Genomic DNA, 115343 nt, shown 5'->3' with positions numbered 1-115343 from the left:
TCTGCTCGGGCAGCGGGCCTTCGGGGTCGAGGCCGAGGTCGACGGGGAAGTTCGGCAGCTTCCCGTCGCAGCGCTGGATGAACTCCCGCCAGCGGGCGACGATGTCGTGCGTGTCGTCGATGAGGTCGGCGTCGGTGCGTTCGCTCGCGCAGAAGTCCACGTAGCTGGCGACGGGCTCCGCGGCGACGGTCCGCCCTTCGAGTCCGGCCGCGTACAGCTCGTGGATCTCGTCGGTGATGCGGCAGAGGGAGTACGAGTCGACGTTGCTGTGGTCGAACGCCGCGTAGACGCTGGTGCCGTCGTCCCTGACGACGGCGGTGAAGAGGAAGTTGGGCCAGGTCAGCGCGTCCGCGGCGACGTCGAAGCGGTCCCGCAGGTAGCGGGTGAGCGCCGCTGCGTCCGTGAACTCGCCGACGTCCTCGCGGTGCAGCGCGACGTCGTCGGCCGTCAGCGTGAAGCGCCGCATCTCGTCGTCGGCCCACCGGAACCCGCTGCGCAGCGTCTCGTGCCGCAGCATCCAGGTCTGCAGCGCGCCCTGGAGCACGTCGAGATCGACCGGCCCGGGCATGTCGAAGGCGGTGCCGAGCCACGTCGGTACGAAGAGTCCGTCCTCGCGCACGGTGCGCGCGGTGCGGATATGGGACTCCTGTACGTACGCGGGTGGGCGGGCGTCGTCCGGCAGGGCCTCGGCGGCCGTGACGGTGGTGGGGTGGAGCGTCCATTCCACGAGGCGCCCGGGGCGGATCTCGCAGCGCTCGATGTCGGTCATGCGCACGGGGGTTCTCCCTTCACCTGCCCACGGGAGGCCACCGCCGGCAGCGCTGTCGATCCCTGCCCCCACCCGCCTCTTGGGCCCGGCCTGGCTCACCGCACGAGCAGATCAACGATCGGAGATCCACGAAGCAACGCCGCCGCTCGGGCAACGAGGACGGAGCCTACGGGCACAGCAGCCTCACGTCAGCACTGCCGTCTCGGCAGGCACTGGTCTTCGGCCACACTCAACTGGCGGTGCTGTGCGGAAGGTTGGGGCACAGGCCGGGGGTCGACGGGCGCCGCAAACGGCTCGGGCGAATGGCTGGGGCAGCCCTCCCCGTGAGTTTTTAGGCAGCCCCCCCTCGTGAGTTTTGGGGCAGCCCCCCCCCGTGAGTTTGGGGCAGTCTCCTCCGTGAGCGCTGTCAGCCCACGTTGCGTATGAGCCACTCGTCCGCGTTGTACGCGTCCCGAGCCGGGTCCGGCGCGACAGCCGGACGCTCCTCGACCGTGTCCTCGGGCCGCACCCGCTCCGGCAGCTTCCCGAACCGCGCCTGCCGTGCGGCGTCCTGCGCACCGTCCGAGCCTGCTTCCGCGGCGCTGACCTGGGCCTTCTCCTCGTGCGTCATCTCGCCATCCTCTGCCTGGTGGTGACCGGGACCTCGCCAAGGGCGTCACAGGGGCAACGGTGGGGTGCGCACGGGTATTCCGGCCGGGTGGCCGCGTCTCGGCTGACGGACGTACCTCGGCAGCCGCCTGCCCGGCAGGCAGGCGGCCAAGAAGCAGAGCGTGCGCGTGTGTGTCAGCACGTGTGTCGGCACGTGTGTGTCGGCACGTGTGTGTCAGCGCAGACGCAATGCCTCACGCACCGTCGTGAACAGGTCCGTCTGGTTGGTGACGCCGAGGACGCGGTACGCCTGCGGGCCCTGGGCCGCGATGCGGACCTGGGTGCCGGTGTGCTCCTGGGACTGGCCCGGGGTGTTGGTCGAGTAGTTGACCTTCAGCTGCTGGCCCTCGTTGGTGACGAGGGTGGAGGACAGGCCGGGGGGCTGGGCCTCCAGGGGGACGATCTGGCTGGTGTGGGCGTGGTCGGCGGTGGTGACGACCAGGGTGTCCGGGTGCTTGGCGGCGTAGTCGCGGGCGACCTTCACGGCGCGGTCGAAGGCGGCGGTCTCGCCGATCTGGCCGCACGGGTCGGCCGCGTGGTCCTGCTTGTCGATCGAGGCGCCCTCGATCTGCAGGAAGAAGCCCTGCTTGCTCTTCGCGGACTTCTGCTTGGCCTCGAGGAGCTTGATCGCCTTGCTCGCCTGGTCCTGCAGCGCGGGCGTGCCGGCCGGGCGGTTCGGGTTGGAGGTGGTGCAGCGCTGCGGGTCCGTGCCGCCCTTCGCGGCGGGCTTGCCGGTCCACTCGACGGCGACGTTGCCGGGCGCGAAGAGCCCGAGGACGGGCTTGCCGCCCTTGACGGACTTGACCTTCTTCAACTCGCGGTCATTGGTGACGACTTGGTAGCCGAGCCGCTTCGCCTGCTCGGTGACCGTACGACCCTTGTGCTTGCCGTCGGTGACCTTCTGGTCGAAGCGCTGCTTGCCGCCGCCGAGGAGGACGTCGACCTTGTGGTTCACGCTCTGCTCGGCGATCGAGCCGGGCCCGCCCTTGGCGATGGTGTCCGCCGGGCACTTGGCCATGTCCGCCGGGCCCTGGCAGCTGCGGTCGGTGGCGTGCGCGGCGAGGACGGCCGGGGTCGCGTCGGTGAGCTCGGCGGTGGTGACCGAGCCGGTCGCGTACCCGTTCTTCTTCGCCAGCTCCAGGATCGTCGGTACGGCCTTGTCGGTACCCGGCGTCTTCGAGATGCGGCCGTTGACCGTCTTCACGCCCGTGGCCCAGGCGGAGCCGCTCGCGGCGGAGTCGGTGACGTAGTCGGGCGAGCCGTCCTTGTGCACCGCGTACGTCGTGTACGCGCCCGTCAGCGGCAGCTTGTCCATGTTCAGGCGCCCGTTCGCGCCCACCGTGTAGTCCCGGGCGAGCGTGATCTCGGAGTCCCCCATGCCGTCGCCGATGAGCAGGATGACGTTCTTCGCCTTCCCGCCCTTGATGGCCCGCTGGGCCTGGTCCTTGGTGTCGGACGCCCCCGCCGACGCGGTGAGGGTCACGGCCACCGCGGTGGCGGCGGCCACGGAACCGGCAGCTATCAGGTGACGACGGGACAGACGCGGTCCGGCCATGAAGAACTCCTCGAAACGTGCTTTGTTACGTCCTTGTACGGTGCAGCCACTTCACCAGCGTGAGGTGAATGGGACGGGACGGGTGGGTGCCGTCGGGGTGTCTTGGGGGAGGCGTGATGCGCCTGAGCGGCGGGCGGGCCTGTTGTGGGGCCACGACGGATCTTCGCTCGCGTCGGGTCTACGCTCACGTCGTGGCGACTACGCATACGTACGAATGGCGAGGCGACTTCGACAACACGGCGGTCAACGCGCTCCACGCGGAGGGCTTCGGCCATCGGCCGCTGGACATCGACTGGCTCGGCCAGGCACGCCGCCACAGCCTCGGCTGGGTCTGCGCCCGCAGCGACGGCGACCTCGTCGGATTCGTGAACGTGGCGTGGGACGGCGGCGTCCACGCGTTCATCCTGGACACGGTGGTCGCGGCCACCCATCGCCGCACCGGGGTGGGCGCCGCTCTCGTCGCCGAGGCCGCCCGAGGCGCCCGCGCGGCCGGCTGCGAATGGCTGCACGTCGACTTCGACGACGAGCTGCGGCCGTTCTACTTCGAGGCGTGCGGGTTCAGGCCGACACCGGCGGGCCTCATCGCGCTCTGAGCACGGGGTGTGGCCCTAACCCTTGGGGAACCGCGGTGCGGCGGCCGATGCCTCGGGCTCGTGCAGCGCGACGAGTTCGCTCAGATCGTTCGCGACCATGACCTGTGCGAGGCGTCCGGCGATGGTCACCACGTCCGGCCACGCGCTCGTGGCGAGGTACTCCTCGTCGGTGTCGCCGGGCGCGTCGGCCATCGCGGCGTCGAGTGCGGCGCCGAGCTGCCGCATGAGTTCGACCTCTTCCTGTGTCCTCAGGCTGATGCCGAGGTAGCGCTCCGGATCGTCGGCATCGCAGAAGTCGTCGAAGAGCGTGTGGAAGACGTGGTCCAGGTTCTCGAACACCGACGGGTCCAGCCACACGTCGCGCTGCCACGGCGGGTTGGCCAAGGCCAGCACCGCCGGGACGAGGTTGACGCGAAAGTTCGCCATGCGCTGCCTGTCACCCCCGCTCACGGGTCCGAGGGTAGCGGCCCCCGCGGGGAAGCCCTTTTGGCGGCCGTCTCCATCTCCACCTCGGCGCACCCACCCACCCATCCGGGCAGCGGAAAACCCCCGGGCCCACGACCCGGGGGTTGCACGGCGAGGGAGGCCGGGGCTCAGCGCACCGGGAAGCCGAAGGTGTAGCCCTGCTGCTTCATCCAGGGCAGGAGGCGGCGCAGGGCCTCGACGGTCTGGGCGCGGTCGCCGCCCGCGTCGTGGAAGAGGACGGTCGGGCCGTTGGGCAACTCCCGCTGGACGGTGGCGACCATGGCGTCCGCACCGGGGCGTTCGAAGTCCTTGCTGTCGACGTTCCAGCCCAGCGGGCGCATGCCGCGGGAGGCGGCGAGCTTGCGGCTGTCGGGGGTGAAGGCGCCGCCGGGCGCGCGGTAGTACATGGGCCGTACGCCCCCGGAGGCCTTGGTGATCATGCGTTCGGCGTCGAGGATCTGCTGGGACTGGTAGGTCCCGGATTCCTTGTCCATGGCGGTGTTGTGCGAGACCGAGTGGTCGCAGAGCCGGTGCCCGGCGGCGACCACCTTCTTCACGAGGTCGGGGTGGGCCTGCGCCTGCGTACCGACCATGCAGAACGTGGCCTTCACGTCGTACTGCCGCAGCAGGTCGAGCATTTGAGGGGTCCACTTGGGGTCGGGGCCGTCGTCGATGGTGATGTTGACGCCGCGCTTGCCCGCGTCGGAGGCGTGCGCGATGGTCGCGGAGACCGGCTTGACGTCACTGCCGGGCTTGGCCGGCGCGTCCGCCTGCGGCGCCGATTCGTCCGCGGCACCGGCCTGCGCGGTCCACACCGAAGCACCGGTGGCGAGCATCATCACCCCGAGCGCCGCCCCGACGACCTTGCCGTACCAGCCCCGCCCGCCGCCATGCCGTGCCATGTCCGCCCCTCTCCACACAGTCCCCGCCGATCTCCGGCCGCCTCCCGACCACCCCGCAGGACGAGCCCCGGGGGCTCGGGGATCCCTCCGTTACCGATCACGGACAATTCCGGGAGAGATCGCGGACAACTCCCGGCGATCGGCGGCCGAAACCATGCGGGTTGGCCCGAACTCGCCCCTCCGCGGGGCGCGCACGAACACGAGAAGGACAGGCAGGCAGGCCGACATGACAAGCACCCCCGAAGAGGCTGATGCCGATGCCGTCCTGAGCCCTGAAGAGGCCGAAACCACCCTGCTCAGCGACCGTGACCGTGACCGGAAGAAAGACTTCCGCAGAGCTCTGCTGGCCCTCCACACGCTCGGCGGCCCCCGAGCCGACGCCGCCGTCATGTGCTTCGTCACGCGCCTGTCCGCACTGGACCATCTCGACGACCTCTACGAACCCGACCTCCACGGACTGGCGATCCGAGTCGCGGCAGAGCTGAACCCGGACCGGGACGTGGCCCCCTTCCGCGACCTCCTGGACCTCCGCCCCCCCGAAGAACCGCCTGCTCCGCAAGCTCATGAGCCGGGGCGCCCTGGCGTACCCCGACACCTTCCCGAGGTCGGCGTGGGGCTACACCCGCCTCAAGCGCCTCAGCCCACCGCCCGTAGAGCGGTACACCCTGCGCCTACGGGCGGACAACACCACGGTCCGAGTCTCCGCGGCGATGGCCCTGGGCGACACTGCCGATCCGGCCGCCCTCGATCCGTTGTCCGAGGTCCTGAATGATCCGTCAACTGATGTCCGGCTGAACGCGATCCAGTCCGTACGAAGGCTGCACCACGCCGGAGCGGCTTCAGTGCTCGACAGCCACCCGGCCGAGGCCGGGCTGGTCGGCGCCATCGGTGACCGGCGCCCTCAGATTCGGGACGCGGCGGCGCAGGCGCTGATGCTGTGGGAGCGCTCAGAGCTGGTACGCCAGGTGGCTGCCACCGTCGACACGGCGCTCGCCGAAGCCCTTCGGTACACGCTGACCAGGGCGGTCGATCCGCTGCCGCAGACGTGGCCGGGGGACGGTACGACCCGCTGAGGGGGGAGAGTCGGCACGCAACGTGGGGCGCCTCGTGGGCTACGGGGCGCCCCACTGGTCCGTACAACAAACCAGCCCCAGGTCGGTGACCTGGGGCTGCATCCTGGAGCGGGTGACGAGAATCGAACTCGCACTCTCAGCTTGGGAAGCTGATGTTCTACCACTAAACTACACCCGCGCGATACACCGGTTGAACCGGTTTCGTACCGTCGCACACTCTACCCCATCCCAGCTCCAGAGCGCCGCCGCGCCCAGGCCCCGCTGCGCTGCGTGCGGTCTGCGTGACTGCGGGCGAAGGGAGTTGGGGCGTACGGTGGGGCCCTTCGGGAGGGATGGTCGGGGCCCTCGGGTGGGACCTGGACGTGCGGAGTGCCGCCTGGAGTGGCGTCCCTTTGATCCCGTAATGTGGCTTTCGCCGTGAGTCGTCCGGCGGTGCCGGACACGGCTCCCGTACGGCTCGTGGCTCTCGCGAAACGGCTCTGGGGAAGGGACCCGAGGACTTGATGGAGCGCACCGTCGTCCGTTGTGCCGAAGGGCACGTGTTCAGCACCACTTCGTTCCCGATGCAGCAGGCCGACCGGCTCGGTCCCGGCCGGCTCATCCGGTGTCCCCGCTGCGCGCGGCTGCGGCACGCCGTGCCGGTGGAGTTGCAGAAGCGGTAGCCGCACCAGCGAGGCTGAACCGGCCGCGAACGCCGCGGTCACCGAGGCGCGCGGGGCTGTCCGATTGGGGCGGTCCCGCGCGCTCTGCGTATCCTCGGTGCGTGCTTCTCTCAGACAAGGACATCCGGGCCGAGATCGACGCCGGGCGGGTCCGGATCGATCCTTACGACGAATCCATGGTGCAGCCGTCGAGCATCGACGTGCGGCTCGACCGCTACTTCCGGGTGTTCGAGAATCACCGCTACCCGCACATCGACCCGTCCGTCGAGCAGGCGGATCTGACCCGGCTCGTCGAGCCGGAGGGGGACGAGCCGTTCATCCTCCACCCCGGTGAGTTCGTCCTCGCCTCGACGTACGAGGTCATCACCCTGCCCGACGACCTCGCGTCGCGCCTCGAGGGCAAGTCCAGCCTCGGCCGGCTCGGCCTCGTCACCCACTCCACCGCCGGGTTCATCGACCCCGGCTTCAGCGGTCACGTGACCCTTGAGCTGTCCAACCTCGCCACGCTGCCCATCAAGCTGTGGCCGGGCATGAAGATCGGGCAGCTCTGCATGTTCCGGCTGAGCTCGCCCGCCGAGTCGCCGTACGGGTCCGAGCGGTACGGGTCGCGCTACCAGAACCAGCGCGGGCCCACCGCCTCCCGTTCCTTCCTCAATTTCCATCGGACCCAGGTGTGAGCCCTTCCATGAGTGACGTTCGCGAGAACCTTTCGTACGAGAAGTTCGGCGGCGCGGTGCGCGAGCTCGCGCAGACCATCGCCGACGACGGGTACGAGCCCGACATCGTGCTGAGCATCGCGCGCGGCGGCGTCTTCGTCGCGGGCGGCCTCGCGTACGCCCTCGACTGCAAGAACATCCACCTGGTGAATGTGGAGTTCTACACGGGGGTGGGGACCACGCTGGACATGCCGGTCATGCTGGCTCCCGTCCCCAACGCCATCGACTTCTCCGACAAGAAGGTGCTGATCACCGACGACGTCGCCGACACCGGCAAGACGCTGAAGCTCGTCCACGACTTCTGCCTCGACGCCGTCGCCGAGGTCCGGTCCGCGGTCATCTATGAGAAGTCCCACTCGCTCGTGAAGTGCGAGTACGTGTGGAAGCGCACGGATGAGTGGATCAACTTTCCGTGGAGTGTCGAGCCGCCCGTCGTGAAGCGGCAGGGGCAGGTTCTCGACGCCTAGCGGTCAGTTCTCATACACACGCGAAGGGCCCCGGCGAGCACTGGCTCGCCGGGGCCCTTCGCGTGTGTACGGGACGTACGGACGTACGCAAGCGTCAGAACGTACCCAGTTTGATGATCGACAGGATCGCAAGGAGCTGGATCGCCGACGCGCCGAGCGCCCGTGGCCACGGCAGGTCGTGCGACTTGCTCACCATGATCGTGAGCAGCGCGCCCGCGGCGAGCCAGGTGGCCCAGCCCAGCATCTGTACGAAGGTGGCGCCGCCGCCGAGGAACAGGGCGACGACCACGCGCGGGGCGTCCGTGATGGACATGATCAGCATGGAGAGGCCGACCGTCGGCTGCCACGCGCCGTCGCCGCCGAACTGGCGGGCGAGGGAGTGCGTGACGATGCCGAGGATGAACGCGCTGATGGTGATGGCGACGCCGGTCGTGAGGACGTAGGGGATCGCCGTGGACAGCGTGGCGTTGAGTACGTCCTCGCGGGCCTCGTCGAAGCCGAAGACGGCGAGCAGGCCGTAGAGGAACGTGACGATGACGGCCGGGGCCCACATCGCGTAGTCCCGCATCTGGAGGAAGGTCGGGCCGGGGCGGAAGACGATGCCGCGGAGCAGGTCCTTCCAGTGGAGCTTCGGGCCGATGGGGCCCGCGGGGGCCTGGCCCGCGCGGTAGGTGTCGCCGCTGTTGTACGGGTCCTCACCCAGGGAGAAGGCCTGGGTGTTGCCGGGGTTGTTGGCGGCGTACGGGTCGTGGCCCGCGGGTCCGCCGTGCCCGCCCTGGCCGCCGTGTCCGCCGCCGAAGTACTCGGGTTCGCCCTGGCCGCCCGGCGGCTGCGGCCACTGCTGGGCGCCGCCGTGGTGCTGGCCGCCGCCGCCCTGGCCGCCGTAGGGCGGTTGTCCGCCGTACGGGGGCTGCGGGGCCGGGCGGCCGCCGCCGGGCGCGGGCGGGTAGCCGTACGCCGGGCCGCCGCCCTGGGGGGCCTGCCCGTACGGGTCCTGCCGGGGTCCGGGGTGTGCGCCCTGATGACCGCCCTGACCGCCGTGCCCGCCGGGCGCGGCGTATCCGCCTTGCCCGCCGGGACCGCCCTGGCCCTGGCCCGGGTGCCCGCCCTGTCGGGGTCCTTGCTGTGCGCGGTTGTCCCGGCCGCCGCGTCCGATCCTGAATCCAGCCACGGAATCGAACGTACCTGGTCTGGCGGGGTGCGGTCGTCCGTCCTGTGGAGGAGAGCGGGTTTGCGGCTGACCTGTGACAACCCCTAGGGGGACCCTGACGGGGTTGCCCCAGGTCAGCGGTGGTGGCTAGCGCCCGAGTACGGCTCCGTACGTCAACGGGGCCGAAGGGGCGGGAAGGGAAAGGGAGTTGGGGGTGAGGGCGGTGGTGCCGGGCGGCACGGCGCCGGGGGCGGCCCAGACGCCGCCGGACGAGGCGTTCTCACCGGGGGCGGCGACGGCGAGGTCGGGCGTGCCGTCCTTGTCGTAGTCGCCCGTGTCGAGCGCCGCGCCGAAGCGGTCGCCGGCCTCGGCGGTGCCGGGGATCTGGTACGTGTCCTGGTGGAACGAGTAGCCGTTGGCGATGCCGTCGCCGAGCTCGTCGTCCGCGCTGAGGATGCCCTTGTCGTCGCCGAACAGGACGGTGGCGGTGCCCGCCGCCTTCTTGCCGGTGCCGCTGCCGATGGTCTCGCCGGGCGCTCCCACGATCAGGTCGTCGCGGCCGTCGCCGTTGACGTCCGCTGCGGCGACTGTCTCGCCGAAGCCGTCGCCGGTCTCGGCGGTGCCGGGGACGCCCGGGGTGTCCTGGTTGAAGGTCTGCTTGCGGGAGCCGAAGGAGCCGTTGGGGTTGCCGTAGCGGATGTGGACGCCGCCGCCCTTGGTGAGCTCCTCGGGGCCGCACGGGTCGTCGATGTTCTCGTCGGCTATCTCGCGGCAGTTGCCGAGTGCGAGGTCGTCGAGGCCGTCGCCGTTGAAGTCGCCGGTGGCGTACGCGGAGGTGGCGCCGTTGCTGTTGGACCAGTCGAGCAGGAGGCGGCCCTCCTGCTTGTCGTAGCGGTAGAGCATGACGTGGGACTGGGTGTACGGCTGCTGCTTCGTGTAGTACGCGACGGCGAGGTCGGTGAGCCCGTCGGCGTTGTAGTCCCCGGTGGACAGGACGGGGGCGCGGCCGCCCATGCGGTCGGCCATGCCGGGCCGGGTGCGGTCGGTGAGCGGGTTGTAGTTGACGACGACCTTGTCGGTGCCGCCGATCGCGAGGTCCGCGTCCGTGTCGCCGGTGAAGTCCCCGGCGACGAGGGCGTTGCCGTACCGGTCGTTGGCCTTCTCGCCGCGCGCGGCGGTGTTGGCCTCGCCGAAGCCGCCCAGCTTGCCGTACACGACGGTGACGCTGCCGGTGTCGGTGCGCCCGTCGATGTCCTCGCCGGGCGCGCCGATCGCCAGGTCCGCGTGCCCGTTGCCGTCCACATCGGTCACGGCGACGGCCGCGCCGAACCGGTCCCCGGTCTCCGGGGTGCCCGGGACGTTCGCCGTGGACTGCGTGATGCGTACGTTGCCACTGGCGTGCAGGCCGCGCGGGCCGCCCCAGACCACGTTCACGTACCCGGCCTTGGCCTTGCCGCCGACGGTCGCCGCGGGGACGCCGACGGCGAGGTCCTCGTAGCCGTCGCCGTTGAAGTCCGCCTTCGCGGGCTTCGTGGCCTCGGCGGGGGCCGCGCCCGCAGAGGCGGCCACCGGCAGGGTGAGGCCGGTCGCGGCGAGGGCCGTGGCGGCGGCCAGGGCGAGGGTTCTTGCGCGCACAGGTGCTCCAAGTCTTTGGATGACGCGGGGGTTTCACCTGTGGGACATGCGGGGTTGGGGAAAGGTTGTGGGGTGGGCGGCTTGCTACGTGGGTTGGGTGGGGGTTACTGGAGGATGCCGCCGACGATCCCGTAGTCCACCCAGGACGCTCCCCGGCCCTTGATCCCGGACGCGGAGCCGGGCAGGCGGACCGGGTCGGACGAGGCGTCCACGTACAGGTCCGCGTAGCCGTCCCGGTCGGAGTCCCGCAGGCGGACCGTGCTGCCGAAGCGGCCCGACTCGCTGAGGGCGCCCGGTACGCCCGCGCTGTCGCGGGCGAACCACTTGGAGCCCGTGCCCTTCAGGCCGCCCGCGCCGCCGCGCAGGACGTGGACGCCGCCGGCGTTCGACTTGCGGTCGATGTCCTCGTCGCCCACGCCGATCGCCAGGTCCTGGTAGCCGTCACGGTTGGTGTCGCCGGCGGAGACGGAGCCTCCGAACCGGTCGCCCTTCTCCGGGGCGCCCGCGACACCGGAGGTGCCCTGGGTGATGCGGGTCGCGGCGCCGGGGCCGTTCCTGCCGCCGCGCCACACCGTCACGGCGCCCTTGTGCTTGGAGTCGGAGTAGTTGCCGATGGCGATGTCGCCGTACCCGTTCTTGTCGAAGTCGGCGATCACTCCGTCCGCGCTGTCCGCGTACGGGCCGAGGTGCCGTGTGGCGCCGGGCTTCAGGGTCCGGCCGCCCTTGACGAACCAGGCGTCGCCGACCTCCTTCCAGTCCTGGATCACCTGGCCGACGACGACCAGGTCGGTCGCGGAGTCCTTGGTGACCTTGCCCGCGATCAGGTCGTCGGGGGTGAGGCCGCGCTTGGCGAGGCGCTGTACGGAACTACCCACTCCGGTACGGGAGATGCCCCCCTTGTACACGTGGACGGCGCCGCCGTTGGTCGCGGCGATGTCCGGCCTGCCGTCGCCGGTGAAGTCGCCGGTCGCGAGGCTGCCGCCGAAGGACTTCTGGGCGCCGGGGGCCTTGTTGGGGACCGTCGTGCCGCCGGACAGACCGGTGGGCGAGCCCCACAGCACGGTCACCGCGCCCTGGCCGCGGTTGCGGCCGACCTTCTCGCCGACGGCCGAGACGGCGAGGTCGCCGTATCCGTCGCGGTCGAAGTCCGCGGCGACGCGGGGCCCCTCCGCCCAGGAGTCGCCCCGCTCGTCGGCGCCGGGGACACCGGGGCTGTCCTGGTCGACGACCTGGGACCGGGTGCCGGGTCCGGTGGCCGTGCCGAAGGTGACGCGGACGGATCCGCCCTTGTTGCCGTCGCTGGACTCGTCCGACGCGTAGTCGCGGTAGCCGTCACCGTCGAAGTCGTCGGCGTACTTGGAGGGCGCGGACGGGGCGGCCGTCGCTGCCGTCGTCACGAGGGGGACGAGTGCGACGGCCGTCAGGGTGGTGGTCAGCAAGGCGGTGGTACGCAGGCGCACGTGGGCTCCTTGGGGTGGGGCCGGGCCCGGGGTGGGCCCGGCCTGGGGGGGGGTGGGGTCAGTCGGCGAAGTTGGCGCCGAGGCGCGGGGTTCCCGTGCCGGAGATGCCGGCCGTGCCGGGGTAGATGCCTGCGGTGCCCTTGAGGCTGCCGTCCTCCTGGGAGAGCAGCGGGTACACGGCGCCGTTGCGGGAGTTCTCGCCGTAGGCGCCGATGACGACATCCGCCCGGCGGTCGCCGTTCAGGTCGTCGGCGTGGACGTCCGTGCCGAGGAAGTCGTGCTTCTCGTTGTCGTTGGGGACGCCGGGCGTGTTCTGGGTGAGGAGCTTCGCGCCGCGGCCGGTGATGCCGGAGCCGTTGGCGGCGCCGTAGAGAATCGTCACCGCGCCGGAGTTGGAGACGCCGTCGACGGTCTCGCCGGGGGCGCCGACGATCAGGTCGAGGTTGCCGTCGCCGTTGATGTCGCCGAGGTCCAGCTCGTTGCCGAAGGAGTCGCCCTTCTCGCCGCTGCCGGGGACGCCGGAAGTGTTCTGGGTGAACTTCTCGCGGTCGCCGGCGGACGGGCCGCCGCGGGAGCCGTGGACGACGTGAACGGCGCCGCCGCGGGCCGAGCCCGCGATGCCGCTGTCCCAGTAGTTGCCGATGACGACGTCGTCGTAGCCGTCCTTATCGGTGTCGCCCAGGTCCGTGATGACGCCGGGCATCAGCTTCTTGGCGGCGGACACCTTGAGGCCCGAACGGGAGCCGGGGACCCAGAAGTTGGCGTTGCTGCCGCGCTGGGTGTCGTTCTCGTAGCCGTTGACGATCAGGTCCTCGACGCCGTCGCCGTTGGCGTCGCCGGAGTGCAGGTTCTGTACGCCGACCTCTCCGTTGCCATGGATGCGCGGCGTGACCGTGTAGCGGCCGTCCGTCGCGCCGTTGCGCTTGAACCCGCCGCGCAGGATGTCGACGGTAGCGGTGGTGCCGGTGCCGATGGCCAGGTCGGTCTTCCGGTCGCCGTTGAAGTCGGCCGCCTCCAGGTACCCGCCGAACCAGTCGTGCTTCGACGGCCGCGGGTCCTTCACCGTGCTGCCGCCCTTCAGGCCGCTCGCCGAGCCCCACAGGATCTGGACCGAACCGCCGTCCTTGTCACGGCCGACGTCCTCACCGGCCACACCGACCGCGAGGTCGTCGTAGCCGTCCCGGTCGAAGTCCCCGTACGCCATGTCGGTGCCGAAGTGGTCGCCCTTCTCGGCGGATCCGTCCACCCCGGGACTGTTCTGCGTGTACGAGACGCTGCGGCCGACACCGCCTGCCTTCCCGTATGTGACGGCGACGGCGCCCGCCTGCGCCTTGCCGTTCACGTACGCGAGCGAGGCCGCCGTCGCGACGTCGGCGTACCCGTCGGCGTCGAAGTCGGCGTCCGTGGCGGGGAGTTCGGCGCGGGGCGCCGCCGTCGCCGTCGGTACGGCGGTCGTGAGCAGCCCGCCCGTGAGCGCCAGGGCGGCCGCGGTGGCGGCGGTGAGGCGCAGTCGGTGGCCCGGTCTGTGGGGCAGTTCGGTGTCGCGGGAGGTGGTGCGCTCGCGCTGTGCCATGCGGTGGTCTCTCCTGTGGTGTCGTCGCGGATGCGGTGGGAACGCGGTGGCGTTTGCCAGGGGTTGTCCGGGCGTTTGCGTGTGCGTTGGCCTGGACCTTGGCCTAGGAGAGACCGCCGGTGAGGTGTGGGGGTTGTGTGGGGGCGGCGTGAAGTTACGTTGTCGTTATGGGGAGTTGGGGCCGGGCGCGTGCGGTGTGCTCGGCGGTGTGCCTGAGGGGGCGTCAAGGAGGCGACAAGAGGAGCAACATCCGGGGCGCCCCGGTCACTTGGCCCCCTGATCAAGCGGCTAGCCTCCGTACGCATGACCGATTCGCAAACTCATGACCAACTCGGGGGTGACGTCGCGAGACCGCCGGCCCGCCGCGTCTTACGGTTCGCCGCAGCCGCCACCGCGGCCCTGCTCGTCGCCGACCTCGCCACCCGCGCGTACAACAGCTACGACCGCATACCGGGCATCCGCCGGTTCGTGAACGTCGACCTCGAAGCCAATCTGGCCACCTGGTGGAACAGCACGCTGCTCCTTGCCGTGGCGGGCGTGGCGCTGACCGCCGCGCTGCTCAGCGGGCCCGACGCGCGGCCCGGGCGGCTGTCCTGGCTCGGCCTCGCCGCCGCGACCGCGCTGCTCAGCATCGACGAGACGGCGTCGCTGCACGAGCGCCTCGGCGAGGTCGGCAAGTCGTGGAAGGAGTGGGCCGGGGGATCGCTGCCCACCCACGCGTGGGTGCTGCCCGGTGCGCTCCTCGCGGTGGCGGGCACCGTGTGTGCCGTGCTGTGGGCGCGGAAGCTTCCGCGCGATCTGCGGAACGGGATTCTTGCTGCGCTGGGGGTGTATCTGGGGGGCGCGCTCGTGACCGAGGCGTTCAATGGCTGGGCCCTTGAGCACGGTCACCGCACGGTGCTGATGCTGGGGACGCTGGTGGAGGAGGGGTTGGAGATGAGCGGCTGCCTGGTCGCTCTCGCGGCTCTCGGCCGGTATGTGGTGTTGGAGAGGGATCCGGGGTCGGGGAGGGCTGCGATTCGGCTGCGGGACGGCCGGGGCGCTGCTGACGGCTCCTGAACCCGTTTCTCGACCGTCGCTGGGCGCGACGGCCGTCCACGGCTAGGAGCCGTCAGTGATCTGCCTAGCCCGCGAGCGTCGCGCCGAACTCCGAGTACTTCCTGGGCAGGCCGAGCTGTCCCGGTCCGAAGCCCGTGGAGTCCGTCGTGGAGTACGGGACGGAGCCCCGCGCGCCCGGCAGGTGCCAGATCGCGCCGGCGTCGTCGTCAGCCGTGGAGGAGGCGGCCGTGAGGTCCGCGCGGCCGTCTCCGTTCACGTCGGAGGCGAGCAGCGCGGCGCCGAAGGTGTTGGCGTCCTTCCGCTCGCCGGGTACGCCCGCGCTGTCCTGGTGGACCGCCCGCGCGCCCGCCGTCGTGAGGCCGGCCGCCGAACCCCGCAGATAGACCACGGCGCCCGCGCCGTGGATGTAGGGGTCCTGGCCGTACGCTTCGCCGGGTACGCCCACCGCCAGGTCCGCGCGGCGGTCGCCGTCGAAGTCGCTGACCGCGACTGCCGAGCCGAAATGGTCTCCGGTCTCGGACGCGCCGGGCACCCCCGCGCTGGACTGCGTGAGCGTCTTGCGGCGGGTCTTGCTCGGCCCCGACTTCGTACCGTAAATGACGCTGATCTCCCCGCCCTTGGAGCCGGACGGCTCGATGTCCGGGTCGTCGGGGTTGCCGAGGACGATGTCTCCGTAGCCGTCGCCGTTCAGGTCGCCGACGGCGGCTGTCGTGCCCGCGCGCAGCTTGGCGCCCTTGCCCAGGCCGGACGACGTGCCCTTGTAGAAGACGGCGGCGCCCAGCACGTCCTTGTTCGTCTGGAGGCCGGTGATGACCAGGTCGGCCTTCTTGTCGCCGTTGATGTGGCCCGCGGTGAGGCCGGGGCGCTCCAGCGGGGCCGCGTACGAGGTGACTGCGCCGGTCCTGCCCTGCTTCGTGAACGGGCCGCGGATCAGGCGGATCCTGTACGCGTTGGGGCCCCTGTCGCCCTGGGCGGCCACGGCCAGGTCCGGCTTGCCGTCGCCGGTGAAGTCGGCTGCTGCCAGGCCGATGCCGAAGTAACTCCCGTACAGGGACTGCGGGTTCTTCACCGTCGTCGCGCCGGACAGGCCGGTTCGGGAGCCCCACGCGACGATCAGCGTGCCGGAGTCCTCTTTCCTGCCCACCTTCTCCTTGGGGGCGGCGACGGCGAGGTCGCTGTAGCCGTCGCCGTTGAGGTCCGCGACGGCCGTCTGGCGGCCGAATTCATCGTCCTTCTCTGCCGCGCCCGGGACCCCGGGGGAGTTCTGGCTGATGACGGTCCGCCGTGCCGGGGCGAGACCGTGCGCCGTGCCGTACGTGATCACGACCTGGCCCGCCCACTTCTTGCCGCCGACAGGGGCCGCGGGGGCGGCGATGGCGACATCCCGGTGGCCGTCGCCATCGAAGTCGCCGGTCAGGCGGGAGGGAGAGGGGGAGGGGGCGGCGTGGGCGGGTGCGGTGAGGGCCAGGGGAGTGAGGGCGGCTGTGGCCAGGGTGGTGGTGAGGAGGGTGGTGATGGTGGTGCGGGTGTTCATGGATCTTTCTCGGTGGTGGGGATGGCTGGGGGGGATGAGCCTGCCCGGCGTTTGAGGGCGAGGCGCGGAGCGCCGATGAGGCAGGGGGAGAGGGGGCGCAGCCCCCATGGGTGGCGGGGGCTGCGCCGTGGGAGGGGGTCAGTGGGCCAGGACGGCTCCGTACAGAGTTGCGGTCGGCAGGTTCAGCGTCCTCGGGGTCACCGACACCTGGGGGGACGGGCGGTCCTTCGGGGTGCCGTACCAGACCCCGCCGGTCGAGGCGTTCTCGCCGGGGGCCGCGACGGCCGAGTCGGGGTAGGTGTCGCCGTTGTAGTCGTCGACGGCGATCGCCGCGCCGAAGCGGTCGCCCGCCTCGGCCGCGCCGGGGACGCCCGGGGAGGTCTGGTTGACGCCGCTGCCGTAGAGCTCCTTGCCGGTGCCGGTGGACTCCAGGATCCAGTACGCGCCGGCGGCCTTGTCGCTGCCGACCGCCTCGGCACTCGCGCCCGCGATCAGCTCGTCGCCGTCCTCCCGGTCCAGGTCGCCCACGGCGAGCGCCGCGCCGAAGTTGTCCTCGGCCTCGGCGTTGCCGTCGACCCGGGGTGTGTCCTGGTTCGTGCAGGACACGGCGCCGCCGAGCGTCGTGCCTGACTTGCCGTAGACGGTGGCGATGGCGCCGCCCACGCGCTCCGCGCAGAAGCCCTCGTCGCCCTCCTCGGCCTCGGGGTTGGGCCGGACCTCGCCGAGGGCGAGGTCGGCGGTGCCGTCGCCGTCGAAGTCGCCGGTGGCGAGGGACGTCGCCGTGTCGCCCGCGCGCCACGTCTGCTTCCACGCCCCGGCGGACCCCGTTGCGTACACCGCCGTGCCCGCGATCTCCATGCCCCCGTACGTCACCGCGAGGTCGTCGCGGCCGTCCGCGTCGAAGTCCCCGGACGTCACCGCGCGCGGACCGCTGAAGTGCCAGCTGTCGACGCGCTGCAGGGTCGCGGGGGACCCGGCAGTGAACGGGCCGGGGCGCGTCTCCATCGCGGCGCTCTCGTCGTTCCTCGTGCTCAGCGCGATGTCCCGGTCGCCGTCGCCGTCGTAGTCGCCGGTGGTGACGAGGCCGCCGATCTGGTTGCCCGCGTACCTGCCGTTGGCGGCCGTGAAGCCGCCCTTGATACCGGACTTCGCGCCCCAGAGGACGGTGAGGGTGCCCGCGGAGGCCCCCGCGGTGTTGTCCTCGCCGGGGGTGCCCACGACGATGTCCGTGAAGCCGTCGCCGTTCATGTCGCCGGACGACACCGCGTACCCGAAGCCGTCGTCCTTCTCCACGGTGCCGGGCACCCCGGCGGTGCCCTGGCTGACGGTCGTCGAACCGTGGCCGCCCAGGCCCTTCTTGCCGCCCCAGACCACGTTCACGTAGCCCGCCTTGGCCTTGCCACCGACCGCCGCGCCGGGCACGCCGACCGCGAGGTCCGCGTAACCGTCGCCGTTGAAGTCCGACTTCGGCTTCGGGGCGGGTTCCGCCGCGACGGCGGGCGTCGCGGACAGGCCCGCTACGCCCAGTACGGTCGCCGCGCACAGTGCGGCGGCGGAGAGAGTCTTCTTACGCAAGGTGTCTCCAAGTAGCCGAAAGAGTCCGTGAGTTGGGGCGGAGCCCGGCGAGGGTGCCCTCGGGCCGTCAGCGCAGCGTCTCGCCGAAGCCGCGCCCCGCGCCGCCCGCGCCGAAGTCCGAGCCGTTGAAGGAGGTCGCGTACGACGAGGTGAGACCCGTCGTCGTACCGCGAAGCACCCACACCGCGCCCGCGTCCGCCGCGCCGGCGATGTCCTCGCCGCGCGCGCCGATCGACAGGTCCGCCCTGCCGTTCTTGTTGATGTCCTTCAGGCGTACGGTCGACCCGAAGTAGTCGTTCTTCTCGGCGACTCCGGGGACGCCTGCCGTCTCCTGGTGCCAGGTCTTCCCGCCGGTCAGGCCGCCGTTCGCCGCGCCCTTGAACAGGGTCACGCTTCCCGTGTCGGGTACGGTTCCGACCTGCTCGCCGGGCGCGCCCACCGCGACGTCCGCGCGGCCGTCGCCGGTCACGTCGCCCGCGGCCACCGCCGAGCCGAAGCCGTCGCCCGTCTCGTCCGTGCCGGGCACGCCCGTGCTGTCCTGCGTGTACGTCACGGGGGCGCCCATCTTGGAGTCGGCGCCGAGGCGGACGCTGACCGAACCGCCCTTGCCCGCGCGCGGGTTGCCGGTGATCAGGTCGTCGTAGCCGTCGCCGTTGACGTCGGCCCCGGCGAGCGGGCCGCGCGTCGCCGTCGGGTCGTCGCCCTCGGCCAGGACGCCGGACCAGTAGCCGAGGTCACCGGCGCCGCCCTTCATGTACGCGGTGTAGGCGCCGCCGTCCTCGCGCTCGCCCGCGAGGATGTAGGTGTAGCCGTCCTTGTTCGTGAAGTGGCCCGCGGTCATGTCGTCCAGGCGGACGTTCTTGGGCAGGAAGTCGGTTTCGAGGGGGATCGCGCGGCCGTCCTGCGGGGTGCCGTCGGCGTAGTACCACCAGTGGTTGCCGCTGATCACCGCGAGGTTGGCCACCTCGTCGCCGTCGATGTCCACGAAGCTCGCGGCTTCGCCGAAGCGGTGGTCGTCCGCGCTGGGTGCGGTGAGGGTCTTGCCGCCCGTCTTGAAGCCGTTCTTGCCGCCCCAGACGATGGTGACCGTGCCGTCGGGCTTGCCGGGGGTCTTTTCGCCGGGGGCGCCGACGATCAGGTCGGCGTAGCCGTCGCTGTTCACGTCGCCGCTGGTGACGTTCTCGCCGAACTCGTCGCCGGTCTCGGTTGTTCCGGGTACCCCGGCGGTGTTCTGCGTGACGGTCGTGCCGCGGCCCGGCTTCACGCCGCTCGCCGAACCGTACGTCACCGTCACCGAGTTGCCCTTGGGCGCGCCCACCGCGAGGTCGCGGTAGCCGTCGCCGTTGAAGTCGTCCTTCAGGGCGGCGGGGGCCGCGGTGGCCGTCCCGGCCAGGGGCAGGGTCAGTCCTCCGGCAGCGAGGGCTGCGGTGGTGACCGCGACGGCCAGGCTTCTTACGCGCACGTGGGGCTCCCGGGCTTGTGGGTTCACGGGGGGTCACCAGGGGGTGGACCTTGGGTGAACGGTGGTGTGGGGTTCCGGGGGTGTGACTGGCGGAGTGGGGGAAAGGTTGTGCGAGCCGGGGGCTTCTGGGCCCGGGTGGTCGCTGCCTCGTGCGAGGGCGGTGGCTGTTGTTCCGCCCTACGGGACGGCTTCCAGGGGTACGTTCGGAGAGTCGAGCTCTGAACGGAGGCGTCGGTATGCCCGAGACCCCCGACACCGGTGAGGTACCTCAGCTCACCTTCGGCCAGCGTGTGCAGCGCGCGCGGACCCGTACGGGCAGGACGCGTGCGTACGTCGCGGACGTGATGGGGCACTCCGAGGAGTGGGTGAAGGCCGTCGAGCGGGGCACCATCGCGATGCCCCGGCTGCCCAAGCTGCTGCGGCTCGCGCAGGTCCTCGGGGTCGAGGACATCGCGGAGCTCACCGGGGACGAACGCATCGCCGCCGCCAGTTTCACCAAGGCCGAGCACCGGCAACTGCCCGTCGTCAAACAGGCCTTGAACAAGCCCCAGTTGGCCACCGCCGCCCGACCGGCCGAGCCGGTCGACGTGCTCGCCGCCAGACTGCGGCAGGCGTGGAAGCTGTGGCACGCGACTGAACAGCCCGCAGCCCGGCGCGACTTCGGCGAGGGCAACCGCACCCGCATCGGCCGGCTCCTGCCCGCACTGCTCGCCGACACCCGGCACGCCGCCCGGACCCTCGAAGGCGCGGACCGCCGCAAGGCGCTGATGGCGCAGGCCGAGGCCTACCACCTGGCGCAGTTGTTCCTGTCCTTCCAGCCCGCCCCGGACCTGATCATGCTCACCGGCGACCGGGCGATGACGGCGGCGCAGGACGCCGACAGCCCTCGTGCCATCGCCGCCGCGGCCTGGTACGTCAACCACGTCCACCGCGACGCGGGCGAAGCGGCCGAGGCGCGGGTCGAACTCGCCGAGCAGGCCGTCGCCCTGCTGCCGGACACGGACGATCCGGAGTGCATCGCCCGCCGTGGACTGCTGTACCTGGCCGTTGCTCTGTCCTACGCCAAGACCGGGCAGGCGGGGGACGCGTGGCGGTACTGGGACAAGGCCGACGCGGCCGCGCGCAGGCTCGGCGACGACTACGCCCACCCGTGGCTGATCTTCGGGCGGGGCATCGTCGGCGGATACGCCATCACCATGCACAACGACCTGGTGCAGCCGGGCAAGGCGTTGGAGGTCGCGGACGCCCTGAACCTGCGCGAGATCCCCTCGGCCACCCGCCGCTCGTACCACCTCATCGAGACGGCGCGGGCGCACGGCCTGCTCAACGAGGGCGCCGCCGTCGTGTCGTACCTGCAACGCGCCCACCGGGAGTCCCCGGAGACCATCCAGTTCAACCTCTACACGCGGTCGGCGCTGCCGGGCCTCGTGACGTCGGGGCCGCGGATGGTGCGCGAGGACGCGGAGGACCTGGCGCGGGAACTCGGCGTGCCCGTCTGATCACGTAAGGGGTAGGAAACCTACCCCTTGGCGAGGGGGTAAGAGCCCTGCCCCTGGTGGGGCCCGGCCGCGCCTACGGTCGATTGCGTGACCCGAATCCCCCCGCCCTCGGGGCCCCCGACCACCGTCCCCCAACGCGACAAACACCAGATCAGCGCCTGGCTCGCAGGCGCCGACCCCCACCCGCGCACCGTCCACGCCGCCTGGGCGGACCGCGGCATCGCCCTCCTCCCCCTCGGCCACCGCTTCGACGCCGTCCGCGTACCCGCCGCCCGCGTCCACGCCGCCGTCCACAGCGACGATCCCCGTACCGTGGCCGCGTTCCTGCGCGACTGGCTCGCGGGTCCCGTCATCCGCGACACCCGCGGCCCGTACTACGTCCTCATCGCCCCCGACTCCCCCTGGAACGGCAGGGAAGAACGCCTGACCACCGGCACCTTCCTCGGCGTCCCGCGCCTCGGCCACCCCGTCTCGACCCTCACGCGCTGGGTCGTCCCGCCCACCGCCCCCGGCGACCTGTGCGACCCCGCGCACCTGGGCGCGCTGCTCCTGACCGCCGAGACCTTGGAAGTGGTCGAGCCGTGAGCGCCGCCGAGCTCGACGCGCGGGCGATGGACGCCTACGCCGCCTACATGGGCCACCTGTACGGCTGCCACCCGTGCCAGGACGGGAACGACCGCGACGGGGACGACCGCGACAGCGACGACTGCGTCACGGGTGCCCGCCTGCGCGCGGCCTGGAAGACGGCCAGGAACGCCTCCCTGCGGGCCCGCCGGGCAGCGGCGCACCCGGCGACTACCTGAACCCCTCCGTGGAAAACGTGACCCCCGCCTTCCGCGCCACCGGCCCCTCCGCCCCCGCCCTGCCGGGATACACCTCCACCCGGTCCCGACCCTGCCCCCAGGCAGTCCGCACGACCACGTCGGCCCGCCGGTCCCCGTCGAAGTCGGCCACCTTCAGGACCTGGACGGTGCCCTCGTCGGACCCGGACCCGGACCTGGACCCGGACCGTGCGGGCACGACGGTCGCGGTGGCGTTGGCCGCGAGGCCCGTCGCGCGGCCGCGGTACACCCACACCTCGCCCGGCCCGCCTCCGCCCACCACCAGCTCGCTGCGTCCGTCGCCGTCGAGGTCACCCGCGTACACGCGCGCGTTCCGTACGTCGATCTTCGCGCGGGCGGTGCCCGGCACGTCGTACCGAAGGGCGATCCCGCCAGGGGCAGCCAGCGCCGCGTCCATGGCCTTGGCGCGGCCGAAGGTGCCGAACGCCACGTCGGTCGAGGTGGGGAAGAGGACGCCGGTGCGGTTGGGGCCCTTGGGGCTACCGAGGACCAGGCTGCCCTTCGAGGCGCGTGCCTCCTCGCGGACGACCAGGTCGTCGTACCCGTCGCCGTTCACATCGACCGCGGGCGCGCCGGAGGCCAGGTCGTTGCCGGGGGCGGCGATCGGCCTGCCCGCCGCGCGCGGGGCGCCCTTGCGCGTGAACGGGCCGCGCAGGTACGTGAGATGGGCGTTGCTCGCGTGCAGTACGAGGTCGTGCGCGCCGTCGCCGTCGAAGTCGCCGCACACCGGCTGGTCGGCCCAGTCGTTGCCGAGCCTGGCCCGCGCGGGCACCTGGAGCTTGACGGCCTTGCCGGTCAGGCCGGCGGGGGAGCCGAAGAGGAGTTGGAGGGGGACGGGGGGCTGGCCCTGGCCGTCGTAGGGCGGGTCGGTGGAGACGAGGAGGTCCGTGAAGCCGTCCTCGTTCAGGTCGCAGGACGCCTCCGACTCGAACGCCGCGGGCAACTGCCCCTTCGTACGGGCACCCTGGGCGTGCGCGGTCAGCAACTGGCGTGCGCCGGGGGCGAGCCCGCCCCGGCGCCCGTACACGATGCCGATGCCGGGGTCGTCGCCCTGCCCGCGGTGCGCGAGCGCGTCGAGTACGAGGTCCCGCGCGCCGTCCCCGTTGAAGTCGTCGGAGACCTTGCTGCCCTTGCCGCGCGGGATCGGCTGGTGGGGCGCGCTCTTGTTCGCGAGGTCGGCGGACGCGGGCCGGGACGGGGACTTGTCGCCGCCACCGCCACCGCACCCCGCGAGGACCAGGGCGCCGCCCACGACCGCGGCCAGCAGCCGTATCCCGGATCTCCTCATGCCCCACCCACCCCTACGTCATCCATGTCATCCACGGCATCGCATGACTTCATGCTCACGACAGAATCGACAGCACCACAGGTTTACACGAACGACGAAGGGCCGGTCCCGCCCCCAGGCGAAACCGGCCCTCGCGATCACGCGGCCAGCAGTGCCGCGTACCTACTTGCTACTTGCTACTTGACCGGCTCGGGCTCCGGCTCGCTCTCCGCCTCGGCCGTGCCCGCCGGGTCCACCGGCGTCTTCACCGAGTCGAGGAGCAACTGCGCCACGTCCACGACCTGGAGCGCCTCCTTGGCCGCGCCATCGTTCTTCTTGCCGTTCACGGAGTCCGTGAGCATCACAAGGCAGAACGGGCAGGCCGTCGACACGATGTCGGGGTTGAGGGACAGCGCCTCGTCCACGCGCTCCGTGTTGATGCGCTTGCCGATCCGCTCCTCCATCCACATCCGCGCGCCACCCGCACCGCAGCAGAAGCCGCGCTCCTTGTGGCGGTGCATCTCCTGCTGGCGCAGGCCGGGGACGGCGGACATGATCTCGCGCGGCGGCGTGTAGATCTTGTTGTGGCGGCCCAGGTAGCACGGGTCGTGGTACGTGATGAGGCCCTCGACCGGCGTGACCGGGATCAGCTTGCCCTCGTCGATGAGGTGCTGGAGCAACTGCGTGTGGTGGATGACCTCGTAGTCGCCGCCGAGCTGCGGGTACTCGTTGCCGAGGGTGTTGAGGCAGTGCGGGCAGGTCGCGACGATCTTCTTGGCCGACTTGGGCTTCTTCGTCGCCTCGTCTTCGTCGTCTTCCCCGAACGCCATGTTCAGGGACGCGACATTCTCGGCGCCCAACTGCTGGAACAGCGGCTCGTTGCCGAGGCGGCGGGCCGAGTCGCCGGTGCACTTCTCGTCGCCGCCCATGATCGCGAACTTGACGCCCGCCATGTGCAGGAGCTCCGCGAAGGCCTTGGTGGTCTTCTTGGCGCGGTCCTCCAGGGCGCCCGCGCAGCCGACCCAGTAGAGGTACTCGACCTCGGTGAGGTCCTCGATGTCCTTGCCGACGACCGGCACCTCGAAGTCGACTTCCTTCGTCCACTCCAGGCGCTGCTTCTTGGCCAGACCCCAGGGGTTGCCCTTCTTCTCCAGGTTCTTGAGCATCGTGCCCGCCTCGGACGGGAACGCGGACTCGATCATCACCTGGTAGCGACGCATGTCGACGATGTGGTCGATGTGCTCGATGTCGACGGGGCACTGCTCGACGCAGGCGCCGCAGGTGGTGCAGGACCAGAGGACGTCGGGGTCGATGACGCCGTTCTCTTCGAAGGTGCCGATCAGGGGGCGCTCGGCCTCGGCGAGGGCGGCCGCGGGAACGTCCGCGAGGGCCTCGGCGGACGCCTTCTCCTCGCCCTCCATCGTCTTGCCGCCGCCCGCGAGCAGGTACGGCGCCTTGGCGTGCGCGTTGTCGCGCAGCGACATGATGAGGAGCTTGGGGGAGAGGGGCTTGCCGGTGTTCCAGGCGGGGCACTGCGACTGGCAGCGGCCGCACTCCGTACACGTGGAGAAGTCGAGCAGGCCCTTCCAGGAGAACTGCTCGACCTGGGAGACGCCGAAGACGGTGTCCTCGTCCGGGTCCTCCCAGTCGATCTCCTTGCCGCCGGAGGTCATGGGCAGCAGCGCGCCGAGCGCGGTGCCGCCGTCGGCCTTCCGCTTGAACCAGATGTTGGGGAACGCCAGGAAGCGGTGCCAGGCGACGCCCATGTCGGTCTTCAGGGCGACCGTGATCATCCAGATGAAGGAGGTCGCGATCTTCAGGCCCGCGAAGAAGTACGTGAGGTTCTGGAGCGTCGAGACGTCCATGCCCCCGAACCACGAGACGAACGGGTACGAGATGAAGAACGAGGCCTCGTAGCCGTCGACGTGGTGCTGGGCGCCCTCCAGGGCGTGCAGCGTGAAGATGCAGACGCCGACGATGAGGATGACGCTCTCGACGAAGTACGCCTGGCCCGTGTTGGAGCCCGCGAAGCGGGACTTGCGGCCGGGACGGTCGGGCCTGCTCAGCTGTCGTACGACGATCAGGGTCACGATGCCGAGGACCGTCATGGTGCCGAGGAACTCGACGAACATGTTGTACGGCGCCCAGTCACCGATGATCGGCAGCATCCAGTCGGCCTTGAAGAGCTGGCCGATGGCGTTGACGATCGTCAGGAGCAGCGAGAAGAAGCCCACCGCGACGAACCAGTGCGCCACGCCGACGATGCCCCACCGGTTCATCCGGGTGTGGCCCAGGAACTCCTTGGCCACGGTGAGGGTGCGCTCGGCCGGCGCGTCGGTTCGGGTGCCGGCGGGCACGGACTGACCGAGCCGCATGAACTGGTAGATCTGCACGATGGCACGGCCGAACAGCGCGACGCCGACCGCGATTAGGACCAGCGACACGATGATCGCGGCGAGTTGCATGGGGGCTCCCCGGGCCTGCGAGGCGAACTATTACTAAGCGGTAACTTATGCAGTCCGTCTGAGACTACCCACTTACTTCGCCGCACTGTAGCCAGGGAAGCGGTGATCTGCGTCGCTCAGGCTGCCCTTCCCGTGCGGCTTGCTGTGCCGCCCTTCGCGCGCCCCTTTCCACGGCGCCGCGCAACCATGCCCCCCGGGCGCGGCGTCTCCTCGCACAGCACCCTCGGGTTGCGCGTAAGGAACGGATAAGAGTTGAGTCGAGGTGACTCAGCTCTGTTGACGCAAGGCAACGCCTGGGGCATCCTTGAGTCAGTTCCACTCAAGAAGTTATCTGGAGGCATTGAAATGGCACGTGCGGTCGGCATCGACCTGGGCACGACTAACTCCGTCGTCAGCGTTCTGGAGGGCGGCGAGCCCACCGTCATCACCAACGCCGAGGGTGCCAGGACCACGCCGTCCGTCGTCGCCTTCGCGAAGAACGGTGAAGTGCTGGTCGGCGAGGTTGCGAAGCGCCAGGCGGTCACCAACGTCGACAGGACCATCCGCTCCGTCAAGCGCCACATGGGCACTGACTGGAAGGTGGACATCGACGAGAAGAGCTTCAACCCGCAGCAGATCAGCGCCTTCATCCTGCAGAAGCTGAAGCGCGACGCCGAGTCGTACCTGGGCGAGAAGGTCGCGGACGCGGTCATCACCGTCCCGGCGTACTTCAACGACTCCGAGCGCCAGGCCACCAAGGAGGCCGGCGAGATCGCGGGCCTGAACGTCCTGCGCATCGTCAACGAGCCCACCGCGGCCGCCCTGGCCTACGGCCTGGACAAGGACGACCAGACGATCCTCGTCTTCGACCTCGGTGGCGGCACGTTCGACGTGTCCCTCCTGGAGATCGGCGACGGCGTCGTCGAGGTGAAGGCCACGAACGGCGACAACCACCTCGGTGGCGACGACTGGGACCAGCGCGTCGTCGACTACCTGGTCAAGCAGTTCAACAACGGCCACGGCGTGGACCTCTCCAAGGACAAGATGGCGCTCCAGCGCCTGCGCGAGGCCGCCGAGAAGGCGAAGATCGAGCTGTCCTCCTCCACGGAGACCACGATCAACCTGCCGTACATCACGGCGTCCGCCGAGGGCCCCCTGCACCTGGACGAGAAGCTCACGCGCGCCCAGTTCCAGCAGCTCACGTCCGACCTCCTGGAGCGCTGCAAGACGCCGTTCCACAACGTCATCAAGGACGCGGGCATCGCCCTCTCCGAGATCGACCACGTGGTCCTCGTCGGCGGCTCCACCCGCATGCCCGCCGTCGCCGAGCTCGTCAAGGAGCTGACCGGCGGCAACGAGGCCAACAAGGGCGTGAACCCGGACGAGGTCGTCGCCATCGGCGCCGCCCTGCAGGCCGGTGTCCTCAAGGGCGAGGTCAAGGACGTCCTGCTCCTCGACGTCACCCCGCTGTCGCTTGGCATTGAGACCAAGGGCGGCATCATGACCAAGCTCATCGAGCGGAACACGACGATCCCGACCAAGCGGTCCGAGATCTTCACCACCGCCGAGGACAACCAGCCCTCCGTGCAGATCCAGGTCTACCAGGGCGAGCGCGAGATCGCGGCGTACAACAAGAAGCTCGGGATGTTCGAGCTCACCGGTCTGCCCCCGGCGCCCCGCGGCGTCCCGCAGATCGAGGTCTCCTTCGACATCGACGCCAACGGCATCATGCACGTGACCGCGAAGGACCTCGGCACGGGCAAGGAGCAGAAGATGACCGTCACCGGTGGCTCCTCGCTGCCGAAGGACGAGGTCAACCGGATGCGCGAAGAGGCCGAGAAGTACGCGGACGAGGACCACGCCCGCCGCGAGGCCGCCGAGTCCCGCAACCAGGGCGAGCAGCTCGTCTACCAGACCGAGAAGTTCCTCAAGGACAACGAGGACAAGGTCCCGGGCGACGTCAAGACCGAGGTCGAGACCGCCGTCGGCGAGCTGAAGGAGAAGCTCAAGGGCGAGGACACGGCCGAGATCCGCACCGCCACGGAGAAGGTCGCGGCCGTCTCCCAGAAGCTGGGCCAGGCGATGTACGCCGACGCCCAGGCGGCGCAGGGCGCGGCCGGCGCCGAGGGTGCCGCTCCGGGCGCCGAGGCTCCGAACATGTCCAAGGAAGACGACGTCGTGGACGCCGAGATCGTCGACGACGAGAAGCCCGGTGACGCGAAGGGCGGCGCTGCCTGATGACGGAGGAGACCCCGGGTTTCGGCGAGAACGCCGAGCAGCCCGACGTCCCCTCCGGCGGCGCCACTCCTGACGACAAGGCGCCGCAGGCCGAAGGGCCCTCCACCGAGGAGGGCCCGGCGGCCCCGGCCGGGGACGCGAACCAGGTCGCGGGCCTGACCGCCCAGCTGGACCAGGTCCGTACGGCGCTCAACGAGCGCACCGCGGACCTCCAGCGGCTGCAGGCCGAGTATCAGAACTACCGCCGCCGCGTGGAGCGGGACAAGGTGACGGTCAAGGAGATCGCCGCGGCGAACCTCCTGACCGAGCTCCTGCCGACGCTCGACGACGTGGGCCGCGCGAGGGAACACGGCGAACTGCTCGGCGGCTTCAAGTCCGTCGCCGAGGCGCTGGAGACCGTCGTCGCCAAGATGGGTCTGCAGCAGTTCGGCAAGGAGGGCGAGCCCTTCGACCCGACGATCCACGAAGCCCTGATGCACAGCTACGCACCGGACGTCACCGAGACGACGTGCGTCGCGATTCTCCAGCCGGGGTATCGCATCGGCGAGCGGGTCGTGCGCCCCGCGCGCGTGGCCGTCGCCGAGCCGCAGCCCGGCGCGCAGACGGTCAAGGCGGAGGGGTCCGAGGGCTCCGAGGGCAATGAGCCCGCACCCGCGAAGGCGGACGGCAAGGCCGAAGGCGCCGACGGCGCCCAGGACAAGGAGAGCGGTGGCCCGGACGAGGGCTGACGCCGAAACGGACGGCGGCTTCGGCGCCGAGGGTGACCTCGGCGCCGGCGCCCGCCGGATGACAGGGAAGGAGGGGCGTCGGGGATGAGCACCAAGGACTTCATCGAGAAGGACTACTACAAGGTCCTCGGCGTCCCCAAGGACGCCACCGAAGCCGAGATCAAGAAGGCGTACCGGAAGCTGGCTCGCGAGAACCACCCGGACGCCAACAAGGGCAACGCGAAGGCCGAGGAGCGCTTCAAGGAGATCTCCGAGGCGAACGACGTCCTCGGCGACCCGAAGAAGCGCAAGGAGTACGACGAGGCCCGCGCGCTCTTCGGCAACGGCGGATTCAGGCCGGGCCCGGGAGGCGCCGGCGGCGGCTCGTTCAACTTCGACCTGGGCGACCTCTTCGGAGGCGGCGCCCCGGGCGGAGGCGGACAGACGGGCGCCGGCGGCTTCGGGGGCGGTCTCGGTGACGTCTTCGGGGGCTTGTTCAACCGCGGCGGAGCGACCGCGGGCACGCGTACGCAGCCGCGCCGCGGCCAGGACGTCGAGTCCGAGGTCACGCTGAGCTTCACGGAGGCGGTGGACGGCGCGACGGTTCCGCTGCGCATGTCGTCCCAGGCCCCCTGCAAGGCGTGCTCGGGCACGGGCGACAAGAACGGCACCCCGCGCGTCTGCCCGACGTGCGTGGGCACCGGACAGGTCTCGCGCGGCGGCGGTGGCGGCTTCTCGCTCACCGACCCGTGCGTGGACTGCAAGGGCCGCGGCCTCATCGCGCAGGACCCCTGCGAGGTGTGCAAGGGCTCAGGGCGTGCCAAGTCGTCCCGCACGATGCAGGTGCGCATTCCGGCGGGCGTCTCCGACGGCCAGCGGATCCGCCTGCGCGGCAAGGGCGGCCCCGGCGAACGCGGCGGCCCGGCAGGCGACCTGTACGTCGTCGTGCACGTGGACGCCCACCCGGTGTTCGGCCGCAAGGGCGACAACCTGACGGTGACCGTGCCGGTGACGTACGCGGAAGCGGCGCTCGGCGGCGAGGTCAAGGTGCCCACCCTGGGCGGCCCGCCCGTCACCCTGAAGCTGCCCCCCGGCACGCCCAACGGCCGCACCATGCGCGCCCGCGGCAAGGGCGCGGTCCGCAAGGACGGCACCCGGGGCGATCTGCTCGTCACGGTGGAGGTCGCCGTACCGACGACGCTCTCCGTCGCCGCGCAGGAAGCCCTGGAGGCGTACCGGAAGGCGACTGCGGACACCGATCCGCGGGCAGAACTGTTCAAGGCCGCGAAGGGAGCGTGACCTCATGGAGCGGGACGGCCGCCGACGCAACCCGTACCAACTGACGGACGAGACCCCGGTGTACGTCATTTCGGTGGCGGCCCAGCTCTCCGGCCTGCATCCGCAGACCTTGAGGCAGTACGACCGCCTGGGCCTGGTCTCGCCCGACCGCACCGCGGGCCGGGGCCGGCGCTACTCCGCCCGCGACATCGAACTGCTGCGCACCGTCCAGCAGTTGTCGCAGGAGGAGGGCATCAACCTCGCGGGCATCAAGCGCATCATCGAGCTGGAGAACCAGGTCGCGGCGCTCCAGGCGCGCGTGGCCGAGCTCTCGTCGGCCGTGGAGGGCGCGGCGGCGGCGATGCAGCAGCGGGAGGCCGCGGTGCACGCGTCCTACCGCCGCGATCTGGTGCCGTATCAGGACGTGCAGCAGGCGAGCGCGCTCGTGGTGTGGCGGCCCAAGAGGTCGCCGGAGGCGTAAGCCCGCGTGCGGGTGTGGTGGTTGGGGCCGGGTGGATTCGCGCTGACGCGGGAATCCACCCGGCCCTTTCACGCGTGGCGCCGGACGACTTTAGGCTGAACCCGACCGCTTTTTCGCGTGAGCATCCGCGTCTCGCATCGTGCGTCTCGCATCGTTCAACGCGTATCGCTCAACGTTCAACGTCTTCGTCTTTCATCGGGGGAGTGAGTTCTCATGGCCATGGTGGGGCTGTTCTGGATCGCCGAGGGCGATGTGTACGTGGGCTCGAAGCCGTCGGGTCTGGCGCCCGGGGTGCGCCTGACACCGGACGGCGTCACGGGCCTCGGCCATCCGCAGTCCGGCCTGTGGCTGTGGGACGACGTCGAGTCCCTGACCGTCGAGGACGTCCCCCTGAAGTCCCTGAAGCGGCACGTGGGCGTGGTCGTCGAGATGGCGCTGTCGATGGGCCTCGGCGGCGGTCAGGACGCGGAGGGGACGATGACGGTGTGCGTCGGCACGGCCGACGAGGAGGTCGAGCTGACGACGTACACAGCCGCCGCGTCCGGCTACTCGCAGACCGAGTACGACCTGTCCCGCGCCCTGCTGGCCCGCCTCACGGACGGCGCCGCCACCATGATGACCACGCTCGCGGCGATGGCCGAGTGGGGCCGCTCGCACGAGGGCGGCACCCCGCGCAGGGACGAGCGGGAGCGGCTGCTGCGGGAGTGGGCCGACGGCCAGAACGCGCCGCATGCCTGAGCCGTCCGGGCCGCCCGCGGTTTCCGGGGCGCTCACTCCCCCCGAGGACGTGAGCGCCCCGGCCGGCCACGGGGCGTAGCCGAACCGGGGCGACCCTTAGGGAAGCGCGACTCTGCGGGGGGAGACCACGACAGAGCCACTTGGCAACCGGGAACGGTCCGGTTCCAGTACCGAAGTGGGACTGGCCGCTCCCCGCCGCCATCACCACGATGCAACGCCCCGCCCACTCTCCGCTACCGTCATCTTGTTGCGGTGCAACGGGCGGAGGTGGGGGCAAGTGGCACCAATTCCGGACGTTCGTGATTCAGCGGGTTTGCCCGGGGCCCAGGATTCCTGAGCGACCGATGAGGAAACCGAGCTGGGTGCGGCTGGTGCTGCCCAGGTTCCTGGCGAGCTTGGCGATGTGGACGCGTACGGTCCGTACGTTCATGCCGAGCCGCTCGGCGATGTCGGCGTCCGTGAGCCCCTCGACGAGGAGTTCCGCGATGGTGCGCTGCCGCGCGGTGACGCCGTTCTCGGCGGGCTGCGGGGCCGCGGGATGCGGGAACAGCGGGGTGGCGAGCTGCCAGAGCCGGTCGAAGAGGGTGGCGAGGTAGCCCACCAGGGCCGGGGCGCGGATCTCCAGGGCCTCCCCGAAGTCCCGGTCCGCCGGCACGAACGCGACCGTACGGTCGAACACCACGAGCTGCTCGGTCACTTCACTCAGCGTCCGCACCTCCACGTCCCCCTCAAGGCGTTCGAAGTGCGCGATCACGGGAAACGCGTGCCGGGTGGTGTGCTGGTACAGCGTCCGCATCCGGCACCCCCGCGAGAGCAGCGACTGCTCACGGGGCGGCGCGGCCCCGAGATCGGAGATGGGGCGAAAGCCGCCGGGCTGGATGGTGAGGACTTCGCGGGTGCAGTGGGAGACGGCTTGGTCCATGGCTGCCGTGATGTGGGGGAGGCCCTTGAGGGGGGTGATGGCGGAGGGCGTGGCGGGGGCGGAGGTACTCGCGGCACCAGCTCCTGCTTCTGCTCCTGCCCCTGTCCCTGTCCCTGTCCCTGCCAGGACACCGGCACCGGGACCGCTCGGGAACCCCATGGCGAGCAGCGGCTGGAACGCCGCCGCCAGCTCCTCCTCGCGCTGCCGCTCGTGCGTCACCTCCTCCTCGATCCCGCGCAGCAGCCGCCGCAGCGCGTTCGCGGGTTTGCTCGGCAGCAGCCACTGCATGTCGTCGACGTCGGGGTGCAGGAGCCCGAAGTCGACGAGGCACGGGACGGTTTCGGCCTCCCGGCTGTGTACGCGGCCCTCGCGCAGGGCGCGTACGTAGAGGGCGGAGCCGGGGGCGCAGGGCTCGTCCGCGCGGTGCGGCCGGTGCGGTGCGGTCGTGGCGTCGGGCGGGGCGCCCGTGCCCGGTCTGTACGGCCCTCTGTACGGTCCGGTGTCTCTGGGCACGCTGATGCTTCCTCCCCGTTGGAATCCCCGTTGGAACTGGCTGATGCCACTGATGCCACCGCCGGCCGCCCGCAGGCCTTGCGGGCGCGCCCCGTCCGCGCCCGGCGCCGTCAGTCGAGCAGGCCCGACCGGCTGATGAGGAAGCCGAGTTGGGCGCGGCTGTTGCTGCCGAGGACCGCGGCGAGTCTGGCGATGTGCTCGCGGGCGGTGCGTACGTTCATGTCGAGGCGGCCCGCGATCTCCGTGTCGGTGAGGCCCTCGGTGAGCAGGCTCGCGATGTCCCGCTGGACGGGGCCGACCGCCTGGTCCGGAGGGCGCGGCACGTCCTCGCGGTGCAGCGGGGTCGCAAGGCGCCACAGGATGTCGAAGGCCGTGACGACGTACGTGACCAGGGCGGGGGAGCGCAGTTCGAAGGCCACGCGGCCGTCCTCGGCGGCCGGGATGAACGCCACGTCCCGGTCGAACACGAGGAGACAGGGCGGGAGTTCGTCGAGGGTGCGGACCTCGCAGTCGACTCCGGGCAGCGGTCCTGGCGTGGTGTGCGGCAGGGCGAGCGTACGCATGCTGCCGCCGCGGGCCGCGAACTCCGCCATGCGCCAGGGCTCTTCGCGCGGCAGCAGCCGGTCCTGGCGGGGGTTCGCGGGCTGGATGCCGATGACCTCGTCCGAGGCGTCGGCGAGGGCCTGCCACACGGCCCGTCTGATGCGGGGCACCCCCTTGAGCACGGTGACCTGGCCGGCCGCCGCACCCGGCTCCGTGCCGGCGCCGAGCCGCAGGAACGGTTCGAAGGCGGTGGCGAGGCGTGAGGCCCGGCCGCGGTGGCGCGCGATGCTCTCCTCGATCTCGTCGAGGAGCCGCGGCAGGGCGATCAGAGGGGTGCTCGGACGCAGCGACGACGCGTCGTCGGGATCGGCGTACAGCAGACCGGAGTCGACGAGGCAGGGCGCGTGGGCCGCTTCGGCGCACGGGACCCGGCCCTCGGTCAGCGCGCGTGCGTAGGCCTCGCGGCCTGCCTCACAGAGCACTGTGTGGTCGTGGTCCTCATGGCCTTCGTGCCGCATGTGCGTCGCGCCGCCCCCATGGGTGCCGGTGGCGGGGCCGCCCCCCGCCGGGGCGCCCGTCTCCCGCACCGCTCCGTCCTGCACGATGCTCCCTCGGTCCCCCTGTCCTGATGTCGGTTCCGACGTTCGCGTACGTGCCTGTCATTCGCACGCGCGACGGTGTTGTGCGTGGGTGGCCATTGTTCCCAGCGACCCCCGCGTATTCAATGGCGGATCTATTTCTAGGAATCCTGGCCCAATTATTCGGAACACGGCAGGACGCCGGCCGCTCCGCCCGCAGGGGGCGGCCGACGCGTACGGACCCGTCGGTGCCGTAACCGTGCCCGCGCGCCGATGCCGGACGGGCCGGAGGTACCGCGCCCGGTGCCCCGCGGACCCCCCGACGTGCCCCGACGACCGACGTGGGACGACTCACGAAGGCCGCCGCAGACGCGCGAGCACACGCGAAGACGGATGCGCAACAGCCCACCCATAACCAAACAAACCAACTGCAACTCGACCATCGGGGAAAATGCCACCGAGAGAGAATCGGCCCCGCCAGCCCAATTCGAGCCGATCTTCCTTCCTGCTGCCGGGAGTTGACCTTACGGCATGGGTGACCTGCCTTGTTGGTTCGCGCGACGGCCGTCCGTAAGTCCCTGCCGTGTTGTGGGCGGGCTCCATTGGTTGGTGAGGCGCTGGGGTTTATGGTGCAGAGGCCGCGCTCGGGGGACTTCGCGGCCGCAGGCGCGGGGAAGGGGGGTGAGGGGTGGTCGAGGACGGACTGCGCGCAATACTCAGAAGACTGCGGGCCGGAATCCGGCCCGAGGAAGTGGGGTTGAATCCGAAACCGTCGGGGCGGCCAGGACCACGGGTTATCGGGCTCTCGCAGCCCGATATGGACTTTCTCACCAACCGGGCCGTGGGTACGTACCACCGATTCGAGTCCGGGAAGATATCGCCGCGCGACGAGTATCTGCGCCGGGTGGGCCACATTCTCCGAATGAGCGAGGCCGAGTTCACGCACGTGTACTTGCTGGCCCTCGGTCAGCGCCCGCCCCATCCGCTGTCGCCCGACGGCGGGACGGTCCTCGCCTGCGCCGGGGCCTGGCAGCGCGCGATCTCCGGGCAGCGCGAGATGGCGTACGTCATCAACGTCCAGTGGGACCTCGTCGCGTACAACGAGCAGTTCGCCGAGCTGTTCACCGGCGGCGTGCCGCCCGAGAACCCGCTGCGCTGGATCGCGCTGTCCGACGAGGCCCGCGAGCACACGCTCACGGACTGGGAGACCCGGTGGGCGCCGCGCGTGCTCAGCCAGCTCCGGTACGCCCGCATCCAGTACCCCGGCAACCGCGCGCTCGCGCAACTGCACCAGGATGTCCTCAGGGACCGCCTCGCGGGCCCGATCTACCGGCACAGCGCGGAGCTGAATCCCCATTCGGCGGACGACGTACGGCCGTTGCGGCACCCTACGAAGGGGCCCGGAACGGTCACCGTCCTCGCGTCGGAGCCGGAGAGCACGCCGGGGGCGCGGCATGTGGTCCTGCTCTTCGACCCGCAGGGCGAGGGTGCCACTGCCGTGGCCGGGTGCGGGCGGGCCGCGCGATGAGATGAGTGGACGATGAGGTGAGAGCCGTATGGACGCTGCAGGGGTGAGGAGGCCTGGCGTGGGCGCCGCTGCGCCCGTGGACAGCGCCGTGGTCCCGCCGGACGGCGCGGGCGGCTCCCCGGGCGGTGCTGTGGCCCCGCTGGACGGCGGTGTGGTCCCCCTGGACGGCTGGGACGCCGTGCCGCCGCCGGCCGCGGGGCTGGCGCCCGCCTGCTACTCCCCCGTCATGCACGCCATCGCCGCTGACCTCAACGGCCGTGGCTACCCCGTGACTTGGGTCGTAGACCGCCAGATGCTGGCTGGCGATTTCCCTCTCCAGGTCATCGCCAAGGTCTCCGTCGTCCGCGTCCTGAACATCGCCCTCGACGACCGCCCGTCCCCGCGCGGGCCCTCCTGGCAGGTCAGCATGGGGCGGCCCTCGTCCGTGCGGTGGGAGCAGTCGGCGGTCCTGGAGCTCGGCGCGGGGGCGCTCGACGCGGAGTGCGTGGTGCGGGAGGCTCTGCGGGCGCTGGGGTTGCCGTTGCAGCGGGCTGTCTACCACTGAGGTGGGCGCTTTCCCCTGCGCCGGGGGCGGGGCCGGTTCAGTGGGTGTGGTCCAGGATTCCCGACTTGCCGATGAGGTAGCCGAGTTGGGCTCGGCTTGTGCTTTTCAGGACGGCTGAGAGTTTGGCTATGTGGACTCGGGCGGTGCGGACGTTCATGCCGAGGCGGGCGGCTATTTCTGTGTCGGTGAGGCCTTCTGTGAGGAGGGCGGCTATGGCTTGTTGGCGGGGGGTTATGCCGTTCTTGGTGGGCTGGTATGCCGCTTCGGGGAACATGGGTGTGGCCAGCCGCCACATCAGGTCGAAAACGGTGACGAGGTATGAGATGACAGCCGGGGTGCGCAGGGCGAGGGCGTTTCCGTGGTCCCTGTCCGCCGGTATGAGCGCCACTTTGCGGTCGAAGACGAGCAGGCGGTTCGGGAGTTCGTCCAGGGTCCTGACCTCGACATCGCCCGTGAGTTGCTCGTAGTAGGAAGTCGCCCAGGGCGAGTAGCGGGCCGTGTGCTGATACAGGGTGCGGGTTCGTCCGCCGCGCTCGATGAATTCCTGTGTGCGCCGTATCGCGTCCGCCTGGTCGACGTTGGGCCGTCTTCCGCCGGGCTGGACGGTGAGGACTTCATGGCGGGAGTCGGCCAGGATTTCCCCGATGGTGCTGTTGATCGCCGGATGCCCGTGCAGAACGGTGACCCCCGGAGTCGCGGACCCCTGGAACTTTCCGTGGTGCAGTCCCATGAGCGGCTGAAAGGAGGCGGCCAGTGCCGCTTCGCGCCGCCGGTACTGCGCGATGCGTTTCTCGATGCCGTCCAGCAACTGCGGGAGGGCCACCGCAGGGGCGACGGGCCTGAACCAGCGCGCGTCCTCGTCGTCGGGGACCAGCAGTCCGCTCTCGCGGAGGCAGGGGGCCCGGCCGGTCTCGCTGCTGTGGATGCGGCCGTCCCGCAGGGCGCGGGCGTAGAGCGCACCGCCCGCCTCACACAGTTCCCCCACCTCATGCGCCCTGTGCTCCGTCACCACGCCGCCGTTCCTCCCCGCACCCCCTGAAGCCCCCGCCCCAGGTGCCGACAGCTAGTGATTCTGGTCGAGAACCCCCGACTGGCCAATGAGATATCCGAGTTGGGCGCGGCTGTTGCTGCCGAGGATCGCGGCGAGTTTGGCGATGTGCTCGCGGGCGGTGCGTACGTTCATGCCGAGGCGGGCGGCGATCTCCGTGTCCGTGAGGCCCTCTATGAGGAGTTCGGCGATGGCCCGCTGACGGGTGGTGACGCCGTTCTCGGCGGGGAGCTGGGCCGCCTGCGGGAACATCGGCGTGGCCAGGTGCCACAGTCGCTCGAAGGTGGTGAAGAGGTAGTCGACGATGGCCGGCTGACGTACTTCAAGGGCCACCGTGCGGTCCTTGCTCGCGGGGATGAAAGCCACCGCGTGGTCCAGTACCACCATGCGCTCGGTTACCTCGTTGAGCGTGCGGACTTCTACGTCGCCGTCCAGTTGCTCGTAGTGGGCGAGGGCGGGGAGGGAGTGACGCGTGGTGTGCTGGTACAGGGTGCGCATGCGGCAGCCGCGGGAGAGGAATTCCTGTTCGCGGGGGAGCGCGTCGGCCAGGATCTCGGGGGAGCGGGCGCCGCCGGGCTGCACGGTGAGTACCTCGTGCCGGGCGTCCGTCATGGCCTGCGTGATCGCCGTGTTGATGCGCTCGAAGCCGTCGAGGACGGTGATCTCCGGGGCCTCCGTCCCGGACGTCTGGCGCGCGTCCAGCGCCATCAGGGGCTCGAACATCGCCGTCAGCTTCTCTTCGCGTTCGCGGTGGCGCGCGATGTGGTCCTCGATGCCGCGCAGGAGTTGCGGCAGCGCGACGGCCGGGGCGGTGGGGCGCAGCCATGCCATGTCGTCGATGTCCGGGTGCAGGAGGCCGAAGTCGATCAGGCAGGGGGCGTCGTCGGCGTCCTGGTGCTGGACGCGGCCTTCGCGCAGGGCGCGGGCGTAGAGGGTCGAACCCGCCTCACACAACTCGTCGGGTCCGTGAGGGTGAGGGCGAGGTTCGGTGGTCATTTCGGTTTGTCCTGCTCGAGGATGCCGGACTGGGCGATGAGGTAGCCGAGTTGGGCGCGGCTTCCGCTGCCCAGGGCGGCGGCGATTTTGGCGATGTGGGCGCGGCAGGTGCGGACGTTCATGCCGAGGCGGCGGGCGATGGCTTCGTCTACGTGGCCTTCGATGAGGAGTTTAGCTATGGACCGTTGGACGCCAGTGATGCCGTTAGGCGAGATTTCGTACGGAACCTCTTCGGTCAGGGGGATGGCCCGCTGCCAGAGTTGTTCGAACACTTTGGTGAGGTATCGCACCAGGCCTGGGTGGCGGAGTTCGAGCGCTACGCGACGGTCGTCGCTTGCCGGAATGAAGGCGACGGTCTCATCGAAGATGATCAATCGCTCGATCAACTCCTCCAGAGTCCGTACCTGGACCTTGCCGCCTGATATGCGGTCCACGTAGGCCAGAGTCCCTTGGCTGTGCCGCGCCGTGTGCTGGTACAGCGTGCGGATGCTGACGCCACGGTCGGTGAGCGGCCGGTCTCGTTCAAGGGCCTGAGTCAGGGCGTCCGCCGGGCGGCCACCGCCTGGTTGCACCGTCAGAACCGACGTCTGGCACTCGTTGGTGGCCAGATTCAGACTCTCATTGATTCGATCGAATCCCTCCAGGACCGTGATCGCATGCGTCGCCACCGGTTGTTGTGCGCTTATGGCCAAGAACGGCTCAAAGATGTCGGTGAGTTGAAGCGACAGGCGGCGTCGGTCCTGGATCTCGCGCTCCAGCGGGTGCAGGCGCTGAGCGAGCACTGAGGAGGGAGGGACAGGATGCAGCCAGTTGGGATCGTCGGGGTCCGGGTGCAGCAAGGCGAATTCGACGAGACAGGGGGCGGGTTCCGCGTCGGCGCGGGCGATGCGTCCGGCACTCAGGGCGTGGGCATAAAGCCGGGCTCCCTCGTCACACAGTTCGGTGATGGAGTGTGGATGTGTCGGTTTTGTGTCTGTTGTAAGCAAATCTCCACCCCCCAGGGTTCTGTATGTGCAGGAACATGATGCACCGCCCCTGTGGCTTCGACGTGCTTGATTGAGACATCGTCTTCTTTGAGCCGGGGGAGTGGAACCTACCAAGTGAGGACGAAGCCGACTATGCGCGTGAAAATACTTGGTTCGGCGCTTGCTGCGGTCTTCTCTGCTGCTGTGGCTCTCGTTGCCCTCGGGGGCTTGAGCGCTGACACCGGGGAGCGAGCCCAGACTGTGCGCCAACCAGACACGGGCTGGACAAGCGTGGAGGCGGCCGAAGGGGACACCGGCTGGACCAGTGGCCCCAAGGGGGGAGCAGCATGACCACGCCCCCTGACGACCGCACCTTCCGCCGAGAAATGGCCACCGCCTACCGCTCGGGCTGGCACTTCATCGACCTCGTCACCGCGATCCCCCACCCCGGCGACTCGTTGATGGTCACCCTTGTCGGAGAGCCCGTCATCATCGTGCGCGACGACGACGAGGACATCCGCGCCTACCGGTGCCTCCGCCGCCCCCGCGGCGCCCCCCAGCCGGTCCGGTGCGCCATCCGCTACGGCATGGTCTTCGTGAACCTCGACCAGCGCGACCACCAGGTCATCGACAAGCGGAAGCGCGACGCCGACCACAAGGCCGTCGAGCGGCACACCGCCGCCGACCCCCTCGCTACCACCCCCCGCAGCGCCTGACGCGATTCCCCCGTCGTTGTAAATCGCGCAGGTGCTTCCCCCAGCAGCGGCGCCACCGTGGACCTGAACACGGTGGCGCCGCTGTGGTGTGCGCGGCCACCGAAAGCCGCACCCGGAAGGCCGCACCCCGCAAGGCTCAGGCGCCCGCGCCCGGACCCGCCTTGCCGAGCGCCCGGTCCACCCGGATCTCGATCACCACCCGGTCCGGATTCACCCGCGGCACCCGCCCGTACCGCTCCTCGTACCGCCGCTCCCCCTCCGCCACCCGCCCGGCCTCCGCCGACACCACGGCCCGCCCCTCCAGCGTCGCCCAGCGCCGCCCGTCCACCTGGCACACGGCCACCCGCGCACCCCCGCCGTCAAGCCCGGACGCCGCCAGGACGTGCGCCACCTTCCTGCTGGACTTGTTCGCGAGGACCCGGGCCAGGCCCGCCTCGGGGTCGTACGTCACGCCGACCGGCACCACGTGCGGGGTGCCGTCGGGGCGCAGGGTCGTCAGGGTGCACAGGTGGCGTTCACGCCAGAAGCTGAGGTACGGGGCGGGCGGGTCGCCCGGATCTATGGCCATGCCCAGGAACCTAGCCGCACTCTCCGCCCAGGAGCCTGGCCCCACCCACCTTGAGCGAAATAGACTCAACTTTGTGTACGTTAGTTAAGTCAGTATTGGATATGGGTACGCGAACAGCCCTCAGCCGACCCAGGAGGAGACCCGCACGTGGACGCCGAGCTGACCAACAGGAGCCGGGACGCGATCAACGCGGCCACCAGCCGGGCCGTGTCCGGAGGCCATGCGGATCTGACGCCCGCACATCTGCTCCTGTCACTGCTTGAGGGGCAGGACAACGAGAACATCACCGACCTCCTCGCCGCCGTCGACGCCGACCAGGCGGCCGTGCGCGCCGGCGCCGAGCGCGTGCTCGCCGCGCTGCCCAGCGTCACCGGGTCGACGGTCGCCCCGCCGCAGCCCAACCGCGACCTGCTGGCCGTCGTCGCCGACGCCGCGCAGCACGCCAAGGAGCTGGGCGACGAGTACCTCTCCACCGAACACCTGCTCATCGGCCTCGCCGCGAAGGGCGCCGCCGCCGGTGACGTACTGAACCAGAACGGCGCGAGCGCGAAGAAGCTGCTCGCCGCCTTCGAGACGAGCCGCGGAGGACGTCGCGTGACCACCCCCGACCCCGAGGGTCAGTACAAGGCCCTGGAGAAGTTCGGCACGGACTTCACCGCCGCGGCCCGCGCGGGGCGCCTCGACCCCGTCATCGGGCGGGACCAGGAGATCCGGCGGGTCGTGCAGGTGCTGTCCCGGCGTACCAAGAACAACCCGGTTCTTATTGGTGAGCCAGGCGTCGGCAAGACCGCCGTCGTCGAAGGGCTCGCGCAGCGCATCGTGAAGGGGGACGTGCCGGAGTCGCTGAAGAACAAGCGGCTGGTGTCCCTTGATCTTGGTGCCATGGTCGCGGGGGCCAAGTACCGGGGCGAGTTCGAGGAGCGGCTCAAGACCGTTCTCTCCGAGATCAAGGAGAGCGACGGGCAGATCATTACGTTCATTGATGAGTTGCACACAGTTGTTGGGGCCGGAGCCGGTGGGGACTCCGCCATGGACGCCGGGAACATGCTCAAGCCCATGCTCGCCCGTGGTGAGTTGAGGATGGTCGGCGCCACCACCCTCGACGAGTACCGCGAGCGGATCGAGAAGGATCCCGCCCTGGAGCGCCGCTTCCAGCAAGTCCTGGTGGCCGAGCCGAGCGTCGAGGACTCCATCGCCATCCTGCGCGGGCTCAAGGGGCGGTACGAGGCCCATCACAAGGTCCAGATCGCCGACAGCGCGCTCGTCGCCGCCGCCACGCTCTCGGATCGGTACATCACCTCGCGGTTCCTGCCGGACAAGGCCATCGACCTCGTGGACGAGGCGGCCTCGCGGCTGCGGATGGAGATCGACTCCTCGCCCGTCGAGATCGACGAACTCCAGCGCGCCGTAGACCGGTTGAAGATGGAGGAGTTGGCGCTCAGCAAGGAGACGGACCCTGCCTCCAAGCAGCGGCTTGAGAAGTTGCGGCGTGATCTTGCCGACAAGGAAGAGGAGTTGCGGGGGCTCACCGCTCGGTGGGAGAAGGAGAAGCAGTCCCTCAACCGCGTCGGCGAGCTGAAGGAGAAGCTCGACGAGCTCCGCGGACAGGCCGAACGGGCGCAGCGGGACGGCGACTTCGACACCGCTTCCAAGCTTCTGTACGGGGAGATCCCCGGCGTCGAGCGTGACCTGGAGGTCGCCTCGGAGGCCGAGGAGGAGGCCGCCAAGGCCGACACCATGGTCAAGGACGAGGTCGGGCCCGACGACATCGCCGACGTCGTCGCCGCCTGGACCGGCATCCCCGCCGGACGGCTGCTCGAAGGCGAGACCCAGAAGCTGCTCCGGATGGAGAGCGAGCTGGGCAAGCGCCTCATCGGGCAGGGCGAGGCCGTGCGGGCCGTGTCGGATGCCGTGCGCAGGACGCGGGCGGGCATCGCCGACCCCGACCGGCCCACCGGATCGTTCCTCTTCCTCGGGCCCACCGGCGTCGGCAAGACCGAGTTGGCCAAGGCCCTCGCCGACTTCCTCTTCGACGACGAGCGGGCCATGGTCCGCATCGACATGAGTGAGTACGGGGAGAAGCACAGTGTGGCCCGGTTGGTCGGGGCGCCTCCCGGTTATGTCGGGTACGAAGAGGGCGGGCAGCTCACCGAGGCCGTGCGCCGGCGGCCGTACTCCGTCGTGCTGCTCGACGAGGTCGAGAAGGCGCACCCCGAGGTCTTCGACGTCCTGCTGCAGGTCCTCGACGACGGGCGGCTCACGGACGGGCAGGGGCGGACCGTGGACTTCCGCAACGCCATCCTCATCCTGACCTCCAACCTCGGCAGCCAGTATCTCGTCGAGCCCCTGACCAGTGAGGAAGAGAAGGAGCAGCAGGTTCTGGAGGTCGTGCGGGCCTCGTTCAAGCCCGAGTTCCTGAACCGGCTCGACGATCTCGTCGTCTTCTCCGCGCTGTCCAAGGACGAGCTCGCGCACATCGCCGAGCTGCAGATCGCGCGGCTCGCCAAGCGCCTCGCCGACCGGCGGCTCACCCTCGACGTCACGCCCGAGGCCCTGGCCTGGCTGGCCGACGAGGGCAACGACCCCGCGTACGGAGCGCGGCCGCTGCGCCGCCTCATCCAGACCTCCATCGGCGACCGGCTCGCCAAGGAGATCCTGGCGGGCGAGGTCAAGGACGGCGACACCGTGCGCGTGGACGTCTTCGGGGACGGCCTGATCGTGGGCCCGGCGGCCGGGGCGGAAGCCGCTTCGGGGACCGGGAAGACGCTGTAAAGAGCCGTAACCGGTCACTTCCAGGGGCGGGGGTTGCGGGCCCCCGCCCGGCATGGGAGAGGATGGCTCAATCCGTACGAAGTACGAAGGGAAATAACGGTGACCATCGACCCGTCCTCGATTCCGAATTTCGGGGGCCAGCCCGAACCGCAGCAGGGCGCAGGACCGGCGGGCCCCGTCGTCCCTGACCAGGACCTGGTGAAGCAGCTCCTGGATCAGATGGAGCTCAAGTACGTCGTCGACGACGAGGGTGACCTCGCGGCGCCGTGGGAGGAGTTCCGTACGTACTTCATGTTCCGCGGCGAGGACGACCAGGCGGTCTTCTCGGTGCGGACGTTCTACGACCGGCCGCACGGCATCGAGGAGAAGCTCCAGCTCCTCGAGTCCATCGACGACTGGAACCGCCGCACGCTGTGGCCCAAGGTCTACAGCCACACCCACGACGACGGCACGGTCCGCCTGATCGGCGAGGCCCAGATGCTGATCGGCACGGGTGTCTCGCTTGAGCACTTCGTGTCGTCGACGGTGAGCTGGGTGCGGGCCGCGATCGAATTCGACCGCTGGCTCGTCGAGCAGCTCGGCCTCGAAGAGGCCGTCGACGCCGCCGAGGGCGAGGGGAAGCCCGGGGACGACGAGGCCTGAGGGCCCCGCGTACCGCGAGCGCGTGAGTTACAAGGGCATACGGGCGATCGCCACCAGATACGTCCCGTACGCCACCGAGAGCCCGGCCAGGGCGCCCACCACCAGGTAGGCGTTCCTCGGCCGGGCTCTCGCCGTCCGCGTCACCGCGAGGGCCAGCGGGATCAGGAGCGGGAAGGCGGGCAGCAGGAAGCGCGGCTTCGACTCGAAGAAGCCCGAGCCGCCGACCGTGATCAGCAGCAGCACCCCGGTGTAGACGAGCAGCGGCAGCGGCGCCCGGTCGGCCACGAGCAGCGCGAACAGCAGCACCGCCACCGCGACGATCACCAGCGTCATGGAGTGCACCAGCTTGTCGCCGTGCAGGAGCAGATGCTCGGCGAAGGCGAACGAGCCCGCGCCGAAGTCGAAGCGCGAGCCCCAGCCGCGCTGCACCGCGAAGTAGCCGCCGAGCGCGTCGCCCCGGCGCAGCCCGACCCACAGGACGTACGCGGCCCAGCCGAGCGGGGCGAGCAGCGCGCCCGTCCACAGCCTGTGGGGAACTCCGCGCCCGCGCCGCCGCGCGATCTCGTACACCGCCACGGCGAGCACCGCCGCCGCCACCGCGAAGCCGTTCGGCCGGGCCAGGCCCGCGAGCGCCGCGAGCGCGCCCGCCCACAGCCAGCGGCGGGTGAGCAGCGCGTACAGGGACCAGGCCGCGAGCGCGGTGAGGACCGGCTCGGTGTACGCCATCGACAGGATGACGGAGTGCGGCATCAGGCCCCACAGGAGCACCAGGACGGTGGCGGTGCGGCGGTCGTACAGGCGGGCGGCGAGCGCGTAGATGCCGAGGGCGGCGGCCCCGGCGGCGAGCCAGGACACGAGGAGTCCGGCCGCGCCGTGGGACAGCGGAGTGAGGGTGGTGACCGCGCGGATCAGGCCCGGGTACAGCGGGAAGAACGCCAGGTCGCTCTGGACCACGCCCGGCTCGAAATGGAGGGTGCGGCCGTAGCCGTGGGCGGCGATGCCGGTGTACCAGCGGGAGTCCCAGGAGCGGCCGAGAAGGCGGAAGGTGTCCTGCCCGGTGGCGTGCGCCACGGCCGTCACGGCGAGCAGGCCGGTGAGCCGCGCGGCGGCGAAGACGCCGAGGGCGCGCACGGCTGTCGGCCCCTTGGGGGTGTAGGCGCGGCACTGGGTGCGGGGAGGTTCGGTGAGGGGGGCCGGGACCGTGGGGCTCGGGTGAGTCACACCCGAACCCTCGGGCGTCGTGGCGGCGGACACCAGCCGGATGGGTCCGTGTGGGTGCGCGCCGCCACCCCCAGTGGCTACAGGGCCTTCAGCCGGTCCACCGCGTCCGCGAGGACCTCCGTGCGCTTGCAGAACGCGAACCGCACGAAGGGCGCGCCCTCCTCCCGGTGGTCGTAGAAGACGGCGTTCGGGATGGCGACGACGCCGGCGCGCTCCGGCAGGGCGCGGCAGAAGGCGAAGCCGTCGCCGCCGTGCGAGCGGCTGTCGCCGAGGGGGCGGATGTCGGTGGTGATGAAGTACGTGCCCTGGGGGCGGTAGACCTCGAAGCCCGCCGCGGTCAGGCCCGCGGACAGCAGGTCCCGCTTGGCGCGCAGGTCCTCGCGCACGGACGTGAAGTACGACTCGGGCAGCGCGAGCGCCTCCGCGATCGCGTACTGGAAGGGGCCCGAAGCCACGAACGTCAGATACTGCTTCGCCGAGCGCACCGCCGTGACCAGCTCCGGCGTGGACGTCACCCAGCCGACCTTCCAGCCGGTGAACGAGAACGTCTTGCCCGCCGAGCCGATGGTGACCGTGCGCTCGCGCATGCCGGGGAAGGTGGCGAGCGGGATGTGCGCGGGCGTCGTCCCGTTCTCGTCGGTGAAGACCTGGTGCTCGTAGACCTCGTCGGTGACCACGAGCAGGTCGCGCTCGACGGCCAGCTTCGCGATCTCGGCGAGCTCCTCGCGGCTGAGGACGGTGCCGGTCGGGTTGTGCGGGGTGTTGAGGAGCAGCAGCCGGGTGCGCGGGGTGACGGCGTCGCGCAGTTCGTCCAGATCGAGTACGAAGCGACCTTCGCGGGGCCGCAGGGTGACGGGGACGCGGGTGCCGCCCGCGAGCGCGATCGAGGCGGCGTACGAGTCGTAGTACGGCTCGAGCGCGATCACCTCGTCGCCCGGCTCGACCAGGGCGAGCAGGGAGGCCGCGATGGCCTCGGTGGCGCCGGCGGTGACCAGGACCTCGCGGTCGGGGTCGTACGACAAGCCGTAGTTCCGCAGCTGGTGCGCGGCGATCGCCGTGCGCAGCTCGGGCACGCCGGGCCCCGGCGGGTACTGGTTGCCGCGGCCGTCGCGCAGCGCCCGCACCGCCGCCTCGCGCACCTCCTCGGGGCCGTCCGTGTCCGGGAAGCCCTGGCCCAGGTTGATCGCGCCGGTGCGCACCGCGAGCGCGGACATCTCGGCGAAGATCGTCGTGCCGAACTCGGCGAGGCGGCGGTTGAGCAGCGGGCGGCTTGGGCCGGAAGAGGGAGTCATGGCCGTCATCCTGCGCCGAACCTCTGGACTTCCTCAACTCTGCTTTGGCCGGGTGTGGCCGGGGGCATTCCCTTGTCACGCGACGACGCGGACCAGATCAGCACGGCGGGACCGGTCCGGGGGAACGGCACCGGCCCGCTTCGGGGGAACGGAAAGGAAGGTGGGGACCATGATTCTGATCCTCTTCTTCGGCTTGTGGCTCGTGATCGTGATGGTGATCGGCTATGCCGTGAGCAGGCGCACCAGGCGTCCGCGGCTGAGCCGCGCGTCGGGCAGCAGCAGCTGGTGGGCGAGCTCCAACAGCTCGAACTCCAGCTCGGGCGCGGTCAATTGCGGCGGTGGCGGATCTTCCTGCGGTGGTGGCTCGTCCTGCGGCGGCGGTTCCTCCTCCTGCGGCGGCGGTGGCGGCGGGGGTGGATGCGGAGGCGGCGGAGGCAGCTGACACGGGGCAGCTGGTCCACTGGGCGAAGCGTCCGGCGGGAGTCAACTCCCGGCGGGCGCTTCGTCGTTGACACGGGTACACGCGAGTGCGCGCGGGGCCGCCGGGAAGCCTGGTGGCCCCCGCACAGCGGGCGTTGAGGGGCGACAGGGGCGATATGGGTCTATTGGCGACCGTACCGGGACGCTTCTGGATCGTCTGAGTTCGCAGAAACGTGAACAGATGAACTGTTCGGCCCTCTAGGGGATGGAAACCCTACGAAGTTGGGTAAAAACGCTGTGGCAGTGTCGCAGTTCATGATTCCCTCTTAACCGTCACACCGCCCTCGGACGTTCTCAGCTCAGCGATCGGGACTTCTCCGTGGGCACGAGCCGGCATTCCGACCGCCTGGTGTCCGACCGGGTGCGCCGGCCCCCACCCCCATTGCGTGTTAGCGGAGCCGACCCATGCTCACGACCCTGAAGACTGTCTACACCGACACGCGCGCCGGGGACCTGGCCTGGGCCCTCGGCCGCGAGCCGTTGCCCGCGCTCGCCACGTTGGACCTCGAACTGTCCGGTGCGACCGTGCAGTTGAGACTCCTCGGGGCGTCGCACCAAGTTCTCCTGGAGCAGGAGAAGGGGACCTGTTCCGAGACGGTCGCCTGCATCCCCGGCAGCAGCACGCCGCTGCCGCTCGGCGTCTCCAAGCGGGTCGGCGAGTGGGAGTACGAGTTCGCGGCCTGCGTCGAAACCCTGTCGCGGGGTCAGTTCGCGGGCCGCGCCCAGGAGTTGCTCGCCCTGGTGACCGAGCACCCGCACGGACTCGCCGGCGTCTTCCCCGGCATCCCGCACGCCTTCACCGCGATGCTCGCCCAACGCCACGAGGGCGCGGTCATGTGGCGTACGTGGCACGCGTATCCGCAGGACGGACAGCTGGTGGCGACGCGGACCCGGGTCGGCGTGCGGATGCCGTTGCCCGCGGCGTTCTGACCGTCCCCTGAGGCCGTTTACACGTTTCCGGAGGACCTCCACCCATGTGGGGGACTTGGTGTAAGCGTGTGGTGACGTAGCGTTCGCAGCGTGATCGAGCCGCCCGAGGGACTGCCCGTCACGCCCCGGACAGGCCGGTTCCTCGTCCTCGCGGGCGTGTTCATCTGTGCCGCCTGCGGTCTCGTGTACGAACTCGAACTCGTCGCCCTCGCCTCGTACTTGATCGGTGACTCCGTCACCCAGGCCTCCGTCGTGCTGTCCGTGATGGTGTTCGCGATGGGCATCGGCTCGCTGCTCGCCAAGCGGCTGCGGCGCCGGGCCGCCGCCGGGTTCGGGCTCGTCGAGGCGGCGCTCGCGCTGGTCGGCGGGTGCAGCGCGCTGGTGCTCTACGCGGCGTTCGCGTGGGCCGGGGACCGGGGCGAGATGTGGGCGAGCAGCTCGCGCTATCTGTTCGTCGCGTTCTCGTTCGCCATCGGCGTGCTCATCGGCGCCGAAGTGCCCCTGCTCATGGTGCTGATCCAGCGCGTCCGGCGGCAGGACGCGAGCGGCGCGGTGGCCGACCTGTTCGCCGCCGACTACGTGGGCGCGCTGGTTGGCGGCCTCGCCTTCCCCTTCCTTCTCCTGCCCTGGTTCGGGCAGCTCACCGGGGCGCTGCTCACCGGGGCCGTCAACGTACTCGCGGGCGGGGCGCTCGTCTTCGGCCTGTTCGGGCGGGACTTGAGCGGGCGCGGCCGCTGGATACTGATCCTCGCCAACGTCACGGTCCTCGCCGTCCTCGCCTCCGCCGCCGTGCTCGTCGACGACTTCGAGCGGGCCGCGCGCCGCGCGGTGTACGGCTCGGACATCCGCGTCGCCGTGCAGACCGGCGTCCAGGAAGTCGTCCTGACCGGCGGCGACCGGGAGTCCCTGCACCTGTTCGTCGACGGCCGGCTGCGCGTCAGCGGACGCGACGAACGCCGCTACCACCAGGCGCTCGTCCAGCCCGCGATGCGCGGCGGGCCGCACGCGCGCGTGCTCATCCTCGGCGGCGGCGACGGCCTCGCCGCCCGCGAGGTGCTGCGGCACTCCGGGGTGCGCCGCGTCGACGTCGTCGAACTCGACCCGGGCGTCGTGAAGCTGGCCCGCACCGATCCGGCGCTCAGCGAACTCAACGGACACGTGTACCGGGACCGGCGGGTCCACGTCACCCACGCCGACGCCTTCCGCTGGCTGCGCGGACCGCACGAGCGGCGCCGCCCGTACGACGTCGTGCTCGCCGATCTGCCCGACCCCGGCATCACCGCGAGCACCAAGCTCTACTCGCAGGAGTTCTACGGCCTGCTCGCCCGCGTCCTCACCGACGACGGCCGGTTCGCCGTGCACGCCGGGCCCGTCGTCACCCGCGCCCACACCTACTGGACGGTCGACGCGACGTTGCGCGCGGCGGGCTTCGTCACCACGCCCTACCGCACGACGGGCCGTCACGACGTCTTCGCCGCAGGACCCGACCGCACCGCCGACGGCACCGCCAAGCCCCGCGACTGGGGTTTCGTGCTCGCCGCCCGAGCCCCGGAACAGCTCACCGCGGCCGCGGTGTCGGCGGTCCTGCGCTCCGGCTCACGGGCCGCCGAACGCGTACGTCCCCCCTCCGGCGCGGGCCTCGCGCCGTCCACCCTGGTGCATCCGCGGTACGCCGACTGACGGGTCGTCGGGCCGTGGAGCGCGGGCAAGTGGTCTCAGTGGCATACATCACGCGGCGGGCGTCGGTACGCTCGACTGTCATGGAGCATGAGGCGTTCGTACCGGTTCCGGAAGAGCCGCTCCGCGAGGCACTGGCCGACCCCGAGCGGGTCGCCGGTGCGGTGCCGGGGCTGCAGCGCGCCGCCGACGCGGACTCGCCACCCGTGTCCGGGCGGCTGAGGGTGCGGGTCGGCGGGCACACGATCACCTATCGCGGTGCCCTGCGGGTCGCTCCGCGCGGCGACGGCTCGTACTCCCTGGAGGGAGAAGGGGCCGAGGTCCGCGGCAGCGGGGCGGTGAAGTTCTCCCTGGTGCTGCGGCTCGCCGCTGCCGCGGAAGGGGGCACCAGCGTCGCCTTCAGCGGGAGTGCGTCCGGGGACGGGCGGGTCGCCGAGATCGCGGAAAGTTCTCCACAGGCTGTGGAGGGGGCGGTGCGGAGGTTGTTGGGGCGGTTCGCGGAGGGGTTGGCGGTTGCCGGCGGGGGCGGCTTGCCGGGTGGGGCTGCCGGGGCTGCCGGGGGCGTCGGGGGTGCCGGGGATTCTGCCGATGCCGTCGAGCCTTCCGCCGGCTCGTCCGACCTCGGCGAGCCTGCCGGCTTCGCCGATTCCTCCGATTCCTCCGACTCTGCCGGCTCCGCCGATTCCGTCGACTCCTCCGGCCCCGGTGAGTCCGGCGACTCCGCCGGGCCCGAGGAGCCCATGGGGCCGACCGGGTCCGGGGACGGTACGCACGGGATCTTCCGGGCCGAGGTGCCGCCTCCGCCGTTGGATCCGCTCTCCGACGACCTCGACGGGCCGTTGGACGCGGCGGACGTGCCGGCCGCGGAGGCCGCGCATGCGCGGCGGACGATGATCGGGCGGAGCGCGGAGGAGGTCGATCACGCGCCGCCGCGGGGGCGGTACGCGCCTGTGCCGGTGCCCGAGGCGATGTCTGGCGGGGTCGCCACGTTGCGGTGGGCTGCGCCGGTGGCGGCGGTGGCTCTTGCCTCGGCGATCGTGGTGACCCGGGCGCTGCGACGCCGTCGCTGACAGTCCCCACCCCCGGGGGGCTCCGCCCCCTGGACCCCCGCTCCCGTCTGGGGCTTCGCCCCTCTCCCCCTGTCGGCGCTTCGCGCCTCGTCCTCAAACGCCGGACGGGCTTGATATTGCCGGGGCGGGCTGTTTCCGGCAGGTCATAAGGGCGGGTGGGTGGGGTACAGCCCGTCCGGCGTTTGAGGACGAGGCCGTTCAGGCCGATACGGGGGTCTGGGGGCGGAGCCCCCAGTTTCGGGAAGGGGTGGGATTGGGGAGCCCCCGGCAGGGACCGCGCCGTAAGGTCGACCCCGTGAGTAGCAGCAGCGAAGAGATCAGGCTGGCAGCCGGTTCCGTGGGGGTCACGGTGCAGCCGGGGAACGGGTGCCGCGTAGGCAGCCTCACCGTCGACGGAGTCGAACTCCTGCGGCAGGGCGAGCGCTACGGCAGCTTCCCCATGGTGCCGTGGTGCGGCCGCACCCGGGACGGCCGCTTCACGAACGGCGCCACCACCCACCAGCTCCCCCTGAACGGCCCCCCGCACGCCATCCACGGCACCGGCCGCGACACCGCGTGGAAGACCGCCCGCGCCGGCGGAAGCGAGGCCGTGTTCACCTACGACCTCACGGATCCGTGGCCGTACCCCGGCCGGGTCACGCAGATCGTCGAGCTGACGGAGAGCGCCCTGACGCTGCGGATGTCCGTGGAGACGTACGACGACTCCTTCCCGGCGCAGGCGGGCTGGCACCCGTGGTTCAACCGGCGCCTCACCGACGGCGGCGAGGACGTCCGGATCGCCTTCGACGCCGCGTGGCAGGAGCGCCGCGGCGCCGACCACCTGCCCACCGGCGAGCGCGTCGACCCGCTGCCGGGCCCCTGGGACGACTGCTTCGGGATGCCGGGCGGCGTCGACGTCACCCTGACCTGGCCGGGGCAGCTGGAGCTGAACGTGGCGAGCCGCGAGGAGTGGGTCGTCGTGTACGACGAGCAGGAGGCCGCCGTGTGCGTGGAGCCGCAGACCGGCCCGCCCAACGGCCTGAACACCGCGCCGCGCCTGGTGACCCCGCTGGAGCCCCTGGAGACGTCGACGACGTGGACCTGGCGGCGGCTGTGACCCCGGCGGCGCCCTGAAGGACAGGCTCTAAGCTCGTAGCCATGACGAACGACGTACGCGGCGACCTGCTGCAGCAGATCAAGGACAAGGCCGTCGTGCACGGCAAGGTGACGCTCTCCTCGGGCATCGAGGCCGACTACTACGTCGACCTGCGCCGCGTCACCCTCGACGGCGAGGCCGCCCCGCTGGTCGGGCAGGTGCTGCTCGACCTGACGGCGGACCTGGAGTTCGACGCCGTGGGCGGCCTCACCATGGGCGCCGACCCCGTCGCGGGCGCGATGCTGCACGCCGCCGCTGCCCGCGGCAGGCGGATCGACGCGTTCGTGGTGCGCAAGGCCGCCAAGGCGCACGGCCTGCAGCGCCGCGTCGAGGGCCCGGACATCAAGGGCCGCCGCGTGCTCGTCGTCGAGGACACCTCCACCACCGGCGGTTCCCCGCTGACCGCGGTGGAGGCGGTGCGCGAGGCCGGCGCCGAGGTCGTGGGCGTGGCGACCATCGTCGACCGGGCCACCGGCGCCGCCGAGAAGATCACCGAGGGCGCGGGCGTCCCGTACCTCTTCGCGTACTCCAAGGACGAGCTGGGCCTCGACTGATCGGTACATGACGACGGGCTGGAGCAATCCGGCGAGTCTGGAAGGATGGGGGCGACGACGTCGTCGCCCCCGGTCAGCCATCACCCCGCACATCACAAGGAGCGGACACATGCCCATCGCAACCCCCGACGTCTACAACGAGATGCTGGACCGGGCGAAGGCAGGCAAGTTCGCCTACCCGGCCATCAACGTGACGTCCACGCAGACCCTGCACGCTGCGCTGCGCGGCTTCGCGGAGGCGGAGAGCGACGGCATCATCCAGATCTCCACGGGCGGTGCGGAGTTCCTGGGCGGCCAGTACAGCAAGGACATGGTGACGGGCGCGGTGGCCCTCGCCGAGTTCGCGCACATCGTCGCGGCGAAGTACGACGTCACGGTCGCGCTGCACACCGACCACTGCCCGAAGGACAAGCTCGACGGCTACGTACGCCCGCTGATCGCCGTCTCCGCCGAGCGCGTCGCCCGCGGCGAGAACCCCCTCTTCCAGTCCCACATGTGGGACGGCTCCGCCGAGACCCTCGCCGACAACCTGGCCATCGGCCAGGAGCTGCTCGCCCAGGCCGCCGCCGCGAAGATCATCCTTGAGGTCGAGATCACCCCGACGGGTGGCGAGGAGGACGGCGTCAGCCACGAGATCAACGACGAGCTGTACACGACCGTCGACGACGCGATCCGCACCGCCGAGGCCCTCGGCCTGGGCGAGAAGGGCCGCTACCTGCTCGCCGCGTCCTTCGGCAATGTCCACGGCGTCTACAAGCCGGGCAACGTCGTGCTGCGCCCCGAGCTCCTCAAGGACCTCCAGGAGGGCGTCGGCTCGAAGTACGGCAAGCAGTCGCCGTTCGACTTCGTCTTCCACGGCGGCTCCGGCTCCACCGCCGAGGAGATCGCCACGGCCCTGGAGAACGGCGTCGTGAAGATGAACCTCGACACCGACACCCAGTACGCCTTCACGCGCCCCGTCGCGGACCACATGTTCCGCAACTACGACGGCGTCCTGAAGGTCGACGGCGAGGTCGGCTCGAAGAAGACGTACGACCCGCGCACCTGGGGCAAGCTCGCCGAGGCCGGCATGGCGGCGCGCGTCACGGAGGCGTGCGCGAACCTGCGCTCCACGGGCACGAAGCTCAAGTAGTCCCGTAGTTCAAGCAGCAGTTCATCGTCCGTCGGGCCCGGCACCTCCGCACTTCCGCGTGGGTGCCGGGCCCGCGGCGTGTCCGGAGGGAACCATGGATATGGCTGTGACTGTGACATCGGAGTACGACTTCGACACCCCCGTCGACCGGCGCGGCACGTGGAGCGTGCAGTGGGACGGCATCGCGGACAGATTCCCCGTCCCCGACCTCCTCCCCTTCACCATCTCCGACATGGACTTCACCTGCGCCCCCGAAGTCCTCGCCGCCCTCCAGCGGCGCGTCGCGCACGGCGTCTTCGGCTACACGGACTGGCGCAACGACGACTTCCGCGGGGCGATCCGCGACTGGTTCAAGGAGCGGTACGACACGGAGGTCGACCCGGCGACGCTCGTGTACGCCCCGTCCGTGCTCAACCAGATATCGCAGCTGCTGCGGATGTGGAGCGCGCCGGGGGAGGGCGTGGTCGTGCACACCCCGACGTACGACGGCTTCCGGAAGGCGGTCACCGGGCTCGGCCGTGAGTTGCGGGGCGTGCCCGTGAACGACCCCGAACTCACCTTCCTGGAGGCCGAGTTGGCGCGGCCCGACAGTCGGGTGCTGCTGCTCTGTTCCCCGCACAATCCGACCGGGCGGGTGTGGACGGACGCGGAGCTGGGGGCGATGGCCGAGCTGTGCGAGCGGCATGGGGTCGCTGTCATCAGCGATGAGATTCATGCCGACCTGACGCATGAGGGGTACGTCCACCGGCCGTGGACGCGGTACGCGCGGGGGCGCTGGGCGCTCGTCACCTCCGGGACCAAGGCATTCAACTTCCCTTCCCTCAGCGGGAGTTACGGCTTCATCGGCGACCCCGACGAGCATGCCGCGTTCGTGCGGCGGATGGACACCGGCGAAGGACTCGCCTCGCCGGCGGTGCTTTCGCTGACCGCGCACATCGCCGCGTATCGGGAGGGCGGGGCGTGGCTCGACGCGGTGCGGGCCTATACGTACGGGAACTTGCGGGTGGTGGCGGAGCGGCTGAACTCGGCGTTTCCCGAGCTGGGGTGGCGGCCTCCCCAGGCGGGGTATCTGGCGTGGATCGATCTGCGGCCCGTGCTGGGGGAGGGCGTGGGGGACGAGGTGCTTCAGCGGGAGCTGGTGGAGCGGCAGGGGGTGGCTGTGATGCCTGGGGGGACGTATGGGGCGCCGGGGTTCGTGCGGATGAATGTGGGGTGTCCTCGGGGGAAGGTCGAGGCGGGGGTGGGGGCGTTGGTGCGGGGGGTTGCGGCGGTGCGGGGGTAGGCCCTGCGGGGCTTTCCCCAATCCCGCCCCTTCCCGAAACCGGGGGCTCTGCCCCCAGACCCCCGCTCCTCAAACGCCGGAGGGGCTAAAACTCACCGGCACGATCTCAGCCCGTCCCCCATGCCGCAGACTTGTCCCATGGCCATTCACGAGAACCTGCTCGGGGGACCGCCCCCGACCCACCTCCCCGACGACCCCGAGCCCCGCGAGCTCCTCGCGGGCGGCACCCCGGCCGCCGACGTCGCGGCGAAGTACCCGACGTCCTCCCTCGCGTGGGCGCGCCTCGCGGACGAGGCGTACGAGGCGGGCCGCGTCGTCGAGTCGTACGCGTACGCCCGTACGGGATACCACCGCGGCCTGGACTCCCTGCGCCGCAGCGGCTGGAAGGGCCACGGCCCGGTGCCGTGGGAGCACGAGCCGAACCGCGGCTTCCTGCGCGCCCTGCACGGCCTCGCCCGCGCGGCCGGCGCCATCGGCGAGCAGGAGGAGTACGAGCGGTGCTCGACGTTCCTGCGCGAGTCCTCGGCGACGGCGGCGGACACGCTGGGCTGAGCCCCACCGGCGTACCCACGTACCCCACGACCTGCCTGGACACCCGGTGTGACCAGGCAGGTCTTGCCGTTTCCCGGGATGTTGCGGAGGATGCGGGTGGGGACCGGGGCCCCCGTGCCGGTACCGGCAGGGGCGGACCGCTACCCGGAGTACGCATGTAGGAGACAGCGATGTCCCACGAGGCGCACGCGGCGCACGAGACCCGGCCACAGTCCGTAACCACGGACGACGAAAGCCCGGACAGCCCGAACCTCGACTTCGCAGGCACCACCCCTTACGAGGACTACGTCCAGGCGGACGTCCTCACCCACCTCCAGCACCTGCGGTCCGACGACCCCGGCGAGATGGTCTTCCTCGTCACCACCCAGGTCATGGAGCTGTGGTTCACGGTCATCGTGCACGAGTGGGAGACCGCGGCCCGCGCCCTGGGCGAGGACGACGTGCCGGTGGCGATCGCCGCGCTGAAGCGGTCGGTGCGGGAGCTGGAGGCCCTGAACCACTCGTGGAAGCCGCTCGGCCAGCTCACCCCCGCCCAGTTCAACTCCTACCGGGGCGCGCTCGGCGAGGGCTCCGGCTTCCAGTCGGCGATGTACCGGCGCATGGAGTTCCTGCTCGGCGAGAAGTCCGCGTCCATGCTGGTGCCGCACCGCGGTGCCCCGCGCGTGCACGCCGAGCTGGAGAAGGCCCTGCAGGAGCCGAGCCTGTACGACGAGGTCCTTCGGCTCCTCGCCCGCCGCGGGCACCCGGTCCCGGCCGCCGTCCTGGAGCGCGACATATCCCGCAAGTACGAGCCCTCGCCCGAGGTCGAGGCCGTGTGGACGGCCCTGTACGCCGGTGACGAGGGCGACGAACTCGCCCGGCTCGGCGAGGCGTTGACCGACGTCGGCGAACTCGTCTGGCGATGGCGCAACGACCACCTGGTCGCCACCCGCCGCGCCATGGGCTCCAAGACCGGCACGGGCGGCTCCGCCGGAGTCGCCTGGCTGGAGAAGCGCGCGACGAAGAACGTGTTCCCGGAACTGTGGACGGCACGCAGCCATGTCTGAGACGCAGAGGGTGGCCCCTATGGCAGAGCGGGAAATGAAGGCACGGGCCGAGGTGCTCGACGGCAAGGACGAACTCGCCGCCAAACGGCGGGACTTCATCCTCGACACTGCACCTGATCATGCGGCTGACGCCGCGGGTGTCTACCTCGACGGCAACTCCCTCGGCGCCCTCCCCGCCAACGTCGAGGCCCGCGTCGTCGACGTCATCACCCGCGAGTGGGGGCAGCTGCGCATCCGCTCCTGGGACGAGAGCGGCTGGTGGACCGCGCCGGAGCGGATCGGCGACCGGCTCGCCCCGCTGCTCGGCGCCGCCCCCGGGCAGGTCGTCGTCGCCGACTCCACCAGCGTGAACATCTTCAAGGCGCTGGTGGCCGCCGTCCGCATCGTCCAGGAGGACGGTGATACGGAGCGCGACGAGATCGTCGTCGACTCCACCACCTTCCCCACCGACGGCTACATCGCCTCCTCCGCCGCCCGCCTCACCGGCTGTCGGCTGATCCCCGTCGCCCCGGCCGACGTACCGGGCGTCCTCGGCCCGCGCACCGCCGCCGTGCTCCTCAACCACGCCGACTACCGCTCCGGCAGGCTGCACGACCTGCCCGGTCTCACCGCGGCCGTGCACGCGGTGGGCGCCCTCGTCGTGTGGGACCTGTGCCACACGGCGGGCGCCCTGCCGATCGGGCTCGACGAGCACGGCGTGGACCTGGCGGTGGGCTGCACCTACAAGTACCTGAACGGCGGCCCGGGTTCGCCCGCGTACCTGTACGTGCGCAAGGAGCACCAGCCCCGCTTCGACTCGCCGCTGCCCGGCTGGAACTCGCACGTCGAGCCCTTCGGGATGCGGGCCGACTACGAGCCCGCCGACGACGCGGTGCGCGGCCGCGTCGGCACCCCCGACATCCTGTCGCTGCTCGCCTTCGACGCGGCACTCGACGTGTGGGAGGGCGTGTCGACGGCCGCGGTGCGCGCCAAGTCCCTGGCCCTGACGGACTTCTTCCTGGAGTGCGTCGCCGCGTACGTGCCCGAGGGGCGGGTCGAGTCGATCACTCCCGTCGCGCACGCCGAGCGGGGCAGCCAGATCGCGCTGCGCTGCCCGGACGCCGCCGCCGTGATGAAGCTGCTCATCGAGCGGGGCGTGGTCGGCGACTACCGCGCGCCGGACGTGCTGCGCTTCGGCTTCACGCCGCTGTACGTGTCGTTCGCGGACGCGGAGCGGGCCGCGCGGGTCCTCGCGGACACGCTGGCGGAGGCGCCCGGGGGGCCCTGACGGAGGTGCCCGGGGGCCCTGACGAGGGCTGCCGGGCCCTGACGGCACGGATGCCGGGCGGATCCTGATACCGTCCGGCGCATCCAAGTCTGGATCATGGTACGAACGTCCGCCGGTCGCCGGTCAGTTGCCGCCGGCGACCGGAGGGCGGACGCAGGCCGACATTTGAGAGGGTTGCCGCATGCCGGACGACGCAGCCGTGGCCCGCGATGCCGCCGAGGAGGAATCCGCCTTCGCGCATCCCGCGGTGCCGCCGGACTCCACCGCCGCGTACGGCGCGCACGCGGATCAGATCGTCGACTTCTACGCCCCGCGCGGCGCCGCCGACCGGCCCGCGCCGCTCGTCGTGGTGCTGCACGGCGGGGCCTGGCGGGCGCCGTACGACCGCTTGCACGTGACACCGTTCGCGGACTTCCTGGCCCGGCGCGGGTTCGCCGTCGCCAACATCGAGTACCGCAAGGGCAGTTCGGCCGGTGGGCCGGGCGGGCCCGGCGGGGGCATTCCGGCGCAGGGCGGACCGGCTGACGCGGAGGGCACCGACGGCCGTCCGATCGCCGGGCGCTGGCCCGAGACCCTCGACGACGTCGCCGCCGCGCTCGACGCGCTGCCCGCACTGGTCCGCGAGGCCCTGCCGATGGCCGACCCGAAGCGGGTCGTGGTGACCGGGCACTCGGCCGGCGCCCACCTCGCGCTGTGGGCTGCCGCACGGCACGTACTGCCGGAGGGCTCGCGGTGGCACCGGGCGCGGCCCGCGCCGCTGCGGGGCGTGGTCGCGCTCGCGCCGATCGCCGACCTGCGGGTGGCCGACGAGCTCGACGTGTGTTCCGGGGCGGTGCGGCAGTTCCTGGGGGTGGGTGCCGCCGGTGGCGGCGCCGACGTCGAGGCGCTGTTCGAGGAGCGGCTCGGGCACGCCGACCCGGCCGCCCTGCTGCCCACCGGCATCGCCACCACCGTCGTCCAGGGCCGCACCGACATCGTGGTGCCGCAGGCCGTCGCCGAGGCGTACGCGGACGCGGCCGCGAAGGCCGGCGAGGTCGTCGGGGTCACGCTGCTCGAGGAGGTCGGGCACTTCCCGCTGATCGACCCGGCGGCGGACGCGTGCGCGGTGGTGGCGGAAGAGATCGCGCAGCTTGCCTTCTGAGACGGCCTGACCCCCGCTCCCGTCTGGGGCTCCGCCCCTCTCCCCCTGTCGGCGCTCCGCGCCTCGTCCTCAAGCGCCGGACGGGCTGAAACCCAGCCGCACCGGCAAGGTGTACCCCCCCTCGGTTACGGGAGGGGGCGGGGTTGGGGAAGCCCCCGGCAGGGCCCGCGTAGTACCTGCGACGGACCCCCCACAACCCGTCCCGCAGGGGACGCGACCCGCGGCCACCGGCCCGTACCGTCTATCGCGTGACCGAGAAAACTCGCAGCCCGGAGCTCCACCTCGCGCAGAACGTCCTCCAGGGACTGCGCACGGACCTCTTCCACGACGCCTTCGCCTATCGGCCCCTGCCCCCGCTGCGCGGGGACGCCCCGCCGGTGCAGTGGCTGACGGGGCGGATACGCAGGCTCGCCGTGTGGTTCCCGCACGCGGTGGTCCTGGCGATGGCCGCGTTCACGGTGATGATCACGTACGCGGGGATGTCCGGCGGCTACGGCGGCAACGACCTGGTCGAGGTCCTGGCGTCGCTGGTCCCCGCGGCCACGGTGGCCCTGACGCTGGTGCGCCCGGTCCTCGCGTGGTGGCTGTCCCTGGCGGTGACCCCGTTCCTGGCGGTCGCGATCGGCGGCGGGGACTATCCGTGGTCGCCGGGCTCCTTCGTGGGGCACACCATGGTGATGATGGTGGTCGCGGCCCGCACCCGCCCCCGCACGGCGGCCTGGATGTGGGTCCTCACGACCGTGTATTCGTTCTTCGCGGACGGCGCCGGGTCGAGCTACGGCTCCAACAGCGGGGCGCTCGCCGTGGTCAGCGGCGTCGCGGTCGCCCTGGTCAGCCTGGTCGCCGTGAACTCCCACACCCGCCGCGAGGTCGTCGCCGAGCGCACGGTCACCGCCGTCGAGCGGGACAAGCGCACGCTCCTGGAGGAGCGCACCAACATCGCCCGCGAGCTGCACGACGTCGTGGCCCACCACATGTCGGTGGTCGCCATCCAGGCCGAGGCCGCCCCGTACCGCGTGGAGAACCCGCCCCCGGAGCTGGAGCAGGCCTTCGCGACGATCCGCGAGAACGCCGTGATCGCCCTGACGGAACTGCGCCGCGTCCTCGGCGTCGTCCGCGCCGAGGACTACGAGGCTCCCGACGCCCCGCAGCCGACCCTCGCCGACATCGACCGGCTCCTCGACAACGTGCGTGACACCGGTCTGAACGTGGAGAAGGCCGTCACCGGCGCCGTGCGGGAGCTGCCGCAGGGCGTGGAGCTTTCGGCGTACCGCATCGTGCAGGAGGCCCTCAGCAACAGCCTGCGGCACGCGCCGGGCGCGACGGCCCGGGTGGAGATCGGGTACGTGCTCGGCGGCCTCGGCCTGCGCGTCGTGAACGGCCCCGCGACCGAGCCGGTCAAGCCCTCGCCGGGCGCCGGGCACGGCATCACCGGCATGCGGGAGCGCGTGACGATGCTGGACGGCGAGATGACGGCCGAGGCGACGGGGGACGGGGGCTACGAGGTGACCGTGTTCCTGCCGGTGCCGGTGGAGGTCCCCAAGCCCGAGACCCCCAAGGCCGACACCCCCAAGGCCGCGGACGACACGAACAAGGCCGCCGACACCACGTACAAAGCCGCCGACACCACGAAAACCCTCTCCCTGAACAAGCACGCCGGAGGCGAACCCGCATGACCCGGACCATTCGTGTCCTGATCGCCGACGACCAGATGATGGTCCGCGAGGGCTTCTCCGTGCTCCTGAACGCGATGCCGGAGATCGAGGTCGTCGGCGAGGCGGTGAACGGCCTCGAAGCCGTGCGGCGGGTGCGCGAACTCGCCCCGGACGTCGTCCTGATGGACATCCGCATGCCCGAGATGAACGGCATCGACGCCACCCGCGAGATCGTCGCGGACGCGCTGGTGGAGACGAAGGTGCTCGTCCTGACGACCTTCGACCTCGATGAGTACGTGTACCAGGCGCTGCGCGCGGGCGCGTCAGGCTTCCTGCTGAAGGATGCGTCGGCCCGCCAACTCGCGGACGGCGTGCGGGTGGTGGCCGCCGGTGAGGCCCTGCTCGCGCCGAGCGTGACGCGCCGCCTGATCACGGAGTTCTCGAAGCTGTCGGACAACCCGCGGCTGATGGCGTCCGCGCAGGCGCAGGCCCAGTACGGGGAGCTGACCGAGCGCGAGACGGAGGTGCTCGTCCTCATCGCGCAGGGGCTTTCCAACGCGGAGATCGCCGCGCGCCTCGTCGTCGCCGAGTCCACGATCAAGACGCACGTCAGCCGGGTCCTGGTGAAACTCGGCCTGCGCGACCGCACCCAGGCCGCCGTGTTCGCGTACGAGGCACGCCTGGTCACACCGGGCTGAGCGGGGCTGGTCAGGCGCGGTGCGCGGGGCTAACGTCCCTGCATGGACGCCCCCTTCGACCCCTGGTCGCCCGAGTTCGTGGCCGATCCCTACCCCGCGTACGCCGCGCTCCGCGCACGTGGCCGCGTACATCACTACGAGCCGACCGGCCAGTACCTGATCCCGCACCACGCGGACGTCTCGGCCCTGCTGCGGGACCGGCGGCTCGGCCGCACGTATCTGCACCGGTACAGCCACGAGGAGTTCGGCCGCCAGGCCCCGCCGCCCGCGCACGAGCCGTTCCACGTCCTGAACGGCAACGGCATGCTCGACCTTGAGGCCCCGGCGCACACCCGCGTCCGCCGTCTGGTGGCGAAGGCGTTCACGCCGCGCACGGTCGAGCGGCTCCGTCCGTACGTCGAGGGCCTCGCGGACGACCTCGTGCGGGGACTCGTGGCGGACGGCGGCGGGGACCTGGTGGCGCGGGTTGCCGAGCCGCTGCCCGTCGCGGTGATCGCCGAGATGCTGGGCATCCCGGAGGCGGACCGGGGGCCGCTGCGGCCCTGGTCGGCGGACATCTGCGGGATGTACGAGCTGAACCCGGGGGAGGAGACGGCGGCTCGGGCCGTGCACGCGTCGGTCGAATTCTCTTTGTATCTGCGGGAGTTGATCGCCGCTCGGCGCAAGGAGCCCGGCGAGGATCTGATCAGCGCTCTCATCGCCGCCCACGACGAGGGTGAGCGGCTCAGCGAGCAGGAGATGATCTCGACCTGCGTGCTGCTCCTGAACGCGGGGCACGAGGCCACCGTCAACTCCACGGCGAACGGGTGGAACGTCCTCTTCCGTCACCCGGAACAGCTCGCCGCCCTGCGCGCCGCGCCGGAGAAGCTGCTGCCCACGGCCGTCGAGGAGCTGCTGCGCCACGACACCCCGCTCCAGCTCTTCGAGCGGTGGGTGCTCGACGACATCGAGGTCGGGGACACCGTCGTCCCGCGCGGCAGCGAGGTCGCGCTGCTCTTCGGCTCCGCCAACCGGGACCCGGCCGCGTTCGCCGCCCCCGACACCCTGGACCTGGCCCGCGCCGACAACCCGCACATCTCCTTCGGCGCGGGCATCCACTACTGCGTGGGCGCGCCGCTCGCCCGCATCGAACTGGCCGCCTCGCTGGGCGCGTTGCTGCGCCGGGCCCCAGATCTGCGGCTCGTGGCGGAGCCGTCGCGCAAGCCGGGCTTCGTGATCCGGGGGCTGGGGGAGCTGCTCGTCGAGTGCTGAGGCACCAGCGTGCTCAGCCCGTCGCCATGTCCCGTCTGCGCAGCCCCGCGAGCCCGACCGCCGTGAACACCACCGCGAGCGACGTGAGCAGCAGCACCGGGCTCCACGCCATGTCCTGGCCCGGCAGCTTCGGCAGGTGCGAGAACGGCGACAGGTTCATCACCGGCTGCGGCAGGTCGAGGGCGGGGCCGATCCAGCCGATGAGCAGGGCGAGGCCCGCGACTCCCCAGGCGGCGACGGCCAGTTGGGGCGAGACGCCGTGGAGCAGCACGGCCAGCGAGCCGATCAGCCAGATCGCGGGGAGCTGGACCAGGCAGGCACCGACGATCGGGCCGAAGTCCTGCCCGTACCCGAGGCCGAGTCCGCAGGCCGCGAGCAGCATGATCAGCGCGGCGCCCGCGAAGGCGACGACGAGGTGGCCCGCCGCCCAGCGCAGCCTGCCCACCGCGTTCGCGAGGACCGGCTCGGCGCGCCCCGAGGTCTCCTCGGCGCCCAGCCGCAGGACCGAGGCGACGACGTAGAGTGCGCCGACCATGCCGATCATGCCGACGATCGCGGCGAGGAAGGCGTCGGTGAGGCCGGACTGACCGCCCATGCGCTCGAAGATCTCGCGGGTGTTCTCGTTGTCGCCGACCAGGTCGGTGGCGCCCTCCGTCAGGCCGCCGAAGACGACGCCCGCGGCCAGGAAGCCGAGGCTCCAGCCGATGACCGCGCCGCGCTGCAGCCGCCGGGCCAGCGCGCCCGCCGTGCCGATGCGGCCGTGTGCCGGGCCTGCCCTGGCCGGCAGGAAGCTCATGCCGACGTCACGGCGCCCGGCCAGTTCGTACGCCGCCACGCACTGCACGGCGACGGCGCCCACGAACAGCAGAAGCACCCACCACCGCTCGTCCCCGAACGACCGCAGATTCTCCAGCCAGCCCACCGGCGAGAGCCAGGTGAGCGGCGACGATCCGTCGGCGGTCGCCGAGTCGCCGGCCGCGCGCAGCACGAACGCGGCGCCGAGCAGCGCCGACGTCAGGCCCTTGGCGAGCCGGGCGCTCTCCGTGAACTGGGCGACGATCGCCGCCATCGTGGCGAACACCATGCCCACGCAGGCGATGCCGACACCGAGCGCGAGCGCGCCCGCCCCGCCCTCACCGGCGAGCCCGCCGGCCACGAGCAGGCCGAGCAGCGAATTGGCGACGAGCGCGGTGAGCAGCGCGGACGTCAGCGGCGCGCGACGGCCGACCATGGCCGAGGAGATCATCTCCTGGCGGCCCGTCTCCTCCTCCTCGCGCGTGTGCCGTACGACGATGACGAGGCTCATCACGGCCGCGAGCACCCCGGCGAACGTACCGACGCGCCAGGCCGTGAGGCCGCCGTAGGACTGGTCGAAGACCGGGCCGTAGAGGGCGCGCAGGGAGGCGTTGGTGGCGAGCGACTCCATCAGGTCGGCGCGCTGGGCCGCCGTGCCGTACACCTCCTTGAGGGTGTTCGGCATGCTCAGGACCATCATCGCGATGACGACGAGCCACACCGGGATCAGCACGCGGTCGCGGCGCAGCGCCAGGCGCAACAGGGGGCGGGTGCCGGTGAGATGGCCCCGGCCGCGCGCGCGTGGCGCGGGCAGCGTGCCGGTCGCGGCGGTCATCGCGACATCGCCTCTTCGGTACGTACGCCCGTCGCGTCCGCCGCGTCTTCTTGGTAGTGCCGCAGGAACAGCTCCTCCAGGGTGGGCGGCGTGCTCGTCAGGGTGCGTACGCCGGACTCGGTGAGGGCGCGCAGCACGGCGTCCAGCTTGTCGGTGTCGACCTGGAGGGCCACGCGGTGCCCGTCGATCTCCAGGTCGTGCACGCCGGGCAGGTGGGACAGGCCGTTCGGCTCGCGGACGAGTTCGGCGCGGATGCTGGTGCGGGTGAGGTGGCGCAGGTCGGCGAGCGAGCCCGTCTCGACGGTGTGGCCCTTGCGGATGATGCTGACGCGGTCGCAGAGGGTCTCCACCTCGCTGAGGATGTGCGAGGACAGCAGGACGGTGCGGCCCGCGCGGCGCGCGTCCGCCACGCAGCTCTGGAAGACCTCCTCCATCAGCGGGTCGAGGCCCGACGTCGGCTCGTCCAGGATCAGCAGCTCGACGTCCGAGGCGAACGCGGCGACCAGCGCGACCTTCTGGCGGTTGCCCTTGGAGTAGGCGCGGCCCTTCTTGGTCGGGTCCAGCTCGAACCGCGCGACGAGGTCGGCGCGCCGCCGCTTGTCGAGGCCGCCCCTCAACTTGCCGTACAGGTCGATGACTTCGCCGCCGGAGAGGTTCCGCCACAGGGTGACGTCTCCCGGTACGTACGCGATGTGCCGGTGCAGTTCGACCGCGTCGTGCCACGGGTCCCTGCCGAGGAGCTGGGCGGCGCCGGAGTCGGCGCGCAGCAGACCGAGCAGGACGCGGATGGTGGTGGACTTGCCCGCCCCGTTGGGCCCGAGGAAGCCGTGCACCTCGCCGCGCTCGACGTCCAGATCGAGGCCGTCGAGGGCGTGTGTCCGGCCGAACGACTTGTGCAGCCCGGAGACGGTGATTGCCTTCGTCATGTTTTTGAACGTACGTTACTTTCACAAATTTGTGAAGTTAAGGAAATGTATAAACTTGGCGTGGGTCGGGGTGAGCAGGGGAGATGATCTACGGATGAGCACGGACAAGAAGGACGAGCGGGCCGCGGCGGACACGGAGGTCGTGGCGGACCGCGGGGAGGACCTGGCGGCCGCATCCCGCTTCACCGAGCAGTTCGCCGCGCAACTGGTCTGGGCCGGGATGCCGCGGATGCCCGCGCGGGTCTTCGCCGCGCTGCTCGCCTCCGAATCCGGGGCGCTCACCTCGGCCGAGCTGGGGGAGCGGCTGCACGTGAGCCCGGCGGCGGTGTCCGGGGCGGTGCGCTATCTGTCGCAGCAGTACATGGTCACGCGGGAGCGGGAGCCCGGGTCACGGCGTGACATCTTCCGGGTGCACGGCAACCAGTGGTACGAGGCGCTTGCGAACCGGGACTCCGTGCTCCAGCGCTGGGAGAGCGCCCTGCGCGACGGCGTCGCCCAGCTCGGCCCGGACTCCCCCGCGGGAACCCGCCTCCAGGAAACCCTGGCGTTCTTCGAGTTCGTCCAGGTCGAACTGGCAGGCATGATGACCCGCTGGCGCGCCCACAGGGAAGCCCTCTTCGGCCCGCAGGGCTGACCCTGCTCCCGCTGTGGGCAGCTGGGCCGCCAGGGGCGGCACGGGTGGGCACAGCCCACGCCTACGGCGCCATGAACGCGTCCGATCAGCCGGGCAACGTAAGCCCCCAAGCCTGGGGCCGGACCTGCCACGTCCGGGTGCGCACCGGGCCGGTGACCACCGCGTCAGCGCGGTACCGGAAGTCCGGCCCTGACACCGTCACCGAGCGGGCCCGCGCCCGCACGGGCGCGATCTCCGCGCCGACGGACGCCGGATGCACCTCCACCCGGGCGAGCCCCCCGCCCCCGGGCACCACGGACACCCCCTCGACCGGCTGGTCGAGATCGACGAGGGTGACCCCGTCGGCCTCGACCCGCAGCCGCGAGGGCCCCGCGGGCACCCGCGAGGGCCGCACGGCCAGCGTCCGCACGAGCGACTGGCACGTCCGCAGCCACGGATGCCGCTCCCCGCCGACGGCCGCGTCGCCCCCGTCGGCGCCGTCGGGGCCGTCGTGACCCCCCACCGGCCCGACGGGCGGAATCCGCACATCCCCGAGCACCACCCCGTCCCGGTCGTCCACGAGCAGATCAAGCCGCCGCGGCGTCCCCTCCAGGACCGCCCGCGCGGCCGCGACCGCCCCGGCGGGCACCCCGAGCCCCCGCGCGAGCCGCACGGCGGACGCCGCCGCCCCGACGGGGACGACGGACAGGACGGCGGACGCCAGCGCCCGCTCCCCGTGCAACACGGTCACCGCACGCAGCAGCGCCCGGTCGTCACCGATCACGACAGGACGTCGCGTCCCTCGCCTGACCAGCGCTTTCCTGAATTCTTCGGGGCTTTCAGGCAGGCACACCCTGACTCCCGCGCCCGCGCCAAGCACGTCCTTGGCGATGCGTACGGACTCCCCGTCCGTACGCCGGGCGACCGGGTCGATGACCACCAGAAGCTGGTCGCGAGCCGACACGTGCGCCCTTTCTTTAGTCCTCGGGTAGCATCTTTGTGCAAGAGCCCCTTGCGCTATTGCGCCAGGGGCTTCGTCTATTCCGGGGCAACCAAGGCTCACCCACACCGGCGGCAGAAGGCCTCCGGCTGCGGCCCCTGACCTTGGACATGCCCCGCCCGGAAGGGGTGTACGCCTGTGCCCGCACTCGTGCTGCTCGGTGCTCAGTGGGGTGACGAAGGCAAGGGAAAGGCCACCGACCTGCTCGGTGGCTCCGTGGACTATGTAGTGCGTTACCAGGGCGGCAACAACGCCGGCCACACGGTTGTCGTAGGCGACCAGAAGTACGCGCTGCATCTCCTCCCTTCCGGGATCCTCTCGCCGGAGTGTGTCCCGGTCATCGGCAATGGTGTCGTCGTCGACCCGTCGGTCCTGCTCTCCGAGCTGAGCGGGCTCAACGAGCGCGGCGTCGACACCTCCAAGCTGCTGATCAGCGGAAACGCGCACATCATCACGCCGTACAATGTGACGGTCGACAAGGTGGGCGAGCGCTTCCTCGGCAAGCGGAAGATCGGCACGACCGGCCGCGGCATCGGCCCGACGTACGCCGACAAGATCAACCGCACCGGCATCCGCGTCCAGGACCTCTACGACGAGTCGATCCTGAAGCAGAAGGTCGAAGCGGCCCTGGAGCAGAAGAACCAGCTCCTGACGAAGGTGTTCAACCGCCGCGCCATCGAGGCCGAGCAGATCGTCGAGCAGCTCCTGGAGCACGGCGAGAACATCAAGCGGTACGTCGCCGACACCACGCTGATCCTCAACAACGCGCTCGACGAGGACAAGGTCGTCCTGTTCGAGGGCGGCCAGGGCACGCTCCTGGACGTGGACCACGGCACGTACCCCTTCGTCACCTCGTCGAACCCGACCGCGGGCGGCGCCTGCACGGGCACCGGCGTCGGACCGACGAAGATCAGCCGCGTCATCGGCATCCTGAAGGCGTACACCACGCGCGTCGGCGCGGGCCCGTTCCCGACGGAGCTGTTCGACAAGGACGGCGAGGCGCTGCGCACCATCGGCGGCGAGCGCGGTGTCACCACCGGACGCGACCGCCGCTGCGGCTGGTTCGACGCCCCGATCGCCCGCTACGCGACCCGCGTGAACGGCCTGACGGACTTCTTCCTCACCAAGCTCGACGTGCTCACCGGCTGGGAGCAGATCCCGGTCTGCGTCGCGTACGAGATCGACGGCAAGCGCGTCGAGGAACTCCCGTACAGCCAGACGGACTTCCACCACGCGAAGCCCGTCTACGAGATGCTGCCGGGCTGGTCCGAGGACATCACCAAGGCCAAGACCTTCGCCGACCTGCCGAAGAACGCGCAGGGCTATGTGAAGGCCCTGGAGGAGATGTCCGGCGCCCCGATCTCCGCGATCGGCGTGGGCCCGGGGCGTGACGAGACGATCGAGATCAACTCGTTCATCTAGTTCGTCCAGAGGTCAACCGGCGCGCCTGGTCCGGGAGTTCGGCTCGTCCGGAAGCTCGGCGCAGGCGCGCAGGCCCTCCGGTGTCGCGCACGGCAGATGGCCATGGGTGCGGATCACATCCTGGCCACTGCCGCGCGCGTACGCGAGGAAGCTGGACGCCAGCGAGTCGGCGGGCGGCTGCCCGTAGGTGTAGGCGTACTCGATCTCGCGGTACGGATAGCCGGTGTCGGCGAGGTTGTCCGTGGACGGTTCCTGGCCGTCCAGGGAAAGCCGGTGCAGGCCCTTGGGGCTGCTCGCGGCGCGCAGTTCGCTGTAGCCGAGGGCGCCGGGGGTGCGGCCGACGGCGTCCAGGACCTGCTCGGTGGAGTCGAGTTCGCAGCGGATCACCGGTGCCTCGGCGTCGTCCTTGCGCACGCAGTCGTTGGACGACGCCTTGATCTCGAAGTCGCCGTTCAGCAGGCGGCGTTGCAGGGTGTCGCGGGTGCCCGAGCTGGAGCCGCGGCTGACCAGGACGACGTCCCGGTCGGGCCCGCCGAGCTGCTTCCAGTTGCGGATCTCGCCGCGGTAGAGGCGGCGTACGTCCGCGAGCGACAGGTTCTTCAGCGGGATCGAGTCGTTGAGGACCAGCGCGTACGCCGAGACCGCGACGCGGTGTTCGGCCAGGCGCGGGAAGCCGTCCGACTTCGGGCCGTCGGACAGGGCGATCAGCGGCGGCGACTTCTTCTCGGCCTTCGCGGACCGGGCGCCCTCCGCGTCGAGTTCCCTTATCCCCGCCGTGCTGCCGTGCGCGGCGACGGTGACGGAGGCTCCCGGGCAGTCGTCCTCGTACTTCTCCTTCATCTCCGCAACGACAGGCCGGAACGCCGTCGAACCGACGACGGTCAGCTCGCCCTTGGCGCACTCGATGGGCGTCCGGTCCTCGTCGGTGAGCAGGATCATCGTGGCGAGCGTGACGACGGACGCGGTGAGCAGCGCCGTCAGGACCTTCGCGGGCCTGCTGAACAGCGGCGGCTTGTCGTCGGGCGTCGTGGAGCGGTTCGGCTGGACCTCGCCCGCCTGGAGGCCGCCGGAGACGATGACCTCGCTGCCGACCGAGCCGCCGGTGAGCAGCACGAGCAGCTTGTAGTGCTGGCCGCGGTTCAGCGGTACGCGCGGTATGTGCAGCGTCGAGCCGTCGTAGCGCAGTCCCGCCGACGGTGTGAAGTGCTCCATCAGGTGGTCGGCGCCGACCTGCGCGGTGACGGCGAGGCCGCGGACGGTGCGGTCGGTGAAGACGGCGGTGAGGCCGTGCAGCGCGCGCCCGGTGTAGTCGGCGTCGGAGATGGACTGCGAGCCGTCGTTCTCCACGCGCAGCAGCACGAGCGTCGCGTCGGACATCTCCGGTGTCTCGTCGAAGAGTCCGAGGCGCGCGTTCGCGCCGCCGGTGCGGACGTTGTCGCCGATGGCGGTGTCCATCTGCACGCGGTAGCCGATGCGTTTGCGGCGCGGCACGCGGCGCTCGTACCAGATCGCCCCGAGGGTGGCGAGCAGCCCGAGCGCGGCGGTCAGGGCGGCGACGACGTTCTCGGGGCTCAACCAGTCCACGGGCGCACGCTACGGAGGCGCCCCCTCAGCGGGGAACGCCCCGGCGGGGGACTTCGCCGTTCCGTCGCCGGACGTTCGCTGTTGGTTCAACTCGCCTGCGGCGGCGGCTGGTTGCCCTCGCTGTCAGCCGCCCTTGGTGTACGTCAGCGCGCGGCTGCCGTCGGTGTTGACGCGGTGCAGTTCGCCGCTCGGCAGGATCGTGACCACCGTCGGCTTGCCGGGGTCGCAGGCCGGGGGCCCGCCCACGGTGACCCGCGTCGGGCCGATGTTCAGCCGGTCCTCGCTCGCGGACGTCAACTCGCCCTGGAACACGCAGTGGTAGGTGCCGCCGCCCGCCATCGGCCCGTCGGCCGTCATGGACAGGACGGTGTCGCCCTCCTCGCCCTGCTGGATGGTCAGTTGACGCGTGCTGACCCCGGCGTCGCCGCTGACCGTGCCGTTCCAGGTGCCGAGGAACTTGTCCGGCACCGTCTTGTCCGACGCGGTGGTCGTGGACGGCGAGGGGGTCGGCGAGGAGTCGGACTGCGACGGGCTGCCGGGCGTCTCCGGCGCGCTGCTCTCCCGGTTCTTCCCGTCGCCCCCGCCACGCGCCTTGGGGTCGCCGTCGTCCCCCTTCATCACCGCGTACACCGTGCCACCCGCCCCGAGCGCGACGATCAGCGCCACCGCGACGAGCAGCGCGGTGGAGCGCCCGCTGCGCCGCGGCGGGTCCATGGGCGCGGGCCCGTACGGGGGCGTCGCGCCGTACGGGGGAGTGGGTCCGTACGGAGGGGTCGCGCCGTAGGGCGGCTGCGGGTGCGGGTAGCCGTACGCGGCCCCTGCCTGCGGGTAGCCGTAGGCGGCCGCGTGGCTGGGCGGCGGGGTCGCGGGGGCCGGCGTGGCCGCGGGCGTCGGCGCGGGTGTGGCGGTCGGCGCGGGCGGCATTCCGCTGACCATGGTGGGGAGGTGGTTGACGGGGGCGTGGCCGGGGGCGCCGGGCGGGGGCGGGGTGTCGGTGGACGCCTCCGGTGCGGTCGGTTCGGGTTCTCTCGGGCCGTCGGGAGCCTGTTCCGGGACGGCCGGGACAGCCGCGGCTTCCGGAGCGGGGGCACCCTCGGGCTTGGGCGGGACGGGCTTGCCGTCGCCCTCGGGGTCCTCCGTGTCCAGCAACTGCACGGCGTGCCGCCCGAGTTGGGCGACCAGGGCGCCGGGGAGCCAGGGCTCCAGGGACTTCCCCTCGGAGAGGGTGTCCTGCGCCCCGGTCCGGGCGAGTATCTCGTCCAGCGAGGGCCGGTCCCCGGGCGCCTTGGCGAGGCAGGAGCGGACCAGCTCCCGCAGCTCCTCGGGCAGCGCCTCCAGGTCGGGCTCCTCCTGCGCGATGCGGAACATCAGGGCGTGCACCCCGCTGTTGGCGGTCCCGAACGGCAGCGCCCCCGTAGCGGCGTACGCGAGCACCGATCCCAGGCAGAAGACGTCGCACGCCTCCGTGACCCGGTCACCGCGCACCTGCTCGGGCGCCATGAAGCCGGGCGACCCGACGAGCGCCCCGGTCCGGGTGAGCCCGCCGTCCGTGACGGTTTCGAGGGCGCGGGCGATCCCGAAGTCGATGACGCGCGGCCCGTCGATGGTGACGAGGACGTTCGACGGCTTCAGGTCGCGGTGGATGAGCCCGGCCGCGTGGATGTCCTTGAGGGCGTTGGCGAGCCCCGCGGCGAGGATGTTCACGGACCGCTCGGGCAGCGGCCCGTGGTCGTGCGAGACGACGCCCTGCAGCGAGGGCCCGGCGACGTACCCCGTGGCGACCCACGGGATCGCCGCGTCCGTGTCGGCGTCGAGCACCGGCGCCGTCCACGCCCCGCCGACCCGCCGCGCGGCCTGCACCTCCTGCCGGAACCGCCCGCGGAACTCCTCCTGCGCGGCCAGCTCCTCGCGCACCAGCTTGACCGCGACCGTGCGGCCGCGGTCGGAGCGCGCCAGATAGACCTGCCCCATGCCGCCCGCGCCGAGCCGCGCGAGCAGTCGGTAGGCACCGATCCGCTGCGGATCCCCCGGCCCCAGTTTCTCCATGGCCATCGGCGCCGTCCTCCCCCTGTGTTCCTGCTGCTTTCCAGCCACCTCGGAGCGGCGACTGTGTGTGCACAGCCGTGCAACAGACCGAGGATAGTGCCGTGGTGGGAGGGGTGCCCCGGGCTTACCTCTACGGTTCCGTAACGGCGGGCTCAAGCCCGGCCAGGGCCTCGGAGAGGCGCTCCAACACCTGGGCGGTTTGCGCGAATTGTTCCTCGCCGAGGGTTTCTTTGAGCCGGGTGGCGAGGTCCGCGTGCGCGGGCTGGATGCGCTGGACGGCGGCGCGCCCCTCGGCGGTGGGGCGCAGCAGCTTGGCGCGGCGGTGGGCCGGGTTGGGCGCGTACTCGGCGAGGCCGCGCCGTACGAGCAGATCGGCCACGCGCTGCACGCTCTGCCGGGTGATGCCCATGGTGCGGGCGATGCCGGCGACGGGCTGCGGGTCGCGCAGGACCGCGCCGAGCACCTGCCACCACGCGGCGGTGAGCCCGGCCGGGCGGGCCATCTCCTCGGAGACGGTGACGAACTGGCCGTTGAGCCGGAAGACGCCGAGGGCGGTGCGGGTGAGCAGGTCCTGCTCGGGGCGGGCGGCGACGCCCTCGCCGACGGTGACGTTGACGACCGGCTCACCGCCGCCCACCTGCTCACCGTCGCCGACCGCGCCTGTGTGCTCCTCGCGGCTCATGATTCGAGCGTTTCGTACGCCGTCGGGTCCGAGTCGTGGAAAAGCCGGTACCAGGCGTCCAGCTTCTCGCCCTCGAACGCGCCCATCCGCTTGAGGACCTCGCGGGCGAAGGCGACGGGCTCGGTGGGCCCGGCGGTGATCAGGTCGCCGTCGGTGACGGCGTCGGACTCGACGTACCGCTCCGCGCCCTTGTAGCCCGTCGCGTCCAGGTACATCGACACCGCGCTGGTGTGCGCGCGGTCGTCGAGCAGGCCCTCGCGGGCGAGCCCGGCGGTGGCCCCGCAGATCGCGGCGACCGGCACGCCCGCGTCGAGGAAGGCGCGGGCCGCGCGGGCGAAGGGGGCGAGCGAGTCGCCCGTGTCCCACAGGTCGGCGCCCGGCAGGATCAGCAGCTCGCTGTCCTCGGCGCGCAGCTCGTCGATGGTCAGGTCCGGCTGGATGCGGACGCCGCCGGCGGTGGTGACGGGCTCGCGGGTGGTGGCGACGGTCCGGAGCTCGTGTCCGGCTCGGGCGAGATACGCCGTGGCGTACCCCGTCTCCCAGTCGGCGAGGGTGTTGTAGACGGCGAGATGAACGGTCCGGCTCATGGTGGCCTCCACTCGGTGGACGATGTCCCGATGTCAGTATCCTGTCATTGCGACAGCATGCTGTCAATGAAAGGGATGCGTGGTGCTTAACCTTCCCCAGGGGCCTCCTTAACCCGCACCTCCCTAACGTCGCGACCATGGACCTACAGACGCTCGCCGCCCACCTCGGCCTCGACCTCGTGGCCGTCTCGCTGCTGACCTTCGCCGTCTTCTGCCCACGGCACCGCAGGCGCGAGCTGGTCCCCGCGTATCTCGCCCTGAACGTCGCGCTGTTCGCGGTCGTCGCGGCCCTTTCGGAGGCGGCGGGCGGCGGTGGGCTCGCGCTCGGGTTCGGGCTCTTCGGTGTGCTGTCGATCGTCCGGCTGCGCTCCGACGCGGTGCGGCACCAGGAAGTGGCGTACTACTTCATCACCCTCGTCCTGGGGCTCCTGTGCGGTCTTCCGGGCCTTTCGCTGCCGATGGCCGCGGGCCTCGCGGCGGTGCTGCTGCTCGTGATGTACGTCGGCGACCACCCCCGCCTCTACCGGCGCGACCGCCGGGCCCTGGTGACCCTCGACGCCGTGTACCGCGAGGAGGACGCGCTCCGCGCCGAGCTGGCCCGGCGGCTCGGCGAACCCCTCGGCTGGACGGTCCAGGAGGTCGACTACGTACGGGACCTGATGGTGCTGGAAGTCCGCTTCCGTCAGCCGGAACCAATGGCTCACGATGGGGAGTTCGTACGAGTGACCCCGCCGTACGCCAAGGAGGCCGCGTGAAACCCGCAGTACGCGCGCTGAGCCGCGCCGCACTGGCCGCACATCCCGTCTCCCTGGACGAACTGAACGCCCGGGCGGAGCTCCTCGCCCGCTACGACAACAGCTACCTCGTCCCCGTCGACATCTTCGAGGACTTCACCGCCCTGCTCACCGACCCGCGCCGGGCCGCGGGCCCGTTCCGCGCGCTGAGCATCGGCGGCCGCCGCTCGTTCGGGTACCACTCGACGTACTACGACACCCCCGCCCTGCACACGTATCACGACCATCGCCAGGGCCGAAGACTCCGCTACCGCGTCCGGGAGCGGGTCTATCAGGACAGCGGGGAGCGGCAGTTCGAGATCAAGCTGAAGACCGGGCGCGGCGAGACCGTCAAGCACCGGCAGCGGATGGAGGGCACGGACCACGCCCTCGACGACGCCCGGCGCGGGTTCCTGGCGGGGGTGCTGCGCGGTTCGTACGGCATCGAGGCCCCCGTCGGCCTCACCCCCTCCCTCGTCACCGACTACCGCCGCGCCACGTTCGTCGCCGACGGCCAGCGGGTGACGTGCGACGCGGCCCTCGTCGTACGCGACGTGGCGACGGGCCGCACCGCGGCGGCCGACGGCGGCCTCGTCCTCGTCGAGACCAAGACGCGGGGCCGCCTGACGGAGGCGGACCGGGTCCTGCACCGGTACGGCCTGCGGGCCGCCGAATTCACCAAGTACTGCGGCGGCTTCGCGGCGGTCCGGCCGGACCTGGGGATCAACCGGTGGGCTCGGGCGGTGCGGACGGTTTTTCCGCGAGCGGTGTCTTCCTGAGGGGTGTGGGGGCGGGCGTCCCCGGGGGCGTTTCCGCGAGCGGGAAGGTGAGGGTCACGCGGGTCGGCCCGCCCGCGATCGCGAAGCTGCCGCCCGCGTCCTCGGCGGTACGCCGCGCGATGTCGATCCCGAGCCCGGTGGACCCGCCGCCGCTGGTGCCCCGGGCGGCGGATTCCGGGTAGCCGTCGGGGAACCCCGGCCCGTCGTCGGCGACGGTGAGTTGGGCGTGCCCTACGGCGGTCGCCTCGACGGTGATCCGGAATGCGGTGCCGTGGGGGGTGTGGTCGAGAACGTTTCCGATGAGTGCGTCGAGGGCGGCGGAGAGTTCGTCCGGGGGGACGGGGACGGGTGCCGCCTCCGCGCCGCGGTGCGGTGTGTGATGTGGGGGACGACCAAGGCCGACGGCGTCGACCGAGAGCACACGCCCCTGGTCCTCGGCCAACGGCCGCCAAAAGGCTCCCCGCTCGCGGGCCACGGCGGCGAGGTCGGCGCGGGCAGCGCCCCGCAGGGGCAACCGGGCCCGGCGGATCACGTCGTCCACACTGCGCTCCAGCGCGGCCACGTCCCCGGCGATCCGCCGGGCCTCCCGAGCATCCCGCAACGACTCGGCGTCAAGCCGCAACGCGGCAACCGGCGTACGCAGCCGATGCGCGAGATCGGCCGCGTTCTCCCGCGCGTTCTCCCGCTCGGCACGGAGCAACTCGTCGATACGCCCGGCGAGCCGGTTCAGCTCACCGGCGACAAGCCGCAGTTCGGGCGGACCGTCGGGCACGGCCCGAGCCGTGAGTTCCCCGGCGGCAAGCCGATCGGCGGTACGGGCAAGCCCCCGCGTCGCCCCCACGAGCCGAGCCCCGAGCCGATCGGCGAGCAGCAACCCGAGCAGCACGAGCCCCACGCCGATCCCGGCGAGCACGAGCCAGGACGTCAGCGTCCCCGCGTACAACTGCCGCTCGGTGAGGGTGACTTGAACGACGGCGGTACCGTCGGCGGCACCGTGCACGGGGACGAGGACCTGCCGCCCACCGGTGGAGGGCTCGTAGGTGAAGGCGCGACCGGTGCGCGCGAGCCGAATGGCGTCGGACACGCCACCGTCGGGCCCGGCCTTCGCCCCGGCCCCGCGACCGCCACCGGGCCCGACGACGCTCCCGTCCCCGAGGACGAGCGAAGTCCGCGGCAACCCGTCCCCGTTGACCCCGGCAACGGTCTGCTCGGCGGTGGGCCGCTCCGCGGCGGAGGCGAGCGCGGGCCCGATGGCGTGCGCGACCCACTGCGCGCGGGCGGTGGCCTCGGCGGTGGCACGGTCGGCGGCGTGACCGCGCGTGAGGAGGGTGAGCGGAACGAGCAGGGCGGTGAGGACGAGGGCGGTGGTGGCGGCGGTGAGCAGCAGCAGCCTGCGACGCATCAGGCGGGCCCGTCAGGGGTGTTGTCCGCGGGGCCCGGGGGCGGGACCTGAGCGGACGGGGCGCCCGCGGGGTCGGCGGCGCCCGGCCCGGCGAGCCCGGCCGGTGCGCCCGGTGCGCGGGGCCCGACAACCGTGTACGCCGGGCCCGGTGCTTTCGGCCCATCCGGCGTCTCAGACCCGTGCGGCCCTTCCGGCCCATCCGGTGCCTTCGGCCCGTGCGGCCCCTCCGGCGTGTCCAGCGCCCTCGGCCTCCGCGCTGCGTCCGGCCCGCCTGCCGTGTACGGCCCCTTCGGCCCTTCCGGCCCGTCTGCTGCGGACGGCGTGCTCGGCCCTTCCGGCCCGCCCGGCCCCTCCGGCGTACCCAGCGCCCCCGGCCTCCGCGTCGCGTCCGGCGCCGCCAGCTTGACCCCCACCGTGCGCACCGTGTGCAGATAGCGCGGCGCCTGGGCCGTCTCGCCCAGTTTCCGGCGCAGCCACGACAGATGGACGTCGACCGTCTTGTCGGCCCCGCCGAGCGGCTGGTGCCAGACCTCGGCGAGGAGTTCGCGGCGGGACACGACCTGCCCGGCGCGGCGCGCGAGATGGGCGAGCAGGTCGAACTCGCGGGGCGTGAGCTCGACGGCGACCCCGTCGAGGGCGACCTCACGCGCGGCGGGGTCGACGCACAGCCCGCCCACCCGCAGCGGTTCCTCACCCGCACCCACGCCGAGCCGCCGCAGCACCGCCTTCACCCGGGCGTCCAACTGCGCGGCACCGAACGGCTTCACGATGTAGTCGTCGGCCCCGTCGCCGAGCAGGGCCACCATCTCCGGCTCCTCGTCGCGGGCCGTGGCGACGATGACGGGTACGTCGCTGACCGCCCGCAGCATCCGGAGGACCTGGGCGCCGTCCACGTCGGGCAGGCCGAGGTCGAGCACGACGAGGTCGGGCGGGTGCGTGACCGCCGCGTCGAGCCCCGCCATGCCGGTGGGCGCGGTCGCGACGGCGTGGCCCTTGTCGCGCAGGGCGCGCACGAGGGCGCCGCGCAGCTGGGGGTCGTCCTCCACGACGAGCAGGTGGGCCATGAGGGCCACGGTAGTCAGGGGTTGGCCCCGAATTCGGCGCGGGTTCACGTCGGAGTGCGGTGCGGGGGCGGACCTTAACCGGGGTCTTAACCGGACGTTAGGGAACGGTGGGGGAGGGTGTGGGGGTGGGCAAGTGGTGGAGTGCCGCGGGTACGGCGGCGTGGGTGGCGGTCGGCACGGCTGCGGGGGCGCTGGGCGCCTGGCAGTTGGCGAGCGCTGATTCCGGCGGGGCCGCCCACAGCAGGCCCCTGGACGAGGGCGCCGTGCGGCGGGCCTTGGCGGACACCCCGAACTCCCCGTCGGCCTCTCCCTCTCCCTCTCCCTCTCGCTCCCCCTCGCCCTCGCCCTCCTCCTCTCCGTCCCGCTCGGCCAGGCCGACGGAACGGCCCGCCGAAAGGTCGACGGTCCGCTTCACGGGCGGCACCGCCACCGTCGAGTGCCGCCCCGACGGCACCGTCTACCTCCTCTCCTGGAGCCCGGCCGACGGCTACCACATCGACGAGGACGTCACCCGGGGCCCGTCCGCCACGGCCCGCCTGGAGGCCGAGCCCAGCGATGACGACGAACGCGACGACCTGACGTACGAGATCCGTTGCACCCCGGACGGCCCCCGCGCCCGGGCCGTACCCGAGACGGACGACGACTGACCGTCCAAGCCCCGTCACGGCGCCGCCGCCCGACAGAATGTCGCGTTCCCGGCGAGTCGCCAGACAGGACGCCCATGTCCCGTCCACGCGGTGGACATCTACCCTCGGCGGCATGACCCCTCAGCCAAACCCGCAGCTCGGCGCAGCCGTCTCCGCCGCGGACCGCGCCCACGTGTTCCACTCCTGGTCCGCCCAGGAACTCATCGCCCCGCTCGCCGTGGCCGGCGCGGAAGGCTCGTACTTCTGGGACTACGAGGGCAACCGGTACCTCGACTTCACCAGCGGACTCGTCTACACGAACATCGGCTACCAGCACCCGAAGGTCGTCGCCGCGATCCAGGAGCAGGCCGCGACGATGACCACGTTCGCGCCCGCCTTCGCCCTGGAGGCGCGGTCCGAGGCCGCCCGCCTGATCGCCGAGCGCACCCCCGGCGACCTGGACAAGATCTTCTTCACCAACGGCGGCGCCGAGGCCGTGGAGAACGCAACGCGCATGGCCCGGCTGCACACGGGCCGCCCCAAGGTGCTCTCCGCGTACCGCTCGTACCACGGCGCCACCTCCGCGGCGATCAACCTCACCGGTGACCCGCGCCGCTGGCCCTCCGACAGCGGCTCGGCGGGCGTCGTGCACTTCTGGGCGCCGTTCCTGTACCGGTCGCCGTTCTACGCCGAGAACGAGGGGCAGGAGTGCGAGCGGGCCCTCCAGCATCTGGAGGACACGATCGCCTTCGAGGGTCCGGCGACGATCGCCGCGATCATCCTCGAGACCGTCCCCGGCACCGCCGGGATCATGACGCCGCCGCCCGGCTACCTCGCGGGCGTCCGCGAGCTGTGCGACCGGCACGGGATCGTCTTCGTCCTCGACGAGGTCATGGCGGGCTTCGGGCGCACCGGCAAGTGGTTCGCCGTCGACCACTTCGACGGCGTCGTGCCCGATCTGCTGACCTTCGCCAAGGGCGTGAACTCCGGGTACGTGCCGCTCGGCGGCGTCGCGATCTCCGGCGCGATCGCCGAGACGTTCGCCAAGCGGCCCTACCCGGGCGGGCTCACCTACTCCGGGCATCCGCTGGCCTGCGCGGCCGCCGTCGCGACGATCAACGTCATGGCGGACGAGGGCGTCGTGGAGCACGCGGCCCGTCTGGGCGAGGAGGTCGTGGGTCCCGGCCTGCGCGAGCTGGCCGCGCGGCACCCCTCCGTGGGGGAGGTCCGGGGGCTCGGCATGTTCTGGGCCCTTGAGCTGGTGCGGGACCGTGAGACCCGTGAGCCGCTGGTCCCGTACAACGCCTCCGGGGAGGCGAACGCCCCCATGGCGGCGTTCGGCGCCGCCGCCAAGGCGAACGGACTCTGGCCCTTCATCAACATGAACCGCACCCACGTCGTGCCGCCGTGCAACATCTCGGAACCCGACCTCAAGGCGGGCCTGGCAGCCCTCGACGAGGCCCTGGACGCCGCGGACACCCACGTGGCCTGAACGCGGCCGCCCGACCGGCCCGGGGTGACCCCACGCACGGGGGTCACCCCGCCCCCTCCCCGGGCCGACGTGCCCTTCCGCACACCGGTGACCCTCGTCACGCGGGACGGGAACCCCGACCGCGTAGTCTGACGTGCTCGTAAGCGACCAGAACGTACCCACGTTCGCTCGAGACGCCCACGGCAGAGAAAAGCGTAGGGGGACACCCGCCATGCCCGGAGCCGACGGCCCCGCCGTCATCCGCAGCACCCTGCGCCAGCAGATCGCCGACGCCCTGCGCGACGAGATCCTCGCGGGCCGCCTCGTGCCGGGCCAGGAGTTCACGGTGAAGGAGATAGCCGACCAGTACGGCGTCTCCGCGACCCCGGTCCGCGAGGCCCTGGTGAACCTGGCGGCACAGGGCCTCCTCGACTCCGCGCAGCACCGCGGCTTCCGCGTGCACGAGCACACCCTCGGCGACTACCGGGGCATGCTCCAGGCCCGCGGCCTCATAGCGGACGCGATCTTCCGCGAGCTGGCGACGACGGCCGCGCAGCACCCCGTACCGCCCGCCAGCCTCGTCTCCGTACGCCGCCGCGGCGAGGAGGCGGCCCGCGCGGCGGCGGCCGGCGACCTGACGGTCCTCATCGGCTACGACCTGCGCTTCTGGCGCGAGCTGAGCGCCCTCTTCGGCAACGCCTACCTCTCCGACTTCCTGCACCGCCTGCGCGTCCAGTCCTGGGTCTGCGCGGTGCCGCACCTGCGCCGCGAGGCCGAACAGGGCAGCGGCCTGCGCGGCCGCCTCTGGTGCCGGCACACCGACCTGGTGGAGGCCGTGACCCGCCGCGACGCGCTCCTCGCGCACGCCATCGTCGCCGAGTACAACGCGCACTCCCTGGACCTCGTCGAGACCCTCTCGACCCTCTCGACCCTCTCAGCCGAAGCCCCCGGTGCCGCCGAAGCCCCCGGCACCCCCACCACCGACCAGGACCAGCCCCAGGCCCCCGCATGACCGTCGACCTCACCATCGTCATCCCCGCCTACAACGAGGAACGCCGCCTCGCCCCCACCCTGGAAGCGATCCGCGCCTACCTGGACAAAGCGGCCAACACAGCCGGTGCCGCCGAGGCGGCCGACGCCGGAGCGCAGCCCCCGCAGTGGGAGCTGATAGTCGTCGACGACGGCTCCACCGACCGCACCGCGGACATCGCCGCCGAGGCCGCCGCCGCGGACCCCCGCATCCAACTGCTCCGCGGCGGCCGCAACCGCGGCAAGGGCCACGCCCTGCGCCAGGGCGTCCTCGCCTCGTACGGCCGCCGCGTCCTGGTCACCGACGCCGACCTGGCCGCGCCGATCGAGGAACTGGAGGCCCTGGAGAAGGCCCTCGCCGACGGCCACGCGGCCGCCGTCGGCTCGCGCGCGCGGCCGGGCGCGACGATCGGCGTCCACCAGCACCGCCTCCGCGAACTCCTCGGCCGGGGCGGCAACTTCCTGATACGGACGGTCGCCGTCCCCGGAATCCGCGACACCCAGTGCGGCTTCAAGCTCTTCGACGGCGACCGCGCCCGCGCGGCCTTCGCCGCGTCCCGGCTCACCGGCTGGGGCATAGACGTCGAGATACTCCACCACTTCGACCGGCAGGGCTGGCCGGTCGCGGAGGTCCCGGTGCGCTGGTCGCACCAGGAGGGCTCCAAGGTCCGCCCGGCCGACTACGTACGCGTACTCGCCGAGGTCACCTCCCTCAAGACGCGCGCGGTCCGCCGCACCGACCTCCTCGTCGCGGGCCTCTTCCTCGCCTTCGCCACGGTCCTGTACTCGGCCCGCTGGATCTCCCCGGACCACCGCTACCTCCCGCACTCCCTCCAGGACCAGAACCAGTGGGAGTGGTTCTTCGAGGTCACCGCCCACAACATCGGCCACCTCCAGAACCCGCTGTTCACCCACCTGCAGAACGCCCCGGACGGCGTGAACCTCATGGCCAACACGGTCATGCTCGGCCTGTCCGTGCCGCTCGCGCCGGTCACCTGGCTGTTCGGCCCGGCCGTCAGCCTCAACCTCGCGATGACGGGCGGCCTGGCCGCGACGGCCTTCGCCTGGTACTGGCTGATCGTCCGGCGTCTCGTACGCCACCGGGGAGCCGCCGCCCTCGGCGCGGCCCTCGCCGCCTTCGCGCCCCCGATGATCAGCCACGCGCACGCGCACCCGAACTTCATCGTCCTGTTCATGATCCCGCTGATCGTCGACCGCGCGCTGCGGCTCTGCGAGGGCCGTCATGTCGTACGGGACGGGGTGGTCCTCGGCCTCTTCGCGACGTACCAGATCTTCCTCGGCGAGGAGCCGCTGCTGCTCGCCGCGATGGGCATGCTGCTGTTCACGGTGGCGTACGCGGTGGTGCGCCGCGATGTCGCGAGGGCGGCCTGGCGCCCGCTGGCCCGAGGCACAGCCATCGCGCTGACGGTGTGTATCCCTCTGATCGCCTTCCCCCTCTGGTGGCAGTTCTTCGGGCCGCAGAGCTACAAGAGCGTGCTGCACGGAGACAACGCGGGCAACAGCCCGCTCGCCCTGCTTTCCTTCTCCGAGCGCTCCCTCGCGGGCGACGCGGAGACCGCGTCCTCGCTGTCCATGAACCCCACCGAGCAGAACGCCTTCTACGGCTGGCCGCTTATCGCCCTCGCGCTGCTGATCGTGGTGTGGCTGTGGCGCAGCGCGGTGGTGAAGGCACTGGCCTTCACGGCGGTCGCGGCGGCGTTCCTGTCCCTCGGCCCGAAGTTCCGCATCCCCCTCACCGATGTCGTGCTGTCCGGGCCGTGGGCGCTGCTCGCCGACCGGCCGCTGTTCGAGTCGGTCATCGAGTCGCGGGTCGCGATGGTGTGCGCGCCCGCGCTGGGGATGCTGGTGGCGCTGGCGGTGGGGGAGCTGGCGGCGCGCGGGGCGGAGGGCCGCCCGAAGTGGGGGAGGCCTTTCCGGTACGTCGGTCTCGCCGCCGTTACCGCGGCCCTCCTCCCCCTCCTCCCCCTTCCCCTCAAGGCCGTGGACCGCGCCGACGTGCCCGCGTTCATCGCCGACGGGACATGGCGGAGTTACGTCGACACCGCCGCCGGCGAGACTCTCGTACCGGTGCCGCTGCCCGACCCCGCCTACGCGGAGGCCCTGCACTGGCAGACCACCGCCGACCTGGGATTCCGGCTGCCCGGCGGCTACTTCAACGGGCCCTGGGGCCCGGACCGCGTCGGTATCTACGGCGCCTCGCCGCGCAACACCTCCAACCTCCTGAGGGACGTACGCAATTCGGGACGGACCGTACGGATCACGGATGCCTGGCGGAACGCGGCCCGGGTGGACCTGCGCTACTGGAACGCGGGCGTCCTCGTGCTCGCGCCGCAGGCGGGCGACGCGGCGCTGCGATCGACGGTCGACGACCTTCTTGGGCAGCGCGCAAAGTGGGTAGACGGGGTGTGGATCTGGGACGTGCACGGGGGAGGCTGAGCGGGTCCCGGTGCCACTACGCTGCCGGGACAACACGCACGGTAGCTACGCCCGTAGGAACGTCCTCACCGGCCCCATTCACCGACCCTAGGAGCATTTCTTGGCCTGCGACCTGTGGCTGGTCCCGCTCGTCGACGTGCTGTGCCACAGCCCCGACAACCCCTTCGCCGAGGAACTCGCCTCGTACGACAAGGCGTTGGGGGACGCGGGACTGCCGACGGTGCCCGTGTACGCGTACATGCCGGGGCTCTCCGGCGACGTGGCCCCGGTCGCGGGGTTCGACTACGACGCGCTGCACTTCCTGCGGCGCGCGTATCTCCTCAAGATCTGCGGCCTCGAGGTCACACCCGTCGACGAACTGGGCGGCGACTACGAACAGCTCCTGGAGATGTTCGACTCCACCGCCCAGCAGTCCCATCTCGTCTGGCACTACGACCACGCGGGCGCGTACGTCCCCGTGGACTTCCCGGCGCCCCTGTCCAACGACGAACTCCTCGCAGGCGGCGGCCCTCTGGGCTCCTCCCAGGCCCTCCTCCGCGAACTCGAATTCGTGGCCCCGTCGATCGGCATAGACCCGGCGAACCCCCCGCTCCCCCCGGCCCCACCACAGTCCCCCACGACCTTGGAGGAACCGGCGCTCCCGGCCCCACCGGACCCGAGCCCGTTCGCGAGGGAGCGCCATGTGTGGCTGGGGTTGCACGCGGCGACGACGCGATCCCTGGCGCAGGGCTCAATGATCATCTACAGCTGAGGCCGGCTTTCAGCCCCGTCGGCTGGGCTTTCAGCCCGTCCGGCGTTTGAGGACGAGCCGCGAAGCGGCGATGCGGCGGGGGTCAGTCCCACCCACCCGAGACCCCCGCCCGGCTCTTTTCAGCCTGTCCGGCGTTTGAGGACGAGGCCGTTCAGGCCGACAGCGGGGGTCCAGGGGGCGGCAGCCCCCTGGTTACGGGAAGGGGCGGGCTTGGGGAGCCCCCGGCAGGGCCACCCCACCCGCACCCCACAAAGCACCTTCACCGAGGCTCAGGCGGCCGCTGCCGAGGCATGTTAGGCCGAGCCCCGGGCGGCAACGGAAACCGCCCGGGGCCGGCACCGTCCCGAGGCTGCCCAGAAGCCCCACCGGGCACAGCCCCCTGCATCACGAGCGGCGCGGACCCCGCCCGAAACTCCACCATCCAATCGGCAGTCTCGGCCCGAACAAGCTCCGTCACGTCCTCGGAGAACCTCCGCAACACCCCAAGACACCGATCAGCGGCCTCACTGGCAGTCCCCTCCGTAGGCCCAAGAACCTCCCGCACACTCTCCGAGGCCCAGTCGAACTGCAGCACCTGCAACCGCCGCTGCACGGCCTGCGCGGTGGCGACATCCCGCATCCACCCCGACGTGAACCCGAAGAACCGATCGCACCCGACACAGGCGACCCCGGCGATCAGCGACACGAACCCCCAGGGGGCGACGCCCCCCATGCCCCCCGCGAGATCGAGGAGCGGCAGCACCCCCGCCCCCAGGGCCCCCACGGCGGCCCCACCCCGCAGCACCCGCGCGGCGACGCGCTTGCGCGTCCGGTCTCGCAAATACCACGCGGCGGTGTCGAGCGCGCCCCGCTCCACCCACCGGTACAGCTCGTCGAGCCGCTCCGCGGGCTCCCCCCAGTCGCCGAGCGGGAACAGCCGGCTGACGAGGTCACCAGGCGCCGCCCCGGCGGACGCCGCCGCGCCGTCCCCGTTCCCGTCCCCGCCCTGGGGCACCCCCTCAGGCTGCATCTCCGGCTGGTGGTGGCTCACCCGGCACTCCCTCGGTCTCCGCATAAGTGACGCAACGTAATGGATGGTGCCTCTGCGCGGCACCAGTCCTACCGCCCAATGGGTGGCTATGCGGCAGTTTTCGCGGCTTTTCCGCCCGGAAGGGTCGCTTGATCAGGTATAGGAACAGGCGGGATCTCACCCGAAAGAGTGGCGGCCGGAGTGCTGGGGCGAGCGCACCCCTGACCACGTAGGCTCGTCACAGGCGGGAAAACACCCGCCATACGGACCATGAGAACCGACCGAAGAAGTACGGACGTACCGAGCCGGACGTGCGATGACGTACCGACGTACCGACGTAGCGAACCAGGAGCTGATCGTGATCCCCGGTGGTGGCCAGCCCAACATGCAGCAGCTGCTCCAGCAGGCCCAGAAGATGCAGCAGGACCTCGCCGCGGCGCAGGAGGAGCTGGCGCGGACGGAGGTCGAAGGGCAGGCGGGCGGCGGCCTCGTCAAGGCGACGGTCACCGGCTCGGGCGAGCTGCGCGGCCTCGTGATCGACCCGAAGGCGGTGGACCCGGAAGACACCGAGACCCTCGCGGACCTGGTGGTCGCGGCGGTGCAGGCGGCGAACGAGAACGCCCAGGCGCTCCAGCAGCAGAAGCTCGGCCCGCTCGCCCAGGGCCTGGGCGGCGGCGGCATCCCCGGCCTGCCGTTCTAGCCGCCGTTACGGCCTGCGGTTCCCTTCTAAGTAAGCCGACGGCCAACTACGGTACGTACAAAAGCTCCCTGAGCCCCGAAGACTGAAGACCGAAGAGCAGGAAGGCACTCCGTGTACGAAGGCGTGGTCCAGGACCTCATCGACGAACTGGGCAGGCTGCCCGGCGTCGGTCCCAAGAGCGCGCAGCGGATCGCCTTCCACATCCTTCAGACCGAGCCCACGGACGTACGCCGCCTCGCGCACGCCCTCCTCGAGGTCAAGGACAAGGTCCGCTTCTGCGCGACCTGCGGGAACGTCGCGCAGGAAGAGCTGTGCAACATCTGCCGCGACCCGCGCCGCGACCCGTCGGTGATCTGCGTGGTCGAGGAGCCCAAGGACGTGGTCGCGATCGAGCGGACCCGGGAGTTCCGCGGCCGCTATCACGTCCTGGGCGGAGCGATCAGCCCGATCGAGGGCGTCGGTCCCGACGATCTGCGCATACGAGAACTCCTCGCCAGACTCGCCGACGGCACGGTCACGGAGCTGATCCTGGCCACCGACCCGAACCTGGAGGGCGAGGCGACGGCGACGTACCTCGCGCGCATGATCAAGCCCATGGGCCTGAAGGTCACCCGCCTGGCCAGCGGACTCCCTGTCGGGGGAGATCTGGAATACGCGGACGAGGTCACCCTGGGCCGCGCTTTCGAGGGGAGACGACTCCTAGATGTCTAAGTCAACGACCAAGTCGCCCGAGGCACCCCAGCCCAAGCTGCTGCACTCCGCGGCGCTGGACCCCGACGACTTCGCGGTCCAGATCTCGGACCAGATCGAGAGCTTCATCGTGGCCGTGACGGAGGTGGCCAAGGGCGACGAGCCGGACTCGGCGGTGCCCTTCCTCCTCCTGGAGGTCTCCCAGCTCCTCCTCGCGGGCGGCCGCCTGGGCGCGCACGAGGACATCGTCCCCGACGAGCGCTACGAGCCCGACCTGGGCCCGGAGGCGGACGTCGACGACCTCCGCCAGAGCCTCGCCGTCCTCCTGGACCCCATCGACGTCTACTCCGAGGTCTTCGACCCGTACGAACCGCGCAAGGCCCCCGTCGCCTGCCGCATCTCCGACGACCTCGCGGACGTCGTCACCGACCTCCGCCACGGCCTCGCCCACTACAGCGAGGGCCGCACCACGGAAGCCCTCTGGTGGTGGCAGTTCTCCTACTTCTCCAACTGGGGCTCCACCGCCTCCGCCGCCCTGCGCGCCCTCCAGTCCCTGGTCGCCCACGTCCGCCTGAACCAGCCCCTCGAAGACCTCGACGGCCTGGACACCGACGAGGACCTCTCGGAGGACGCCCTCGCGGAGGTGGCGGGCCAGGTCATGGCGGAGGAGCTCGGGGCCCCACTGGGAATCAGGCCGACGAAGTAGCAGTGACCTGACCTACGGACGAAGCCGCCACCAGCTGGACCAGAACTAACGGACGACGTCGAAGACGTTCTTCTGCAGCCCGTTGGAGTACGTCTCGTGCTCGACGAGCTTCAGCTTCTGGGTGTCCTTGTCCGTGGTGCTGAAGAGCCGCTTGCCCGCGCCGAGCAGGAGCGGGAAGACGAGCAGGTGGTAGCGGTCGATGAGGCCCGCGTCGGAGAGGGACTGGTTCAGGGACGCGCTGCCGTGGACGATGATCGGCCCGCCCTCGGTCTTCTTCAGCGCGGCGACGTCGTCGAGTGAGCGCAGGATCGTCGTCTCGCCCCAGCCCGACACCAGGTCGCCCTCGGCGAGGGTGGTGGAGACGACGTACTTCGGCATCACCTTGTACTGGGCGAACTCCTCCATGCCGGGCCACACCGGGCTGAACGCCTCGTAGCTGACCCGGCCGAGCAGCATCGCGGCGGCCTCGCCCTGCTCACGGCCCTTGATCTCGTACGCCTCCGGCACGAAGTCGATGTCCTTGAAGGTCCACCCGGAGTTCCGGTAACCGGGCTCGCCGCCCGGGGCCTCGACGACGCCGTCGAGCGAAACGAAAGCGGTGCTGATCAGGGTGCGCATCTCGGATCCTCGGTTTCTGGGGTATCTCGTGTCTGCTTCAGTCATGGTCTCTGACCGAGCGCCACCCCGAAACTCATCGGTCGCCCGTGGCCCTGAGTGCACCGTTCGGCGTCCACATACGCGACTCGAAGCTCCCCGCCGGGGCCGGGCCCGAACTGGCCGTCCCGCCCACGGCGTGGGCCACCTTCCTCGCGTACGCGGCGCGTGCCGCCCGCTAGATCGCCGTGACGTTGACCGCGCTCGGACCCTTCTGGCCGGCCTCGATCTCGAACTCCACGTTCTGGCCCTCGGCCAGTGTCTTGAAGCCGTTGCCCTGGATGGCGGAGAAGTGGACGAAGACGTCCTTGCTGCCGTCGGCCGGGGTGATGAAGCCGAACCCCTTCGACTCGTTGAACCACTTGACCTGGCCCTTGATCTTTGCCACGGGTGCCCCCTGTGTTGGCGTCGTTGGGGCCTCATCGTCCCGCGTGCGCGCCGCCAGGCCCAGATGATCTAGGCAACTTGGCCGGTTTGCGGGGGCGTTCACCGCAGGTCGGCCCGGAGCTTGAGCCCCGGGAGCCGGGCTTCGGGACCCGGGCTCCTCCAAGGATTGGGTTTGGTTGGGTTGAACCCAACCAACCAACCAGTTACAGGAGTTGGGCCGCGCGCCACCCTCCCGGGTGACATTCCGTAGTCAGCTTGCTTCAGAACGTAAAGCCGCCCTAGGTTCGCGGCAAAGAAGCGGCCCCGGCCGGTGCGCCAACACCGGTACCGAGGCCTAGCCCTACGGATCGAAGTCGAGGCTCGATCGTGGCTTACGCCAATCTTAGTGTTGCCCTGCCGTCCCCGTCCCACCCGATGGCCAAAACGGGTTACGGCAAACGCCCCGCGGGTGACGAACCCCCGCACGCGGACGCCGACTTCGCACACCTGGGCCCCCGCGAGGCCGAACTCGCGGCATTCATCGACGCACTCCCCACCGGCGCCGCGATGGGCCGCCTCACCGACGTCGGCCACCTGCGCTGGGTCAAGGAACACCTCACCGTCGAGGACAACTCGATGCGCTGGGTGACCAGGACGTACTGGTCGCGGGAGCGCAGGTCACCGGAGTGGTGGGCGGAGTTCGTACGGGCCCGTCACGGCCGCGACGTAACGCACGACTACAGGCCGGGCCTGGCCCGGGTGACGCCCCTGGAGCACGAACAGGAACAGGAACAGGAGCGGGCGCCGATGGCGGAGCCCTCGGCGCCCCGTACCGCACAAGGCCCAGGGGCCAGGCATCGTGTGAGCCACCCCACTTTCCGGAGTGCGCTCGTCCGGAGCGGGCAGGCAGTCCACCGGGCGGCCGGAGGACAAAGGGCCACCGTGTTGATCAAGGCGTGAGCGGGACATCTCACGATCTGATACTCGCGGGGCGGAATTCGGCCGCTCGTTAGACTGAGCCGACCGCAGCAGTGCGGTCTGAAACGTAACTGAGCGAGGAGCGCACGTGGGCCTTGTCGTGCAGAAGTACGGAGGCTCCTCCGTAGCCGATGCCGAGGGCATCAAGCGGGTCGCCAAGAGGATCGTGGACGCCAAGAAGAACGGCCATCAGGTCGTTGTCGTGGTGTCCGCCATGGGTGACACGACGGATGAGTTGATCGATCTCGCCGGACAGGTATCTCCGATTCCTGCCGGGCGTGAATTCGACATGCTGCTGACCGCCGGAGAGCGGATCTCCATGGCCCTCCTTGCCATGGCGATCAAAAACCTGGGCCACGCGGCCCAGTCGTTCACGGGCAGCCAGGCGGGTGTCATCACCGACTCGGTCCACAACAAAGCGCGGATCATCGATGTGACCCCCGGGCGGATCAGGACCTCGATCGACGAGGGCAATATCGCCATCGTCGCCGGGTTCCAGGGCGTCAGCCAGGAGGGCAAGAACATCACCACGCTGGGGCGTGGCGGTTCCGACACCACTGCCGTGGCCCTCGCCGCCGCGTTGGACGCGGAAGTCTGCGAGATCTACACGGACGTCGATGGCGTTTTCACCGCCGATCCTCGTGTGGTGAAGAAGGCCCGCAAGATCGAGTGGATCAGCTTCGAGGACATGCTGGAGCTCGCCAGCTCCGGGTCCAAGGTGCTGCTCCACCGGTGCGTGGAGTACGCCCGTCGTTACAACATCCCGATTCACGTGCGGTCCTCGTTCTCGGGGCTGCAGGGCACGTGGGTCAGCAACGAACCGCAAGGGGACCGCAAGGTGGAGCAGGCCATCATCTCCGGTGTCGCGCACGACACGTCCGAGGCGAAGATCACCGTCGTGGGCGTCCCGGACAAGCCGGGCGAGGCCGCCGCGATCTTCCGGGCCATCGCCGACGCCCAGGTCAACATCGACATGGTCGTACAGAACGTGTCCGCCGCTTCGACGGGCCTGACGGACATCTCCTTCACGCTGCCGAAGACCGAAGGTCCCAAGGCCATCGAGGCCCTGGAGAAGACCAAGGCCGGGGTCGGGTTCGACTCCCTTCGGTACGACGATCAAATCGCGAAGATCTCGTTGGTCGGGGCCGGGATGAAGACCAACCCGGGCGTGACGGCGACCTTCTTCGAGGCGCTCAGCGACGCTGGTGTGAACATCGAGCTGATTTCCACGTCCGAGATTCGGATTTCGGTCGTCACGCGAGCCGATGACGTGAACGAGGCCGTCCGCGCCGTGCACACCGCCTTCGGGCTCGACTCGGACTCCGACGAGGCCGTGGTCTATGGAGGCACCGGCCGATGAACCGCAAGCCGACGCTCGCGGTCGTCGGAGCGACCGGGGCCGTCGGCACGGTGATGCTCCAGATCCTGTCGCAGCACGCCGACATCTGGGGCGAGATCAGACTCGTCGCTTCACCGCGCTCGGCCGGCCGCAAGCTGGCCGTGCGCGGTGAGGACCTCGAAGTGCTCGCGCTGAGCGAGGACGTCTTCGACGGCGTCGACATCGCCATGTTCGACGTGCCCGACGAGGTGTCCGCCCAGTGGGCGCCCATCGCCGCCTCCAAGGGCGTCGTCGTGGTCGACAACTCCGCCGCCTTCCGCATGGACCCGGACGTGCCGCTCGTCGTCCCCGAGGTCAACCCGCACGCGGCGCGCGTACGCCCCCGCGGCATCGTCGCCAACCCCAACTGCACCACCCTGTCGATGATCGTGGCCCTCGGCGCCCTGCACGCCGAGTTCGGCCTGCGCGAGCTGATCGTCTCCTCGTACCAGGCCGTGAGCGGGGCCGGACAGGACGGCGTCGACACGCTGCGGCGCCAGCTCAAGCTGGTCGCGGGCACGGACCTCGGCACAAGGCCCGGCGACGTACGCCGCGCCGTCGGCGACGACACCGGACCCTTCCCCGAGCCCGTCGCGCTGAACGTCGTGCCCTGGGTCGGGTCCGTGCGCGAGGACGGCTGGTCGTCGGAGGAGATGAAGATCCACGACGAGTCGCGGAAGATCCTCGGACTTCCCGACCTGAAGGTCGCCGTCACCTGTGTGCGGGTGCCCGTCGTCACCACCCACTCGCTGACCGTCCACGCGCGCTTCGAGGACGAGGTGACCGTCGCGCGCGCCCGCGAGATCCTGGCGACCGCGCCCGGCGTCGTGCTCTTCGACGACCCCGCCGCCGGCGAGTTCCCCACTCCCGCCGACGCCACCGGCACCGACCCCACCTGGGTCGGCCGGCTGCGCCGCGCACTGGACGACCCGACGGCCCTCGAACTCTTCGTCTGCGGGGACAATCTGCGCAAGGGCGCCGCCCTGAACACCGCGCAGATCGCGGAGCTGGTGGCCGGGGAGCGGAACTCCTCGTAGGAACTGTGTAAGTTCTGTGTTCAATCTGATGGTCCAGACCGCTTGAACTGGGGCGTCTCCACGTTCGAAGATTCGGCTTCTGCGCGCTGCAACCGCGGCGGCGCAGCGCGCGTCTTCGCCGTCGCCCTCCAGTGGGCGGCCTGAAGCGCTGCGAAAAGAACATGGGGCATAGGGGAAGAGTCGGTACGCATGGGGGCTTTTGATGCATCGTCGCGAGGCGTTCCCGCGACCGCCGCACGCGCCACGACCACGGCGCCCGCGACCCGCGGCGGGCGGGCGATGCGATACGCCACACCCGACGCGTACAACCCTGACGGGGGGAAGCGTGTCAAACAGGCGTGGCAGAGGTACTGGACTTCACAGCGGCAGGCGGCGCGGCGGCATTGCGACCGCCTCGGCGCCCGCGCGTACCCGGCGGCATGCCGGTGATCGCCCCCATGCCCGCAGCGCGGCCCGCCCGCATCCCGACTCAGCGCGAGGGCGATGAGTTGAGCGTGACCGCGGGCACCACCGTCGACCATCTCACCGAGACCTACCGCGCCCACTACAGGTCGCTGCTCGGCCTCGCGGCGCTGCTCCTGGACGATACGGCCTCCTGCGAGGACGTCGTGCAGGAGGCGTTCATCCGCGTGCACTCCGCGCGCAAGCGGGTGCGCGACCCCGAGAAGACCCTCGCGTATCTGCGCCAGACCGTCGTGAACCTCTCGCGGTCCGCGCTGCGCCGCCGCATCCTCGGCCTGAAGCTCCTCACCAAGCCGATGCCGGACATGGCGAGCGCCGAGGAGGGCGCGTACGACCTCCTGGAGCGCGACGAACTCATGAAGGCCATGCGCGGCCTGCAGCGCCGCCAGCGCGAGGTCCTCGTGCTGCGGTACTTCGCGGACATGACCGAGGCCCAGGTGGCCGAGACGCTCGGCATATCGCTCGGCTCGGTCAAGGCGTACGGCTCGCGGGGCATAGCCGCCCTGCGGGTCGCCATGGAGGCCCCGGCATGACGCGCCAACAGCGGGATGTGTTCGCTGCGGCGCGGGACGCCGCGGAGCGGGACACACACGAAGAGCAGGATGCGTACGAGACGCAGGACGTGAACGAAGAGCGGGGCGCCGGGCGCGACCGCGGGCAAGACGCTGGGAACGAAACTGTGAAGCAGGGGCCGGGCGGCCAGGACCGCCCCGACCGCGAACTCGGCGTACTGGGTTTGATCAACGGCGGCACCGGGAGCGGCTCGGGCGGCAGCGGTGGCGGTCCCTTCGGCAGCGGCGGTGGCGGCGGTGGCGGCGGCGACGACGGTGACGAGCCCGAGGGGCTCGGTGACGACGAACGCGCGCTGCGGCGGCTGCTCCAGGGCGCCGTCAAGGAGATCCAGCCGGGCGACGCCGCACTCGACAAGCTGCGGCACGCGGTGCCCGCGCGCCGCGCCCGCAAGCGCCAGGCCCTCGTCGGCATGGCCGCCGCCGCGCTCCTCGTCGGCACCGCCATCCCCGCGCTCGTGCACGTCGCCGGTTCCGGCGGCGACTCCGACGCGCGGCCCTCCATCGTGGGCGCCGGCAGCAACCAGCCCACCCAGGGCTCCACCGGCCAGGGCAAGGACCGCGACCGGCCCGGCAAGGACACCAAGGACGACAAGTCCAAGGGCGAGAAGGACAAGAAGGACGGCAAGGGCAAGGAAGGCAAGGGCAAGGAGGGCAAGGGCAAGGACCGCGACAAGCCCGGCGCCACCGGCGGGACCGACCCGGGCGCCGAGGACACGGCCGCCCCGTCCTCGCCCAGCTGCGACGCCTCCCAGCTCGGCAACGCCACGGCCTCGGCCGGCACCGCCGAGGCCGACGGGAAGGTCTACGGCACCTTCCGCGTCTCCAACGTCTCCGGCAGCAGCTGCACCGTCACCTCCGCGGGCTCCGTCGCCGCCGCGGCCCAGGGCGCGGCCGACCCGACGAAGGTCAACGTCGTCGACCACACCGCGGGCGACGCCGCGGTCGGCCTGCCCGACCCGGCGCAGGAGTCCAGCTCGCTTGTCCTCCAGCCCGGCGCGTCCTACGAAGTGCGGTTCGCCTGGGTTCCCGCGGCGTCCTGCCCCTCCGACGGCGGCGACCCCTCGCCCAACCCCTCGCCCTCCGACGGAGGCGCGGGCGGCGGAGGCTCCGAGAGCGGGGCTCCGGACGGCACGACGACCCAGTTGGAGCGCGAGGACGGCGGCACGGTCGACGGCAGCGTCGCGGTGTCCCTGACGGCCGAGCCGGGCTCGCCCGCGACGGGGACGACGGTCAGCAACGCGTGTTCCGGGACGGTCTACAAGACCGGGGTCCTCGCGGCGCAGTAGCGCGTGCCGCTGGGCCCTCGGGGGCCCTCAGGGGCGCTCGGCTCGGCTGCTCGGCTCAGTTCGTGTCCGGTACCGCGTTCGGTACGGGTTCCGGTGCTGCTTCCGGTACGAGGCCCAGTTCCGCGTCCCGGGCGAACTCCCGCTCCCGGCGGAACAGGCGGAACCACATGAACAGGACGAAACCCGCGAAGACGAACCACTCGCCGGTGTAGCCCAGGTTCTGGAACGCCTTCATGTCCAGGCCGCTGTCCTCCGGCGCGGACGCCGGGACCGGCTTCAGGCCCGCCGCGCTCTTGCCGCCCCGGTCCAGCGTGACCCACGCGTCGTACACGTCGTCCGGGACCAGGTTCACCAGCGACGCCGCGCTGATCATGCCCACCTGGCCGGACGGGAGGCCGCCCGCCTTCGTCACGCCCTGGGAGCTGAGGCTCTCCGACGCCTGCAGCGTGCCCGTCACGGTGACCTCGCCCTTCGGCGGTGCGGGCGCCTTGTTCTTGTCGGCCGAGCCCGGCAGCCATCCCCTTACGACCGGCAGCGCCTTGCCGTCCGCCGTGTCCAGCATCGTCAGCACGTAGTAGCCGGACTTCTCGTCCAACTCCCTGTCCGGTACGAGCAGTTGCTTGCCCCAGCTGCCCGTTGCCGTCGCCTTCTCGCCCGAGGTCTTCTTGTCCACCGGGAGCAGGGACGTGAGGGGGCGGGCCCTGTCCGTGGACGTGGTGGCCTGGCGCTTGGCGTCCTCGTGGTCCTGGACCCGGTCCTCGAAGCGGCTGAGTTGCCAGGAGCCCATGAAGAGGCATACGGGGATCGACAGCGCGACGAAGACGTTGATCCCCCACCAGCGGGGGGTCAGCAGGAACCGGTACACCCCACCCACGGTACGGGGCGCCTGCGGCGGGCTTTCCCCCCACCCCGCCCCTTCCCGGCTGTAACGATTTGCGGCTCCGCCGCGTGGGGGGCTCCGCCCCAGACCCCGTATCGGCCTGAACGGCCTCGTCCTCAAACGCCGGACGGGCTGAAACCAGCCCCTCCGGCGTTTGAGGAGCGGGGTCCAGGCCCTACCCCAGGTGCCGTTCCGCGAAGTCCAGCTCCAGCGCCACCTGCTTGATCCGCTCGTCCACGACCAAGGAGCCGTGCCCCGCGTCATAGCGGTACACCTCGTGGACGGCATCGCGCGCCGCAAGGCGGTTGACGTAGTTCTCGACCTGGCGGATCGGGCAGCGGGGGTCGTTGACGCCGGCGGAGATGTAGACGGGGACCTTCACGGCGTCGACGTAGGTGAGGGGGGACGAGGCCTCGAAGCGTTCGGGGACCTCCTCGGGGGTGCCGCCGAAGAACGTGCGGTCGATGGCCTTCAGGGCCTCCATCTCGTCGTGGTAGGCGGTCACGTAGTCGGCGACGGGGACCGCGGCGAGGCCGAGGGCCCACGCGTCGGGCTGCGTGCCGAGGCCGAGGAGCGTGAGGTAGCCGCCCCAGGAGCCGCCGGCGAGGACGAGGCGGTCGGGGTCGGCGAGGCCGGAGTCGACGGCCCAGGCGCGCACCGCCGCGATGTCCTCCAGCTCGATGAGGCCGACGCGGTGCTTGAGGGCGTCGGTCCACTCGCGGCCGTAGCCGGTGGAGCCGCGGTAGTTGACGCGGACCACCGCGTACCCGTGGTCGACCCAGGCGGCCGGGCCCGCCATGAAGGAGTCGCTGTCGTGCCAGGTGGGCCCGCCGTGCACCTCGAAGACGGTGGGGAGGGGGCCGGAGGTGCCCGCGGGCTTCTGGACGAGGGCGTGGATGCGGCCGCCGGGGCCCTGAACCCACACGTCCTCCACGGGCACGGAGCCCGGCGCCTTCATGCCGGGCGGGTCAAGGACGACCTGGCCGGAGGTGGAGCGCAGGACGGGCGGCTCGGCGGCCGACGACCACATGTACTCCACCGTGCCGTCGGGGCGGGCCGTGGCGCCGGAGACGGAGCCGCGCGGGGTCGGCACGGGGGTCAGCTCGCGGGTCGCGAAGTCGTACCGCCACAGGTCGCCGCGGGCCTCGAAGCCGTGGGCCACGAGCAGTGCGGAGCCGTCGGGATACCACTCGGCGGAGACGTCGCCCGGCAGGTCGAGGGCGAGGTCCGTCTCCTCGCCCGTGGTGACGTCCCACACCATCGGCTCCCAGCGGCCACGGCGCTGGTGGCCCACCAGGAGGCGGGTGTCGCCGTCGACCGGGGCGAAGCCGAGGACCTCCAGGCCCAGCTCGACCGTGCCGCCCTTGCTGTCGTCCAGCTCCGCGACCGTCGAGCCGTCGGTGCGTACGACGCGCAGCGCCGCGTGCATCGCGTCGCCGTGCTCCGTGTGCTCGACGGCGATCAGGGTGCCGTCGTGCGAAAGGTCGCCGACGCCCGCGGACTCGCGGTGGCGGTAGATCTCGGCGGGCGCCTCGCCGGGGGCCGCGTCGGGACGTACGACATGGATCGTCGAGCCGTCCTCGTCCGTCGAGCGGCCCACCACCACCGTGCGGCCGTCGCGGCCCACGGCCAGGCCCGCCGGGTAGGAGGCATCGAGGCCCGGGACCGCGGGCTCGTCCGTGCCGCTGCCGTCGAACGGCTGGCGCTGCCACACCCCGAACTCGTCGCCGTCCTTGTCGTCGAACCACCAGATCCACTGGCCGTCCGGCGAGAGCAGGCCGTCCGTCGTGCCGTTCGGCCGGTCCGTCACCTGGCGCTGCTCGCCGGTGGCTCGGTCCCATGCGTACAGCTCGTACGTCCCTGTCGCGTTCGAGACGAACAGGGAGCGGTGCGGGGCGTCCTCCGCCCAGTCGGGCAGGGAGACGCGGGGCGCGCGGAAGCGCTTCTCCCAGTCCGGCATCGTCGCCCCGGCGCCCGGCGCGGTCGCCCCCGCCCCGTCCGGTCCTGCATTCGGCTGCGTACCCGTGTCACTCATGGCCCCATAGTGCCTGGAGCAGGCCACGATCCGCTGGGAGGGCCCTCAACCTGTGGACAACGGCAGCCCCAGCCTGTGGACAACCTCGCGCCGCCTGCCCTGTGGACCCCCGGTTCGCCCGCTACGCCGGCCCCGGCCCCAGCCACGCCTCCCTCGGCGGCGACGCCAGCTCGCCCAGCTTCGCGTACGACCACGCCCGCAGGACCTCGTGCGCGGCCCCCGGCGGCGTCGCCGCGACGATCACGTCGGCGGTGTGGCGGGACAGCAGGAGGTCCCGGAGCCGGGTGGCCACGCCCAGGCGCCGGTACTCCGGCACCACCATCAGTTCCGTGATCACGAAGAGGCGCCCCGCCCCGGCCTGGGCCGCCGCCTCCGTCGGCAGGATGTTCCGCAGCGTGTCCGCGAGCACCCCGCCCCGCTCGGCCCGGAAGCCGTACAGACAACCGGCCAGCACCGCTCCCGAGTTGGCGGTCACCATGTCGAAGTCCGGTTCCTGCACGTGCCGTTCGAACCGCTCCAGGAATCCCTGGCGCACCGCGCCGCTCCCCGGCCCGTCCAGGCCGTGGCACTCCACGTACAAGTTCGCCATCACCTCGCGCTGCTGTTCCGCCTGCCACCGCGTCAGCCGTCGCAAGAACACCTCAGCCATGCACGCCTCCCACCCCGCACCCCGTGACCCCGCGTCGCACCACCCCGCACGCCGCACCTGGACTCCGCATGGTGACACCACCGGCCCCCTTGCGGAACTACGCGTGTGCGACGATCACGCGATGAGCCGCGCCGAAGCCGGGCGCAAGCGCACCCCAGCGGTGAGCGAGCGCGCCCAAGTCGCAACCAAGCGCGCCGAAGCCCTGAGCAAGATGGTCGCGCTCCCGGGCGGCACCTTCCGTATGGGCGCCTCCGGCGGGCACGGGCACGGGCACGCCGCCGACGGCGAGGGTCCCGTCCGCGCGGTCACCCTCGACCCTTTCCGCGTCGACCCCTGCGCCGTCACCAACGCCCGCTTCGCCGCCTTCGTCAAGGACACCGGCCATGTCACGGACGCCGAACGGCACGGCTGGTCGTACGTCTTCGCGGGCCTGCTGCCGCCCGCCCTCGCACACGCCTCGCCCGCCCCGGACGGCACCCCCTGGTGGCGCGGCGTCCAGGAGGCGACCTGGCGGGCACCGGAAGGCCCGGGGAGCGACGTCATGCGTGAGCGCGCCAACCACCCCGTCGTGCACGTGAGTTGGGGCGACGCCCGCGCCTTCGCCGCCTGGGCGGGCAAGCGGCTGCCGACCGAGGCCGAGTGGGAGTACGCCGCGCGCGGCGGGCTCGACCAGGCCCGCTACCCGTGGGGCGACGAGCTGACGCGGCGCGGGCGGTGGCGGTGCAACATCTGGCAGGGCGACTTCCCGGCGCGGAACACGGCCGAGGACGGGTACGTGGGGACGGCGCCCGTCGACGCGTACAGGCCCAACGCCTACGGCCTGTTCAACACGGTGGGCAATGTGTGGGAGTGGGTGGCCGACCGGTTCACGGCCACGCATCCGACAGGGCCGCTGGTGAACCCGCGCGGCCCGCAGGACGACAGCGGCGGCACCGAACGCGTCCTGCGCGGCGGCTCCTACCTCTGCCACGACTCGTACTGCGCCCGCTACACGGTGGCGTCCCGCACCGCCAACTCCCCGGACTCCAGCAGCGGCAACAACGGCTTCCGGTGCGCGGCCGACGCGGGGTGAGCCCGCCTCGAAGGCGCCGGACGGTGACCCCTCCCCAAGGGCGCCCCGCCCGCCCCCTCACAACCGCTTGAACACCCCCGTGAGCCCCGCGATCAGCATCGCCGCCAGCGCCCACCCCGCCAGCGTGCCGCGCGACCGACTCGCACAGGCCGCGTCAGCCGCGTACGCAGCACCGTCGGCTACGTACGCAGCACCGTCCCCCGCCGCTCGAACTCCATCAGCGACTCGACCTGGCCGACCGCGGCGGACCCGACCGCCCGCTCCAGGACCCACAGCGCGCCGTCGATCCCGGAGCTGACGCCGCCCGCGCACACCAGGTCGCCGCCGTCGTCGACCACGCGGGCGTCGCGCACGTCGGCGCCCTGCTCGCGCAGGTAGTCCTTGGCGCGGTGGTGCGTGGTGCACGGGCGGCCGCCGATGAGCCCGGCCGCGTGCAGCACGACCACGCCCGTGCAGACGCCGAGCAGGGTGAGGTCGGGGCGGGCGGCCTCCCGCAGCGCCCGGGTCAGCCGGCCCTTCTTGATCTCGGCCCAGATCCCGGCGCCGTCCCGCTGCCCGAAGCCGCCGCCGGGCACGACGACCACGTCGGCCGCCCCCGGCTCCCAGGCCCCGACGCCCGTCACGCGCGTACCGAACCGCCCGGTGAAACCGCCCGCCCCACCGCTGGTGACCAGCTTCGTCTCGACCGGCTGCCCCACGGAGCGCGCGGCACCGAAGACCTCAAGGGGCCCCGCGAAGTCGAGCTCCTCGACGCCGTCGAAGACGACGATGTGCACGCGCAGCGGCTTCCGCCCGCGCGCCTGTGCCACACCCGCGCCCGCGCCCCACGCGACCGTCGCCCCCGCGGCCCCCACGGCGGCCGTGGACCTCAACAGACCTCTGCGATCCATCCCGGACCCTCCTCGCTCGCGTTCAACTCACGTATGCGTTCGGACAGTTGGTCGGGACGTACGAGACGGGGGTTCCCGCGGGACCGGAATTCGCGGCCGGTGTACCAAGCACGCGAACTACCTCCACGCAGCGCCACTCACCGGCTACGGTGAGCGTCGATATGCGGGGCGGGTATGTGCACGGCTGCTCGGGCGGAGGAGCTGATGGGCCAACAGGGCGCGGGCACCGGGCAGTTGACGCGGTTGCGGCTCGACGAGCTGCTCGAAGAGCTGGCCGCGCGGATCGGCGCGGTCCGCGGCACCCGGGACCGGCTGCACAGCCTCCTGGAAGCGGTCCTCTCGGTGGGCCGCGAGCTGGATCTCGCGCAGGTCCTCAGACGGATCGTGGAGACGGCCGTCGCGCTGGTCGACGCCGAGTACGGCGCGCTCGGCGTGATCGGCGAGGGCCGCATGCTCGACGAGTTCCTGCCGGTCGGCATCAGCGAGGAACTGCGCGCCGAGATCGGCGACCTGCCGTCCGGCCACGGCCTGCTCGGCGAGCTGATCCGCAACCCGCAGCCGCTGCGCCTCGCGGAGCTCTCCGAGCACCCCGCGTCCGCCGGTTTCCCCGCGCACCACCCGCCGATGCACTCCTTCCTCGGCGTCCCCGTCCGCGTACGCGACGAGGTCTTCGGCAATCTCTATCTGACCGGGAAGCACGGCGGCGCCGAGTTCGACGCCGAGGACGAGTCGGTCCTCTCGACGCTCGCGGTCGCGGCAGGCGTGGCCGTGGAGAACGCCCGTCTGTACGAGGAGGCGCGGCTGCGCGAGCGCTGGCTGCAGGCGAGCGCGGAGGTCACCAGCGCGCTGCTGTCCGGCGCGCCGGAGGCCCAGGTCCTTGAGCTGATGGCGGAGCGCGCGGCGGAGATCACGTCGGCGGAGCTCGCGGCCGTCGAAATGGTGCAGGCCGACGGCGACTTGAGGGTCGAGATCGCGCTCGGCCCGCGCGCACAGATGCACCGGGGCGCGACGCTGCCCCGCAAGGGCTCGTTCGCGGGGGCCGCACTCGAAGCCCAGGCCCTGGTCCTGTCCGCCGATGTGCGCAAGGACCCGCGGGTGACGTACAAGGCGTCCCGCTGGGAGGGGCTCGGTGCCGCCGTCGCCGCACCGATGAGCACGCGCGACGACGTACGCGGTGTGCTGCTCCTTGCCCGCAGCAGCGGCCGTCCCGGCTTCTCGGAGGCCGAGACCGCGCCCCTGACGGGCTTCGCGGGCCAGGCCGCGCTCGCCCTCGAACTCGCCGACCGGCGCCGCGACGCCGAGCAGATGAGCCTGCTCGAAGACCGCGACCGCATCGCCCGCGACCTGCACGACCTGGCGATCCAGCGGCTCTTCGCGACCGGTATGACGCTGCAGAGCGTGCAGCGGTTCGTGGAGCACCCGGGCGCCGCCGAACGCCTGCGCCGCGCCGTCGACGACCTCGACGCCACCATCAAGATCATCCGCTCCACCATCTTCGGCCTGCGCGACCACGAGGCGCCGGGCGGCGCGGCGGGCCTGCGCGTACGCACCGTCCGCGCGGTCGAGGACGCGGCCGCCGCCCTCGGCTTCACCCCCGCGCTCCGCATGGAGGGCCTGATCGACACGGACGTCCCCCGCGAGGTGGCCGACGACGTGGTCGCCGTCCTCAACGAGGCCCTCTCCAACGTCGCCAGACACGCCCACGCCCGTCGGGCAGAGGTGTCACTGGTGGTGGGGAAGGGAGCGCTGGAGGTGGCGGTGGTGGACGACGGGGTGGGCGTGCCCGAGCGGCTTGGCAAGCCCGACAGCCCCGCGGGCGCCGAACGGGGCGCGGGACTACGGAACCTCGCCGAGCGGGCCGAACGGCTGGGCGGAGAGCTGGTGGTGGGGGCGGGGGAGCGGAGGGGGACGAGGCTGGAGTGGCGGGTGCCGCTGGCGCTTGAGGACGAGGCCGAGGGCGGCAGGCACAGCCCGTCCGGCGTTTGAGGACGAGCCGCGAAGCGGCGAAGAGCAGGGGGAGAGGGGGCGCAGCCCCCATACAGGGCGGCGGAGCCGCAGATGAACGCAGAGCGGCGGGACTAGGAGTTCCGCTGCTCCACGGCGGCACGCGTGACCTGCGCGGCAAGCACAGCAGCCTGCACCCGCCGCTCGACGCCGAGCTTCGCCAACATCCGCGAGATGTGATTCTTCACGGTCTTCTCGGACAGATAAAGCTTCCCCCCGATCTGCCGGTTGGTAAGCCCCTCCCCGATGAGCGCGAGGATGGCACGCTCGCGCTCGGTCAGGCCGGCCAACCGCGCGTCCTGAGCCGCAGGCTCCCCCTCGTCCGCGCGCAGCGACCGCATCAGCCGGGCCGTCGTCGCCGGGTCGAGCAGCGACTGCCCGGAGGCGACCGTGCGCACCGCGGTGACGAGGTCCGACCCCTTGATCTGCTTGAGTACGTAGCCCGCGGCGCCCGCCATGATGGCGTCGAGGAGGGCGTCCTCGTCGTCGAAGGACGTGAGCATCAGGCAGGCCAACTCTGGCATGAGCGACCGGAGTTCACGGCACACCGTGATGCCGTCCCCGTCCGGGAGGCGTACGTCGAGCACGGCGACGTCGGGCCGCAGCGCGGGCCCACGGGCCAGGGCCTGCTCCCCGCTGGCGGCCTCCCCGACCACCTCGATCCCGGGCTCCCCGCCGAGGAGGTCGCGCAGCCCTCGGCGGACGACTTCGTGGTCGTCGAGAAGGAACACGCGGATGACGGCACTGTTGTCCATGTCCACCATGTCCACCCCTTGGTCGGCCCGGCATGCCTCTGCGGTCGGTCCGGCATCTCTTCGATTCGATCGTGACGGAAAGGGCTTGCTCCCTGCCAGGGGCCGAACGGCCCGGCGCACGGCGGACGCGGGGGCCGAGCGGCCCCGGAGGAGGGCCAATCGGCCCCTGCGCAACCCGCCCCGCTCACGGCACTGTTGACTACGTAACAACCCCAGACGATACGGAACAACCCCCGGACACAGGTCCCGATGCGCAGCGGAGCCGCCGCGTCGGAGCCGTCCTGGTGCGGCCTGGCTGAGGACATGTCCAGCGTCCACCGCACCCCGTCTGCGCGGCCGCAGGGGAGCGGCCGCGCAGACGCACTCTTCTGGCGGGGGCGCCCTGAGCAGCCGTACCGGCGGGCCCCCGCACCGGGCAGGACGCAAATCCAGACATGCCGGACCCTGATAGATTCCTCCGACCGATAATCGGAACGCTATGTTCGGACCGATCGGAGTTATCGGGACAAACAGGGATCAAGCTGGGGGATCAGAGAGCATGTCCACGGACCCGTTCGACGGCCACAACGTCATGGCGCTGCTGGGCATCGTCTTCATCTGCACGGTGCTGGCGGCGAGCCTCGCGGCGTACGGCTGCGTCACTTTCGTACGCAGGGTCATCCGGGCCGACCGGCAGGCCGGCGCCACGCGCCCGCTCCCGCACGCCCTCCGCGCCGCCGCCTCCCTGGCAGGGGCGGGCGCGCTCGCCGCGTACGCCTGGGGCGCCGCCCACCTCCTCGCGTTCGACGACACGGAGCGGGGTCCGGCGTGCAGCGCGGCGGAGGGCCCGGTCGACGTGACGGCGATCGACGGCTACAGCGCCACGTACTTCCCGCTGCGCTTCGGCTGCCACACGACGGACGGCACGACGTACGCGGTGGGCGTCCCCGACTACGTCAATCCGGCGGCGCTGACGCTGACGATCACGGCGGCGGTCCTGGCGGCAGCGGCGGCGGCCCTCAAGGCACGCACCGCCCGCACGTCACTCGCCGGCACCGCCGGCGCCCGCTGAGCCCTTCACGAGCTCTGCGACCCCCCGTCCAGGGTGTACTTCACGAGCGCGTTGGCGTGCCCGTGCCCCAGCCCGTGCTCGGCCTTCAGCCAGGCCACGAGCTCCATGTGCTTGCTGAGCTCGGACCCCCGGATCAGCCCTTCCCACTCGGCGATCGCCCGCCCGTACTTCTTCTCGATCGAGGGAAAGTAGCTGGCGGGACCCTTGGCGGCGGCAGTGGACATCGGAACACCCTCCCCGGTGCTGGACAACGACTGCCCATAGGACAGCCGTCGCCACCCGAACTGATCGCTCCCTGAGGGTGATCCACGCCACACGGGCGCAGGAGCCGCAAGCACCCTAGGCGTCCGTCACAGATGCAGCATGTGCATCAGCTCAGTGCTCCGCATCCCTGTCGCCACCTGAGGCGCGTCGTCCCCGGGCCGCATCCACCCCGCCGTCACCGCCGAGGCGACCGCGGCCGCCTCGGCGTCGTCGGCCGCCGCGTTCAGGGCCGTGTTCTCGCCCAGCTCGCCCGCCTTCGCGGCTTCGGCGGCGGCTTGCGACGCCTTGAGGGCCGCGCGGCAGGCGGCAGCGGCGAGGCCACGGTCACCTTCACCGTCGCTGTCCGCGTCACCTTCGCCGTCGTGGAGCTGCCCCATGCGCGCGGCCTGAGCCGCCGACGCGGACGCGTTGCGCGCGCAGCGCGAGTCCGCCGCCGGGGCCGGGGCGCTCTCGGCCAGCACCGCGACGGCCTGCGCGGACACGCGGGCGGCGTGGGCCGCCTTCCATGCGACCTCCTGGGCGGCCGCCGCAGATCCGGGTTCCCCCTGCTCGATGTACCGGCTGACCGCCGCCGCGCGGGCTGCGGCGCTTCGGGCACGGGCCGAGTGGCCCGCCCTGAGGGCGGCCTCCGCCGAGGGTGGCGCTTCCGGCTGCTGCTCGTCGCGGTTGAGTTCGCTCACTGGCCGTCTCCTTGTCCGTCTCGGATCGTCCGTCTCCGATCGTCCTTCTCGGATCGTCCCTCTCAGAGGAAGAGCCCCAACGCGTTGTCCACCGACCACACTTGCCAGCTCATCCCGAAGAACGCCACCGCCGAGATCAGGGCCATCATGAGGTTCTGCCCCTGCTCCGCCCAGTCGTGGATCATGAGTACGAGGTAGATCAGGTTGAGCACGAGCCCGCCGACGAGGGCGATCGGCGTGAGGAATCCGGCGATGAGGCCCAGGCCGAGGGCCAGTTCCGCGTAGGCGACGACGTACGCCATCAGCCGTTGGCGCGGCTTCACCACGCTGTCGAAGCCGCGGCTCACGACGGACCAGCGGTGCTTCTCGGCGATGCCCGCCGCCCAGCCGATGCCGCCCCCGGTGAACCACGTCTTCTTGTCCTTGTGGCGCCAGCTCTCCAGCCACCACAGGCCGAGCCCGATCCGGAGGACCGCCTGCCACTCGGCTCCGCCGAGCCAGATCGTCTGCATCGGGTGTCCTTCCCAGGAGGGCCGCTGACCTAATACTGACGGTGTGTCAGTTCAGCGGATGCGCGCCCATCCCGCAAGGCCTCGACTTCTCGGTGGTGGCGCCATAACCTCGATCTGATGGGTCGTCAGATATGGCCAGGGCCGGTGGACCCGGCGGGCGGTGAGGGGTACAGCGTGAGCGGCAAGGAAAGCGGCGCCAAGGACGTTCCCAAAGTCATCAGCGTGGACGATCACGTCATCGAGCCCGCGCACCTCTTCGAGACCTGGCTCCCGGCGAAGTACCGCGACCGGGGCCCGCAGCCCTTCACCGCGGGCATCGGCGAACTGGCGTACGTGGGCGGGAAGTACCGCTTCACCACCGACCCCGAGGGCCAGCTCACGGACTGGTGGCGGTACGAGGACGAGATCTTCCCGTACAAGCGCATCATCGCGGCCGTCGGCTTCTCCCGGGACGAGATGACGCTCGACGGGATCACCCGGGAGCAGATGCGCCGGGGCTGCTGGGACCCCAAGGCGCGCCTCGCGGACATGGACATCAACCACGTCGAGGCCTCGCTCTGCTTCCCCACCTTCCCGCGCTTCTGCGGCCAGACCTTCTCGGAGGCCAAGGACAAGGAGGTGGGGCTCGCCTGCGTCCGCGCGTACAACGACTGGATGGTCGAGGAGTGGTGCGGGGACAGCGGTGGCCGGCTGATCCCGCTCTGCCTGATCCCGCTGTGGGACGTGGACCTGGCCGTCGCGGAGATCAAGCGCAACGCCGCCCGCGGCGTACGCGCCGTGACCTTCAGCGAGATCCCGACCTATCTGGGCCTGCCCTCGATCCACTCCGGCTACTGGGACCCGTTCTTCGCGGCCTGCGAGGAGACCGGCACGGTCGTGAACATGCACATCGGCTCGTCGTCGCAGATGCCCGCCGCGTCCCCGGACGCGCCGCCCGCCGTGCAGGCCTCGCTGTCCTTCAACAACGCGATGGCCTCGATGATGGACTTCCTGTTCTCGGGTGTCCTCGTGAAGTTCCCTCGGCTCAAACTGGCGTACAGCGAGGGGCAGATGGGCTGGATTCCGTACGCCCTGGAGCGCGCCGACGACGTCTGGGAGGAGCACCGGGCGTGGGGCGGCGTGAAGGACCTGATCCCCGAACCGCCATCGACGTACTACTACCGGCAGATCTTCTGCTGCTTCTTCCGCGACAAGCACGGCATCGAGGCGATCGAGACGGTCGGGGTGAACAACGCGACCTTCGAGACGGACTACCCCCACGTCGACTCCACCTGGCCGCACACCAAGCAGGTCGCGACGGACCACGTGGGCCACCTGCCGGAGGAAGTGGCCTACAAGCTGCTGCGCGGGAACGCGATTCGTATGCTGGACCTGCCGTTTGATCAGGATCGGGCGGTAGCGGCGACGTAGCACCGCGCGAGAGGCGGCAGGGAACATGGCGGAGGTCGTGGCCACGCTGGCGCGCGCGTATGTGCGCCGGGCTCCGGGGCCCGCCCTCGGCAAGGGGGCGCTGGTCTCCCGGTATCTGAACCCCCGCCTGCGCGAGCACCCTCGCCGGCGGGTGGTCGACTCCGTCTTCGGGGCCAGGTTCGCCGTCGATACGCGGGACCTGATCCAGCGCTACATCTACATGTACGGGGCCTGGGAGCCGCACATGATGAGCTGGCTCGCGACCCGGCTGGGGGCCGGGGACGTCCTCGTCGACGTGGGCGCGAACGTCGGCTTCCTGAGCGTCTACGGCTCCCGCCTAGTCGGGGAAACGGGACGGGTGGTGTCGATCGAGGCGTCCCCCGTCTTCCACCGGCGGGTGCTCCAGCACGCCGAACTCAACGGCTGCGACAACATCCGCGCGGTCAACGCCGCTGTCTCGGACAGCGCCAAGACCCTCACCTTCGTCCTCGCGAGCTCCCGCAACATGGGCGCGAACAGCATCGTGCCGTGGGACGGCCCCGCGGAGTCCACCTTCGAGATGGAGGCGCGCCCGCTGCCTTCGCTGCTGCGGCCGGACGAGATCGCACGGGCCCGGGTGATCAAGATCGATGTGGAGGGCGCGGAGGGCGGTGTCGTGCGCGGCCTCGCCCCGATGCTCGGCGAACTGCGTCCCGACGCGGAGATCACCGTGGAGGTGACCCCGGAGCGCATGGAGCAACTGGGCGACTCCGTCGAGGAGTTGCTGGAGACGATGCGCGAGCACGGCTTCCACACGTACCGCCTGGCCAACGACTACGCGCCCGAGAGCTATCCGAGCGCGCTGCGCAGCCCCGAGCCTCCGGTGCGGTGGCGCGGCCCGGTGACGTCCGAGAGCGACCTGATCTTCTCCCGAGTGGACGCCGAGACGCTGAAGTGACCCTGCCTCGGGCCGCTCGTGAAACGACCCTGCTTCGGGCTGCCCGGGGTTGACCCTGCCCCTACGTCAGGGTTGGACCCTGACTCGCATGACGAACAACAGCACTTCCCCGGCCGCCCGGCTCGCGCCGCCGCTCGGAGGGTTCCAGGAGATCGACGGCCGCCAAGTCTTCGTACACCGGTCGGGCGGCGGCGGACCGGCCGTGGTGTTCCTGCCGGGGGCCAGCGCGGTGGGCCTGGACTATTTCGGCGTACAGGAGGAGGTCGCGCAGTTCACCACGGCGGTGGTGTACGACCGCGGAGGCACGGGCTACAGCGACCCGCTCCCGCTGCCGCGCCCCGCCACCGAGGTGGCCACGGAACTGCGTGACCTGCTGCGCGCTCAGCAACTCCCCGCCCCCTACGTCCTGGTGGCCCACTCCCTCGGTGGCCTGTACGCCCACCGGTTCGCGCAGTTGTACCCGCAGGACGTGGCCGGGTTGGTCTTGCTGGACGCCTTCCACCACGACTGGGACGACTTCATGCCGCCCGAGGCGAGCCTGGCGGCGGTCGAGGGGATGGCCCCTGACCGGGAGCAGATGGAACGGATGCGCCCGGCCCTGCGCGAGATGAGAGCGGAGCTGTACGCGGCCTACCCGGAGCACATACGGCAGGCGCTGATCGAAGCGAAGTCGACCGACGAATGGACCGACTCCGGCATAGCCGAGCGCACCCAGCTGCCCGACCTGGCCACCGAACTGCGGGCCGGGCCACGCATCCCCGACGTCCCGGTGATCGCCCTCACCGTGGTGGGCACCGACCCCGCCCTCCAGGCACTGACGTCGGAGCGGACGCTGCGGGAAATGAACGAGGGCAAGACGAAGATGGACGCCGCCCTGGTGAACGCGGTCTCCCACGGAGAACAACGCGTCATCACCGACACCACCCACCACCGCCTCTGCTTCGACCGCCCCGACGCAGTGGCCCAGGCGATCAACGACGTCGTACACCTGTCGACTCGTACTTAGACTCGGCACGACGACGATGCCGCACGACGCGACGGCGTACGAAGACCCAAGGGGAATGGTGCTCACCATCGGCCAACTCGCCGCAACCGCCGGCGTGACCGTGCGCACCGTTCGCCACTACCACCACGTGGGCCTGCTCCCGGAGCCCGAACGCGACGCCTCCGGCTACCGCCGCTACAGCGCCCAAGCAGCGGTGGACCTCATCCGCATCCGCACCCTCGCCGACGCCGGCGTCCCCCTGGCCCGAATCGACGCCCTGCTCCACGCCCGACCGACCGAATTCGCGGCGGCCATCACAGGCATCGACGCCGAGCTGCAACGCAAGATCGACCAACTCACCGAATACCGCAGCCGCATCGCCGAACTGGCAAGCGGCGAAAGGCTCGTGCTGCCTCCCGAGGTGGTCGCCATCCTGGACCGCATGCGCGCGCTCGGCATCAGCGAACAACGCGTACGACTGGAGCGCGACGCATGGATCCTGATGCAGGCACTGGACCCGCACGTCATGCCCCAGCGAATCCGCGACAAGAACGCGGCCTTCGACGACCCCGAGACGAGACGCCTGTATCTCGCCGTCGACCAATCGGTCGACTGGCCCCCGAACGACCCACGCCTGGACCGCCTCATCGAAGACCTGGACACCTGGGAAACCACCCACGAACAGGACACCGCCCAACAGCCCGGCTACCTGAGACTGGTCTCGTCCCGAATCTCCGAGACATCCCCGTCCTGGCAACGCATCGTGGCCGCCCTCACCCACCGCGCCGAACAGCGCCGCCGGAGCTGACCGGGAAGCGCCACCCCGACAGAGCCAGCGCCCGCGCCCGCGCCTCCGCCACAGCCATCCGCGCATCGTGCTCCGCGGAGTCCGTGTGCGCCGCCTGGCCCGTCGCCTGGCCCTCCCACTTGCGGTAGAGGAGGCCGACGCCGGACGTGAACCAGCCGCGGGAGACCGCGTTGAGGGCGAGGAGGAGGCCGGTGTCCTCCGAGGCGGGGAGGGCCATCCAGCCGCCGAGGGCTATGAGGAGGTCTCGGCGTACGAAGAGGGTCGCCGGGTGGACCTGGGGGCGGAAGGCGTGTGTCTTCCAGTGGTTGAGGACGGTGTCGCGTTCGATGGGGCCGTGGGCGGGGTCCTCGGGGAAGCCGACGGTGGTGCCGTCCGGGAGCAGGTCGAGTGCGCGCGAGGTGGCCCAGCCGAGGGTGTGGTCGTTCTCCAGGGCGGCCAGGTCGCGTGCCAGCGCGCCCGGCGGGAGTTGGTCGTCGGCGTCCAGGACCTTCACGTACGGGCCGTCCGCGTGGGCCAGCGCGAGGGTGCGGGCGACTCCGGGGCCGCCGGCGCGGCCCTGGCGGAAGGTCACGCGGTCGTCGGCCGGGACGTGCGGGGCGACGTCGTCGCTCTCGCCGTCCTCCTGGATCACCCAGTGCCACTCCCAGCCCTCGGGTAACACCTGCGCGCGGAGCGAGTGGTGGGCCTCCGCGAGGAAGCGGGCGGAAGGCCCGTGGACGGCGGTGATGACGATGACGCGCCGACGTGCGGCACTCACCCGCACTCACCTCCATACCTGTGCCTGTGCATGTCTGGTAATTGACCTAGAAGGGTTCTATAGGGGTGCTATAAGGGTTCCATGTAGCGTGAAAATGCCTTATGGCCGAGGCCGGTTCGCCCGACGTGAGCGGCAAAATTCAACTACCCCTGGAACGGAAGAGCCCGATCGCTGGCGACGGGGGATGCACCAGCGATCGGGCTGTTTCCAACCGTAACAAGCCTGGTCGCGCAGGGGGAGTGAACTACCGAATCTAATGGGTGAGTTGTGATCGGAATCACGCTCGCCTTCCCGTCGGCTTACTCCGCGCACGGCGGCTCGTACGAGAGTCGCGGCAGATATTCGCGCCACTTTTCCCGTGTCAGAACGCCCCGAGTCGTCGAGCAAATACGGGTAATCGCCGCGTCGGTGTCCAGGTTCCACAGCCGGACGGTATCGGCGCCGCTGGACACCCCGAGCTCGTGGCTGCGGGGGCGGAACGACAGAAAGCCGCCCGTCTTGGCGTTGGGGCTCATCGACTGGCCGATGGGGGAGGCCTTGGCCGGGCGGCTGACGTCCCACAGCCGGACCGTGTTGTCGTTGCTGCCGCTCGCCAGGGTGCTGCCGTCCTCGCTGAACGACAGCGACACGATCGCGTCGGTGTGCCCGGTCAGGGAGGCGTCGAGGCGGGTCGTCTCGCGGGCGTCGGCCACGTTCCACAGCCGGACGGTGCCGTCGTCGCTGCCGGTGGCGAGGGTGCGGCCGTCGGGGCCGTAGGCAAGGGTGTTGATGGGGCCGACGTGACCCTTGAGGGGCGTACCGAGCCGGGTGGTGCGACGCGGGTCGGTCACGTTCCAGAGCCGGACCGTGCCGTCCGCGCTGCCGCTGGCGAGGGAGCGCCCGTCGGTGCTGAAGGCGAGGTCGTTGACGTACCCCTTGTGGCCGGTGAGCGGATCGCCGAGCGGGCGGGGGCGGGAGGGGGTGCTGACGTCCCAGAGTTGTACGGTGCGGTCGGTCCGGGGGGTCGCCATGGTGCGCCCGTCCGGGCTGAACGCCAGCGCGGCCGCGAACCGCGTCCGCAGGGCGACGGGCGGCCCGTGCGGGACGGGACGCGTCGGGTCGGCGACGTTCCACAGCCGCACCGCGCGGCTGCCGGTGAGCACGGCGAGGGTGCGGCCGTCGGGGGAGAACAGCGGTGAACGCACGGCTTCCTGCCCGGACTTCCCGGGTTTGAAGGGTTTGCCGAGCGCCACGGGCCGGTTCGGACGCTGTACGTTCCACAGCCGCACCCGGTCGTCACCCGCGGCCGTGGCAAGGACCTTCCCGTCGGGCCTGAACGACCCGATGCGGCCGAGCATGTCCGCCGTCGGGATCGACCACAGGCGGACCTTGTTGTCGCCGCTGCCCGTGGCGAGGGTCTGCCCGTCGGGGCTGAACCCGATGGCGTACATCTCCCCGCTGCCGCCCGCGAGCGGCTTGCCGACCTGCGACGGGTGCGCCGGATCGCTGACGTTCCACAGGCTCGCCGTGCTGTCCGCGCTGCCCGCCGCGAGCATCGTCCCCGCGGGGTTGAAGGCCACGGACCACAGGGGGCCGGTGTGGCCGGTCAGCGGCGAGCCGAGGGGTTTCGCGCGGCTCGGGTCCGCGACGTTCCACAGGCGGATGGTGTGGTCGACGCCGCCGCTGGCGAGGGTGCGGCCGTCGGGGTTGAAGGCGACGGAGTGCACCGTGCCCGTGTGGCCGGTCAGCGGCTTGCCGACCGGCTTCGGGCGCCGTGGAACCGCCATGTCCCACAGCCGGATCGTGCCGTCGTCCCCGCCCGCGGCGAGCGTCTGCCCGTCGGGGCTGAACGCCACGGAGCGTACGGCTTCGGCGTGGCCGGTCAGCGGCGAGCCGAGCGCCTTCGCGCGGCCCGGCTCTGCCACGTCCCACAGCCGGACGGTGCGGTTGTCCTGGGCGGAGGCCAGCGTGCGGCCGTCCGGGCTGAAGGCGAGCAGGTAGATGGTGCCGCCACGGCCACTCAGCGGCGTACCGAGAAGACGCGGGTGGCGGGGATCGCGCACGTTCCACAGCCGGACCGTGCCGTCGTCCGAGGCGGTGGCCAGGGTGTGGCCGTCCGGGCTGAAGACCGCCGTGCTCACCCAACTCCTGTGGCCGGTGAGGGGTTTGCCCAGCGGCTCGGGGCGCGCGGGGTCCGACACGTCCCACAGGCGGGCCGTCCGGTCGTAACTGGCGGTGGCCAGGAGCCGGCCGTTCGGGCTGAACGAGGTGAGGTAGACGGCGCCGGTGTGGCCGAGGAGCGGGGTGGCGAGGGGCGCGTTGACGATCGAGATCAGCCGGTTCCTGGTGCCCTCGTCGCCCGGCCGCAGGCGGTGCGCCACCAGGTCGAGCTGGGCGGACAGCGACGGATCGGTGTCCTGGGCGCGGTCCGCCTCGGCGACCACCTGCTCGAACACCGCGTCGTTGCGCCCGGACACGGCGTCGTTGCGCTGCTGCCACGCGACCACCGCCGACAGGACGGCCACCATCGCCAGGGCGACAAGCGCCGCCACCGCGGCACGGCTGATCAGCATCGTGCGCCGGCGCAGCCTGCCCGACGCGGCCAGGAACTCCGCCGCGCCCCGGGTGAGGAAGGTGTCACCGGCGGACCGCGCCCAGGCGTCGGCCTGCTCCAGGCGCGAACCCCGGTAGAGCAGCGCGCTATCGCGCCCGGAGTCCTCCCAGGACCTGCCGTCCTCCTCCAACCGCTGTCGCAGCAGATGGTCGTTGCGGTCCTCGTCGATCCAGTCGCGCAGCCGCGGCCAGGCGTGCAGCAGCGCCTCGTGGGTGATCTCCACGGTCTCCGCGTCGAGGGTGACCAGCCGGGCCCGGACCAGCGCTTCGAGCGACTCCTCCGTCTTGTCCGGATCCGTCGACTCCTCCGCGAGCTGACGCCGCGTCCCGCGCCTGCGGGTGGCCTGGGTGTCCTCGCCGAGGCGGACCAGGCGGAGCAGGAGCAGCCGCGCGGCCGTGCGCGCCGCAGGGTCGAGGCCGGACCAGGCGCGCTCGGCGGTCGCCGCCACCGCCCCCTGGATCCCGCCCGCCGCGCGGTAGCCGGCCAGCGTGAGCCGGCCCGTCTTGCGGCGCTGCCAGGTGGCGAGCAGGGCGTGCGAGAGCAGCGGCAGTACGCCCGCGTCGTGCGCCCCGCGCGGCCCGTCGGTGCTCACTTCCCGGACGATCAGCTCCGCGAGCCCCGGCTCCAGCTCAAGGCCCACGGCCTTGGCCGGGCCGGTCACCGCGTTGCGCAGCTCGGTGCTGGTCAGCGGCCCGAGGACCATGTGCCGGTGCTGCAGCGCGTCGGCCAGCTCGGGGTAGGCGAGGCACTCCTGGTAGAAGTCGGCGCGGATGCCGAGGACCACGAGCGCGGGCGCGGGGTCACCGGAGTCGGCGGGCGAACAGGCGGCGTGCAGCAACCGCACGAAGTCCCGCCGCTCCGCCTCGTCGGAGCAGAGGGTGAAGGCTTCCTCGAACTGGTCGACGATGAGGACGGGCCGGGGGGCGGTGGGGGCCTCGGCCCGGGCCCATGCGGTGAGGGAGTCGCGTACGGCTTGGGCGAAGTGGGGGGTGTCGGGCGGGGGTGGGTCGAGGCCGGGTATTCGGGCGGTGAGTTCGGCGAGGGGGGTGCTTCCGGGTACGAATTGGAGGACGGGGTCGGCCGGACTGTCGCGACTCTCCCGGTCGCCTCCGTCGCTCTGTACGTCCCGCAAGGCGCCGTTCCGCAAAGCGCCGTTCCGCAAAGCGGGCATGAGGCCGGCGTTCAGAAGGGACGACTTTCCCGCCCCCGAGGCGCCCACGAGCACGACGAGGCCACCCGTCTTCTCCGCGGCGCGGAGCTGCGCGACGAGGGCGTCCGTGCTCCGCTCCCGGCCGAAGAACCACTGGGCGTCCTGCTGTCGGTACGAGGCGAGCCCGCGGTAGGGGCACACGCTCGGGACGGCGGGGCCGTCGGCAGGCAGCCGCTCATGATCCTCCGCGGACCCCGAAGCCGCCCCGGCCGCCGCAGCCGCCGCGGCCCGATCGCCGGCCGGATCGGCCACGGACCGCTCCCACAACCGCTGCCACTGGGCGAGGTCGTAGAGCCCCGGGGAAACGGGAGCGGGCCGCTTGCGCCGGGCTTCGGGGATCAGAACGTGCAGGACAGCGGCGAGGGCGGCGAAGTGCGCGGGCACATTGTTTGCTCGCCGCCAGTCGCTGATGCGCTGCGCGGACACCCGCACGGGCCGCCCGCGTTCGTCGACGCGCTGCAACTGGACAACCGCTTCGGCCACGCGCTTGAGCGGCGGATTACCGGCTTCCTGGTACAGCAGCGCGAGGCGTTCCGCGAAGGCTGTGCGTGCCCCCGAGTCGGAACTCAAGGCCTCCACCCCTTACTTCCGCCACACCTGGACATCCGGACCGGAAAACTCACTTTATACGGCTGACCTGCGGTAAAGGTCTCCGGACGGTACCGGATGCTCCTCACCTGGGGCCACAACTGGCAGGATCGCGGCGCAGTAGCGAACCCACCACGTGGCGTCAGGGCAGGCCACCGGCTCGGCGCTCGGAGAGGTGACGCATGGCGCTCCATGATCCGGGCCGGGTACCTGGCTGGAATCCGCCGGAGCCACGAAGCGGTGGCGAGCCTCTCCGCCCGCCTCACCGCCTGCGAACGCGGACGCGTCTGCGCTAGCGAACGCGGACGCGGACGCCTGGGGGAGCAAAAGCCGGAGTCGGTCGCACTCACCAGACCCGCGGAGCCGGTCACACCCGGACCGGCTCCGCGCCCCCGGCGTCGTTTCGGTACCGGTCCCCACGAGGGGAGGGACCGGTACCGATACGACGCGGCGAGCGACGCCGGCCGGGGCCCACGCTGAAGAGTCCCGCCCACCGCCCGCGGAGCCGCCCCGGGCACCGTCACCCGTAAAGCCCCGGCGGAGCGAAGTCCGCCCCGGCCCGGCATACGGTGCAACCGTAGGCGTGCGGGGGATACGTGCCTCGGGCGCCGGACCGGTGCCCCGGACACCGGACCGAGAAGGGCCCACTGATGCCCCTCAGCCCCATCGACCCCCAGATCGCGGCGCTCCTGAAACAGTTCGGCGTGGACGGCCCACCGCCCGCCACCGCACCCACGCTCGAGGAAATGCGCGCGGGCAACCGCATGCTGTCGCTGGCCGTGGCCCCGAACCCACCGATCGAGGTGGCATCGGCGAGGGAGACGGAACTGGCAGGGGTCCGCGTACGCGTGTACCGCCCCAAGGAAGCACCCCCGCCACCGAACGAAGCAACCCTCCCCCCGAAGGAAACAACCCTCCCCCCAACACTCATCTTCATCCACGGCGGAGGCTTCATCGTCGGAGACCTGGACACCCACGACGGAGTCTGCCGCCGCCTGTGCCGGGACCTGAACGCGGTAGTGGTCAGCCCCGCCTACCGCCTGGCCCCCGAACACCCCTACCCCGCGGCGTACGAGGACTGCCTGGCGGTGGCCCACCACGTGGCCGACCACCCGGCGGACTTCGGCGGCGGCCCACTGGCCCTGGCGGGAGACAGCGCGGGAGCGAACCTGGCGGCCGGGGTGGCCCAGACCTTCCGCGACGAGTCCCGCCCCCTGGCAGCCCAACTACTGGCCTACCCCATCACCGACCTGCGCATCGGCATCGACTACCTCTCCCGAACCGAGTGCGCCACGGGCTACCTCCTGACCACAGCCGAGTGCGAGAAAGACATCCGCCTCTACCTCTCCACCGACCCGACGGCAGCCACCCGCGCCCCCGCCTCCCCCCTCCTGGCCGAGAACCTCCACAACCTGGCCCCGGCCATCATCGGCTGCGGCGACCTGGACCCCCTACGCGACGAGGGCCTCGCCTACGCCGACGCCCTGACCACCGCAGGCGTCCCAGTCAAAAAACACCGCTACCCCGGCCTGATCCACGGCTTCATCAACTACGCCACCCACTCCCCAGCGGTAGAAGCCGCCGTAACAGAAATGACCACAGAGCTGGCCGAACTCCTGCACCGCTCAACGCCATAAACGCAGATCAGGCCCGACATTGATCTCCCCGCACCGGACCTGATCCGCTGTTTCAGCTTCGTCGGCCCGACCGCCACCTGCTTCGGTGCTCGGGAGCCGTCACCAGCAGGGTCACGCGGGACGTTGGACTACCCCTGGGGCATGGCCTGTTGGGGACCGTCGCACTCCGGGGTGACACTCAGTCTGGAGGCGGACGGTGAGAAGATGGCGGCACGGACTTGAAGGGGGCAACAACGTGCCGCTCGTGGCAATCCAACCGTCGTACGGAAACCCAATCGCCAGGCGTCATTGGCGTGACACTCTTGACCAAGAGGTTCCCTTCGGTTCGGAAGAGTACGCGGCTACGCTCTCCGGTGAGCAGCGTGACGCGCTGCTGAGAATCCATCCGACAGAATCTGCCCGCTTCTGGGGAGCAACTTCTGTTCAAGACAAGAACATGGCGCGGCTCCGCATGGGAGACGTCGTGCTGTTCACAGGCCAGAATCTTGTCCGGGGCATCGGGGAAGTCGGTCTCACGTTCAGAAACGCAGAATTCGCCGACGCGATGTGGACACCCGACCCGGACAAGGGAAGCTGGCGCAACGTCTACAGCCTCCTCTCCTTTCGGCACACCGAGATCCCGTACTCGGAGATATGGGACTTGCCGAGTTTCAACGCGGGTGACAATTTCATGGGTCTCCGGGTGCTTGAGGGTGACAAGGCTGACGAGATCCTTCAGGGGCTGGGGATCGGAACGGTCACCGAGGCCCGCCGGAAGCTTGCTCGGGACGCAGAGGTGGCGAATGCCATCGCGACGGGCACCCGAGTCGTCCCTGTTGAGGGGGTGCACACGTCGACAGCGGCCTACCGGCGCGACGAGCGTGAGATTCAGGTGCTGCGAGCTGAAGCGCTACTGGTGAACGAGTACAAGGCCACTCTCACCGGCGTCGAGGTCACACGCTTGCGCACACCGTCCGGCATCACAGACCTTCACGTGACCGGCCCTGACGGAACGGAAGTCATAGAGGCGAAAAGCAGCGGTGATCACATTCATGTACGGGCGGCGTTGGCGCAGCTTCTGGACTATGCACCACACAGCCCGCTTCCTGCGGACCGGTTGAGCGCCCTCTTCCCTGTCCGCCCCGCGGCCAAGGACATCACTCTGCTGCACCGCTATGGCATCGATTGTCTTTACCGGTTGACGCCACACACCTTCGAACGAATAGTGGCACCGGACGAGGCTCGGATGTACATGCGCAAGATATGGGCAGGCGTTGGAATTTCCTGACTCTCGCCCCTTTGGTTGCGTCGGCCAATAGCGGCCAGGGCAGGTCCTGCCACTCCAGATCCTGCCCTCGGTATTTTCTCCACGGCGGTGAGAGGTACTCCGAGGCGTAGTTGGCCTGGACGAAATGGTGCGTCTGCGCCGACGAGCGCCAGGTCATCAATCTCATGAA

Annotated in this window: 103 protein-coding genes, 1 tRNA gene and 1 pseudogene (1 of these 105 only partly in view); 60 read left to right on the top strand and 45 right to left on the bottom strand. The window is 71.3% G+C overall.

Going from position 1 to position 115343, the window contains the following annotated elements:
• The 3 genes from IEY91_RS12365 to phoA all read right to left on the bottom strand — a co-directional run.
• Window positions 1–769: the 5' portion of a condensation domain-containing protein gene (locus IEY91_RS12365; RefSeq protein ID WP_229696902.1), read on the bottom strand. The gene continues 740 nt to the left of window position 1, outside the view; only the first 769 of its 1509 coding nucleotides appear in the window; it begins with the start codon at window positions 767–769; its stop codon lies beyond the left edge, outside the window.
• Window positions 770–1175: 406 nt separating this feature from the next.
• Window positions 1176–1379 (bottom strand): hypothetical protein, encoded by a 204-nt coding sequence (locus tag IEY91_RS12360; protein WP_189173990.1) that lies wholly within the window; start codon window positions 1377–1379, stop codon window positions 1176–1178.
• Window positions 1380–1592: 213 nt separating this feature from the next.
• Complete coding sequence (gene phoA / locus IEY91_RS12355) at window positions 1593–2972, bottom strand: alkaline phosphatase (protein ID WP_189173989.1); 1380 nt, start codon at window positions 2970–2972, stop codon at window positions 1593–1595.
• Window positions 2973–3163: 191 nt separating this feature from the next.
• Here phoA and IEY91_RS12350 point away from each other — a divergent pair, with 191 nt between their 5' ends.
• Window positions 3164–3565: a GNAT family N-acetyltransferase gene (locus IEY91_RS12350; RefSeq protein WP_229696901.1), complete on the top strand. Its 402-nt coding sequence runs from the start codon at window positions 3164–3166 to the stop codon at window positions 3563–3565.
• A 15-nt stretch (window positions 3566–3580) separates the two neighbouring features.
• Here IEY91_RS12350 and IEY91_RS12345 read toward each other — a convergent pair whose 3' ends face one another.
• Window positions 3581–3991, bottom strand: a complete 411-nt coding sequence (locus IEY91_RS12345) for an SCO4402 family protein (RefSeq protein ID WP_189173987.1) — start codon at window positions 3989–3991, stop codon at window positions 3581–3583.
• A 167-nt stretch (window positions 3992–4158) separates the two neighbouring features.
• Window positions 4159–4932: a polysaccharide deacetylase family protein gene (locus tag IEY91_RS12340; protein ID WP_164322645.1), complete on the bottom strand. Its 774-nt coding sequence runs from the start codon at window positions 4930–4932 to the stop codon at window positions 4159–4161.
• A 563-nt stretch (window positions 4933–5495) separates the two neighbouring features.
• Here IEY91_RS12340 and IEY91_RS12335 point away from each other — a divergent pair.
• Window positions 5496–6005 (top strand): HEAT repeat domain-containing protein, encoded by a 510-nt coding sequence (locus tag IEY91_RS12335; RefSeq protein ID WP_189173986.1) that lies wholly within the window; start codon window positions 5496–5498, stop codon window positions 6003–6005.
• Window positions 6006–6109: 104 nt separating this feature from the next.
• Here the strand turns inward: IEY91_RS12335 and IEY91_RS12330 are convergent.
• Window positions 6110–6183 (bottom strand) — tRNA-Gly (locus IEY91_RS12330).
• A 361-nt stretch (window positions 6184–6544) separates the two neighbouring features.
• Here IEY91_RS12330 and IEY91_RS42340 point away from each other — a divergent pair.
• From IEY91_RS42340 to IEY91_RS12320, 3 genes are all read left to right on the top strand, one after another.
• Window positions 6545–6667, top strand: coding sequence for a hypothetical protein (locus tag IEY91_RS42340; RefSeq protein ID WP_268240871.1), 123 nt, complete (start codon window positions 6545–6547; stop codon window positions 6665–6667).
• 101 nt (window positions 6668–6768) lie between these two features.
• Complete coding sequence (dcd, locus tag IEY91_RS12325; protein ID WP_164322621.1) at window positions 6769–7344, top strand: dCTP deaminase; 576 nt, start codon at window positions 6769–6771, stop codon at window positions 7342–7344.
• Between the two features lie 8 nt (window positions 7345–7352).
• Window positions 7353–7850, top strand: coding sequence for a phosphoribosyltransferase (locus IEY91_RS12320; RefSeq protein ID WP_164322619.1), 498 nt, complete (start codon window positions 7353–7355; stop codon window positions 7848–7850).
• 94 nt (window positions 7851–7944) lie between these two features.
• On the opposite strand, the gene IEY91_RS12315 is transcribed toward IEY91_RS12320, so the two are convergent.
• The 4 genes from IEY91_RS12315 to IEY91_RS12300 all read right to left on the bottom strand — a co-directional run bounded on the left by IEY91_RS12315 (window position 7945) and on the right by IEY91_RS12300 (window position 13668).
• The gene (locus IEY91_RS12315; RefSeq protein ID WP_189173985.1) at window positions 7945–9021 is read right to left on the bottom strand and encodes a Yip1 family protein; all 1077 of its coding nucleotides are present in this window, start codon (window positions 9019–9021) and stop codon (window positions 7945–7947) included.
• Window positions 9022–9147: 126 nt separating this feature from the next.
• The gene (locus IEY91_RS12310) at window positions 9148–10635 is read right to left on the bottom strand and encodes an FG-GAP-like repeat-containing protein (protein WP_189173984.1); all 1488 of its coding nucleotides are present in this window, start codon (window positions 10633–10635) and stop codon (window positions 9148–9150) included.
• Window positions 10636–10739: 104 nt separating this feature from the next.
• Window positions 10740–12095, bottom strand: coding sequence for an FG-GAP repeat protein (locus tag IEY91_RS12305; RefSeq protein ID WP_189173983.1), 1356 nt, complete (start codon window positions 12093–12095; stop codon window positions 10740–10742).
• A gap of 58 nt (window positions 12096–12153) precedes the next feature.
• Window positions 12154–13668, bottom strand: a complete 1515-nt coding sequence (locus IEY91_RS12300) for an FG-GAP repeat protein (protein ID WP_189173982.1) — start codon at window positions 13666–13668, stop codon at window positions 12154–12156.
• Between the two features lie 303 nt (window positions 13669–13971).
• Between IEY91_RS12300 and IEY91_RS12295 the strand changes: the two genes are divergently transcribed.
• Window positions 13972–14727: a DUF8692 domain-containing protein gene (locus IEY91_RS12295; RefSeq protein ID WP_189173981.1), complete on the top strand. Its 756-nt coding sequence runs from the start codon at window positions 13972–13974 to the stop codon at window positions 14725–14727.
• Window positions 14728–14791: 64 nt separating this feature from the next.
• On the opposite strand, the gene IEY91_RS12290 is transcribed toward IEY91_RS12295, so the two are convergent.
• From IEY91_RS12290 to IEY91_RS12280, 3 genes are all read right to left on the bottom strand, one after another.
• Window positions 14792–16261 carry an FG-GAP and VCBS repeat-containing protein gene (locus IEY91_RS12290; protein WP_189173980.1) on the bottom strand — a complete coding sequence of 490 codons (1470 nt, stop codon included), beginning with the start codon at window positions 16259–16261 and terminating at the stop codon, window positions 14792–14794.
• A 138-nt stretch (window positions 16262–16399) separates the two neighbouring features.
• Window positions 16400–17836, bottom strand: a complete 1437-nt coding sequence (locus tag IEY91_RS12285) for an FG-GAP-like repeat-containing protein (RefSeq protein ID WP_189173979.1) — start codon at window positions 17834–17836, stop codon at window positions 16400–16402.
• A 67-nt stretch (window positions 17837–17903) separates the two neighbouring features.
• The gene (locus IEY91_RS12280) at window positions 17904–19298 is read right to left on the bottom strand and encodes an FG-GAP-like repeat-containing protein (protein ID WP_189173978.1); all 1395 of its coding nucleotides are present in this window, start codon (window positions 19296–19298) and stop codon (window positions 17904–17906) included.
• A gap of 236 nt (window positions 19299–19534) precedes the next feature.
• On the opposite strand from IEY91_RS12280, the gene IEY91_RS12275 reads away from it, so the two are divergent.
• The 3 genes from IEY91_RS12275 (at window position 19535) to IEY91_RS12265 (ending at window position 21600) form a co-directional block, all read left to right on the top strand.
• The gene (locus IEY91_RS12275) at window positions 19535–20797 is read left to right on the top strand and encodes a helix-turn-helix domain-containing protein (RefSeq protein ID WP_189173977.1); all 1263 of its coding nucleotides are present in this window, start codon (window positions 19535–19537) and stop codon (window positions 20795–20797) included.
• A gap of 87 nt (window positions 20798–20884) precedes the next feature.
• Window positions 20885–21382 (top strand): hypothetical protein, encoded by a 498-nt coding sequence (locus IEY91_RS12270; RefSeq protein WP_229696900.1) that lies wholly within the window; start codon window positions 20885–20887, stop codon window positions 21380–21382.
• Entirely contained in the window at window positions 21379–21600 is a 222-nt protein-coding gene (locus IEY91_RS12265; RefSeq protein WP_189173976.1) for a hypothetical protein, read from the top strand. Before IEY91_RS12270 ends, IEY91_RS12265 begins: the two co-directional genes overlap by 4 nt.
• Here IEY91_RS12265 and IEY91_RS12260 read toward each other — a convergent pair.
• On the bottom strand, window positions 21593–22927 hold the full coding sequence (locus IEY91_RS12260) for an FG-GAP repeat domain-containing protein (protein ID WP_189173975.1): 1335 nt from the start codon (window positions 22925–22927) through the stop codon (window positions 21593–21595). The genes IEY91_RS12265 and IEY91_RS12260 overlap by 8 nt on opposite strands.
• Window positions 22928–23103: 176 nt before the next feature.
• Window positions 23104–25371, bottom strand: a complete 2268-nt coding sequence (locus tag IEY91_RS12255; RefSeq protein WP_189173974.1) for a (Fe-S)-binding protein — start codon at window positions 25369–25371, stop codon at window positions 23104–23106.
• A gap of 345 nt (window positions 25372–25716) precedes the next feature.
• Between IEY91_RS12255 and dnaK the strand changes: the two genes are divergently transcribed.
• The 5 genes from dnaK to IEY91_RS12230 all read left to right on the top strand — a co-directional run bounded on the left by dnaK (window position 25717) and on the right by IEY91_RS12230 (window position 30792).
• Window positions 25717–27588: a molecular chaperone DnaK gene (dnaK, locus tag IEY91_RS12250; RefSeq protein ID WP_164322598.1), complete on the top strand. Its 1872-nt coding sequence runs from the start codon at window positions 25717–25719 to the stop codon at window positions 27586–27588.
• Complete coding sequence (gene grpE, locus IEY91_RS12245) at window positions 27588–28316, top strand: nucleotide exchange factor GrpE (protein ID WP_164322595.1); 729 nt, start codon at window positions 27588–27590, stop codon at window positions 28314–28316. Before dnaK ends, grpE begins: the two co-directional genes overlap by 1 nt.
• Before the next feature lie 84 nt (window positions 28317–28400).
• Window positions 28401–29594, top strand: a complete 1194-nt coding sequence (gene dnaJ / locus IEY91_RS12240) for a molecular chaperone DnaJ (RefSeq protein WP_164322593.1) — start codon at window positions 28401–28403, stop codon at window positions 29592–29594.
• A 4-nt stretch (window positions 29595–29598) separates the two neighbouring features.
• Entirely contained in the window at window positions 29599–30054 is a 456-nt protein-coding gene (locus IEY91_RS12235; protein WP_164322591.1) for a heat shock protein transcriptional repressor HspR, read from the top strand.
• A gap of 213 nt (window positions 30055–30267) precedes the next feature.
• A complete protein-coding gene (locus IEY91_RS12230; RefSeq protein ID WP_164322589.1) occupies window positions 30268–30792 on the top strand; it encodes a hypothetical protein in 525 nt (174 codons plus the stop codon).
• Between the two features lie 304 nt (window positions 30793–31096).
• Here the strand turns inward: IEY91_RS12230 and IEY91_RS12225 are convergent, their stop codons facing one another.
• The gene (locus IEY91_RS12225; protein ID WP_189173973.1) at window positions 31097–32227 is read right to left on the bottom strand and encodes a helix-turn-helix transcriptional regulator; all 1131 of its coding nucleotides are present in this window, start codon (window positions 32225–32227) and stop codon (window positions 31097–31099) included.
• Between the two features lie 110 nt (window positions 32228–32337).
• Entirely contained in the window at window positions 32338–33372 is a 1035-nt protein-coding gene (locus IEY91_RS12220) for a helix-turn-helix domain-containing protein (protein WP_229696899.1), read from the bottom strand.
• A gap of 898 nt (window positions 33373–34270) precedes the next feature.
• Between IEY91_RS12220 and IEY91_RS12215 the strand changes: the two genes are divergently transcribed.
• Both IEY91_RS12215 and IEY91_RS12210 read left to right on the top strand, forming a co-directional pair.
• Window positions 34271–34876, top strand: a complete 606-nt coding sequence (locus IEY91_RS12215) for an MmyB family transcriptional regulator (protein ID WP_164322585.1) — start codon at window positions 34271–34273, stop codon at window positions 34874–34876.
• Between the two features lie 58 nt (window positions 34877–34934).
• Window positions 34935–35420 carry a hypothetical protein gene (locus tag IEY91_RS12210; protein ID WP_189173972.1) on the top strand — a complete coding sequence of 162 codons (486 nt, stop codon included), beginning with the start codon at window positions 34935–34937 and terminating at the stop codon, window positions 35418–35420.
• Window positions 35421–35457: 37 nt separating this feature from the next.
• Here the strand turns inward: IEY91_RS12210 and IEY91_RS12205 are convergent, their stop codons facing one another.
• Genes IEY91_RS12205 through IEY91_RS12195 form a run of 3 tightly spaced genes read right to left on the bottom strand, consistent with a single transcriptional unit; the run spans window position 35458 to window position 38450 of the window.
• Window positions 35458–36429 (bottom strand): LuxR C-terminal-related transcriptional regulator, encoded by a 972-nt coding sequence (locus tag IEY91_RS12205; RefSeq protein ID WP_189173971.1) that lies wholly within the window; start codon window positions 36427–36429, stop codon window positions 35458–35460.
• Window positions 36430–36483: 54 nt separating this feature from the next.
• Entirely contained in the window at window positions 36484–37464 is a 981-nt protein-coding gene (locus IEY91_RS12200) for a helix-turn-helix transcriptional regulator (RefSeq protein WP_164322577.1), read from the bottom strand.
• Window positions 37461–38450 carry a helix-turn-helix transcriptional regulator gene (locus tag IEY91_RS12195; protein WP_189173970.1) on the bottom strand — a complete coding sequence of 330 codons (990 nt, stop codon included), beginning with the start codon at window positions 38448–38450 and terminating at the stop codon, window positions 37461–37463. Before IEY91_RS12195 ends, IEY91_RS12200 begins: the two co-directional genes overlap by 4 nt.
• A gap of 326 nt (window positions 38451–38776) precedes the next feature.
• Between IEY91_RS12195 and IEY91_RS12190 the strand changes: the two genes are divergently transcribed.
• Window positions 38777–39145, top strand: coding sequence for a Rieske (2Fe-2S) protein (locus tag IEY91_RS12190; protein WP_229696898.1), 369 nt, complete (start codon window positions 38777–38779; stop codon window positions 39143–39145).
• Window positions 39146–39281: 136 nt separating this feature from the next.
• Here IEY91_RS12190 and IEY91_RS12185 read toward each other — a convergent pair whose 3' ends face one another.
• Entirely contained in the window at window positions 39282–39713 is a 432-nt protein-coding gene (locus IEY91_RS12185) for a pyridoxamine 5'-phosphate oxidase family protein (RefSeq protein ID WP_189173969.1), read from the bottom strand.
• A gap of 147 nt (window positions 39714–39860) precedes the next feature.
• Between IEY91_RS12185 and clpB the strand changes: the two genes are divergently transcribed.
• Together clpB and IEY91_RS12175 are read left to right on the top strand one after the other, a co-directional pair.
• Window positions 39861–42485 carry an ATP-dependent chaperone ClpB gene (gene clpB / locus IEY91_RS12180; RefSeq protein WP_189173968.1) on the top strand — a complete coding sequence of 875 codons (2625 nt, stop codon included), beginning with the start codon at window positions 39861–39863 and terminating at the stop codon, window positions 42483–42485.
• 99 nt (window positions 42486–42584) lie between these two features.
• A complete protein-coding gene (locus tag IEY91_RS12175; RefSeq protein WP_189173967.1) occupies window positions 42585–43127 on the top strand; it encodes a type III secretion system chaperone family protein in 543 nt (180 codons plus the stop codon).
• A 27-nt stretch (window positions 43128–43154) separates the two neighbouring features.
• On the opposite strand, the gene IEY91_RS12170 is transcribed toward IEY91_RS12175, so the two are convergent.
• Together IEY91_RS12170 and IEY91_RS12165 are read right to left on the bottom strand one after the other, a co-directional pair.
• On the bottom strand, window positions 43155–44348 hold the full coding sequence (locus tag IEY91_RS12170; protein WP_373287931.1) for a glycosyltransferase family 39 protein: 1194 nt from the start codon (window positions 44346–44348) through the stop codon (window positions 43155–43157).
• 77 nt (window positions 44349–44425) lie between these two features.
• Window positions 44426–45649, bottom strand: coding sequence for a pyridoxal phosphate-dependent aminotransferase (locus IEY91_RS12165; RefSeq protein WP_164322567.1), 1224 nt, complete (start codon window positions 45647–45649; stop codon window positions 44426–44428).
• Window positions 45650–46525: 876 nt separating this feature from the next.
• On the opposite strand from IEY91_RS12165, the gene IEY91_RS12160 reads away from it, so the two are divergent.
• From IEY91_RS12160 to IEY91_RS12095, 14 genes are all read left to right on the top strand, one after another.
• A complete protein-coding gene (locus tag IEY91_RS12160) occupies window positions 46526–47050 on the top strand; it encodes a DUF2617 family protein (protein ID WP_164322561.1) in 525 nt (174 codons plus the stop codon).
• Between the two features lie 90 nt (window positions 47051–47140).
• The gene (locus tag IEY91_RS12155; RefSeq protein ID WP_189173965.1) at window positions 47141–48730 is read left to right on the top strand and encodes a polyamine aminopropyltransferase; all 1590 of its coding nucleotides are present in this window, start codon (window positions 47141–47143) and stop codon (window positions 48728–48730) included.
• An 80-nt stretch (window positions 48731–48810) separates the two neighbouring features.
• Window positions 48811–49797 (top strand): SRPBCC domain-containing protein, encoded by a 987-nt coding sequence (locus IEY91_RS12150; RefSeq protein ID WP_189173964.1) that lies wholly within the window; start codon window positions 48811–48813, stop codon window positions 49795–49797.
• Between the two features lie 295 nt (window positions 49798–50092).
• Entirely contained in the window at window positions 50093–50893 is an 801-nt protein-coding gene (locus IEY91_RS12145; protein ID WP_189173963.1) for an aldose epimerase family protein, read from the top strand.
• Window positions 50894–50934: 41 nt separating this feature from the next.
• Window positions 50935–51486 carry an orotate phosphoribosyltransferase gene (pyrE, locus tag IEY91_RS12140; protein ID WP_164322553.1) on the top strand — a complete coding sequence of 184 codons (552 nt, stop codon included), beginning with the start codon at window positions 50935–50937 and terminating at the stop codon, window positions 51484–51486.
• 109 nt (window positions 51487–51595) lie between these two features.
• Window positions 51596–52618 (top strand): class II fructose-bisphosphate aldolase, encoded by a 1023-nt coding sequence (gene fbaA, locus IEY91_RS12135; RefSeq protein WP_164322551.1) that lies wholly within the window; start codon window positions 51596–51598, stop codon window positions 52616–52618.
• A gap of 112 nt (window positions 52619–52730) precedes the next feature.
• Window positions 52731–53900, top strand: coding sequence for a MalY/PatB family protein (locus IEY91_RS12130; RefSeq protein WP_229696940.1), 1170 nt, complete (start codon window positions 52731–52733; stop codon window positions 53898–53900).
• Between the two features lie 138 nt (window positions 53901–54038).
• Window positions 54039–54452: a DUF3151 domain-containing protein gene (locus IEY91_RS12125; RefSeq protein ID WP_189173961.1), complete on the top strand. Its 414-nt coding sequence runs from the start codon at window positions 54039–54041 to the stop codon at window positions 54450–54452.
• Window positions 54453–54622: 170 nt separating this feature from the next.
• Complete coding sequence (locus tag IEY91_RS12120) at window positions 54623–55498, top strand: tryptophan 2,3-dioxygenase family protein (RefSeq protein ID WP_164322545.1); 876 nt, start codon at window positions 54623–54625, stop codon at window positions 55496–55498.
• Window positions 55491–56765 carry a kynureninase gene (kynU, locus tag IEY91_RS12115; protein WP_373287930.1) on the top strand — a complete coding sequence of 425 codons (1275 nt, stop codon included), beginning with the start codon at window positions 55491–55493 and terminating at the stop codon, window positions 56763–56765. The genes IEY91_RS12120 and kynU overlap by 8 nt, the downstream gene beginning before the upstream one ends.
• Before the next feature lie 181 nt (window positions 56766–56946).
• Window positions 56947–57906: an alpha/beta hydrolase gene (locus IEY91_RS12110; protein WP_189173959.1), complete on the top strand. Its 960-nt coding sequence runs from the start codon at window positions 56947–56949 to the stop codon at window positions 57904–57906.
• 248 nt (window positions 57907–58154) lie between these two features.
• A complete protein-coding gene (locus IEY91_RS12105) occupies window positions 58155–59582 on the top strand; it encodes a histidine kinase (protein WP_189173958.1) in 1428 nt (475 codons plus the stop codon).
• Window positions 59579–60259: a response regulator gene (locus tag IEY91_RS12100; RefSeq protein ID WP_164322537.1), complete on the top strand. Its 681-nt coding sequence runs from the start codon at window positions 59579–59581 to the stop codon at window positions 60257–60259. The genes IEY91_RS12105 and IEY91_RS12100 overlap by 4 nt, the downstream gene beginning before the upstream one ends.
• 42 nt (window positions 60260–60301) lie before the next feature.
• Window positions 60302–61510, top strand: coding sequence for a cytochrome P450 (locus tag IEY91_RS12095; protein ID WP_189173957.1), 1209 nt, complete (start codon window positions 60302–60304; stop codon window positions 61508–61510).
• Window positions 61511–61523: 13 nt separating this feature from the next.
• On the opposite strand, the gene IEY91_RS12090 is transcribed toward IEY91_RS12095, so the two are convergent.
• Window positions 61524–63140: an ABC transporter permease gene (locus tag IEY91_RS12090; RefSeq protein WP_189173956.1), complete on the bottom strand. Its 1617-nt coding sequence runs from the start codon at window positions 63138–63140 to the stop codon at window positions 61524–61526.
• Window positions 63137–64066 (bottom strand): ABC transporter ATP-binding protein, encoded by a 930-nt coding sequence (locus tag IEY91_RS12085; protein WP_189173955.1) that lies wholly within the window; start codon window positions 64064–64066, stop codon window positions 63137–63139. The genes IEY91_RS12090 and IEY91_RS12085 overlap by 4 nt, the downstream gene beginning before the upstream one ends.
• A gap of 220 nt (window positions 64067–64286) precedes the next feature.
• Between IEY91_RS12085 and IEY91_RS12080 the strand changes: the two genes are divergently transcribed.
• On the top strand, window positions 64287–64700 hold the full coding sequence (locus tag IEY91_RS12080) for a GbsR/MarR family transcriptional regulator (RefSeq protein WP_229696939.1): 414 nt from the start codon (window positions 64287–64289) through the stop codon (window positions 64698–64700).
• Between the two features lie 85 nt (window positions 64701–64785).
• Here the strand turns inward: IEY91_RS12080 and IEY91_RS12075 are convergent, their stop codons facing one another.
• Window positions 64786–65643, bottom strand: coding sequence for a diacylglycerol kinase (locus IEY91_RS12075; protein WP_229696897.1), 858 nt, complete (start codon window positions 65641–65643; stop codon window positions 64786–64788).
• 174 nt (window positions 65644–65817) lie between these two features.
• On the opposite strand from IEY91_RS12075, the gene IEY91_RS12070 reads away from it, so the two are divergent.
• A complete protein-coding gene (locus IEY91_RS12070; RefSeq protein ID WP_189173954.1) occupies window positions 65818–67101 on the top strand; it encodes an adenylosuccinate synthase in 1284 nt (427 codons plus the stop codon).
• Between the two features lie 12 nt (window positions 67102–67113).
• On the opposite strand, the gene IEY91_RS12065 is transcribed toward IEY91_RS12070, so the two are convergent.
• The 4 genes from IEY91_RS12065 to IEY91_RS12050 form a co-directional block, all read right to left on the bottom strand.
• A complete protein-coding gene (locus IEY91_RS12065) occupies window positions 67114–68685 on the bottom strand; it encodes a substrate-binding domain-containing protein (protein ID WP_189173953.1) in 1572 nt (523 codons plus the stop codon).
• A gap of 123 nt (window positions 68686–68808) precedes the next feature.
• Window positions 68809–70731 (bottom strand): serine/threonine-protein kinase, encoded by a 1923-nt coding sequence (locus IEY91_RS12060; RefSeq protein ID WP_189174187.1) that lies wholly within the window; start codon window positions 70729–70731, stop codon window positions 68809–68811.
• 130 nt (window positions 70732–70861) lie between these two features.
• Entirely contained in the window at window positions 70862–71413 is a 552-nt protein-coding gene (locus IEY91_RS12055) for a MarR family winged helix-turn-helix transcriptional regulator (RefSeq protein ID WP_189173952.1), read from the bottom strand.
• The gene (locus tag IEY91_RS12050) at window positions 71410–72000 is read right to left on the bottom strand and encodes a DJ-1/PfpI family protein (RefSeq protein ID WP_189173951.1); all 591 of its coding nucleotides are present in this window, start codon (window positions 71998–72000) and stop codon (window positions 71410–71412) included. The genes IEY91_RS12055 and IEY91_RS12050 overlap by 4 nt, the downstream gene beginning before the upstream one ends.
• A 137-nt stretch (window positions 72001–72137) precedes the next feature.
• Here IEY91_RS12050 and IEY91_RS12045 point away from each other — a divergent pair, with 137 nt between their 5' ends.
• A complete protein-coding gene (locus IEY91_RS12045) occupies window positions 72138–72755 on the top strand; it encodes a DUF4956 domain-containing protein (protein ID WP_164322519.1) in 618 nt (205 codons plus the stop codon).
• Window positions 72752–73552 carry a VTC domain-containing protein gene (locus IEY91_RS12040; protein WP_189173950.1) on the top strand — a complete coding sequence of 267 codons (801 nt, stop codon included), beginning with the start codon at window positions 72752–72754 and terminating at the stop codon, window positions 73550–73552. The genes IEY91_RS12045 and IEY91_RS12040 overlap by 4 nt, the downstream gene beginning before the upstream one ends.
• Here IEY91_RS12040 and IEY91_RS12035 read toward each other — a convergent pair.
• Together IEY91_RS12035 and IEY91_RS12030 are read right to left on the bottom strand one after the other, a co-directional pair.
• Entirely contained in the window at window positions 73497–74954 is a 1458-nt protein-coding gene (locus IEY91_RS12035; protein WP_189173949.1) for a sensor histidine kinase, read from the bottom strand. The genes IEY91_RS12040 and IEY91_RS12035 overlap by 56 nt on opposite strands.
• 371 nt (window positions 74955–75325) lie before the next feature.
• Window positions 75326–76018, bottom strand: a pseudogene (locus IEY91_RS12030) (response regulator transcription factor); the annotation flags it as partial.
• A gap of 125 nt (window positions 76019–76143) precedes the next feature.
• On the opposite strand from IEY91_RS12030, the gene IEY91_RS12025 reads away from it, so the two are divergent.
• The 5 genes from IEY91_RS12025 (at window position 76144) to IEY91_RS12005 (ending at window position 82352) form a co-directional block, all read left to right on the top strand.
• Complete coding sequence (locus IEY91_RS12025; RefSeq protein ID WP_189173948.1) at window positions 76144–76665, top strand: hypothetical protein; 522 nt, start codon at window positions 76144–76146, stop codon at window positions 76663–76665.
• Window positions 76666–76777: 112 nt separating this feature from the next.
• The gene (locus IEY91_RS12020) at window positions 76778–78136 is read left to right on the top strand and encodes an aspartate aminotransferase family protein (protein ID WP_189173947.1); all 1359 of its coding nucleotides are present in this window, start codon (window positions 76778–76780) and stop codon (window positions 78134–78136) included.
• 211 nt (window positions 78137–78347) lie between these two features.
• Window positions 78348–79127, top strand: a complete 780-nt coding sequence (locus IEY91_RS12015; protein ID WP_229696896.1) for a GntR family transcriptional regulator — start codon at window positions 78348–78350, stop codon at window positions 79125–79127.
• Complete coding sequence (locus IEY91_RS12010; RefSeq protein WP_189173946.1) at window positions 79124–81601, top strand: dolichyl-phosphate beta-glucosyltransferase; 2478 nt, start codon at window positions 79124–79126, stop codon at window positions 81599–81601. The genes IEY91_RS12015 and IEY91_RS12010 overlap by 4 nt, the downstream gene beginning before the upstream one ends.
• A gap of 100 nt (window positions 81602–81701) precedes the next feature.
• Window positions 81702–82352, top strand: coding sequence for a putative DNA-mimic protein (locus IEY91_RS12005; protein ID WP_164322508.1), 651 nt, complete (start codon window positions 81702–81704; stop codon window positions 82350–82352).
• 259 nt (window positions 82353–82611) lie between these two features.
• Here IEY91_RS12005 and IEY91_RS12000 read toward each other — a convergent pair whose 3' ends face one another.
• Window positions 82612–83406, bottom strand: coding sequence for an SLATT domain-containing protein (locus IEY91_RS12000; RefSeq protein ID WP_164322505.1), 795 nt, complete (start codon window positions 83404–83406; stop codon window positions 82612–82614).
• A 313-nt stretch (window positions 83407–83719) separates the two neighbouring features.
• On the opposite strand from IEY91_RS12000, the gene IEY91_RS11995 reads away from it, so the two are divergent.
• From IEY91_RS11995 to IEY91_RS11985, 3 genes are all read left to right on the top strand, one after another.
• On the top strand, window positions 83720–84061 hold the full coding sequence (locus IEY91_RS11995; RefSeq protein ID WP_078620933.1) for a YbaB/EbfC family nucleoid-associated protein: 342 nt from the start codon (window positions 83720–83722) through the stop codon (window positions 84059–84061).
• Window positions 84062–84172: 111 nt separating this feature from the next.
• Entirely contained in the window at window positions 84173–84772 is a 600-nt protein-coding gene (gene recR / locus IEY91_RS11990) for a recombination mediator RecR (RefSeq protein ID WP_164322503.1), read from the top strand.
• The gene (locus tag IEY91_RS11985; protein ID WP_229696895.1) at window positions 84765–85457 is read left to right on the top strand and encodes a DUF5063 domain-containing protein; all 693 of its coding nucleotides are present in this window, start codon (window positions 84765–84767) and stop codon (window positions 85455–85457) included. Before recR ends, IEY91_RS11985 begins: the two co-directional genes overlap by 8 nt.
• A 45-nt stretch (window positions 85458–85502) precedes the next feature.
• Here the strand turns inward: IEY91_RS11985 and IEY91_RS11980 are convergent, their stop codons facing one another.
• Window positions 85503–86075 (bottom strand): dihydrofolate reductase family protein, encoded by a 573-nt coding sequence (locus tag IEY91_RS11980; protein WP_189173945.1) that lies wholly within the window; start codon window positions 86073–86075, stop codon window positions 85503–85505.
• Between the two features lie 86 nt (window positions 86076–86161).
• Between IEY91_RS11980 and IEY91_RS11975 the strand changes: the two genes are divergently transcribed.
• A complete protein-coding gene (locus IEY91_RS11975; RefSeq protein WP_306309891.1) occupies window positions 86162–86293 on the top strand; it encodes a DUF397 domain-containing protein in 132 nt (43 codons plus the stop codon).
• Here IEY91_RS11975 and cspE read toward each other — a convergent pair.
• Window positions 86290–86499 carry a transcription antiterminator/RNA stability regulator CspE gene (cspE, locus tag IEY91_RS11970; RefSeq protein WP_164322499.1) on the bottom strand — a complete coding sequence of 70 codons (210 nt, stop codon included), beginning with the start codon at window positions 86497–86499 and terminating at the stop codon, window positions 86290–86292. The genes IEY91_RS11975 and cspE overlap by 4 nt on opposite strands.
• A gap of 413 nt (window positions 86500–86912) precedes the next feature.
• Between cspE and IEY91_RS42495 the strand changes: the two genes are divergently transcribed.
• The 5 genes from IEY91_RS42495 (at window position 86913) to IEY91_RS11945 (ending at window position 92190) form a co-directional block, all read left to right on the top strand.
• A complete protein-coding gene (locus IEY91_RS42495) occupies window positions 86913–87437 on the top strand; it encodes a hypothetical protein (RefSeq protein ID WP_306309890.1) in 525 nt (174 codons plus the stop codon).
• 106 nt (window positions 87438–87543) lie between these two features.
• Window positions 87544–88815, top strand: coding sequence for an aspartate kinase (locus IEY91_RS11960; protein ID WP_164322497.1), 1272 nt, complete (start codon window positions 87544–87546; stop codon window positions 88813–88815).
• Window positions 88812–89870: an aspartate-semialdehyde dehydrogenase gene (locus IEY91_RS11955; protein WP_164322495.1), complete on the top strand. Its 1059-nt coding sequence runs from the start codon at window positions 88812–88814 to the stop codon at window positions 89868–89870. Before IEY91_RS11960 ends, IEY91_RS11955 begins: the two co-directional genes overlap by 4 nt.
• A 338-nt stretch (window positions 89871–90208) precedes the next feature.
• Complete coding sequence (locus tag IEY91_RS11950) at window positions 90209–90865, top strand: SigE family RNA polymerase sigma factor (protein ID WP_164322486.1); 657 nt, start codon at window positions 90209–90211, stop codon at window positions 90863–90865.
• The gene (locus IEY91_RS11945; protein ID WP_229696894.1) at window positions 90862–92190 is read left to right on the top strand and encodes a hypothetical protein; all 1329 of its coding nucleotides are present in this window, start codon (window positions 90862–90864) and stop codon (window positions 92188–92190) included. The genes IEY91_RS11950 and IEY91_RS11945 overlap by 4 nt, the downstream gene beginning before the upstream one ends.
• A 55-nt stretch (window positions 92191–92245) precedes the next feature.
• Here the strand turns inward: IEY91_RS11945 and IEY91_RS11940 are convergent, their stop codons facing one another.
• From IEY91_RS11940 to IEY91_RS11930, 3 genes are all read right to left on the bottom strand, one after another.
• Window positions 92246–93055, bottom strand: a complete 810-nt coding sequence (locus IEY91_RS11940) for an SURF1 family protein (RefSeq protein WP_189173944.1) — start codon at window positions 93053–93055, stop codon at window positions 92246–92248.
• 190 nt (window positions 93056–93245) lie between these two features.
• Window positions 93246–95030, bottom strand: a complete 1785-nt coding sequence (locus IEY91_RS11935) for a S9 family peptidase (protein ID WP_189174184.1) — start codon at window positions 95028–95030, stop codon at window positions 93246–93248.
• 196 nt (window positions 95031–95226) lie between these two features.
• Window positions 95227–95754 carry a hypothetical protein gene (locus IEY91_RS11930; RefSeq protein WP_164322482.1) on the bottom strand — a complete coding sequence of 176 codons (528 nt, stop codon included), beginning with the start codon at window positions 95752–95754 and terminating at the stop codon, window positions 95227–95229.
• 121 nt (window positions 95755–95875) lie between these two features.
• Here IEY91_RS11930 and IEY91_RS11925 point away from each other — a divergent pair, with 121 nt between their 5' ends.
• Window positions 95876–96826, top strand: coding sequence for a formylglycine-generating enzyme family protein (locus tag IEY91_RS11925; protein ID WP_189173943.1), 951 nt, complete (start codon window positions 95876–95878; stop codon window positions 96824–96826).
• 179 nt (window positions 96827–97005) lie between these two features.
• Here the strand turns inward: IEY91_RS11925 and IEY91_RS11920 are convergent, their stop codons facing one another.
• The gene (locus tag IEY91_RS11920) at window positions 97006–97716 is read right to left on the bottom strand and encodes a DJ-1/PfpI family protein (protein WP_189173942.1); all 711 of its coding nucleotides are present in this window, start codon (window positions 97714–97716) and stop codon (window positions 97006–97008) included.
• 174 nt (window positions 97717–97890) lie between these two features.
• Here IEY91_RS11920 and IEY91_RS11915 point away from each other — a divergent pair, with 174 nt between their 5' ends.
• Complete coding sequence (locus IEY91_RS11915; RefSeq protein ID WP_373287929.1) at window positions 97891–99702, top strand: sensor histidine kinase; 1812 nt, start codon at window positions 97891–97893, stop codon at window positions 99700–99702.
• A 92-nt stretch (window positions 99703–99794) separates the two neighbouring features.
• Here the strand turns inward: IEY91_RS11915 and IEY91_RS11910 are convergent, their stop codons facing one another.
• Window positions 99795–100484, bottom strand: coding sequence for a response regulator (locus IEY91_RS11910; protein WP_164322475.1), 690 nt, complete (start codon window positions 100482–100484; stop codon window positions 99795–99797).
• A gap of 529 nt (window positions 100485–101013) precedes the next feature.
• On the opposite strand from IEY91_RS11910, the gene IEY91_RS11905 reads away from it, so the two are divergent.
• The gene (locus IEY91_RS11905) at window positions 101014–101526 is read left to right on the top strand and encodes a hypothetical protein (protein ID WP_189173941.1); all 513 of its coding nucleotides are present in this window, start codon (window positions 101014–101016) and stop codon (window positions 101524–101526) included.
• Window positions 101527–101531: 5 nt separating this feature from the next.
• On the opposite strand, the gene IEY91_RS11900 is transcribed toward IEY91_RS11905, so the two are convergent.
• From IEY91_RS11900 to IEY91_RS11890, 3 genes are all read right to left on the bottom strand, one after another.
• Entirely contained in the window at window positions 101532–101750 is a 219-nt protein-coding gene (locus IEY91_RS11900; protein ID WP_164322470.1) for a DUF4287 domain-containing protein, read from the bottom strand.
• 126 nt (window positions 101751–101876) lie between these two features.
• On the bottom strand, window positions 101877–102470 hold the full coding sequence (locus tag IEY91_RS11895) for a hypothetical protein (RefSeq protein ID WP_189173940.1): 594 nt from the start codon (window positions 102468–102470) through the stop codon (window positions 101877–101879).
• A gap of 62 nt (window positions 102471–102532) precedes the next feature.
• Window positions 102533–102982, bottom strand: coding sequence for a DoxX family protein (locus IEY91_RS11890; RefSeq protein WP_164322466.1), 450 nt, complete (start codon window positions 102980–102982; stop codon window positions 102533–102535).
• A 174-nt stretch (window positions 102983–103156) separates the two neighbouring features.
• On the opposite strand from IEY91_RS11890, the gene IEY91_RS11885 reads away from it, so the two are divergent.
• The 4 genes from IEY91_RS11885 to IEY91_RS11870 all read left to right on the top strand — a co-directional run bounded on the left by IEY91_RS11885 (window position 103157) and on the right by IEY91_RS11870 (window position 107122).
• Complete coding sequence (locus tag IEY91_RS11885; protein WP_189174181.1) at window positions 103157–104392, top strand: amidohydrolase family protein; 1236 nt, start codon at window positions 103157–103159, stop codon at window positions 104390–104392.
• Window positions 104393–104417: 25 nt separating this feature from the next.
• Entirely contained in the window at window positions 104418–105329 is a 912-nt protein-coding gene (locus IEY91_RS11880; RefSeq protein ID WP_189173939.1) for an FkbM family methyltransferase, read from the top strand.
• A gap of 88 nt (window positions 105330–105417) precedes the next feature.
• Window positions 105418–106335 (top strand): alpha/beta fold hydrolase, encoded by a 918-nt coding sequence (locus IEY91_RS11875; protein ID WP_189173938.1) that lies wholly within the window; start codon window positions 105418–105420, stop codon window positions 106333–106335.
• A 16-nt stretch (window positions 106336–106351) separates the two neighbouring features.
• On the top strand, window positions 106352–107122 hold the full coding sequence (locus IEY91_RS11870; RefSeq protein WP_229696893.1) for a MerR family transcriptional regulator: 771 nt from the start codon (window positions 106352–106354) through the stop codon (window positions 107120–107122).
• Here IEY91_RS11870 and IEY91_RS11865 read toward each other — a convergent pair.
• On the bottom strand, window positions 107088–107879 hold the full coding sequence (locus IEY91_RS11865; protein WP_189173937.1) for a glycosyltransferase family 2 protein: 792 nt from the start codon (window positions 107877–107879) through the stop codon (window positions 107088–107090). The two genes, IEY91_RS11870 and IEY91_RS11865, sit on opposite strands and share 35 nt — an antisense overlap.
• Window positions 107880–108178: 299 nt before the next feature.
• Window positions 108179–112261, bottom strand: a complete 4083-nt coding sequence (locus IEY91_RS11860) for a WD40 repeat domain-containing protein (RefSeq protein WP_189173936.1) — start codon at window positions 112259–112261, stop codon at window positions 108179–108181.
• Between the two features lie 659 nt (window positions 112262–112920).
• Here IEY91_RS11860 and IEY91_RS11855 point away from each other — a divergent pair.
• Window positions 112921–113907, top strand: a complete 987-nt coding sequence (locus IEY91_RS11855; RefSeq protein ID WP_189173935.1) for an alpha/beta hydrolase — start codon at window positions 112921–112923, stop codon at window positions 113905–113907.
• 244 nt (window positions 113908–114151) lie between these two features.
• Window positions 114152–115174, top strand: coding sequence for a hypothetical protein (locus tag IEY91_RS11850; protein WP_229696892.1), 1023 nt, complete (start codon window positions 114152–114154; stop codon window positions 115172–115174).
• The last annotated feature ends 169 nt before the right edge of the window (window positions 115175–115343 follow it).

The organism is Streptomyces lasiicapitis (genome assembly GCF_014646335.1).
Classification (GTDB): Bacteria; Actinomycetota; Actinomycetes; order Streptomycetales; family Streptomycetaceae; genus Streptomyces; species Streptomyces lasiicapitis.
The sequence above is the reverse complement of the archived record's forward strand: the minus strand, read 5'-3'. Positions and strand labels throughout refer to the sequence as shown.

Bases quoted from the DNA above. Each gene is read 5' to 3' on its own strand.
- IEY91_RS12200 (WP_164322577.1), bottom strand. From the start codon at position 37,464: ATGACCACCGAACCTCGCCCTCACCCTCACGGACCCGACGAGTTGTGT.
- IEY91_RS11905 (WP_189173941.1), top strand. From the start codon at position 101,014: ATGTCCACGGACCCGTTCGACGGCCACAACGTCATGGCGCTGCTGGGC.
- IEY91_RS12290 (WP_189173980.1), bottom strand. From the start codon at position 16,261: ATGAACACCCGCACCACCATCACCACCCTCCTCACCACCACCCTGGCC.
- IEY91_RS12190 (WP_229696898.1), top strand. From the start codon at position 38,777: ATGACCACGCCCCCTGACGACCGCACCTTCCGCCGAGAAATGGCCACC.
- IEY91_RS11945 (WP_229696894.1), top strand. From the start codon at position 90,862: ATGACGCGCCAACAGCGGGATGTGTTCGCTGCGGCGCGGGACGCCGCG.
- IEY91_RS12160 (WP_164322561.1), top strand. From the start codon at position 46,526: ATGCTCACGACCCTGAAGACTGTCTACACCGACACGCGCGCCGGGGAC.
- IEY91_RS12080 (WP_229696939.1), top strand. From the start codon at position 64,287: ATGCCGCGGATGCCCGCGCGGGTCTTCGCCGCGCTGCTCGCCTCCGAA.
- IEY91_RS12165 (WP_164322567.1), bottom strand. From the start codon at position 45,649: ATGACGGCCATGACTCCCTCTTCCGGCCCAAGCCGCCCGCTGCTCAAC.
- IEY91_RS11920 (WP_189173942.1), bottom strand. From the start codon at position 97,716: ATGGATCGCAGAGGTCTGTTGAGGTCCACGGCCGCCGTGGGGGCCGCG.
- IEY91_RS42495 (WP_306309890.1), top strand. From the start codon at position 86,913: ATGGCCAAAACGGGTTACGGCAAACGCCCCGCGGGTGACGAACCCCCG.
- IEY91_RS11880 (WP_189173939.1), top strand. From the start codon at position 104,418: ATGGCGGAGGTCGTGGCCACGCTGGCGCGCGCGTATGTGCGCCGGGCT.
- IEY91_RS12050 (WP_189173951.1), bottom strand. From the start codon at position 72,000: ATGAGCCGGACCGTTCATCTCGCCGTCTACAACACCCTCGCCGACTGG.
- IEY91_RS12010 (WP_189173946.1), top strand. From the start codon at position 79,124: ATGACCGTCGACCTCACCATCGTCATCCCCGCCTACAACGAGGAACGC.
- pyrE (WP_164322553.1), top strand. From the start codon at position 50,935: ATGACGAACGACGTACGCGGCGACCTGCTGCAGCAGATCAAGGACAAG.
- IEY91_RS12150 (WP_189173964.1), top strand. From the start codon at position 48,811: ATGGAGCATGAGGCGTTCGTACCGGTTCCGGAAGAGCCGCTCCGCGAG.
- IEY91_RS12185 (WP_189173969.1), bottom strand. From the start codon at position 39,713: ATGGCCATAGATCCGGGCGACCCGCCCGCCCCGTACCTCAGCTTCTGG.
- IEY91_RS11900 (WP_164322470.1), bottom strand. From the start codon at position 101,750: ATGTCCACTGCCGCCGCCAAGGGTCCCGCCAGCTACTTTCCCTCGATC.
- IEY91_RS11870 (WP_229696893.1), top strand. From the start codon at position 106,352: ATGCCGCACGACGCGACGGCGTACGAAGACCCAAGGGGAATGGTGCTC.
- IEY91_RS11955 (WP_164322495.1), top strand. From the start codon at position 88,812: ATGAACCGCAAGCCGACGCTCGCGGTCGTCGGAGCGACCGGGGCCGTC.
- IEY91_RS11935 (WP_189174184.1), bottom strand. From the start codon at position 95,030: ATGCCGGACTGGGAGAAGCGCTTCCGCGCGCCCCGCGTCTCCCTGCCC.
- IEY91_RS11915 (WP_373287929.1), top strand. From the start codon at position 97,891: ATGTGCACGGCTGCTCGGGCGGAGGAGCTGATGGGCCAACAGGGCGCG.
- IEY91_RS12000 (WP_164322505.1), bottom strand. From the start codon at position 83,406: ATGCGGAGACCGAGGGAGTGCCGGGTGAGCCACCACCAGCCGGAGATG.
- IEY91_RS12100 (WP_164322537.1), top strand. From the start codon at position 59,579: ATGACCCGGACCATTCGTGTCCTGATCGCCGACGACCAGATGATGGTC.
- IEY91_RS12320 (WP_164322619.1), top strand. From the start codon at position 7,353: ATGAGTGACGTTCGCGAGAACCTTTCGTACGAGAAGTTCGGCGGCGCG.
- IEY91_RS12045 (WP_164322519.1), top strand. From the start codon at position 72,138: ATGGACCTACAGACGCTCGCCGCCCACCTCGGCCTCGACCTCGTGGCC.
- IEY91_RS12255 (WP_189173974.1), bottom strand. From the start codon at position 25,371: ATGCAACTCGCCGCGATCATCGTGTCGCTGGTCCTAATCGCGGTCGGC.
- IEY91_RS11985 (WP_229696895.1), top strand. From the start codon at position 84,765: ATGTCTAAGTCAACGACCAAGTCGCCCGAGGCACCCCAGCCCAAGCTG.
- IEY91_RS12335 (WP_189173986.1), top strand. From the start codon at position 5,496: ATGAGCCGGGGCGCCCTGGCGTACCCCGACACCTTCCCGAGGTCGGCG.
- fbaA (WP_164322551.1), top strand. From the start codon at position 51,596: ATGCCCATCGCAACCCCCGACGTCTACAACGAGATGCTGGACCGGGCG.
- IEY91_RS12090 (WP_189173956.1), bottom strand. From the start codon at position 63,140: ATGACCGCCGCGACCGGCACGCTGCCCGCGCCACGCGCGCGCGGCCGG.
- IEY91_RS12215 (WP_164322585.1), top strand. From the start codon at position 34,271: ATGAGCGAGGCCGAGTTCACGCACGTGTACTTGCTGGCCCTCGGTCAG.
- IEY91_RS12085 (WP_189173955.1), bottom strand. From the start codon at position 64,066: ATGACGAAGGCAATCACCGTCTCCGGGCTGCACAAGTCGTTCGGCCGG.
- IEY91_RS12120 (WP_164322545.1), top strand. From the start codon at position 54,623: ATGTCCCACGAGGCGCACGCGGCGCACGAGACCCGGCCACAGTCCGTA.
- phoA (WP_189173989.1), bottom strand. From the start codon at position 2,972: ATGGCCGGACCGCGTCTGTCCCGTCGTCACCTGATAGCTGCCGGTTCC.
- IEY91_RS12345 (WP_189173987.1), bottom strand. From the start codon at position 3,991: ATGGCGAACTTTCGCGTCAACCTCGTCCCGGCGGTGCTGGCCTTGGCC.
- IEY91_RS12235 (WP_164322591.1), top strand. From the start codon at position 29,599: ATGGAGCGGGACGGCCGCCGACGCAACCCGTACCAACTGACGGACGAG.
- IEY91_RS11890 (WP_164322466.1), bottom strand. From the start codon at position 102,982: ATGCAGACGATCTGGCTCGGCGGAGCCGAGTGGCAGGCGGTCCTCCGG.
- IEY91_RS12300 (WP_189173982.1), bottom strand. From the start codon at position 13,668: ATGGCACAGCGCGAGCGCACCACCTCCCGCGACACCGAACTGCCCCAC.
- IEY91_RS11925 (WP_189173943.1), top strand. From the start codon at position 95,876: ATGAGCCGCGCCGAAGCCGGGCGCAAGCGCACCCCAGCGGTGAGCGAG.
- IEY91_RS12230 (WP_164322589.1), top strand. From the start codon at position 30,268: ATGGCCATGGTGGGGCTGTTCTGGATCGCCGAGGGCGATGTGTACGTG.
- IEY91_RS11855 (WP_189173935.1), top strand. From the start codon at position 112,921: ATGCCCCTCAGCCCCATCGACCCCCAGATCGCGGCGCTCCTGAAACAG.
- IEY91_RS11980 (WP_189173945.1), bottom strand. From the start codon at position 86,075: ATGCGCACCCTGATCAGCACCGCTTTCGTTTCGCTCGACGGCGTCGTC.
- IEY91_RS11910 (WP_164322475.1), bottom strand. From the start codon at position 100,484: ATGGTGGACATGGACAACAGTGCCGTCATCCGCGTGTTCCTTCTCGAC.
- dnaJ (WP_164322593.1), top strand. From the start codon at position 28,401: ATGAGCACCAAGGACTTCATCGAGAAGGACTACTACAAGGTCCTCGGC.
- dnaK (WP_164322598.1), top strand. From the start codon at position 25,717: ATGGCACGTGCGGTCGGCATCGACCTGGGCACGACTAACTCCGTCGTC.
- IEY91_RS12260 (WP_189173975.1), bottom strand. From the start codon at position 22,927: ATGAGGAGATCCGGGATACGGCTGCTGGCCGCGGTCGTGGGCGGCGCC.
- IEY91_RS12095 (WP_189173957.1), top strand. From the start codon at position 60,302: ATGGACGCCCCCTTCGACCCCTGGTCGCCCGAGTTCGTGGCCGATCCC.
- IEY91_RS12340 (WP_164322645.1), bottom strand. From the start codon at position 4,932: ATGGCACGGCATGGCGGCGGGCGGGGCTGGTACGGCAAGGTCGTCGGG.
- IEY91_RS11875 (WP_189173938.1), top strand. From the start codon at position 105,418: ATGACGAACAACAGCACTTCCCCGGCCGCCCGGCTCGCGCCGCCGCTC.
- IEY91_RS11930 (WP_164322482.1), bottom strand. From the start codon at position 95,754: ATGGCTGAGGTGTTCTTGCGACGGCTGACGCGGTGGCAGGCGGAACAG.
- IEY91_RS12015 (WP_229696896.1), top strand. From the start codon at position 78,348: ATGCCCGGAGCCGACGGCCCCGCCGTCATCCGCAGCACCCTGCGCCAG.
- IEY91_RS12110 (WP_189173959.1), top strand. From the start codon at position 56,947: ATGCCGGACGACGCAGCCGTGGCCCGCGATGCCGCCGAGGAGGAATCC.
- IEY91_RS12295 (WP_189173981.1), top strand. From the start codon at position 13,972: ATGACCGATTCGCAAACTCATGACCAACTCGGGGGTGACGTCGCGAGA.
- IEY91_RS12035 (WP_189173949.1), bottom strand. From the start codon at position 74,954: ATGCGTCGCAGGCTGCTGCTGCTCACCGCCGCCACCACCGCCCTCGTC.
- IEY91_RS12360 (WP_189173990.1), bottom strand. From the start codon at position 1,379: ATGACGCACGAGGAGAAGGCCCAGGTCAGCGCCGCGGAAGCAGGCTCG.
- IEY91_RS12125 (WP_189173961.1), top strand. From the start codon at position 54,039: ATGGCCATTCACGAGAACCTGCTCGGGGGACCGCCCCCGACCCACCTC.
- IEY91_RS12275 (WP_189173977.1), top strand. From the start codon at position 19,535: ATGCCCGAGACCCCCGACACCGGTGAGGTACCTCAGCTCACCTTCGGC.
- IEY91_RS12060 (WP_189174187.1), bottom strand. From the start codon at position 70,731: ATGGAGAAACTGGGGCCGGGGGATCCGCAGCGGATCGGTGCCTACCGA.
- IEY91_RS12020 (WP_189173947.1), top strand. From the start codon at position 76,778: ATGACCCCTCAGCCAAACCCGCAGCTCGGCGCAGCCGTCTCCGCCGCG.
- IEY91_RS12055 (WP_189173952.1), bottom strand. From the start codon at position 71,413: ATGAGCCGCGAGGAGCACACAGGCGCGGTCGGCGACGGTGAGCAGGTG.
- kynU (WP_373287930.1), top strand. From the start codon at position 55,491: ATGTCTGAGACGCAGAGGGTGGCCCCTATGGCAGAGCGGGAAATGAAG.
- grpE (WP_164322595.1), top strand. From the start codon at position 27,588: ATGACGGAGGAGACCCCGGGTTTCGGCGAGAACGCCGAGCAGCCCGAC.